Source organism: Pseudochrobactrum saccharolyticum (assembly GCF_008801715.1).
Taxonomy (GTDB): Bacteria; Pseudomonadota; Alphaproteobacteria; order Rhizobiales; family Rhizobiaceae; genus Pseudochrobactrum; species Pseudochrobactrum saccharolyticum.
Map to the genome: position 1 here is coordinate 805,119 of NZ_VZPG01000001.1, position 115,343 is coordinate 920,461.

Here is a 115,343-nt window from a genome sequence, read left to right on the forward strand (position 1 = left end):
CTTGATGGTTGTACAGCCGAGAAAACAGGTTTTTCGGGCATTACTGGTTTTACAGGGACTGGCGGCGCAGCCTGAACCGGCGGAGGTGGCGGGGCATCATCCGCCCCTGCCCCTTCCACCTCAATCTCAACCAGCATCGCACCAACAGCCATCACCGTTCCGGCTTCCGCACCGATCTGCAGGACTGTTCCCGCCACAGGTGACGGCACCTCCACCGTTGCCTTATCGGTCATCACCGCAGCCAGAAGCTGGTCTTCTGCGATGACATCACCGGCTTTGACATGCCATTCGACAATTTCAGCCTCGGCAACACCTTCGCCGATATCCGGCATTTTAATGATCTTTTTCACCATTTATGCCTCCATCACTTGCATGAGTGCCCGACCGACCCGTTCCGGCCCCGGAAAATAATCCCATTCATGGGCATGAGGGTAAGGCGTGTCCCAGCCGGTCACACGCAGGATCGGTGCTTCCAGTTGATAGAAACAACGCTCCTGTACTTCCGCCGCCAGTTGTGTGCCGAAGCCGGACAATCGCGTCGCTTCATGAACAATCACACAACGTCCGGTCTTGGCGACAGAAGCCGTAATCGTCTCGATATCCAGCGGCACCAGCGAGCGCAGATCAATCACCTCAGCATCAATGCCGGTCTCGGTGACAGCCGCTTCCGCCACATGCACCATAGTGCCATAGGCCAGCACTGTGACTGCGGAACCTTTGCGCCGGATGGCCGCCTTGCCGATCGGCACCGAATAATAACCCTCCGGCGTTTCACTCAAAGCATGTTTTGACCAAGGTACGACCGGTTGGTCGTAATGACCGTTGAACGGCCCGTTATAAAGCCGTTTCGGTTCCAGAAAGATCACCGGATCATCATTCTCAATGGCCGAGATCAGCAGACCCTTGGCATCATAAGGATTGGACGGGATAATGGTCTGCAACCCCGCCACATGGGTAAACAGTGCCTCAGGGCTCTGACTATGGGTCTGCGCACCAAAAATACCACCGCCGCACGGCATACGGATCACCATCGGCGCTGTATAATCACCGGCAGAACGAAAGCGCAGACGCGCGGCCTCCGAGACGATCTGGTCATAGGCCGGATAGACATAATCGGCGAACTGGATTTCCGCCACAGGACGCAGGCCATAGGCGCCCATACCGACTGCCACACCGACAATACCGGTTTCGGAAATCGGTGTATCGAAGCAGCGCGCCTCACCATATTTGCGTTGCAGCCCTTCCGTGCAGCGGAATACGCCGCCGAAAAAGCCGACATCCTGACCGAACACGACAACCTTGTCATCGCGCTCCATCATCACATCCATCGCTTCGCGGATGGCTTCAATCATTGTGCGTCTTGGCAATACAGGTTTTGACATCATCAATACCCCATCTGCTGGCGCTGCTCGCGCAAATGCTGCGGCATGTCCTTATAGACATCCTCGAACATGGTTGCAGGGCTGGCTTTCGGCCCTTCATGCAAAGTGCCGTATTTCAAAGCCTCGCGGGCGGCATCATTAATCTCCGCATCAATACCGGCCAGCAGCTGCACATTGCGCTCCTCGCTCCATTCACCTTTGCGGATCAGATGTTGTTTGAGCCGCTCTACCGGATCGCCCAGCGGCCAGTTCAGTTCCTCCTCTTTTGGCCGGTATTTGCTCGGGTCATCGGAGGTAGAATGGGGCGCCACGCGATAGGTCACCCATTCGATCAAAGTTGGCCCCAGATTGCGCCGTGCCCGTTCCGCAGCCCAGCTTGCCGCCGCATAGACTGCCAGATAGTCATTGCCATCCACCCGCAAAGACGGAATAGCAAAACCATGGGCGCGGGAGGCAAAACTGATATTCTCGCCACCTGCCACCGATTGCGGTGATGAAATTGCCCATTGATTATTAACGATATTGAGAACCACCGGCGGACGGTAGACCGAGGCAAAAACCAGTGCCGCGTGAAAGTCGCTTTCGGCAGTGGAACCGTCACCAATCCATCCAGCTGCAATTTTTGTATCGCCCCGCATAGCAGAGGCCATGGCCCAGCCAACGGCCTGCACAAATTGCGTGCCGAGATTACCGGAAATCGAGAAAAAACCGGCCTCCGGTGCCGAATACATAACCGGTAATTGCCGTCCTTTAAGATGGTCTTTCTCATTGGAAAGCACCTGACAAATCATATCTGTCAGCGGGAAACCTTGTGCTATCAGCAGTCCCTGCTGGCGATAGGTGGGGAAATTCATATCCCCTTTTTGCATCACCATCTGAAAAGCGCAGGCAATTGCCTCTTCGCCGGTACATTGCATATAGAAAGAGGTTTGTCCCTGACGCTGCATACGCATCATGCGCCGGTCATAGGCACGGGTTTTGAGCATGGAGCGCAGACCGTGGCGCAATTGCTCTGCCGTCAGATCCGGCACCCACTCGCCTTTAGCCTCGCCGTCATCATCCAGCACCCGTACCAGATTATAGGCCAGATCATGCATATCATAAGGATCGGAATCAACCGGCGGGCGGCGCATTTCGCCCGCTCCGGCAAAACGTAAATGCGGATTAGGCGGCGGGACACTTTCTCCCCGCATCGTGCGGGGCATATGTAATGAGAGTGGCGGATATGACATGACTGCACTTCTCCATTGGCTGGAACTGATACTGCATGCTGTTTCTGCCGTTCCCCCCGAACGGCAGAATGTATTCCGTTTGTCCCCTTAACCTCTGCTGTCTATATTTTCGGCCACGGCCTTTGCTGTGGGCGAAGTTGTTCATAGGCATGGGCAAGTTGCAACACGCCCAGATCATCAAAACGCTGACCAATAATCTGCAAACCGATCGGCAAACCTTTTTCCGTGTAACCACAATTGACAGACACAGCAGGTTGTTCCGACATATTCATGGCAACGGTGAAAGCAATATGCTCGAACGGGCGCTGCGGATCATTCAGCGGTGATGCCCATTCTGCCGGATAAGTCGGCATTGGCGCTGTCGGCGAAATGATAAAATCATAAGAACTGATTGCCGCCAGCGCCGCATTTCGCATGGCCTCGATCTGCGCAAAGCCCTGATAGACCTGCGCACCGTTCAAATCCTTACCGCCTTCTGCCCACTGATAAATATAAGGCAGGATTTTTGCCTGATTATCCGGCGTCATTTTGGAAATATCGCCCCATGAGCGCACGCGCCAGAAATGGTCCAGCCCGTCAATCATCTCACGGGTGAGATAGCTAGGCACTTCCTCAACAATCGCACCGGCATTGGCAAAGGCTTGTGCTGCAGCTTCTACCGCCGCTTTGACCTCAGGTTCAACGGCAGAGCCAAAACCGGCATCCAGCCACAAGCCGATACGCAGATCTTTGACATCGCGCTTCAAATTCATCCAGTCAATACGACTGTAAGGCAGGCTCATCGGATCGCGGCGATCCGGCTTGGACAGAACCGACATATAAAGTGCTGCATCAGCAACCGTACGCGTCATCGGCCCCGCAACACGACCGATAAAAGGCGGATCAATCGGGATACGTCCGAAGGAGGGTTTAAGCCCCACCACCCCACACCAACCGGCAGGCAAGCGAATGGAGCCGCCAATATCTGTACCGATATGCAAAGGGCCGTAACCGGCAGCAGCTGCCGTTCCCGCCCCTGCACTTGAGCCGCCGGGATTGGTGGCCAGATCCCACGGATTGCGTGCCAGCTCATGGAAACTCGACAGGCCGGAAGACAACATGCCGAGATCAGGCATGGTCGTTTTACCCAGAATAATACCGCCGCTCTCACGGGAACGGGCAGCAGGCGGCGCATCTTTTGCAGCGGGATTCAATGCTATTGCCGCGCAGCCGAGCGGTACCGGCAAACCTTTGGTGGCAATATTTTCTTTGATCGTCAGCGGCACGCCGTCAATCGGCCCGCGCTCTTCTTTCCGCCTCCAGCGACCTTCCGACAGGGTTGCTGCGGCCAGTGCCGCTTCCGGCTCAAAAGCCCACATCGCATGAAGCTGCGGCTCGCAACGCTCAATCCGGTCGATCACGGATTCTGCCACTTCCACCGGCGACAGAGTACCCGCCTTATAACCGGCAACCATTTCGACAGCGCTTAAATCAGCAAGCTCGGACATATATACTCCCATTTCCCTGTCTGACGCGAACCTCTTGGCGGGTTTTGATCGTCAGACAGACATTCAGTTTTTCATTACAAAGCTTTCACCCGCATTTTACGCCCGTATTTTTTTACGTCGGCCGGAAAACGGTTTTGGCACGGCATTAACCAGTGCTTGTGTGTATGGATGCTGCGGATTGTCAAAGACCTCATTGGTCGGCCCTTCTTCAACAATTCTGCCCAGATGGATCACCGCCACACGGTCTGTAATCACCCGCATCACACCAAGGTCGTGACTGATAAACAGATAGGACAGGCCGAATTGCTCCTGCAAATCCATCATCAGATTGAGCACCTGCGCCTGAATGGAAACATCCAGTGCCGAAACCGGCTCATCGGCAACAATCAGTTTCGGGCGCGTAATCAATGCGCGGGCAATCGCGATACGCTGGCGCTGACCGCCGGAAAACTCATGCGGATATTTATCCGCGGCTGATGCTGACAAGCCTACCGCCTCAAGCACCTGACGGATACGCTCTTCACGGTTTTCCACTGTTGTGGCACTTTCCAGTGACACAACCGGCTCCGCCAGAATACGGCGTACAGAATGGCGCGGATCAAGCGAACCATAAGGATCCTGAAAAATCGCCTGAAACTCCTTGCGCGCGGCTTTCAGCTCCGCTCGCCCCAGACTGTAAATATCCTTGCCATTGATGGTCACACTACCGGATTGCGGCTTTTCCAACCCCATCACTGAACGTGCCAATGTGGATTTTCCGGAGCCGGACTCGCCGACGATGCCGAGACTTTCGCCCTGCTTCAGGCTGAGGCTGACACCATGCAGCACCCGCAAATTTTGTGGCTTGGAAAGCAAAGACTGTTTTGGCAGCGTATAATCACGCACCAGATCGCGTACTTCCAGAAGAGCGGTCATGCCATCACCTCATCTGTCAGCGGATGAAAACAAGCGACCCGATGCGTCACATCCAGAAAATCCGTATTACCTAACGGCGGGACTGTTGCACGGCAATCCGCCTGCACAAAACGGCAGCGGTCAGCAAAGCCACATTGTGGCAAACGACTGAACGGATCGGGCACCACACCGGCAATCGTGGTCAGACGCTGGCGTTTATCCGTGTTTTCCGGTTTTGGCCGCATTGTCAGACTATGCGGCGAGGCAGCGAACAGCCCACGTGTATAGGGATGCGCCATATGGCGGAACACATCCTGCGTATCGCCGGTTTCAACCACGCGCCCTGCATACATCACTGCAATGCGATCTGTCATTTCCGAGACCACGCCGAGATCATGGGTAATCAGCAACAGTGCCGTGCCGCTCTCATCAATCAGCTCATCCAGCAGATCAAGAATTTGTGCCTGAACAGTGACGTCCAGTGCCGTGGTCGGCTCGTCTGCAATCAGCAGTTCCGGCTCGCAGGCCAGTGCCATCGCAATCATCACACGCTGGCGCTGACCACCGGATAATTGGTGCGGATAAAGTTCCAGATCAAAACGCGGAGCAGCAAGGCCGACACGATCCAGCAAACGCCGCGCCGTCTTATCGGCATCGGCGCGGTTTTCTCTCAGATGCAGGCGACGGCCTTCACTGATCTGTGCGCCAATGGTTTTGATCGGGTTCAGCGCCGTCATCGGCTCCTGAAATATCATCGCCATCTGTCGACCGCGCATCGTGCAATGGGCAGTCTCTGAGATCGTCGTCAGATCCTGCCCGTCAAAGCGCAGGGTTCCGCTCAATGCCATACGATGCGGCAACAGCCCCATGACAGCCAATGCGGTGATGGATTTGCCGGAGCCGGATTCCCCGACAATGCCCAGACGTTCGCCACGGTTCAGTGTCAGCGTGATGCCGGACAGAATTTCGGCCTGCTTGCCTCCGGCTTGCAAATGCACGCCCATATCACGGATTTCGAGAAGCGGTTTGGTCATCTCTCTCTCCTGACACGCGGGTCGAGTATATCACGCAAACCATCCCCCAGCATATTCAATCCGAGAACCGCAAAGGTAATGGCCAGCCCCGGAAAAATCGCCAGATGCGGCGCATCATAAATATAAGTCTGCGCATCATTGAGCATCTTGCCCCAGCTTGGCATAGGTGGCTGCGTACCAAGACCGACATAGGACAAACCGGCTTCCGCAACGATCGCCAAGGCAAACTGAATAGTCGCCTGCACGATCAGCACGTGGCCGATATTCGGCAGAATGTGATCCAGCGTAATCGCCACATCGCCGCGCCCCGCACAGCGGGCGGCCAGCACATAATCGCGCTTCCACAGCCCCATCGATGCACCACGGGTAATGCGGGCGAAAACCGGAATGTTGAAAATACCAATAGCGATCATCGCATTAACCGCACCGGGACCGAATACAGCAGTGATAATCACGGCTGTCAGCAGCGCCGGAAAAGCAAAAGCCAGATCGGTCATGCGCATGACAAAACCGTCGATCATGCCACCGCGTGCCGCCGCATAGGCGCCGAGCGGCACACCAAGCCCCATACCAACCGCAACGGCAATCAACGCCACTGACAAAGAGTTGCGCGCACCGACCATAACCATCGACAGCACATCGCGGCCAAGCGCATCGGTGCCCAGCCAATGCTGCATCGACGGCCCCTGCAATTTGCGCAGAATATTCATGCCCGTGGGACTGTAAGGTGTCCAGACCAGTGACAGCACGGCCAGTCCGATCAGAAATCCGGTAATGATTGTCCCGATCAGCAGGCTGCGGCTCAGTCCGAAAGACAGCAAGACCATACGGCTGCGGCGGGAGAAATTCTCTGCCATGCTCATGCCCGCACTCCTGTGGAAAGGCGCGGATCAAGAAAGCCATAGGCCATATCCACCAAGAAGTTCACCGCAATCACACTGGCTGCCAGCAAGGTCACCAGCGACTGCACCGTGACCAGATCGCGCTGCGCAATCGACTGGAAAATCAAACGACCAAGACCCGGCAGATTGAACACGTTTTCAATAATGATCGTGCCCGCCAGCAAGAATGAGAATTGCAGACCCAAGATCGTCACCACAGGGATCAGTGCATTGGGTGTCGCGTGTTTCCATAAAGCTGCATTGCGGCTCAATCCCTTGGCACGGGCTGTGCGCACAAAATCCTCACTCAGCGTTTCAAGCACCGCAGAGCGGGTAACGCGCGCCAGAATGGCAGCCAGCGGCAAGGCCAGCGCCACAGCTGGCAGGATCAGCGAGCGGGTGCCTGCCCACAGACCATTTTCCCAACCGGCAAAACCGGAGGCCGGAAACCAGCCAAGCGTGAGAGCAAAAAACAGGATCAGCAGCAGGCCGAGCCAGAAATTCGGAATTGCTACACCAATCTGTGCAACGCCCATCCCTACCACATCGGTCGCACTACCGCGCTTTGAAGCGGCAATCACACCAAGAGGAATAGCAATCACCACAGAGAGGATCATCGCCAGTACCGCCAGCGGCAAAGTCACCTGCAAGCGCGGCCCGATCAGCTCACTGATCGGCACGGAATAAGTATAGCTGGTGCCGAAATCACCAACCGGAAAGCCGGTAATCCAGTTGAAGTAACGGACAATCAGCGGGGCATCGAGACCGAGTTGTTTTTGCAAAGCCGCTAAAGTGTCAGGCTGCGCATTAATACCAAGCATAATCGCTGCCGGATCACCCGGAAGCACCTGCATCAGCAGGAAAACAATAACAGAGGCCGCCAGCGTCGTCAGGATCAGAGAGATCAGACGCCCTGTAAAATAACGCAGCAAATGCGGCCTCCTTTAATATTCATTTCAGCATCAACAGGATCAGTCTGCCCAGTGCACACTGGTCAGGTCATTGGCCGGAATGGTCTGATTTTTCCACATACCTTTGAGCTTCTTGTCCCAGACACCGATTTTCGGCAGGGCATAGAGAAACACATTCGGCTCATCTTCAGCGAGTTTGCGCTGCAACTGGCCAAGCAATTCAAGCTGCTGCTTGTCGTCTGTCGCTTCTGCGAACTGCTTGTAAATCGCCTTATATTCAGGACTATTGTAGTTGAAGTAATATTTGTCCCGCGCATAGATATCGAGATCGCGGGTTTCCACATGAGCGATAATCGTCGCGTCGAAATCGCTGCGGGCAAAGACCTGATCCAGCCATTGCGCGAACTCAACCGGCACCAGTTTCACCTCAATGCCAACTTCTGCCAGCATTGCCGCAATCACCTCACCGCCACGACGTGCATAGGCAGGCGGCGGCAGCATAATGGTAACGGAAGTCCCCGCAGGCACACCGGCTTCTGCCAGCAGTGCTTTAGCCTTGGCCACATCATAAGGATAGGTATCGCTCAGATCGACATAGCCCGGTTCAGCCGGTGTGTAATGGGCACCGATCGTCTTGGCGAGACCGGTGGTAATTGCTTCCTGCACCACATTGCGGTCAATGGCATGGGCAAGCGCACGACGTACCCGCACATCATCAAACGGCTTACGCGCATTATTCAATGACATAATCACTTTGCCCGCTGTCGAGCCGATTTCCACAGCAAGACGCTCATCGCTTTGCAAACGGCTGATCAGCTCCGGCGCCGGAAACTCAGGAAAAGCATCGACATCACCGGCCATAACCGCAGCGGCAGCCGCTGACGGATCGCTGATGAAACGGAAAGTGATCGCAGAGAGCTTAGCAGGCTCACCCCAATAATCAGGATTGCGCTCGAACTCGATCCGGTCGCCCTGCAGCCAGCGCTTAAATTTAAACGGCCCTGTGCCAACCGGATTGGTCTTGTTGGTGGCAATCGTATCCGGTGCCATCATCACCGCATCGCCCCAGCCCATCCCGAACAGGAAGGTGGAAGACGGACGTTTGAGTGTTACAACAGCACTTGCCGGATCAGGACATTCGGTCTTTTCAATCGGCGCAAACAATGCCTTTTGTGCATTGGTGGAATCCGGCGCTATGGCGCGGTCATAGGTGAATTTCACAACGGAACAATCGAAGGGCGTACCATTATGAAATTTCACGCCCTGACGCAGCTTGAATGTATAGGTCAGATTGTCCGGAGAAATCGTCCAGCTTTCCGCGAGGTTCGGCTTAACAGCGCCCTCTTCATCAATGCGCACCAGACCTTCATAGAGATTATTATAGGTCAGACGGCGGATAGAAGCCGCAGCATTTGCTGTCGGGTCCATACCCGGAGGCTCCAGTACCTCGCCGATTGCCAATGTGTCTTTTGCCAGCCCTGACCCGCTCATAGCCACAACAGCAATCCCCGTCATTGCTGCCAGCATGAGCTGTCCGGTCAAATATTTATATCGCATTGCCTGTCCCCTTATTTATCACATCCTGATGTTGCTCAGGAATTACCGGAATAGAGCTGGCCGACTTTAGAGCATTTCCTGCTTATCTTGAACCTCAGAAAATGCTCTATCTTTTTGTTTTTACGCGTATCTTACCGAAAACCGTTTCACACTTTTCGGGATACGCTCTAACGAACCATTGTCAGTTCAAATGCTTATCACATTTGATGCCGTAGTTTTAAATTGAACGGCCGCCGTCCACATCCAATGCAACGCCGGTAATCATACTCGCTGCCGGTGAGCACAAAAATGCAGCGCTTTCCGCCAAATCTTCCGGTTTCAGCAAGCGGCCAAGCGGAATGGAGGCACGGAATTTCTGACGGATTTCTTCCGTATCCTCACCCATAAATGTCGTGAGCAATGGGGTTTCACCGGCAACCGGATTGAGCGCATTGACGCGGATATTCTCTGATGCCAGCTCAATCGCCAGCGCTTTAGTGGCAGAGACGACCCAGCCCTTGGTGGCATTGTACCATGTGAGGTTCGGGCGCGGGCGCGCAGCACCAGTTGAGGCGATATTAAGAATAACGCCGCCGCCATTGTCTTTAAAATGCGGGATCAAAGCGCGGCTCATCAGATAAATGCCGCGAATATTCACCCCGACAATGCGGTCAAATTCATCCGGCTGCACATTTTCCGCCGATTGTGGTTTATGGCCGATACCGGCATTGTTGATGAGAATATCAATCCGCCCGAACTGCATCTGCGCCTGACGCATCGCTTCCGCCACACCATTTTCCGATGCAATATCCGCTTCAACCGCCAGTCCCTTGCCGCCAAGCTCTCCTGCCACGCGCTTTGCACCGGCGACATCGCGATCAACAACAACGACATTTGCACCTTCGCGGGCAAATTTACGCGCCATAGCCTCACCAAAACCCGAACCTGCGCCGGTGATGATTGCGGTTTTATTCTCAAGCGAACCAGTCATTATGCGGTATTCTCCCATGCGATTTTCTGCAGATCAGCCGTGATAGACCGAAATGGTTTTCAGCGAGGCAAAGCCATAAAGCGCCTCAAAACCTTTCTCACGACCGTGGCCGGAGCGTTTCACCCCGCCAAAGGGCAGCTCAATGCCGCCGCCTGCTCCGTAATTATTAATAAACACCTGTCCGGCATGCACCGCATGCGCCATACGCAATTGCCGCGCGCCGTCTTTTGTCCACACGCCGCAAACCAGCCCGTAAGGTGTGCTGTTAGCCAGAGCCACAGCTTCCTCCTCCGTATCAAACGGCATAATCACCTGCACGGGGCCGAAAATTTCTTCCTGTGCCAACCGATGCTGCGGCGGCACATCGCGCAGTAAAGTCGGGCGTACATAGGCACCATTTTTCGGTGCATCAGGTACAATTTCACCCTGCGCCGCAACAAGCAAACCATCCTGTTTTGCCAGTTTCAGATAATCTTCAATGATCGCTTTCTGACGTGTCGATACAACGGGCCCCAGCGACAGATCAGCCTCCGCTGCGCCGACTTTGAGCGCATGGTAGCGCTCACTCATAGCGGCAATCACCTGTTCATAGACTTCACGCTGCACGAGAATGCGTGAGGAAGCAGAACAGGTCTGTCCTGCATTCTGAATGCCTGCATTGACCAGAAACGGCAATGCACGCTCAATATCCGCATCAGCAAACACGATTTGCGGGGATTTACCACCGAGTTCCAAAGTCACCGGCACAGCATTTTTAGCCGCTGCGGCCTGCACTGCCTCACCCGTGCGCAAAGAGCCGGTGAAAGAAATATGATTGATCTGCGGATGGGAAGACAAAGCCGCTCCGGCCTCGGCACCCAGCCCTGTCACCACATTCAGCGCACCGGTCGGCAATCCGGCCTCGTGGGCAATCCGCGCAAATTCGAGAATAGTCAGGCAGGCTTCTTCCGCAGGTTTGACCACCGCAGCATTGCCCATAGCCAGAGCCGCACCAAGACTGCGGCCAAGGATCTGCATCGGATAATTCCACGGGATAATATGCCCCGTCACACCATGCGGCTCATAGACAGACAGAACGGTGAAACCATTCTGATAAGGCAGTGTATTACCATGAACCTTGTCAGCAGAGGCACCGTAAAATTCCAGATAACGCGCCAGCGCTACCACATCAGCGCGCGCCTGCGTTAAAGGCTTGCCGACATCACGCGCTTCCAGCACAGTCAGAAGATCAATCTCGCGCAATACCGCTTCCGAGATTTTATGCAGAATACGACCGCGTTCGGTTGCGGTCATTTTCCCCCAGAGACCGGATAAGGCTGCACGCGCGGCATCAACGGCGAGATCAATATCAGCCGCAGTGCCACGGGCGATCAGCGCCAGATCACTGCCGTCTGACGGATTTTTCAGTGTCAGCACCTCACCCTGCACGGCGTCCCGCCACACACCATTGATGAAATTGCCGTAGCGCCGCTGCCCGTTCTCTATCCCGTGTGCCATGTCATTCTCTCCCGCAGGATGCTTCCTGCTGATTATTTTGCATCATCTGAAGGCTGTTGATGGTCTTGCGGATATGCTGCCGCGCCAATTCCTCAGCCCCTGTACCGTCTTTGCGCGCAATCGCCTCAACGATCAGAGCATGTTCCTCAATGGCATTTTTCGCCCGCTCTGCCGTGAGCGCAAAAACCGGCGCAAAGACCTGCGAGGTCATGCGCAACAAAGGCACAAAATTCTCCAGAGAAGCATTGCCGCCTGCTGCCATTACCGCCAGATGAAAATCCACATTGGATTGCGTATAGGCTTTGGAATCCCAAGGCTCGATAATCGAGCGCTGATGCATGATGAGTTTTTCAAGACCGGCAATCGCACCTGCATCGGCGCGTTCCGCAGCAAAACGTGCGGCAACACCGTCAATCACTTCACGCACGGCATAGGCATCGAGCAGATGCGGCAGGTCAACACTTGCCACACGCACACCGCGACCAGGGAGATGAACGATCAGACCATCGCGCTCGAGCACCCGCAATGCTTCACGCAGCGGCGTGCGGCTGATACCGAATTCAGCAGCGATATGCTCCTGTCGCAAAATCGTGCCCGGCGCATATTGACCCGCATAGATGCTCTCACGAAGTGCTTGCGCAACTTCGTCCAGCAGCCTCGTTTGGCTGCTCCATTTATAGCTGGACAAGCCTGTGTTCCCTTATATTTTTCAGTATGATTATCCAGGATACAAAATTGTTCAAGACAAAAATGCCCCTCACCGGATATTTGTTTTCAAAGGCTTCTCACGCCTGAACTGAATGCGCATTCCGGTCTCAGCGATGCAGAAAAAACGGATCGCGTTTTTCGATAAAGGCGCTCATACCTTCTTTCTGGTCGTGGCTGGCAAAGCCGGAATGGAACAGGCGGCGCTCGAATTGCACACCCTGAGTCAGCGTTGTTTCATAGGCCGCATTCACAGCCTCTTTCGCCATCATTGCTACCGGCAGAGATTTTTCAGCAATGGTGGATGCCACACTCAAAGCTTCTTCTAGCAGCTGATCTGCCGGAATGATACGGGAAACCAAACCGCAGCGCTCGGCCTCATCGGCCTCCATCATTCGCCCTGTCAGGCACATTTCCATCGCTTTGGATTTACCGACAAAGCGTGTAAGACGCTGTGAGCCGCCCATGCCCGGAATGACGCCAAGACGGATTTCCGGCTGGCCAAATCGGGCATTATCTGCCGCCAGAATAAAATCGCACATCATCGCCAGTTCACAGCCACCGCCCAGCGCATAACCTGCCACAGCTGCGATAATGGGTTTGCGCACGGAGGTAAAACGCTCCCACTCGCCGAACCAGTCTGCCGCAAACATGGTGCTGAAATCCTGCACCTGCATTTCCTTGATATCCGCACCAGCGGCAAAGGCCTTGGTAGAGCCGGTCAGCACAATACAGCCCACATGCTCGTCTTTGTCCGCAGCTTCCACCGCCGCAATCAGTTCTGCTGCCAGTTGGCGGTTCAGCGCATTCAACGCCTGAGGACGGTTCAGCGTGATGAGCAGCACACGACCATGCATTTCTGCGAGAATGGTTTCATAAGTCATGATGTACCCTCCTTGCCGCGCAACAGGCGGATAATACCGGAGAAATCCTCCCCGCCCGAACCAAGTGCGTTGAACAGATTATAGAGCTGTGCTGCCTCCGCCCCCAGTGGCGTAGTTGCCCCCACAGAGGCCGCCGCCTCCTGCGCCAGTTTCAAATCTTTCAGCATCAGGCTTGCAGCAAAGCCCGGCTGATAATCCCTGTTGGCAGGCGAAGTTGGCACCGGCCCCGCCACCGGACAATTGGTGGTGAGCGCCCAGCACTGGCCGGACGAAGTGGAGGCCACATCAAACAATGCCTGCTGAGAAAGACCCAGCTTTTCACCCAAAGCGAAAGCCTCGCACACACCAATCATAGATATCCCAAGGATCATGTTGTTGCAGATTTTCGCCGCCTGTCCTGCACCGGCCTCACCGCAATGCACAATGCGTTTCCCCATAGCAGCCAGTACAGGTTCGGCTTTGTCAAAAGCGGATTTTTCGCCACCGGCCATAAAGGTAAGCGTCGCTGCCGTTGCGCCGACAACACCACCGGAGACCGGCGCATCAATGCTCAATAATTTATGTTCTGTCGCCATTGCATGCGCCTTGCGGGCACTGTCGACATCAATGGTCGAGCAATCAATCAGCAATGTATCCGGCACAACCAGCGCTGTCAGTTCACGCCAGACGCTCAACACATGGGAACCGGCGGGCAGCATGGTGATAATTACAGTCGCACCCTGCACGAGCTGCGCAACATTATCCGCAATCTGAACGCTGTTTGCTTTTGCTGCCTGTTCTGATGCCTCAACCAGATCAAAACCACGCACGTTAAATCCCGCTTTGACGAGATTGGCCGCCATTGGCCCGCCCATATGACCGAGGCCGATAAAACCAATAGTCTTATTAGTATTCATTTATCTCTCCCGCTCAAAATTTCTCTGGCGATAATCACCTGCATGATCTCATTGGTACCTTCCAGAATTTGATGCACGCGAAGGTCGCGCACCAATTTTTCCACGCCATATTCGCTCAGATAACCGTAGCCGCCATGCAGCTGCAGCGCCTGATCGGCCACGTTAAATCCGGCATCAGTGACAAAACGCTTGGCCATAGCGCAAAGCTTCACCGCATCGGCATCATGACGGTCGAGCGCGCGGGCTGCACGGTGCAGAAATGTGCGCGCCACTTCAAGTTCCGTGGCCATATCGGCAAGACGGAACTGCAATGCCTGAAACTGATGCAGCTTTGAGCCAAACGCCTTGCGCTCATCCATATAGGTCAGTGCCTTGTCAAAAGCGGCCTGCGCACCGCCGAGCGAACAAGCGGCGATATTCAACCGCCCGCCATCAAGCGCAGACATGGCAATTTTAAAACCGATGCCTTCCTGACCAATCAGGTTTTCCGCCGGTACGCGCACATTATCGAACATCACCGTGCGGGTCGGCTGGGCATTCCAGCCCATTTTCTTTTCATTGGCACCAAAGGACAAACCAACTGCATCCTTGGGCACGATAAAGGCCGAAATACCTTTGGCGCCTGCCGCGCCGGTTCGTGCCATCACGATATAAATATCACTGGCACCGGCACCGGAGATAAACTGCTTCTGCCCTGTAATCAGATAATCATCGCCATCGCGCACAGCTTTAGCGCTGAGATTGGCGGCATCGGAACCGCAGGACGGTTCGGTCAGACAATAGCTGGCAATCAGCTCCATAGGGGTGAGTAGTGGCAACCATTTCTGGCGCTGCGCTTCCGAGCCATAGGCATCAATCACCCATGCGCACATATTATGGATCGACAGGAACGAGGCGATGACCGGACAGCCCTGCGACAGCGCCTCAAAGATCAATGCCGCATCCATGCGGGTCAGGCCGGAACCGCCAACATCATCACGAATATAGATGCCACCCATGCCCAGTGCCGCCGCTTTGCGCAGCACATCCACGGGAAAGTGCTTCTGCTCATCCCATTCCAGAGCATAAGGTGCCAGTTCCTGCGCGGCAAAATCCGCAGCCATGGCGAAAATGCTGCTCTGCTCCTCATTGAGTTCACCGGACATGGTTCTCTCCTTCGCTCTGCACAGGTCTGTTGCGCCCGATGTTCAGTTCCGGAAATTCACCCTCATCAAACGCAATGCCACGAAACACATCATCTTCAATGCCCTCCCGCTCAAAACGGCGCAGTTGCACACGGCGGATTTTTCCGGAGATTGTTTTGGGCAGCTCCCGCACGAATTCCAGCGAGCGGATGCGCTTGAACGGTGCCAGACGCTCATTGGTATATTGCAGAACCGAAAGCGCGAGCGCACGTGAAGGCTCCTCTCCGGCGCGCAGCAGAATATAGGCTTTGGGAACCGACAGGCGGATCGGATCATCCACCGGAATGACGGCGGCCTCCGTCACCGCATCATGTTCCAGTAACACGCTTTCCAGCTCAAACGGGCTGATACGATAATCAGAGGATTTAAACACATCATCGGAGCGGCCGACAAAATGCAAGTAACCATCCGCATCCTGATAGGCGACGTCACCGGTGCGGTAGACACGACCATCGGTGCCGCTGAGCCTGCCGTCCGTTTCCTGATAGCCCTGCATCAGCCCTGCCGGATGTTTGTCATCCAGCAGCAGACAGACTTCGCCTTCCTGTGCCGCATGGCCGTCCGCATCAAGGATCACCACTTCGTAGCCCGGCAATGGCCTGCCCATAGCGCCGCTCTTCACATTCTGCGCGGGACTATTCGCCACCTGTGCCGTGGTTTCCGTCTGGCCGTAACCGTCGCGGATTGTCAGCCCCCATGCCTCACGCACCTGATCGATAATTTCAGGATTAAGCGGTTCACCGGCACCCACCACTTCGCGCAGGCTCATTTTGCAGGTTTTGAGATCTTCCTGTATCAGCATACGCCACACCGTCGGCGGGGCGCACATCGTGGTTACGGCACAGCGCTGCATTTCTGCCAATAACACTTTAGCGCTAAAGGCTGACTGGTTGACCACCAGCACCGTGGCACCGGCATTCCACGGTGCGAAAAGCGAACTCCACGCATGTTTCGCCCAGCCGGGGGATGAGACGTTGAGATGGATATCAGCCGGTTGCAGACCAACCCAATACATGGTCGAGAGTGAGCCGACCGGATAGCTGCGATGGCTGTGGCGCACCAGTTTCGGCTTAGCGGTGGTACCGGAGGTGAAATAAAGCAGCATCGGATCATGCGGCTGTGTTTCACCATCCGGCTGAAATTCAGTGGGCTGGCTGAAGGCTTCGTTATAATCATGCCAGTTACTGTTTTCTGCGGCATGACCATTCGGCACCTGAATGCGCAGCACATCTGCGCCTGCCAGTCCCTCGCATTTCAGCAGTTGTTCGCCGGTTGCGAGAATAGCGCAGGCATGGCCGCGCTCCAGCCGGTCAGACAATTCGTCTGGTGTCAGCAAAGTGGTCGCGGGAATGACGATAATGCCGAGCTTCATCGCGGCAAGCATGACTTCCCACAGAGCTGGCACATTGCCGAGTAGTACCAACAGATGATCGCCACGCTTCAATCCAAGTCCGCGCAGATAATTGGCAAGCCGGGAAGAGCGGATGCTCAGATCGGCAAAACTCAATTTTATGTCTGTTTGCGTGGCGCTATCGACAATCCACAACGCGGTCTGATTGCGGCTTTGCGGATTGGCAGCAAGCTCGGCATCAAACCAGTCCAGCGCCCAGTTAAAGGGCAGTGCCTCCGGCCAGACAAAACCAGCTTTTGCAGCCTGATAATCCTCGCGATACTGCAAAAGAAAATCACGTGCCTGTTTAAAACTCTCCGTACTCAGCTGCCTCATGCAATCCTCCCAAAATGCATAAATCACTGTGTCTGCGATTTCATAAAACCGCGCTGCTTGTCAGGTGAAACGCTCCACCCCTATGGCTGTTGCCTCACCGCCGCCGATGCAAATACTGGCAATACCACGTTGCAGATCATGAGTTTGCAACGCGGCCAGCAATGTCACCAGAATACGGGCGCCTGATGCGCCGATCGGATGGCCGAGCGCACAGGCACCGCCATGAATATTCACCTTCTCCGCAGGCAGGTTCAATTCCTGCATTGCGGCCATTGTCACCACAGCAAAGGCCTCATTGATCTCGAAAAGATCGATATCATCTATTGTCCAGCCGGTTTTCTCATAGAGTTTGCGCATGGCACCGATTGGTGCGGTAGCGAACAGGCACGGCTCATGGGCATAGGATGTCTGCGCAACAATACGGGCAAGTGGTGTCAGCCCGCGTTTTTCTGCCTGCGAAAGACGCATCAGCACCAGTGCCGCCGCACCGTCAGAAATCGAGCTGGAATTGGCGGCCGTAACCGTTCCGTCCTCACGAAAGGCAGGTCGCAGAAACGGAATTTTCTCCGGTCGTGCTTTGGCCGGTTGTTCATCCATATCAATCAGATGCGCGGAATTGCCATTTCCCGTCACAACCGGTGCAATTTCCTTTGAGAAATAACCGCGCTCCAGTGCCGTCTGCGCACGTTTTAAAGAGCGTAGTGCAAACTCATCCTGCGCGGTGCGGCTGAACTGAAAGGCCTCGGCACAATCCTCGGCAAAACTGCCCATCAGACGGCCTTTTTCATAGGCATCTTCCAGCCCGTCGAGAAACATATGATCACTGATTTTGCCATGCCCCATGCGATAGCCGCCACGGGCTTTATCCAGCAGATAGGGCGCATTGGTCATGCTCTCCATACCACCGGCCACGATAATATCCGCACTGCCACCGGCCAGCATATCATGTGCCAGCATCACCGCCTTCATGCCGGAACCGCACATTTTATTAATCGTCGTAGCTCCCGACGCCACGGGAATAGCGGCAGCAATCGCGGCTTGTCGTGCCGGTGCCTGCCCCTGCCCCGCAGACAACACACAACCCAGCAAAGTCTCATCAATCTCGTGTGCTGCAATCCCTGCCCGCTCAATCGCGGCCTTGATTGCTGTTGCACCAAGTTCTGCCGCCGGTACCGTGCTGAAGGCGCCCTGAAAAGCGCCCAGAGGTGTGCGTGCCATGCCGACAATAACCACAGGATCTGCCATCTGTGCGCCCTCCCGGAGTTGCATATTCAGATGAAGAAACATCGAGCCTAGCCCTAAGATCTATGGCAAAGAATGACAGTTTGGACTTTATTTTATGATCGGTTTTGCCATATCTTGTTATTCAGGAGCAGGAGGAAACCATGATCGGTCGTGGCTTTGTTGATGACGCACTGACAGTCTTGCAACACTATGCACCTGCAAAAATACCGGATGTGCTGGCAGGTGCTGGTATTGATGCCAAGGCCTTACAGCAACCGGATTTCAAACTGGATGCCGCACGCTACAGCCGCCTCTGGCTGGCGATTGCGGAGGAAATTCAGTGTGAGTTTTTCCGCTTTGGCCAGCGCCCGATGCCACCCGGAAGTTTCGCCATGTTGTGCCATGTCGCCCTTTCCAGCGACAATCTCGAACATGCCATCCGCCGATCATTACGCTTTTTCACATTGCTGATCGGTGAACCGAAGGGCGAATTGATCCTGCGCGATGGGCTGGCTGTTATTGTGCTGCGTGAGGTGAGCCCCGCACGTCCGGCCTTCGCCTACCGCACCTTTTTTCTCATTCTTTACGGCGTGCTGTGCTGGCTCGTGAAACGGCGCCTGCCTATCCACGATATTGGTTTTCGTGGTGCGCCTCCGCCGGACAGGCCGGATTATCTGGATTTTTTCAGTACCAAAGTCCGTTTTTTCCAACAAGAGACCAGCCTCAGCTTCGATCCTGCTTTGTTGTCGCTGAAAATCCACCGCAGCAAAGCAGCCCTAAGGCAGTTTCTGGCACAGGCACCGGCCAATATTCTGCTGCGTTATCGCTATGATCGCGGCAGTGCTTCTGCGATCCACAAATTGCTACGGGAAACCCCGCCTGCCAACTGGCCGGATTTTGCACAGGCAGCGCAAAGCCTGCATATATCCGAACAGACATTACGCCGCCATTTGCGGGCAGACGGCATGAGCTATAGCAGCCTCAAAGAAGAACTTCGCCGCCAATATGCGCTGAACTGGCTGCAGGAAACCGATAAGCCGGTCGGCATGATTGCGGCAGAACTCGGCTATACGGAGCCGAGTGCTTTTCACCGCGCTTTTAAAAAATGGACTGGTGCAAGCCCTGCCCGCTACAGATCATCGCAACCGGAGCCAGCCACACGAAACCGCGATTACGGATACACTGACCGATCTTGAAAATGAAGCTGTCAATGCGATCGCCATGGCGCTGAAAAACCGGCCAGAACCACGCCATAGTAATTGCAACAAACAGCCAAGACAGCGTGATATCCGAGAGAAAATGGGCTCCCATAACCAGCCTGTTCAGCGAGAAAACCAAAGCTGCAAAACCGGTAATAATCAGCAGCAGCACACGATTGGCACCGCCCAGAACCAGCGGAATAGCAAGCATTGCCATAGCACTCGCGGATTCACCCGACGGAAAAGAGCAACTGCTCTGACAACTCTTGGCAATCTGCCATGCCGGACTGAAAAACGAACTGCCGCCGAATTCCATAATTTCATTCGGACGGGCACGGCCGACAAGATATTTCAAACCATGAACAATAGCTGCCGCACCGATAGCATAGACAGACAGAATATAAAGCAGCTTATGCGGTGCAGGCAGCCAGCGCCGGTTAAACAGACCTTGCAAGATCAGACAAGCAAGCAATGCAGGCACGATGATCGCCGGCAAAGTGCGGTGCAGATCACGCAATGTCAGTAAGAAACGGTTTTCATGTAGCGGAAACTGGCCTGCACGATCTGCAAACCAGCCGGAAACCGTAATATCGATAACCGGTATAACCATGAAGATAAAGCTGACAATCACTGCCAGTCTTATCAGTATGTTAAGTCTGTAATTGCCATGACGAATGGCAGAAACATTGCCGTGCAATGAACCGGCAGAACTGCGTATCAGTGCAGGCAGATTATTATTTATACCCATAGAAATTCACGCACGAATAAATACAATAAAAACAAAACATAAATGTAAATCATGAGGTAGCTTTCTCATGGGACGACACTCCGTCCGGCAAGCATCATATGTTGGCCTGTCAGTAAAAATTCACTTTTGTAAAGATTCCGTCTGATAGCTTGCGCTCGTTTTGGATTGCGCGGAAGGAATGAAGAAGACACAAGCGCATGTAACCGCTGCTGCCACTTGGCAGGCAGGTTCTTCTTATCCTGAAATTCTGACTGAAGCCCCGTATAGTATAACACGCAACAATTCTCGCTCACATTTATTACACGGTTTGATGTGCAGCAGAATTGTCAAGATTTAACCGGAATAAGATGTGATCCGGTTTAAGACTTATCGTCAAACAATATATTCAATATTATTTTTTAAAATTTACCTATGAAAACTGTATTATATGACAGTTGCATAAATATTACTCCGTATTACGGAATTACAAATCCAGATATTCTGAATTTATGCCACTGTCCCGTCCGGCTTATTTTCCGCCAGTTTGCGCGGAAAAATCATGGTCACACAAGCTCCACCCTCAGCCAGACTGGCCTGCTCCACTCTGCCGCCATGGGCAGTCACGATTGCACGGACAATTGACAAGCCCAGACCTGACCCGCCGGTTGCTCTTGCACGGGACGGCTCGCCACGCCAGAACACATCAATCGTATGGCCGGAAAATTCCTGATCGAAGCCGGGTCCGCGATCAATAATGCGCAGAAAGGCTTCTTCTTTATTCAGATATCCGCTTTCACAGCGCAAATATCCGCCGGATGATGCATAACGGCAGGCATTTTCCAGAACCGCCAGCATGGCCTGCCGCAGACGCTGACTATCCGCCGGAATGATGGCTCGCTTCAGATTGGTTTCCAGCACCATTCCCGCTTCGGCGAGCAGTGAGCGTGAAGCCTGCAAGACCTGCTCGGCCGCCTGTGCAATATCTGTATTACAGCGCTCGGTCACCAGTTTCTGGCTGGCTGCAAGCGATAAGGTACGCAAGTCATTGACCAGACGGGTCAAACCTTCCACCTGCATCAACAGGTCTTGAATCCGGTCATCATCCCGCGGAAAAATCTTATCGGCCATTCCCTGCAATATGCCCTGAACAATGGTCAGAGGCGTACGCAACTCGTGAGCCACAGCCATGGTGTTAAAGCGCAGACGACGCTCCATATTCTCCAGCTCTTCTGCCAGCGCATTGAAGCGCTCGATAAGCATCGCAACTTCGCTTGTGCCTTTAACCGTGTCTGGAACACGGACGGAAAAATCGCCTTCACGCAGGTTATTCACTACGCGTGTAAGCTTTTCCAAAGGGCTGCTGAATTTACGGGCAAGCCAATAACCGATGAGGCTGCAAATCAACGCAGCCCCAAGTCCGAATTTCAGCACCAGAAGATAAAGCTCAGCCTCTGCATCTTCGTATAAAGGCGTCAGTTGCTGGACAAGAGCCAGAAAATCGGCCTCTTTCGGAAGCTCCCCCCTGTCCAGCATCTCATAAGCGAGACGGGCATTATCACTGATCTGGCTCAGATATTGCTGCTCATACAGGCCTTGTACCCACATGACACCAAAGAAAATAATTGAAAAACTGAGCATCAGCATCGCTGCTGTGACCAGAGCTGAAACCGTACTCAGCGACAGGCGGGATAATTTCATCGTGGTTCTGCCAGACGGTAGCCAATACCGCGTACCGCCGGAAACAGACCGGACGGCCCGCCTGACGCTTCAATTTTGCGGCGCAGATTGGCAATATGCGTATCTATGGTACGAACCAGCGCATCACTTTGCGGCAGGCAGGCATCCAGCAGATCATTGCGCGGAAATGCATGGGTCGGACGCCGGATCATATGGGCGAGAATACGAAACTCGCTCAGCGTTAACGGCAGCAGCTGCCGCTCCTCATCCGTATCGGTGAAAGCCGCATGGGCATCAAAATCAACTAGAATATTCTCAAAGCGGATCGCTGCATTGGCCGCATTATTACGGGTGCGACGCAACACGGCATTCACCCGCGCCACAACTTCCTGCGGGTTGAACGGCTTAATCACATAATCATCCGCACCGAGGCGCAGACCTGAGAGACGATCCAGATCTTCTGCCAGCGCGCTGATCATAATTACCGGAATATTGCTTTCCCGCCTGATGCGCGCCAGAACTTCAAAACCGTCATATTTGGGCATTTTGACATCCAGCAGGATCAGATCCGGCGACAGCATGGCATGATGGCGCAATGCTATTTCGCCGTCAGAAGCACAGACTGTGCGGAACCCGTCACGGATGAGGTAAGCTTCGAGAATACCGGCAATTGCCGGTTCATCTTCAACAATCAGTATCAAGCCTTTGTCAAGCATTCCGCACCTTTTATACCGGGTTCGCACAAGGCAATATAGTTTGACAAATCAATATCAACCATCACCTGCATAGGGAAACAATTGCCAGTATAAGCTGAATGTCAAGATTTTGTGTGCGTAACGCCAAGCATCAAAAGGCGCATTCCTAATAAAGTGCCTGCATATTGCCGGTAAACATTATTTCCCGACAAATTGTCCGATTTCCGCCAGTTAAAGAGAACCTGTTCAAAAGAACAAGTTCTCTGCACATTATTACATTCAGACTGCCAGTGCGTTCTCGATAGCCTGTTTTTCATCCGCTGTCAGATCAAGCCGGTTCAGATCTGCATCCAGCAGCACCGGCACGTCACATCCCTGTGGCAGCACAGCGAGCGCGGGTGTTTCATTCTTCTTATTTCCGGCTGCAACGCTCAGATAAAACGGCTCTTCTTTCTTCTTAAAACGGCTGGCACGCTTCTTCTTTTTACCCGCTTCATTCAGGTAGCTGTAAAACACATTACGCATACCGTAATTCGACTGAATACCGGTCACGGTGACAGCAACCGGCTTAAGAGGCAGTGGTTTGTGGATTTTCTTATTCAGACCACGCGTTCTGAACATGGCCACAATCACAGCAATCGCGCCACCGATCAGCAGCACAGTGAAAACACCGAGCGTGAAAATGCGATCCCATAGCTTTTCGATGCCCAGATCCAGTGTCACCAGTGACGGATCATCACCGGAGCGAACGATTTCCACATCATAGCCGGAGCGGTTCATGTCAAAAAACATGAAGCTGACGCTCTCCTGAACAGATTGACCGGCACTGTCCTTGAAAACAATATCGGCTTTACAATCGGTCATAATCAGCTGGCGGGTTTTGCACTCGCCTTTGCGCAAGCTGGCATTCTCATCCACGACCGGATTCTGGCTGATTTTATAGTCGCGCAGAATGCCCGGCCCTTGGTACCAGAGCAGAAACGCACCAAGCGCCATACAGACAATCATCGCAAAAGAGAGAATAATACCACCGGAAAAGCCGGAATTTTTGATCTGAATTGCGCGGCGCGGAAACGCCTGTTCAAGAGCCTGCATATGAATAATATCCTGATGCCTGATACGAAATGTTTTTTCCGCTATAACGAAAACCAGACACCGAGACCACCGGAAACCGTTTCACAAAACGCAAGTCCGCGTAAACAAAATTGTGCAGATCCGGTCAAACCCGCTCAGAAAAATGCTGCCAAAGCCTTATTTGCCGGCATAAACGGCACTGATTTTCAGATTTTTCTGGAACGCAGCCAGCACAGCCAGAGGTGAGCTATCGGATTGGGACACAGAAAAGGCCGGATCAAAAACCAGCTTTATAGCGGCCTTAGATTGTGGATGCGGCAGATCAACAATCAAACGGCTGAGTGCCTTTTTGCCGTCGGCATCAATCATATTGGCTGACAATCCCGCGACAAAAGCCAGCGCCATAGAGCGATATTTTTCAATTTCCGGTTCCGGATCATCATTATAACCAATCATCCCGACGATAGTTGTCATAACATAATTTGCAAAGAAACCCTGATCGTCGAGCTCGGTCGAAATCTCACGAATTTTCATGGTTTCCAGAGACGAGCTTTGCGCCCCCAGAATATCAAAACGCGGCAATTCAGACAGCTCAACCGTCGCGGATGACAGCACTTCACCAATATACCGGCCGGAGAAACGCGCTTCATTCACGCGGAATATTTTACTGTCCTTATCCCATTGATAAGCCAGCTTCAGATCAAAACCATTCTTCTGAATTTTGCTTAAATAACGCATCGCAGGGAGACTGGACGGCCAGTATCCGACAGACTTAACAGAGATTTCAGCCCATTCCGGCCAGTATTCAGCGTCCTTTTCCAGCGGAGCACTGCGGATTTCAACGGTTTCGGCTGACCAGCTCTGATAGGTTCCGGCATCGATGGTGACATTGCTGAGTGTGCAGCCATCTGCACGATAGGTAATTTCAGCGCCGTCCAGAAGTGAAGACAAATCCGCCTCAGCAAAAATAGCCGCGCAAGGGCCTTCCGCCTTAACCTGTTCCTGCTTCTGCGGTTCTGCCGGATTTTGCTGTGCAAGCACTGTACCTGTCCATAAAACAGACAAAAGGCAGGCAGACAAAATCGGACGCAAAACAGACATAACAGGCTCCTCAAAATGCAACATCCCGCCGGTGTAACACCGGCAGGACGCAACAACAATTCTTTTCGACTGCTAAAGGTTTACTGTCCGAGACCGACAGCTTCCAGATATTTCATCGACTTTTTAATGTCATTATGGTCGCGCATTTCCAAAATCAGGCGCGGATTGCTGTCATATTGCTTGAGTGCTGCAAAGACGGCCTTCCAGTTGACTGTGCCATCACCGGTTGCCCAATGGCGGTCCGCATAGCCATCCGCATCCTGCAAATGCACATGTTGCAAACGGTTGGCTGCGGCATGAACGAAATGATCAACCGGTGCGGCACCGGTATTGCCATGCGCATAATGCGCATGACCGGTATCAATAGAAACAGCCACGGCAGATGAATTGAAGCTGTCAGCCAGTTTCAGGCGCTCAAACGGATTGATATCTTCAATATTCTCGATAACAAAAGTCACGCCCATATTTTCTGCACGGCGAATAGCCGGTGCCAGAGTAAGATGGGTGTTTTCGGTGATTTCTTCACGACCATTAAAACCGTCATCCAGATGGTTATGCGACCATGTGGTGAACGGGCTGTGGATCACGACCTGATCCGCGCCGAGGAATTCACAAACATCCAGCGCCTGATCGAGACGTTTCTGTACAACCGTACGCACATCCGGATCCGGCGTATCAATGGTGAAGCCCCAGAACGGGCCGTGAATGCCCAGACGCCCCTGATGCCCATCCAGCTGTTTCTTGATTTCTTCAGCCATCGGCTTCCAGTCGCCGATCAAAACATCAGCATTGATAAAGCTCTGGATTTCCAGATCACGCGGCTTTTCCAGATACCAGTCACGATGAACCGGCATTTCCTCAACCAGCAGGGCAGCACCAATAATCGGCAGTTCAGACATTGTCTCGTCCTCGATAATAATCAGATAGCCACACTCGTTGAAGGATGGCGCCAAAACGCAATGCACAATTCCATAATATGCATCGTCAGAGCGGTGCGGCAACTCTGCCGCCAACCGCATGGGCGCGCTCTTGCCTGTATTATATGTCAGGCATTTTACAGCCTTGTGCAAAATTGCTCAGAATTCAAAATTTCATAAATAATTCATACCGTTGCAACACAGAAACCCACCGTCAACAGAACGTCATGAAAAGATAAAATCAGATTTATACCCTTGTCATACAGAGAGCCTATTCCGCTGCCAGCCCATGCCGGCACGGTTTTCACCCCTGCTTTTAACGGCCGGACGGCATGACATTTCTGTCAACAACGGGAGACCTTTGATGGTTTCGATTAACCGGCGTAATGCACTCGGCCTGATCGGCTTCGGCGCAGCCTCTCTGACCCTGCCACGCTTTGCTATTGCGCAGAGCAATGACCGTCCTTCCATCACCATTGCGGTGCAGAAAGTATCCAACTCCAATACGCTTGATGTATTGCGCGAACAGTCCAATGTGGGCGAACGCGTTTTCTTCTCGCAATTGTGGGAAGCGCTGATCGGTCTTGATTATATGAATAATCTCGTTCGTGCACCGGCACTAGCGACCGAGTGGAAACGTATTGATGATCAGACTGTTGAACTGAAACTGCGCCAAGGCGTGAAATTCCACAACGGCGATGAAATGACCGCTGAAGACGTGGCTTTCACTTTCAGCACAGATCGTATGTTCGGTGACACCAAGCCGAATACCGGCGAGACTTTGCGCGTTCTGGAAATGAACCCCACCAACCGCGAGAGCAAAGAACTGCCACCGGAAGTGCCTGCCACAGCGCGCCGCAATTTCCCGTCGCTGCTCGGTGTTGAGATCATCGACAAATACACAGTGCGCTTCAAAAACGGTACGCCGGATATCACGCTGGAAGGCCGCATTTCCCGTTACGGCAGCCAGATTATGAACCGCCGCGCTTTTGAAGAAGCCAGCAGCTATCTGGACTGGGCACGTAAGCCTGTAACCACCGGCCCTTATAAGATTGTTGAATTCAAGCCGGATAATTATCTGCAGCTTGAAGCCCATGATGACTATTGGGGCGGTCGCCCGCCGCTGAAAAGCATCCGCTTTGTGGAAGTGCCGGAAGTGGCCTCCCGCGTCAACGGCCTGCTCTCCGGTGAATATGATTTCGCCTGCGATATCCCGCCGGATCAGATCGAAACCATCGAGAAAAACCCGGAATTCGAAGTGCTCGGCGGCGCGGTGCTCAACCATCGCCTGACCGTGTTCGACAAGAACCATCCGCAGCTTGTCAATCCGCTGATCCGCCGCGCATTCACCCATGCGATTGACCGTCAGGCTATTGTGGACAGCCTCTGGGCAGGCCGCACAGAAATTCCGGCCGGTCTGCAATGGTCGTATTATGATGACATGTTCATCAAGGACTGGACTGTGCCGGAATATAATCCGGACCTCGCCCGTCAGCTGCTCAAAGAAGCCGGTTATAAAGGCGATCCGATCCCTTATCGTCTGCTCAACAATTACTACACCAACCAGACCGCAACCGGTCAGATTTTGGTGGAGATGTGGCAGCAGGCCGGTCTCAATGTTGAGATCGAGATGAAAGAAAACTGGCAGCAGGTGCTGGAACAGACCCCGACACGCGCAGTGCGTGACTGGTCAAACTCTGCTCCGTTCAATGATCCTGTTTCCTCCATTGTCAGCCAGCACGGCCCGAACGGCCAGCAGCAACAGGTCGGCGAATGGACCAATAAGGAAATGAACGAATTGTCCGGTTTCCTTGAAACCAGCATGGATCAGGGCAAGCGTCGTGAAGCCTTCAAGCGGATGCTGGAAATCTGCGAACGTGAAGATCCGGCCTATACGCTGCTGCATCAGAACGCGACTTTCACCGCCAAACGCAAATCCGTGAAGTGGAAAGCCGCACCGGCCTTCGCCATGGAATTCCGTAGCAATAACTGGGGTTGAGCCCTGTGAGCCATGCGGGTGTCACCATCCGCATGGCTTTTTTGTTTCATTCTCTGCTTGGCATCTGATGCCGATATTTATGACAGGAGCGCATCGATGGCTTTGGTCGAGATCGCCGATCTGAAAGTGGCTTTTGACGGCGTGCAGGTTTTGCACGGTATCAATCTGAAAATCGAAAAAGGCGAAGCCGTCGGGCTGGTCGGGGAATCCGGTTGCGGTAAATCCGTAACATGGCTGGCAGCACTCGGGCTATTGCCAAAGAAAGCCACTGTCTCCGGTTCTGTCATCATTGACGGTGCTAATCTGGTCGGTGCACCACGGCGCAAGCTGGAATCCGTGCGCGGTGCCCGCATTGCCATGATCTTTCAGGATCCGTCCTCTTCGCTCAATCCGGTGATCCGTGTCGGCAAGCAGATCGAAGAAGCGGTGAGATTGCATCGCGGCATTTCCGGCGCGGCTGCGCGCAAAGAAGCGCTGCGCCTGCTGGAACTGGTCGGCATTCCCGATGCTGCCCGCCGCCTTGATAATTTTCCGCATGAGTTTTCCGGCGGCCAAAACCAGCGCCTGATGATCGCCATGGCGCTTGCCGGTGAACCGGATTTGCTGATTGCCGATGAGCCAACCACGGCACTGGACGCCACTATTCAGGCACAAGTGCTCGACCTGCTCGCCCGTATCCGTCAGGAAACCGGCATGGCGATTGTGTTTATCAGCCATGATCTGGGTGCTGTTTCGCAAATCTGCGAGCGCGTCTGCGTGATGTATGCCGGTCGTATGATCGAGAAAAGCTCGACCGAGGCGCTATTTGCCCAGCCGCGCCATCCCTATACACGCGGGCTTTTTGATGCGATCCCGCGTATTGATGGTGGCCGAGAGCGTCTCATCCCGATTGAGGGCACAGTGCCGGAACCGGGCAAATTGCCGAAAGGCTGTGCTTTTTCCCCGCGCTGCAACCGTGCGGAAAATCGTTGCAAAAGCGATCTGCCGCCTTTGACCGGCAATCAGGATGATCGTTATGTCGCCTGTTTCCGTCCTGTCGAAATACGCGACACGGTTATTCCTGCCGCACCGGCCGTACCGGCTGCATTCATTGCCCCTGCGTCCGCAACACAGCAACAGGTGCTGTCATGAACAAACCGCTGCTCGAAGCCAAAAACCTAAGCAAAATCTACACCTCAAAGCGCGGATTGTTTGCCAAGCCGACAGAGGTCAAAGCCGTTGATGCGGTGAGCCTGTCTATACAAAAAGGCAAAACGCTGGGTATTGTCGGCGAAAGCGGTTCCGGCAAATCCACCACCGGCCGACTGCTGCTCGGTTTGGAGCGTCCGAGTACCGGTGAAGTTCGTTTTGACGGTGAGGTTCTGCCGCCTGCCCGCACCAATGAATGGCGGGCTTTGCGCAAACGTATGCAGCTTGTCTATCAGGACCCGCTTGCCGCTCTCGACCGCCGCCTGACTATTGCCACACAGATTGAAGAACCGCTGCTGATCCACGGTATTGGCAACAAAGAAAGCCGTGCAGCACGGGTGAAAGAGCTGATGCAGTCCGTTGGCCTGATGCCGCACCATGCAGCGCGCTTTCCCCACGAGCTTTCCGGTGGGCAGCGCCAGCGTGTGGTGATTGCCCGTGCCATTGCCTGCAATCCTGAACTGCTGGTCTGTGACGAAGCCGTCTCTGCACTGGATGTCTCCATTCAGGCGCAGGTGGTCAATCTGCTGCGCGATCTGCAGGAGAAAAACGGTATTGCCATGGTGTTTATCAGCCATGATCTGAAAGTGGTGCGCAATATCAGTGACCGCGTGGCCGTGATGTATCTGGGACGGATCGTTGAAGAAGCACCATCTGACGTAATTTTTCAGGCACCCCAGCATCCTTATACACAGGCACTGGTTTCCAGTATTCCGGTGCCCGGCACGCTCCTGAGCAATCGTATTATCCTGCAGGGTGAGCCGCCAAATCCGGCAGCAAGACCAAGCGGTTGTGCTTTTCATCCGCGTTGTCGTTTCGCATCTGAGCGTTGCCGCACCGATGTGCCGGAAACCTTGCATACCGGCAAAGAGCATAGTGTTGCCTGTCATTTGTATGACAGTGCATCACAGCCAATAACATTAGCCGGATAACAGGACAGACTGATGATTTCCTTTTTCCTCACCCGTCTGTTGCGGGCTTTTATTACAGTCATGCTGGTTGTGACCTTTGCCTTTATCGTGCTGCGCATGTCCGGTGATCCGGCACAGATCATTCTCGGCCCCGATGCACCGCCGCAGGCGATTGAAGCCTTCCGCAAAGCATGGGGGCTGGATCAGCCGATCCTCGTGCAATATTTCAGCTATTTCGGGGCGATTTTTCAGGGCGATTTCGGTGTCTCCATGCGCGACGGCCAGAAAGCGATTGATCTGGTTGCCGAGCGTATTCCGGCCACGCTGATGCTGACCATTCCGACCTTGCTGCTCAATCTGGCCATCGGTATTCCTGCCGGTGTTTATGCGGCACTCCATCGCGACAGCATTATCGACCGGCTGGTGATGATGACCGCCATTATCGGCTTTACCCTGCCGAATTTCGTGCTCGGTCTGGTGCTGGTGCTGATCTTCTCCGTGACACTGAAATGGCTGCCATCGGGCGGTAGTGATACATGGATACATGCCATTCTGCCGGTGCTCACCATGAGCATTGCCGGTGCCGCCATTCTCGCCCGTTTTGCCCGCAGTGCGATGATAGAAATTCTCGGCCAACCTTATATCCGCAACGCGAGTGCCAAAGGTGTGCGCTGGGGCGATGTCATCCGCAATCACGCATTGCCCAATGCAGCGATACCGATTGTGACACTGGTCGGCTTCATGGTCGGCTCACTCGTTGCTGGCGCAGTGGTGATTGAATCCCTGTTCTCATGGCCGGGTGTCGGGCGCCTGTTGGTGGTTGCCGTTTCCAATCGTGATCTCGCGGTAGTGCAGTGCATCCTGCTGCTGATTGCCTCCACCATGGTGCTGTCAAACTTCGTTGTTGACCTGCTCTATGGTTTTCTCGATCCGCGCCTGCGCGATAATCAGGCCAAAGCGTAAAGGAACCGGCTGATGTCTGAACTCTCAATCAGTGACAGTACCGCCGTTCCCGTGGTCAATGTCCATCAACGCAAAAAGAAACGCATCCCGCTGCTGGTGATACTGTCGCTGATCTGGTTTGCCGCGATGATTATCATCGCTATCACCGCTGACTGGATCCGCCCTTACAGCATTACCGCGATGGATCTTAAAAGCCGCCTTGTGATGCCAGGCCACCCGCAACACTGGCTCGGTACGGATGAGGTCGGGCGCGATGTATTATCCCGCCTGATTGAATCCATCCGTGTCTCCTTGCTGATCGCTTTTGGTGCCACGATTATTTCCACCCTGCTCGGCACCACCGTCGGTTTCTTCGCCGCAAATTTCCGCAAGACCGTGGAACAAGTGGTGCTGACACTGGCAGATTTTCAGGCGGCATTACCGTTCCTGATCCTCGCTCTGTCCGTGCTGGCGTTTTTCGGTAATTCCATGGTGCTGCTTGTTTGCCTGATGGGGCTTTACGGCTGGGAGCGCTATGCGCGTATCGCCCGCGGTCTGGCGATTTCCGCGAGCTCACAAGGCTATGCCGCCGCAGTGACACAGCTTGGCGCTAAACAATCATGGGTCTATCTGCGCCATATTCTGCCGAATATTGCCTCGACCCTGATCGTCTCCATGACCCTGACTTTCCCCGAAATCATTCTGCTGGAAAGCAGCCTGTCTTTCTTAGGTCTCGGCGTGCAGCCACCAAAATCCAGCCTCGGCAATATGGTCGGCTACGGCCGTGAATATCTGACCACCGCGCCATGGATCATGCTGGCACCGGCCTTTGTGATCATGTTCACCACACTATCAATTTCCATTCTTGGTGACTGGCTGCGCGACAAGCTCGATCCGACTATTCGATAACAGAAAGACCAACCATGACACGTATTATCGGCCATCGCGGCGCGCGCAATCTCTGGCCCGAAAACTCCCTTTCCGGTTTTCGCAAAACCGCTGATCTCAATATTGCCGGTGTGGAATTTGATCTGCATCTGACCAATGCCGGTGAAGTGGTTGTGCTGCACGACCCGACTTTGGAGCGCACCACCCATGGCGTCGGCGATGTGGCAGAACTCTCCAAACAGGCACGTAAGAACACGATTTTGCGTGAAAGTATGGATGAGCATGTTCCATTGTTTGAAGAGGTTCTGGAAATCTTCAAACCAACCGGCATGGAATTACATGTGGAACTGAAGAACTGCGTCAATGGTGATCTCTATGACGGTCTGACTGATGCGGCTGTGCAGATTATCCGCGCACAGGGCATGGAAGACCAATGCATTCTCACCGGCTTTACCCGTCAGGTATTAGAGCAAGTAAAAGATATTGCGCCGGAAATGCGCCGCCTCGCCTCGCTCAATGCTTTCAGCGCCACTATTCTCGGCGGATTACAGGAAGCGCTCGACTATTTCGACAGTCATGCCGATATTCTGGCTGTTGAGAAAGCCCTGCTTGCCCATAGCTGGGACGCAATCACAGACCGCATTGCACCGGAGCGTTTGGGCGTGTGGGTACCGAATACTGAGCCGGAGCTGGAATTCTGGAAGAACACACCGATCCGTCAGATCACCACAGACCGGCCTGATCTTGCATAATTGATGTTCTGTATCCCGTTTATCTTTTCGATAAACGGGATTATTATATACAATATTGTCGACAATTTATCTTTTTTGATGGTAATCCCGTTATCCCTCTTGCAGAAACACCGAAAACCGGCCTGACTGCGCACTGAGGGTAAAAATAACGGGAGAGATTATGACTGAGCGCACTTATTACGCCCCCAAGGGCGGCGCACCGATGCAGACGCAATTGCTAAGCGACCGTGCCGTATTCACCGAAGCCTATGCGGTTATCCCAAAAGGCGTGATGATGGATATTGTTACATCCTGCCTGCCATTCTGGGATAAAACCCGCGTCTGGATACTCTCCCGTCCGCTCTCCGGTTTTGCCGAGAGCTTTGCGCAATATATTGTGGAACTGGAACCGCAGGGCGGCAGTGACAAGCCTGAACCTGATCCGGATGCCGAAGCCGGTATTTTCGTGGTTGAGGGCAATATTGTCATTACGCTTGACGGCAAAGACCATGCCATGCGCGCAGGCAGCTATGCGTTTCTGCCGCCGAAAAGCCTCTGGACTGTGCGCAACAAAAGCGATGCACCTGCCCGCTTCCACTGGATCAGAAAGAGCTTTGAATATGTGAACGGTCTGGATGTGCCGGAAGCCTTTTTCAAGCATGAATCCGAAGTAGAGCCGGTTGCCATGCCGGACACGGACGGCAAATGGGCGACCACCCGTTTTGTTGACCCGTCTGATTTGCGACATGACATGCATGTCAATATCGTCACGTTTGAACCGGGCGCCATTATTCCGTTTGCCGAGACCCATGTGATGGAACACGGCCTCTATGTGCTGGAAGGCAAGGCGGTCTACCGTCTCAATCAGGACTGGGTGGAGGTGGAAGCCGGTGACTATATGTGGCTGCGCGCTTTCTGCCCGCAGGCTTGTTATGCCGGCGGCCCCGGAAAGTTCCGCTATCTGCTCTATAAGGACGTGAATCGTCACGTAAAGCTGAAGCTTTGACGCCGGATCAGCAATAATATTTTTTATAACAGCCGCCGGTTTTACACAGACCGAGCGGCTGTATCTTTTTGAAAAACCAAAATTAAATCCGGAAAATTGCGCATTTCCACACTGATTTAAAAAATCATGCATTCGCTGTGAATATAAGCTAAAACCAATTTATCAGATCATAATTATCATAAAAACGACATATTCACCTCACCCGAAGGTGCAGCGGAGCGCGTCATACCGATGAATACAATTATTAGCTTTATAAACATGATCCTCTGGGATTATGTGCTGATTTACGGATTGCTCGCTGTCGGGATTTATTTCTCGGTCCGGTTGGGCTTCCTTCAGATCTTCCATTTTCCTGAGTTTTTCCGCTCGGTCATGCGTGCGCCAAAGCGCGATGACAGCGGGATTACCCCGTTTCAGGCACTGTGTACCAGCCTCGCCTCACGCGTCGGCACCGGCAATATTGCCGGTGTGGCAGTCGCGCTTTATCTCGGCGGCGCCGGTGCAATTTTCTGGATGTGGATCGTCGCTTTTGTCGGCATGGCCACAGCCTATTCCGAAAGCACGCTGGCACAGCTTTATAAAACCCGCGATAATGACGGCCAGTTTCGCGGCGGTCCTGCCTTCTATATTTCCAAAGGTCTGAAAGCCCCGTGGGCAGCGGCGATTTTTTCTGTCTGTCTGATTATCGCATTCGGCCTTGTTTTTAACGCTGTGCAGGCCAATGCCATTGCCGATGCGATGAACGGTTCTTTCGGTTTCTCTAAAGTTCTGGTCGGCCTCGTCATTGCGGCTTTGGCCGGTATTGTCATTTTCGGCGGTATCCGTCAGATCGCCCGCGTGGCCGAACTGGTTGTGCCATTTATGGCGGCAATTTATCTGGGCGTTGCCGTTTATGTGCTGCTTGCCAATATTACTGAAGTTCCTGCGCTGTTTGCCCTGATTGTTAAAAGCGCTTTCGGCATTGAAGCAGCGGCAGGCGGCATCACCGGCGCTCTGATGAATGGTGTGAAACGTGGGCTGTTCTCCAATGAAGCCGGTATGGGTTCTGCGCCGAATATTGCCGCTTCCGCCACACCAAATCCGCACCATCCTTCCTCGCAGGGTTTTGTGCAGGCACTGGGCGTTTTCATTGATACAATTCTGATCTGCTCGGCAACCGCGATTATGATCCTGTTGTCGCATAAGCTGGTTCCGGGTTCCGGCCTGACCGGCACGCTGCTGACACAGGAAGCCATGACCGCACATATCGGCTGGTTTGGCAGCTATTTCATCAGTATTGCGATCTTCTTCTTCGCCTTCACCTCGATCATCGGTAATTACGCTTATGCGGAAAATGCCATGATTTATCTGGGTGCGGGCAGACATCTCTGGCTCACATTGTTGCGTTGTTCCACATTGCTGATGGTGGTCTGGGGTGCCTATGAAAGCATTCTTACAGTGTTCAATGCTGCCGATGCTGCCATGGGTCTGATGGCAACCATCAACCTGATCGCCATTGCGCTGCTCTCCGGTACTGTTGTCAAAGTGACCAAGGATTATTTCGATCAGCAGAAGCTTGGCACACCGCATTTCACGCTCAAGGATTATCCGGAGCTGAAGGGCAAAGTGGACGGCGAAATCTGGAAATAACCACCAAACTAAAACAGGCCGCTTCAGAAATGAAGCGGCCTGTTTTGTATCAATATAACTATATTAAGCAGCCTGTTCTTTTTCAGCACGTTTCTTGGCAAACAATCCGAGACGTTGCTGCAATTTCTCCGCACCGGAAGCGAAATGCGCCGCATGTTTGAAGACAGGCACCTGTGCTTCAAAATGGCAGGCGACCTGCTGGCCGGTTCCTAAATCCTTCAATTCAGGCACCTGCTGTTTGCACAAATCCTGCGCCAGCGGACAACGGGTATGGAAACGGCAACCGGACGGCGGATTGAGCGGGCTCGGCACATCGCCGCCCAGCACATTCCACGAACCGCGCGAGGCCGGATCAGGCTGTGGCGCAGCAGACAACAAAGCCTGCGTATAGGGATGGCGCGGATTGTTATAAAGCTGATGCTTGTCAGCAATCTCCACCACCTGCCCCAGATACATCACCGCCACACGGTCAGCCATATGTTTGACCACCGGTAGCCCGTGCGAAATGAACAGGTAGGACAGTCCCATCTCTTTCTGCAAATCTTTGAGCAGATTGACGACCTGCGCCTGAATGGACACGTCGAGCGCTGACACAGGCTCGTCACAGACAATCAGTTTCGGCGACAGGGAAAGCGCACGGGCAATACCGATACGCTGGCGCTGCCCGCCGGAAAACTCATGCGGATAGCGCGCGGCATGGTAAGGTGCCAGATCAACACGGCGCAGCAGTTCAATCACCCGCTCACGGCGTGAAGCATCCGTGCCGACACCATGCACCAGCATCGGCTCGGCAATCAGTTCACCCACAGTCATACGCGGATTGAGACTGGCATAGGGGTCCTGAAACACCACCTGCATTTTGCGGCGCAGATCACGCAGCTTGGTGCCGCTGGCATTGGTGACATCTTCACCCTCAAACAGTACCCGACCGGCAGTCGGCTCCAGCAGACGCAGCGCCAGACGCGCAGTGGTGGATTTTCCGCACCCGCTTTCGCCCACAATGGCCAGTGTCTCCCCGGGCATCAGCTTGAAAGAGACTTCGTCCACGGCGCGAACTGTGCCGACCACTTTTTGCCGGATCAGGCCTTTTTTGACAGGGAAATGTTTGGAAATGCCCTGCAGCTCCAGAAGTGGTTGTGTCATACGAAATCCTCCACCGGAGCTTTATGGCAGGCAACAAGATGATTGGCTTGGAGTTCATGCAGAGCAGGCAGAGTTGCTGTGCATTCCTCATCAGAAAACGGGCAGCGCGGATTAAACCGGCAGCCGGATGGCAGGCGAAACGGCGGCGGCACGACACCGCTGATTGCCACCAGCCGGTCAACATCCTCATCCATTCGCGGCATAGAGCCCATCAGACCAATAGTATAGGGGTGCTGCGGGTCTTTAAAAATCGCATTGACGGAAGCGCGTTCTGCCACCTTACCGGCATACATCACCGCCACATCATCGGCGACCTGCGCAACCACACCCAGATCATGGGTGATGAGGATGATGGCCATATTGGTTTCCTGCTGCAACTCGCGCAGCAAATTGAGAATCTGCGCCTGAATGGTCACATCCAATGCCGTTGTCGGCTCATCGGCAATCAGCAGCACCGGCTTGCAGACCAGCGCCATAGCAATCATCACACGCTGGCGCATACCACCGGAGAGCTGGTGCGGATATTCATCAAAACGGCGTTCCGGTGCAGGAATGCGCACTTTACGCAGCGCTTCAATCGCTTCCTCACGCATTTCCTTGTAAGGTTTTTTATGATGCGCCTGTAAGGCCTCAACCAGCTGATAGCCGATTGTATGCACCGGATTGAGCGAAGTCATCGGCTCCTGAAAGATCATCGCTATGCGGTTGCCGCGCAGCCTGCGCATCTCATCAGCCGACAGTTTCAGAAGATCCTGTCCTTCAAAAATCACTTCACCGCCGGCATTCTTGCCCGGTGGCGGCACCAGCCCCATAACAGACAGCGACAGCATGGATTTACCGCAGCCGCTCTCCCCCACAATACCCAGTGTCTTGCCGCGCTCGACTTTCAGCGAAATACCGTCCACCGCACGGATAACACCGTTCGGGGTTTTAAACTCCGTGACGAGATTGCGGATTTCGAGTACCGGTTCTGTCATATAGAAATCTCCAAGCCGGTCATATTTCCATATGACCGGAATATTGCTTTGGCCAGTTTAACTCAGGCCGGAAAATGAATGCGGGGCGTAAGCAGTAACAGGGCGTTTCGCCCAGTCTTCCTGCGGTGCCCGTTGAACTGTGCGTTGCTGTGCGGCGTGGAGATCTTCGGCAGCCTGCTCAAAATCAATCGTCAGGCATTGGCCTTTCTCGACCACCCTCTCTCCGCCGACATAGACCGTATCCACGGCACGCTCGGCTGCGGCATAGATCATGCTGCGGATCGGATCATAGCCCGGCCGCATCATCGGATGCGCGAGATTGACCAGCACCAGATCGGCATTGCAGCCTGCCTCTAAACGCCCGATATCATCACGCCCGAGCAGATCGGCACCGCCCACAGTTGCTGCGGTGAAAATCTCACCGGACGTAACAGTACGCGGGTTTTCAGCCATCATCCGCGCCACGTAACCGACATGACGCATCTCTTCGAGCATATTATGCGGATAGGTGTCGGTGCCGATACCAAGACGCACACCGGCACGCAGATAACGACCAAAATCACGCATGGCTATGCCACGGCGCATGAAAACGGTCGGGCAATGGGCTACTGCTGTGCGCGTTTCCACCAGCAAATCAAGATCGCGGCGCGTATGCCAGCTATTGCGCGGATAATCATCGAGGAATATCCCGTGACTGACAATGCTGGTCTCGCCCAGCACATTAAGCTGCTCCAGCCATTGCACAGGCGAAACGCCGTGACGGCGGGTAATCTCATGAAATTCTACGGTCGATTGTGCGGCATGGATCTGCCACGGAATTTTGCGCCGCTGCGCTTCCGCATAGCTCTCTTTAATCAGGCCTTCGCTGCAGGTGTCGATCTGTGCCGGACACAGCATCGAGAACAGACGACCGGACGGATGCGCCTCTGCGGCATCCACCATTTCCAATGCCTGTGCCATAGCTTTTTCGCCAACGGCCTCGTCCCATTCATATTCCACCACATGCCCGTTTTTAGTGTACCAGCGCGCGGTGCGGAACATTGGTGTAATGCAAACACGCAGACCGCTCTGTCCTGCCAGATCAATCCATGACGGATGGGCAACGGAGAGATCAGCCAGTGTTGTGACGCCGGATTTCAGCAGTTCCGCATAGGCGACTTTCCATGCAGCCTCTGCACCCTCCGCATCCGGACGGATAATCGGCATAAATTCATAAAGCGCGGAATTATACAGACCCGGAGAACCGAGTTCATCGAGAATGCTCTTGTTCAGCGGCTCGCTTGCAGGATGCGAATGAATATTGACCAGACCCGGCATGACCATAAAGCCACGGCCGTCCTGTTCTGCATCAGCAGCACCGGTATAGCCTTTACCAACAAAAGTCAGCTTACCGTTTTCAAAAGCAACATCGGCATTTTTTACATAGATATGGCTTTGGCTGTCCTTATCCCATGCAACGACAATATCCGCGTTTCTGATGACTGTTACACTCACCGCATCACTCCCCTGCGCCTGAATTACAGATTGTGCAGACGCGGCTCATGAGCCGCGCCTGTCATATTTCTACGCATGTCTTTATCCCAAAACCGGCATCCACTTTTGGGAGACATGCTTTAGCGTTTCAGAGAAATATCCAGACCTTTATAGATACCGGCACCATAGATACCGTGTGCCTTGGCACCTTCCACGCGGTCGCCGGAGATCAGCCACATCGGCTCAGACGACAGCGTGACCCAGACATTGGCCTCGGTCAGGTTACGCTGCAGGGTTGCCAGCGCTTCATGACGTTCTTCCTTGCTGGTGGTGGTTGCCGCTTTACGGATCAGCTCATCCGTTGCCGGATCTTTCCAGTTCATGCGGTTTGGTGTCGGTGCCTGACGGCTCGGGAAGTAGAGACCAATCGCTTCAAGGGCAGTCAGTGCCGGATAGTTCATATAGAACGCATCAAATTCCTGCGTTGCCATCTTGCCCCAGCCGACAGTTGCATCCCAAAGCTGGATTTTCATGTCGATACCGATCTTGCGCAGATCAGCCTGCATGGCTTCACTCACGGTCGGATTGGTGGCATTGCGCAGACCATAGACAAGGAAAGTGGCTTTCTGGCCGTCTTTTTCACGGATGCCGTCGCCGCCCATTTTCCAGCCGGCCTCGTCGAGCATTTTATTGGCTGCATCCTGATCGAAAGCAGGCATCAGTTTTGCGGATTCAGGATCGAAATCAATAATCGCCGGATTAACGAGCGACTTCATTTCCTTACCATGACCGAAATAAACGGCCTGAGTGATTGCCGCTTTATTGGTCGCCATATTCACGGCTTTACGGATCACCGGATCGGACACCACAGGCTTGTCGATCTTGAAGCCCATGAACATGTCGTAGATGTAGTTTTCCTGTTTGGAAACATTAATGCCCGGCATGCTTTCCATCGTGGTCAGCGCAATCGGCGGCATATAATAGGTCATGTCTGCCTGACGCGCCTGAATTGCGGCCATCAGCGTATTGGCTTCAGGGATCACGCGCCAGACGATTTCATCAACCTGCGGGCTCGGATTTTTATAGAATGACGGCCCCCATGTGTAATTCGGGTTTTTCTTGAGCTTCAGTTCCTGACGCGGCTGCCAGCTGACCCAGCAATAAGGGCCGGTACCGTTGAAGCCCTGCACACCGAAATTCTCACCGAGCTTCTCTACGGTTGCTTTGTCCACAATGGTCGAGAACGGCATGGTCAGCTGCGGCAGAAGATCGGAATACGGCTCTTCCAGCTCATAGATCACGGTGTAATCGTCTTTAGCGGTTACACTCTTGACCTTACCGCCACGGAAGGCAGTCGGTGAGCGTTTTTCCGGGTTTTGCCAGCGCTCAATCGTATAGACCACATCGGCAGCGGTCATCGGGCGGCCGTCGCAGAATTTCACATCCTTACGCAGGTTGAAGGTGTAAGTCTTACCATCTTCAGATACAGACCATGCTTCCGCCAGACCCGGCTTGACGGTTTTCATGTCAAAATCGAGCGAGACCAGCGTGTCGCCCAGCATGGCCATCACTTCAACCATAGCGGTTGCGGTGGAGCGGATCGGATCATAATTATCCGCATCGATCACGCGCAGGATCGACAATGGCGCCTTGGTCTGGGCATAGGCTGCACCGGACAAAACGGCACTGGCAGCAACACCGGCGACGAGAGTGGCAGTCAGATATTTTCTCATTTTAGTCCTCCTGATGAGGCGCCCACTGTTCTGTGCAGTGATCCGCCGCCAAAAATGATTATTTACGTAATTTCGGATCGAGCGCGTCACGCAGGGAATCCCCCAGCACGTTAAACGCCAGAACGATAATGAAGATCACCAGACTTGGCAGAACCGAGACATGCGGTGCGAAGAACAGGAAGTTACGCCCTTCCGATGCCATAGCACCGAGTTCCGCTGTCGGCGGCTGTGCGCCAAGGCCGATAAAGGATAGCGCCGCACCGAGCAGGATCACCTGTCCGAAACGAAGCGTTACAAACACGAAGATTGATGACAGGCAGTTCGGCAGCACATATTTGAAGATGATGCGGCTGTCGGACATGCCGAGCGAATGGGCGCTTTCAATATAATCCTGCTGCAACACCACAATCGCACCGCCGCGCACCACACGCGCCATCAAAGGCACGGTCGCAATCGACAATGCAATAATAACGGCGGTCAAACCCGGACCAAAGATTGCGGCAATTGCCAAGCCGAACAAAATGGCCGGGAAAGACAGCAACACATCCATGAAGCGCATCAGCACGCCGCTCCAGCGGGTGTAGTAAGCCGCCACGAAACCGATAATCCCGCCGACGACACAACCGAAGAACACCGAGACAAAGCCCATGAACAGAGTAGTGCGGATGCCATAGAGCAGACGTGTTACCATGCCGCGCCCCTGTCCGTCAGTGCCGAGCAGATAGCCTGCTTCACCGATTGGCTTCAGCATCATGCCGAGATTGCCGCCATAAGGGTCTTCCGGTGCCAGCCACGGGGCGAACAGACCGCAAAACAGGGTCAGTGCCACAAGGGTCAGAGCAATCACCGAGCCGGTATCGGAGAGCAGCATACGCAATACGCTGACACGCTTGAAAGCAATTTCCTGCTCTGCCGGTTGCGCTGCATCCGCAACATTTGTTTTTGCAAGACTGGTCATCATGCACCTCTCACACGCGGATCGAGCACAGCATAGAGAATATCAACGCCCAGATTGACGAGAATAAAGCCGAGAGACATGACGATAATCGTGCCCTGCGCCATTGGCAGATCGCTGGACAAAATCGCACCGACTGCCAGACGGCCAATGCCCGGCCATGAGAACACAGTCTCAACCACCACAGCACCGCCGAGCAGGAAGCCGATCTGCAAACCGATCAGTGTCACCACCGGCACCAGCGCATTGCGCAGCGCATGACGGGTAACAACCTTACGCTCTTTCAGACCTTTAGCGCGTGCTGTGCGGATATGATCCGCGCCCAGCACATCCAGCACAGATGTACGGGTCATACGGGCAACAGGGCCGACAAACACACCGCCGAGCGTAATCGCAGGCAGAATGATGCTGGTGAAGCCTTCCCATGTCCATAACGGCCCGAGACGACCGGTAAATGGCAGGATCGGATATTTAAAGCCGAACAGCCAGACCAGCACCAGACCGAGAAAGAACACAGGGATAGACACACCGGCAACAGACACCGCCATGATCGAGCGATCCAGCAATGAGCCGCGATAATAGGCACCGACTGTGCCGAGCAGAATGCCCAGAGGAATTGCCCAGATCAGGGATGCAACCATCAGCTCCAGTGTCGGGCCGATTGTGGCACCGAGTTCCTGCGAGACCGGCACATTATTGATGATGGAAACGCCGAGATCGCCCTGCATCAGGCGGCCGATATAATAGAAGAACTGTTTCCACAAAGGCTGATCGAGACCGAGATCACGGCGGATGGCTTCAACCAGTTCTTGTGTCGCGGTAGGCCCTGCACGCACCTGTGCCGGATCGGTCGGCACCACCTGCATCAGCAAAAAGCCGAGCAGCAGCACACCGAACATGACCGGTAAAGCGAGAAGCAGACGTTGTAACGTGTGCCGAAGCATGAATTTGCCTTTCTCTGGCTGTCGGTTCAAGGCGCGCTAACGCGCCCCGAACCTGAACAGTTACACCTGCCGCTCGAAAACGACTTTGCCGTCAAGCACGGTCATATCGCAGACCACATCACTGCGGATTTCTTCCACGTCACAGGTGAAAATATCCTTCGACAACACAGCAATATCCGCCGCCATACCTGCCACCAGACGTCCGGTTTCATTCTCAGCAAATTGCGTATAGGCGCCGAAATGCGTGTAAGCGTGGATCGCCTCTTCCCGTGTCAGGCACTGGTCACCGCCGATCACCGAACCGACCTTGGTCTTACGGGTGACGAGCGTATAGATATTCTGGAACGGATTGGTTGAAGTAACCGGCGCATCGGAAGACGCTGCCGGATGCAGACCGGCATCCACCCATTTGCGCATCGGATAGGATGCATGGGCGCGCTTTTCACCCAGATTGGCGACATAAAGATCGCCAAATTCATAGATGAACATCGGCTGTGGCACCGGATCAATACCGGCCTTTGCCATACGCTCAATCTGCCCGTCGCTCAGGAAGCCGCAATGTTCAATACGGTGACGACGGGATTTAATCGGATGCTCTGCGCTATCGGCATTCTCAATACCGGACAGTACCTGCTCAATCGCTGCATCACCAATCGCATGAATGGCCAGCTGATAGCCAAGTTCATGATAATGCTTGAGGGACTTATGCATTTCCGCATCGGAATAGCAGAAAATACCAAAATTATTCGGATCGCCTGCCACATATGGCTCGCTCATAGCAGCCGTCAGACCACCGGCGCTGCCATCCGAGAACACTTTCATCGCGCCATAACGCAAATTGCCTGTCTGGCGTTTGGCACGGAAACCCTGTGCATGCGCCTGATCGCCGATACCGTCATGATTGCCATAGATGCAGACCCATGTGCGGATTGGCAACTCACCGGCGGAAGCCAGTTCTTCATAGGCATGGAGTTCTTCCATACCATAGCCCATGCCGACAGCGGCATCCATCACAGAGGTGAAACCTTGGCTCAGCATGAAACCGGCTGCGCGGGTAATCGCGGCTTTCAACTCATCACGGCTCAGTGGCGGGATTTTATCCGTGACCACGCGCATACCGGATTCCGCGAGCAGGCCGGACAATTTGCCGTTGCGCTTTTCAATCAGGCCACCGGACGGGCTTGGTGTATCGTGGGTAATATTTGCCAGACGCATGGCCGCGCTGTTGGCGATACCAACGTGACCGCAGGTACGGGTGATATAAACCGGATGATCGGGCGCAATCGCATCCAGTTCCTCAATGGTCGGATGACGCTGTTCACTCAACTCGAAATGATCATAGCCGCCGCCACGGATCCATTCACCCGCCGGTTTCACAACTACTTCCTGCGCAATACGTTTGAAAATCTCTTCGAGACTGCGCACGCCTGATTCAGGGCGCAGATTGATCTCGTTCATACCTATGCCAAGCATAAGAAGATGCATATGGGCATCATTGAGCCCCGGCACCGCAACACGTCCGCCCAGATCGACACGTCGTGTCTTTTCACCGGTCAGTGCTTCAATCTCAGCTGTAGTGCCGGTTGCCAAAACCTTACCGTCAGCAATTGCAAGCGCCTCAACAAAACCTTCATTAAGGCCGCAAAAAATCCGCCCGCCCGCAAGGACGAGATCTGCATATTCCATACTCTGTCTATCTCCCAGCACCCTGCCTTCAAGGAAGACAAGACATAATTCAGCGAGCCCTACCGATATGAAGATCGGGAAGGTTAATGATTGAGCTGAGGAAAAGCCTCACTCATACGAGATCCGGTGGCTTTTTTATTCCCCTGTACTGTTCGGTTACTCCCGGGCTTTTGACCGGTCAGTCCGTCAGCAGTTATTTTTGTTTGTTAAGAACATGCTTGCAAAAAACTGGTACCAAAGCAAGAGCCCGCGCCGCAAATGTTGACAATTTACCAGACGAAAATTGCATAAATTGATAGCAATTTTGCATAATGAAAAACATCGGCAACGTAACCATCAATGCCAAATTGGTACTGTTTTCTGTGATTTTACCTGCACAAACAGCTCTGTAGAGATGAGAATCATTCCAGACTGGAGCGATCCGAGCCCCTGCTGTACTTTGCAGTACCGTTAAAACCGGCGCCTGAACGGCCACCGGTACCGCCTCAGCGACAATCAGCCCCACCCTGCGCAGCAAGACGCAACGCACCTGTTCCGGCTGAATTTTCAAAGCTTAAACGACAATTCCCCGATCCGGTTCAGAACTGAAAAATCTAAATAATTTCCTACATTTATTTCAGAAATTTCTGTAAATACAGCAACAAAGATATAAGAATTTATCAAGCAACTATATGATATTTATAGAAAATTCTACATATCACATTGTCATAATTAAATTATTTCGCAAACAACAAAACCCGAAGCCATTATCTCCGTCAATATGCTGCGAATTAGCGGAAAATCACGCAAAAAACGCTTCATTTATACATGCCCTGTCACCGGCCGTACTTGATTTAAATCAATGACTAAATTTTTCCGTCGCATATAATACCCGCTATATTGCTCGAATTGCAGGCATTTCTGTAATTTGCGGGCAGGATAAGTTGCGCGCGCGAGGGGATTTTTCATGAATTACGCTGCGGGAATTGTAATCTCCGGGCTCGGTGCTTTTTTAGCACTGCTGGCCGCGGGGTTTACGCATGATCCATTATTCAGAAGCCATATGTGGGTTCTGTTTTTCACTCTTGTGATTTTTACAGTCTTACTGCTGCGTAATGCAGATTACAGTCTGAAGCCTGTGAAGGAAGATCAGTCCGTTTATATGGACGGTCCGATCCGTTACGGTATCATTGCCACAGTATTCTGGGGTGTTATCGGCTTCCTCGTTGGTGTTTTCATTGCTGCGCAGCTCGCATTCCCTGATTTGAATCTGGGACCATGGCTAAATTTTGGCCGTGTCCGCCCTCTTCACACATCAGCTGTTATTTTTGCCTTCTGCGGTAACGCCCTGATCGCCACTTCTTTCTATGTGGTGCAGCGTACCTGCCGTGCGCGCCTTTTCGGCGGCGATCTGGCATGGTTCGTTTTCTGGGGCTACAACCTGTTCATCGTCATGGCAGGCACCGGCTATCTGCTCGGCATCACCCAGTCGCGTGAATATGCTGAACCGGAATGGTATGTCGATCTCTGGCTGACCATTGTCTGGGTTGTCTATCTCGTGATCTTCATGGGCACGCTGATGAAGCGTAAAGAACCGCACATTTATGTGGCCAACTGGTTCTACCTCTCCTTCATCATCACCATTGCCATGCTGCATGTGATCAACAATCTGGCAATTCCTGTCTCTTTCCTTGGCGTGAAGAGCTATTCGGCTTTCTCCGGCGTGCAGGATGCGGTGACCCAGTGGTGGTACGGCCATAATGCCGTGGCCTTCTTCCTGACCGTGCCGTTCCTTGCGATGATGTATTATTTCGTGCCGAAACAGGTCAATCGTCCGGTCTATTCCTACCGTCTGTCGATTGTGCACTTCTGGTCGATCATCTTCCTGTATATCTGGGCCGGTCCTCACCACCTGCATTATACAGCGCTGCCGGACTGGGCACAGACACTCGGCATGGTCTTCTCCATCGTCCTGTGGATGCCGTCCTGGGGTGGTATGATCAACGGTCTGATGACGCTTTCCGGCGCATGGGATAAAATCCGTACTGATCCGGTTGTCCGTCTGATGGTTGCTGCGATCGCCTTCTACGGTATGGCGACCTTTGAAGGCCCGCTGATGTCGGTTAAGGCCGTTAACTCGCTGTCGCACTATACAGACTGGACCATTGGTCACGTTCATGCGGGTGCGCTCGGCTGGAATGGTATGATCACTTTTGCGGCTGTGTACTTCCTTGTACCGCGTCTGTGGAACCGTGAACGTCTCTATTCTGTACGTATGGTCAACTGGCACTTCTGGCTGGCTACACTTGGTATCGTGCTCTATGCCGCTTCCATGTGGGTTGCCGGTATCCAGCAGGGTCTGATGTGGCGCGAATATGACGATCAGGGCTTCCTGGTTTACTCCTTCGCCGAAACAGTACTCGCAATGTTCCCTTACTATGTCATCCGTACACTTGGCGGCACGATGTATCTGGCGGGCGGACTTGTGATGGCCTGGAACGTCTACAAGACCATCAAGGGCGATCTGAGAGAGGAGGCCGCAATTCCGGGCTCGACACCAATCTCAGATACCAATACCGGCCCGTATTTGAAACCGGCAGAATAAGGAGCAGGTGAGTTATGTCTATTCTCAAAAAACACTCGCTGATTGAAAAAAACGCTACTTTACTGCTGATCGGTTCGCTGGTTGTGGTCACTGTCGGCGGTATTGTGGAAATTGCCCCACTGTTTTACCTGCAAAACACCATTGAGAAAGTAGAGGGCATGCGCCCCTACTCTCCTCTGGAACTGGCTGGCCGTGACATCTATATCCGCGAAGGCTGCTATACCTGCCATTCTCAGATGATCCGTCCGTTCCGCGATGAAGTGGAGCGTTACGGTCATTACAGCCTTGCAGCTGAAAGCATGTATGACCATTCGTTCCAGTGGGGCTCGAAGCGTACAGGGCCTGATCTTGCCCGTGTCGGCGGCCGCTACTCGAATGAATGGCATGTTCAGCATCTGATTGAGCCGCGCGATGTGGTGCCTGAATCGGTTATGCCGAGCTACGCATTCCTGATGAACACGCCGCTGAATATGTCCGGCATTACCGGCAATCTGAAAGCCAATATTGCTGTCGGCGTACCTTATAATCAGGAAATGGTCGACAATGCATTGGCGGATATGAAAGCGCAGGCTGATCCGGAAGCCGATACAGAGGCTCTGCTTGCCCGCTACCCTAAAGCCAAGACCGGCGATTTCGATGGTAATCCGAAGGTTGTCAGCGAGATGGATGCGCTTGTTGCCTATCTGCAGATGCTGGGAACTCTGGTTGATTTCTCAACTTACGACCAGTCACCGAAGTCGCGTTAAGGAGGTTCATCATGGATTATACGACCATGCGCCACTTTGCCGACAGCTGGGGGCTGTTAGGCATGTTCCTCTTCTTCCTCTTTGTTGTCTTCTTCGCCTTCCGTCCAGGCAGCAAACAGGCTGCCGATGCTGCGAAAGCCATTCCGTTCAAGGACGAAAACAATGACTGATAAGCAAATTGACGATGTAACAGGCGTTGAAACAACCGGCCACGAATGGGACGGCATCAAGGAACTTGATAATCCGATGCCACGCTGGTGGCTCTATGCCTATTATGCAACCATTGTCTGGGCGATTGCCTATACTGTTGCCTATCCGGCATGGCCGCTCATCAACGGCGCTACTTCCGGTCTTCTGGAATGGTCGAGCCGTGGTGATTTCTGGAAAGAAAACACCAAAATTCAGGGTGAACGTCAGGATATTCTGGCAGCTATTAAAGAAAAATCCGTTCAGGAAATTATAGCTGATCCGCAGCTCAACCAGTTTGCAATTGCAGGTGGTGCAGCGGCATTCCGTGTGAACTGTGTTCAGTGTCACGGTTCCGGTGCGCAAGGCGCACCAGGCTATCCGAACCTGAATGATGATGACTGGCTGTGGGGCGGTTCTATTGATGAAATCCTGCAGACTGTACGCCACGGCGTGCGTTCCAAGGATGACGAAGAAACACGCATCTCCGAAATGCCTGCCTATGGCGACATTCTTGAGCCACAGCAAATCCGTGATGTGGCGGCCTATGTCACCAGCCTGACATCGACACCGCATGATGCAAGTCTGATACCCGCAGGCAAACAGGTTTTTGCTGAAAACTGCGCTGCCTGTCATGGCGAAAATGCCAAGGGCAATAAGGAATTCGGTGCGCCAAATCTGACCGATGCGATCTGGTTCTACGGTTCCGGTGAAGCTGAAATTGCCAAACAGGTAAGAAATCCCAAGCATGGTGTAATGCCTGCATGGGAAGGCCGTCTGGGTGACACAACTGTGAAGCAGCTGGCAATCTATGTCCACTCTCTGGGTGGCGGTGAGTAAAAACGCCCTGTTTCAAGTCATGGCCGGCCGGTGTAAAATATTGGTGTAAAATATTCCGGCCGGTGCTCAAAAAATCAGTAAGCCCCGCAGATATAATCTGAAAAACGGGGCTCTGATGAAACCTTAGAAACTCAGCGCGGATTTCTGTACCGATAACCGGAACCCGCTCTGAGTGATTTGAGTGCAGTTTTATAAGACCATTTCAGTTTTCAGACTGCCCTTAAGCATTCCGTGCTCAAATGCCCTCAATGAGCGCAGTGCTAATGCGATGAAATAAAGAATCTAGAGCAAGCGCCATACTCCAATCTGAACGCAAACAGCTCTAGCCCCCGGAGTGTACCATGTCAGATGTTGGTGAATTTGAACGTATCGATGCGCAGGCGGTGAATTCGTCTGAGAAACGCGGCTCTCTATATGCCGCGCGTGTCAAGGTTTTCCCGAAACGAGCGAGTGGTGATTTCCGCCGTTTCAAGTGGATTATCATGTTCATCACACTCGGCATTTACTATCTCACGCCTTGGCTGCGCTGGGATCGCGGTCCCTATGCACCGGATCAGGCTGTCCTGATTGATATCGCGCATCGTCGTTTCTACTTCTTCTTTATCGAAATCTGGCCACAGGAATTCTACTACGTTGCCGGTATGCTGATTATGGCCGGTATCGGCCTGTTCCTTGTTACCAGTGTCGCCGGACGCGCATGGTGCGGTTATACCTGCCCGCAGACCGTATGGGTTGATTTGTTTCTCGTTGTCGAGCGCGCCGTTGAAGGCGACCGCAATGCCCGTATCAAACTCGACAATGCCCCGATGAATGCCAACAAATTGGCAAAACGTGTCACCAAACATACAATCTGGCTGGCTATTGCCGTTATGACCGGCGGTGCGTGGATTTTCTATTTCGCAGACGCACCGACACTGGCAATGGAGTTTATCACCGGTCAGGCCGCGATGGTCGCCTATATCACTGTCGCCATTCTGACAGCCACGACCTATGTTTTCGGCGGCCTGATGCGCGAACAGGTCTGTACCTATATGTGCCCGTGGCCGCGTATTCAGGCCGCAATGCTTGATGAGAACTCGCTCACAGTAACCTATAATGACTGGCGCGGCGAACCACGGACACGTAACTCTAAAAAGGCCATTGCTGCCGGTGAGAGTGTCGGCGATTGCGTAGATTGTAATGCCTGTGTGGCCGTTTGCCCGATGGGGATTGATATCCGCGACGGTCAGCAGCTGGAATGTATCACCTGTGCGCTGTGTATTGATGCCTGTAACTCGGTTATGGACAAAATCGGCAAACCGCGCGGCCTGATCTCCTATTCCACGCTGTCCGACTATGATGCCAATATGGCGCTGGCTACCAATAATGGTACAGCGCCGATTGAGCCGACACGGATTTATGAAGCGAAAAACACCTTTAATGACAAGGTGCAGCAGCTGAAAATGTCCAAGATTTTCCGCCCGCGCAGCCTGTTCTATTTCTCGATCTGGGCACTGATCGGTGTGGCGCTGATTACAACTTTGCTGATGCGCGAACGGATCGGCATCAATGTGCTGCAGGATCGTAACCCGCAATATGTGTTGCTGTCCGATGGCTCTATCCGCAACGGCTATACGGTCAAGCTGCTGAATATGGTCAATGAACCACGCCAGTTTGAGCTGATTATTGACGGCCTGTCACAAGCAGAAGTGCATGTGGCCGATCAGGCAACAGACGGTTCAGGCCGCCATATTTTCAACGCCGAACCGGATCGTCTGAAAACCCTGAAAGTGTTCGTTGTCCTGCCTAAGACCGCAGTTCCTCCGGGTAGCACACCATTCACCATGACAGTCCGTGATGTTAACGGAACCGAGTCAGCAACTTATAAAGCCACTTTCATTGCCCCTGAAAAGCGCTGATAACGGAGAAACGTGATGATCAAGCAAAATACGTCTTCCCCTGCCCCTCAGGGACGCGAATTTACCGGCTGGCACATGCTTGCGATTATGATCGCTTTCTTCGGGGTGATTATTATCGTGAATGTTATCATGGCCACATCAGCAATCCGCAGCTGGTCCGGCCTTGTTGTTCAGAACTCCTATGTTGCCAGTCAGGAGTTTAATGAGAAGTCCCAGCTCGGCAAAGAACATGCCGCGCTCAACTGGAAACAAAATCTGGATTATAAAGACGGTATTGTCAGCTATAGCCTGACCGATGCCAATGGCGCGCCGGTTAAAGCGCTTGGTGCAACGGCTGTTTTCCGCAGGCCGGTGAATGAAAAAGAAGACCAGATCCTGAATCTGATGCCGGCAGGCAATAATGTTCTCACCGCAGAAGCCGATCTGAAAGACGGAAACTGGGTGGTTGAAATCAACACCTATGCCGGACTTGATCTGCCTTACCGTCAGGTCAACCGTGTGAATATTGCCGGTGGTAAATTCACCATCACCGCAGACAACCAGCCGGCACAAGGATCAGCGCAATGAGTTGCTGTGGTTCCGGCATTCAGTTTTCAGCTGCGGATTATCGTCCGGAAGAATTACTGCTGGCGAGCCGCACACTCGGCGATGGTCAGCGCCAGCTTGACCTGTCTGTCCCTTCTGTTCATTGCGGATTGTGCATTCAGACTGTTGAAACTGCGCTGAATGCTTTGCCTGAAGTCAGTTATGCGCGTGTCAATCTTTCGTCCAAACGGGTATCTGTCCGCTGGAAAGATGGGATTGAACCGCCGCATGTGATTGATGCTTTGCAAAAAGCCGGATATCCCGCTCATATTTTTGAGCTCGGTGATGATAAAGATCCGCAGCTTTCCCGCCTGCTGATTGCGCTGGCTGTGGCCGGTTTTGCCTCGATGAATATCATGTTGTTTTCCGTGTCGGTCTGGTCCGGTGCGGATGCCGCAACGCGTGATATGTTCCACTGGCTGTCCGGTCTGATTGCTTTGCCGACTTTGGTTTATTCCGGCCGTATTTTTTATATGTCTGCATGGAACGCGCTGAAACACGGCCGCAGCAATATGGATGTGCCGATTTCGCTGGCGATCACCCTTGCTTTTGTGATGAGTGTTTATGAAACGCTCAATTCCGGCCAGCATGCTTATTTCGACGCCTCGGCCACATTGCTGTTTTTCCTGCTGATCGGCCGCACGCTGGATCATGTGATGCGCGAACGCGCCCGCTCTGCAGTGAAAGGTTTAAGCCAGCTGGCCGCACGCGGCGCCGTGGTGATCGGTGATGACAACCAGCACAGTTTCATGCCGATTGCCGATATCCGCCCGTCTATGCGCATCATTCTGGCCGTTGGTGAGCGCGTGCCGGTCGATGCTGTTGTTGAAAGCGGCCGTTCTGATCTCGATTGTTCGATTGCGACCGGTGAAAGTGTGCCGGTTCCGGTGACACAAGGATCGAAAATCCGTGCAGGTACCATGAACCTGACAGCACCGCTGACGATTAAAGCCACTGCCTCTGCTGATAGTTCTTTCCTCGCCGAAATGGTGCGCCTGATGGATGCCGCAGAAGGTGGCCGTGCCCGTTACCGCCAGCTCGCAGACCGTGCTTCCGCACTTTATGTACCGCTTGTCCACACCACCGCATTTCTGGCTTTTGTGGTCTGGCTTTATCTGAGCGGCGACTGGTACAAATCCACCTATGTGGCGATCACCACGCTGATTATTACCTGTCCTTGTGCACTGGCTCTGGCTGTACCGATTGTGCAGGTTGTGGCCGCACGTCGCCTGTTTGAAAACGGCATCATGGTCAAAGACGGTTCCGCGATGGAACGTATGGCTGAAATTGACAGTGTGATGTTTGACAAGACCGGCACACTGACACTCGGCCAGCCACAGCTCATGGAGCGCGGCAATCTCGATCAGAATGCGCTGGAACTGGCCGCCGAACTGGCACTCTATTCGCGTCATCCGCTGTCGCGTGCATTGACCGCCTTCACCAATCCGGCAAAAAACATCCGTTTTGATCTGATTGAAGAAGTAAGCGGTGCCGGTATCGAAGCCCGTATGGGGCAGGATATTTATCGTCTTGGTCGTCGTGACTGGGCAGTTGCAGACAATGCACAAGACTCCGCGAGCACCGGCACAGAAACTGTTCTGAGCCGCAATGGTACTTTGCTCGAAGCCTTCCGCTTTGAAGACAGTCCGCGCGATGATGCTGCACGCTCTGTTCAGGCGCTGAAAGACGAAAAACTCAGCGTGGAAATTCTCTCCGGTGACAAAGAAAAGACGGTCAGCGCCCTTGCCCGTCAGCTTGGTATTGAGAAATACCGCGCGGAAATTCTGCCTGCCCATAAATCAGAACTGGTGACCGAGCGTACCAATGAAGGCCATAAAGTGCTGATGGTTGGTGACGGGCTGAATGATGCGCCTGCGCTGATGTCTGCCTATGTGTCGATGGCACCGGCAACGGCGGCGGATATTGGCCGTAATGCTGCGGATTTCGTCTTCCTGCATGACAGTCTGACAGCCGTACCGCTGGCAGTGGCGATCTCCCGCGAAGCCGGAAAGCTGATCCGTCAGAACTTTGCATTGTCGCTGATCTATAATATTATTGCCGTACCCATTGCGCTGTTCGGCTATGTCACGCCTTTGATTGCAGCGCTCTCCATGTCGCTGTCTTCGATCCTCGTGGTCAGCAACGCCCTTCGCCTGAAAGCAGGTAAAAAACAAGGCCAGAAAACAGCCTCTCCTTTAAGCCTGCTGAAGCGACAAAAGGCCTGAGATTATGAATATATTGATTTTCCTCATACCCATTGCCCTGTTTTTGGGCGGCATGTGGCTCGCAGCATTTTTATGGTCACTGAAAAGCGGACAATATGAGGATATGGACGGAGCTGCCAACCGGATTTTTCTGCCGGATGACGATGATAAACCAGCACCGGAAAAACCATAAAAATCAGGGCAGTTTCGTTTTCCCGAAACTGCCCTGAATTGTTTTCAAGATGTGATTAGTACAGGTTCAGCTGCGGCAGGTATTCAGCTGGCTGGTAAAAGCCTCACCCGCCGAGGCTACATCACCGGAATTATCAATCACCCAAACCGGTACATCCCCGGCTTCAACCGGTTCCTGACGCTGCAAGCGCAGCGCTATGGATTCCGGTGTTTCGCGCCCGCGCGATGCAAGACGTTGCGCCAGCACTTCCGGAGTTGCAGTAATATGGGCAATCACCACGCGCGGAAAACGCGCGGCCAATTGCGGTAGAACACGGCGGGAGAGATTGGCAATCACCACGCCGCCATTTTCAATCACCTGCTCCACCGAGGCAGGCAGCCCGTAATAGAGGCCATGTGCCTGCCAGTGCATGCAGAATTCTGACCGCTCAACCGCTTCCAGAAATGCCGTTTCCGACAATGTATCATGATCTTCCGTATTGCCATGGGCATCACGGGTCACGACGCGGCGCACAAAATGATAGCTGCCATCCTGCGGCAGGCGTGTGCGTGCATAGTCGATGATTGTGTCTTTGCCCGCGCCGCTCGGCCCCACAACGGCAACAAAAATACCGGTCATTCCATTCATTCCGTCACTCAATATTGCAACCGCACTCAGAGTACGCGCTGCCCTTCCCGCCATACTGAACGTACCACCGGTATCGCATTCTGCATATGAACGCGAACCATATCAGCCCGTTTGCCCGATGCAAGTGTTCCGCGATCTGTAAAACCGACAGCTTTAGCCGGATTGCGGGTAACCAGATTGATCGCCTGCGGCAGCGTATAGCCATCAACCAGCTGCGGCAGCGTATAAACCGCCTGCACAAGGCTGAAAGGAATATAGTCGGAAGACAGAATATCGAGATGACCGGCGGAAGCCAGATCACGCGCCGAGACATTGCCGGAGTGGGATGAGCCGCGCACGATATTCGGCGCGCCCATCAGCACAGCCATACCGGCTTCTTTCGAGGCTTTGGCTGCTTCCAGCGTTGTCGGGAATTCGGCCACATGAATACCCTGCTCAATCGCTTCATCCACATGGGCAAGTGTCGCATCATCATGGCTGGCAAGCGAAATACCCTTGGCCTGACAACGGGCAGCAATTTCTTTGCGAAAACGGTCTGCATGAGCCACAGATTCCGCCACGCGGCGATCACAAAACGCATCAAACTCGGCCTGCGTCATCTTCTGCTTGCCCATATAGTAGGTCTTATAGGCTTCAAGGCTGGCAAACTGGCGCTGTCCCGGAGCGTGATCCATGAGGGAGGCAATCTTAACCTGAGGATTGTGCTCAAACAATTCAAACGCATCGAGGCAATTCGGCGAAGACACTTCGCAGCGCAAATGCAGATAGTGGTCTGCACGCAGACGGCCATTGTTCTGACCATCAGCAATCGCATCGGCAAGCAGCACCATATCGTCGGAGTTAATATCCGTGTCACCGTCAAGGCCCACGCGCAGCGCGTCGAATACTGTGGTGATGCCGGAAGCAGCAATCTGCGCATCATGCGCCATCAGTGCCGCATCTGCATTCCAGCGTACTTTCGGGCGCGGTGCATAATGGTGTTCAAGATGATCGGTATGCAGCTCAACAACACCCGGCATCAGATAATCGCCGCCGAAATCTTCACCGCTAATGCCGTTTCCAGAGCTGATATCAGCGATTTTTCCGTCACGAATCTGGATTGTACCGGTGATAACTTCATCCTCAAGGATGATGCGGGCATTTTTAAAAACGATATCGGAAGGGCGCGTGTCACGTGTCATCGGAATTTTCCTGCTAACCAAAACTGTCCTGCATGATCGCTGTGATCATGCAGGACAGCTGTGGCCTACAGGAGTTTTGTGACAATCAGACAACGCTGATTTGAAGTTTTTGTCTCATTTCTGTGAGACGCGGCGATCACCGGTCAAACGTGAGCGCAGCGCATTGGAAATGGCATCAAATACAAACACCACGATCAGAATGAGGATCACCATATAGGCAACATTTGCCCAATTGGAATTGGTGCGCATGGCTTCCCAAAGTTTCAGACCGATACCGCCGGCACCAACAGCACCGATAATCGTTGCCGAGCGGGTATTGGACTCCCAGAAATACAGCATCTGACTGAGGAAGACCGGCATCACCTGCGGAATAACACCGTAGCGCTGCACATTGGCTGGCGATGCACCAACCGATTTCACACCTTCACGCTGTTTATCGTCGATATTTTCCAGCGTTTCCGAATAGAGTTTACCCAGCGTACCGGTATCGGTGAAGAAGATCGCCGAGATACCAGCCAGTGGTCCCGGTCCGAAAGCACGGGTGAAGAACAGCGCCCAGATAAACATATCCACCGAGCGCAGGAAGTCGAACAGGCGCTTGGTAATCTGATTGGCGAAGAAGTTCGGCGTGATATTACGCGCGGCGATGAAAGCCAGCGGTAGCGCAAGCATACCGGCAAACAGCGTACCGACAAAAGCCATGACAATCGTCTGCAACATCTTGATCCAGACATCACCGTGCTGCCATTCAGCATTGTTCCAGATATTGTCAAAAGCCAGCGACAGATTGGACATTTCCGGTTTGATACGCTCACCGGAAACGATCAGTGATGTTACCTCACCAGCTGACTTACCCCAGAATGGCGAATTGGTATCGAATACAAAGTTCGGCCAGCCGAAGAAACGGCGATTAACGGTGATACGCTCCGGCATGATACGGGCTTCACCGGAGAAACCGAAATCCACCTGCACTTCATCATTTTTCAGCACTGCCCATGACGGCAGCGGTTTATCATCAACAGGTCGGGCAGCATCAGCATCAATGCGCACATTCAGCACTTCGCCGCCATGCTCCACGACGACTGTATTACCGCTTAGATGCAGCGCTTCAGAGCCACCGAAAATCACACTGGTACGGCCATTGGCCTGCTGCACCCACTCCGGATCAGGGTTCTTACCCAGTACCGAAAAGCGCGGATAGGTTACTTTTGCCTCATCACCATTCATACGTATGGTCGGGCGTACCTCATAGGAATACCACTGACGTGCGGTAATACCGGCACGATCCCACTGGCCTTCCGACAGCACTGTGCCAATGGCAAAGAACCACCAGCTATAAGCCATATAGAGCACAATGCCCAAACCGATCAGCGGCAATGTATAGCGCTTGGAGAACGGGCGGCGAAAGACCTGCGGATAGCGGTTTTCGTAATCAGCAATCTGAGCGGCGTTTAAAGTCAAAGCTGTCATTTTTTACGCTCCGAACTGAAAGGCCTGAGCGCCGACAAGACGGCCGCGCAGCCATGCAGAGGTCTGATCCACCGCAATGATTGTAACGAGCAGCAGAAACACAATCGCCAGTGTTTTTGCCTGATGGCCATGACCGATTGACAGGCGCAATGCCTCACCGATACCGCCGCCGCCAACCGCACCGATAATGGTGGATGCACGGACATTGATCTCGAAACGCAGGAAAGCATAGGACATGAAGTTCGGCATGACTTGCGGCACAATGCCGAAGCCGACACGCTCAAACCAGTTGGCACCGACTGCACGCAGACCTTCCTCGGCCTTCATATCGGCATTCTCAACCACTTCGAAAAACAGCTTACCCAGCGCGCCGATCGTATGAATACCAACAGCAAAAATCGCAGGAATTGGCCCCAGCGAGAGAATGGCGGCAAAGAAACCGGCAATCACAATTTCAGGAAAAGCACGCAGAATTTCCATGTAGCGGCGCACGAAGAAACGCAGTGCACGACTGGTTGTCAGGTTTTTAGCCGCAAGGAAGCACAGTATGAAACCAAAGAAAAAACCGATCAAAGTTGCCATCATGGCAATATTGAGCGTCTCCAGCATCTTGTAGAAATATTCAGGAATATAAAAACTGCTGCCGAACAGATAGACGCGGCCTGCCTCATAATCATATTTCTGGCTACCGTCGAAATAAGGTGACGGCAGATCAAACAAAGCCCGCCAGACTTCCCAGCCGTCACGCGGCACCATATCGCCTACGAAGTCGAAGAAATGCGGCAGACGCTCCCAGAATTTACCGGCATTGCTTTCATTGGCAAACCACAAGGATGCGGAAAGCGCCAAAAACAAACCACCGATAATCAGCAGCGTATAGGTACGACGTCGTGAGGACAGCTCCCGCCAGTGCTGCTCAACCAAAGCGGCTTCACCGGACAGGGATGGCTTAGAAACAGAATGGGTCATCAGGCCCGCCTAAAAAAGAATAAAAAAATGCGGCCAGCATCATTCTTTGACACTGGCCGCAACTTAATCTTACTGACCGATCTGCGACTTACGTGCGTCGATAACCGGCTGGTAGAAATCTTTGTTCACTTCGATATAGGACTTGAAATCGCCGCCCATTGTGGAAGCAAAGCACTCCGGATCAGTCTTTGGCAGATCCATCATATAGGTTTTGAATTTGGATTTCAGATCAGCATCAATGGCTGTGCGGATAACGATCGGGCCGTTCGGGATCAGCGGGGATTTCCAGACTTCTGTGAAGTCTTTCATGTCGATCAGGCCTTTGTCGACCATCTTGCGCAGGTTACCGGATGTGTAACCTTCATCGAAGTTGCCAACGCCGGAACCGAAAGTTGTACCGGCATCAAACTTGCCGTCTTTTACAGCCAGAACCAGATTTTCATGGCCGCCGCCGAAACCGGTTTCGCTGAAATAATCTTTAACTGTCGCGCCATCGAGGTCTTTTGGCAGCGAAGTTACCGGAATGAGATAGCCGGAGGTTGAATCCGGATCAGCAAAACCAAGCTTCTTGCCTTTCATATCAGCAACAGTCTTGATGCCGCTGTCTTTACGGGCAACCATGATCGAATAATAACCGGTCGAACCATCGGTCTGTTCAGTGGTCAGGATCGGCTCAACCGCATCTTCTTTGGTCAGATAGATTTTGGCATAGCCGGAAGCGCCAAGTTCTGCATAATCCAGTGTGCCGCCGAGCAGACCCTGAATAACACCGTCATAGTCGGCAGCAGGAAACAGTTTAACTTCCTTAACGCCGATTGCCTTTGGCAGCTGGTCAATAATGCACTGGTAATTGCGCAGACGGTCAGCTTCGTTTTCGCCGCCGATAATACCAACGCGGAACACTTCAGGCTTATCTGCCTGCGCTGCGGTTGCGGTTGCCACTGCGGACAGCGCAACGGCGCCGAGCAAAAGCTTCTTGAAGGTCATGAACCATTCTCCTGTTAAACGATTATCGTTTGGTTTTGGATGAGTGTTACTGTGCGTCTGCAACGAGCTTTGCGACCTGTCGTGCCACTTGCGGGCTGACCGGAGCTTCCGGTGCAGGCTGTTCCAGAGCTGTTGAAGTCACGGCTTCCGAGAAGCTTTCATCGTCAGCTTCAGCACCATAAATGCGGCGGGCTGCGGCCTGTGTCAGATCAGCAGGTGTTCCGTCGAACACAACGCGCCCGCCCTGCATACCGATGATCCGGTCGCAATAGGTGCGTGCTGTATCCAGCGTATGAAGATTAGTGATAACTGTCAGGCCCTCGCGCTGATTAATATCGCGCAATGCGCTCATCACGACCTGCGCATTGCGCGGATCAAGCGAGGCAATCGGCTCATCGGCGAGGATAACTTTCGGGCTCTGCATCAGCGCACGGGCAATAGCCACGCGCTGCTGCTGGCCACCGGACAATGTTCCGGCTGGCTGCAAGGCGGTTTTAACAATATCCAGACGCTCAATATTGGCGATAGCCTGCGCACGTTCCTCGCGGGAGAAAATGCCCATCAGGCTTTTGACTGTGGAACGCTGATTAAGACGCCCAAGCAGCACATTGGTCAGCACATCAAGACGTGGCACCAGATTGAACTGCTGGAAAATCATTGCGCAATCACTGCGCCAGCGGCGCAGCTCAGAACCGCGCAGACGCGACACGTCCTGATCTTTAAAAACAATAGAACCATCCGATGTATCAATCAGACGATTAATCATTCGCAACAAAGTGGATTTACCGGCACCGGATGCGCCAATGATCCCCACCATCTGGCCCTGCGGAATTTCCAGATTAACATCTGCAACCGCAGTATTGCCGCCAAAACGACGGGTTACATTTTCAAGCTTCAGCATCAGCGCCCTCTATCAATTTCCCTGCGAAATTAGGCGCGTGATATGAAATGAAAATGTAAGTTAGATTACACTTCCATGAAAGTTCTGAATCAGATTTTTGACAAAAAAGCCGCCGGAAATTCCGGCGGCTCTGTTCTGCTATTGAATTCAGCAGTTTGGCTATCAGCCGCCGTGCTTTTCAAGAAAAGCTTCAATTTCAAGCTTGCGGAAATCATCCAGTGCATCACGCAGGCGCTGATGATCCCAGTCCCACCATGCCAGAGCTTCCAGACGCTCAACAATCGCATCGGAAAAACGCTGACGAATGAGTTTGGCAGGCACGCCGCCGACAATCGTATAAGGCGCCACATCTTTGGACACCACAGCACCAGAGCCGATGACCGCACCATTACCGATTTTAACACCAGGCAGAACGGTTACACCATGCCCCAGCCATGTATCATGACCAATGGTCACTTCATGGGCGCGGCGCCATTCAAAGAAATCCGCCTCCTGCTCGGCATCCGGCCAGTAATCATTGGCGCGATAGGTGAAGTGATGCAGTGTTGCGCGCCACATCGGGTGATTGGTGGCATTGATACGCACCGAAGCGGCAATATTCGCAAATTTACCTATTTTTGCGCACCAGACCATGCCGTCTCGCTCAATATAGGAATAGTCGCCCATTTCCGTTTCAGAAATACGACAACGGGTACCAATCTCCGTATAGCGACCGAATGTGCTGTCGGAAATTTCCGTATCTGGATGGATAAACGGCTGTTCTGACAATCTGGTCATGCATCTGCTCCCTGACGCACATAACCCGGAGCAAATTCCGTCACGTCGATGATGCGGTCGGCCACAGCCTCACGCACATCTTCATCATGGAAAATGCCGAGCATCGCCACGCCTTCTGTTTTTTTGCGACGGATCAGTTCCATAACAACTTCACGGTTTTTGGCATCGAGCGAAGCGGTCGGCTCATCAAGCAACAACACCGGATGATCGGTGATGAATCCACGGGCAATATTCACACGCTGCTGCTCACCACCGGAGAACGTGGCTGGCGGCAGATCCCACAGGCGCTGCGGCAGATTGAGCATGGCCAGCAATTCACGCGCTTTGTCCTGTGCCTGCTCACGGTCAACACCACGGGCAAACAACGGATCAGCCACCACATTCAGTGCGCTGACACGCGGCACAGTGCGCAAAAACTGGCTGACATAACCAATCGTATCGCGGCGCACAGCCATAACCGTGCGCGGGTCCGCCGAGGCAATATCAATCTGCTTACCGTGATGGCGCAGAATGATCTGGCCTTCGTCCACGGCATAATTGCCATAGACCATTTTCAGGATCGAGCTTTTACCGGCACCGGACGGGCCGCCAAGCACGGCACATTCACCGGCTTTCAGAGCAAAGAAAACATTATTCACCACCGGCAATTTAATGCCGCCCTGCAAATGCATGGTGAAGCTCTTTGCCACTTCCGAAACAATAAGGGGCATAGTCATGATTAAACCTGCAAAATCGAGGAAACGAGCAGCTGCGTATAAGGCGCCTGTGGATCATCCAGCACGCGATCAGTCAGACCGGCTTCGATGATATGACCATCTTTCATCACCATCATGCGGTGCGACAACAAACGCGCCACAGCCAGATCGTGGGTCACAACAATCGCAGCCAGACCGAGATCGGCCACCAGACCGCGCAACAGATCGAGCAAACGTGCCTGCACGGATACGTCCAGACCACCGGTCGGCTCATCCATGAAAATCAGACGCGGTGCAGTCACCAGATTGCGGGCGATCTGCAAACGCTGACGCATACCGCCGGAGAATGCACGCGGCTGATCATCAATGCGGTCTGCAGAGATTTCCACACGACCAAGCCAGTCGGTCGCGGTTTCACGGATTTTACCGTAATGACGGTCACCGACAGCCATCAGACGCTCGCCGACATTGGCACCGGCGGAGACGGTCATACGCAAACCGTCAGAAGGGTTCTGGTGCACAAAGCCCCAATCGGTGCGCATCAAAAAGCGGCGTTCGGCCTCACTCATCCGGTACAGATCACGGAACTGGCCGTCACGCATCCGGTATTCCACAGCGCCGACTGAAGGCTGCAAGCGTGTGGCAAGACAGTTGAGCAGTGTCGTCTTACCGGAGCCGCTCTCGCCGACGATGGCCAACACTTCACCCGGATAAAGCTCAAAGGAAACATTGCTGCAACCAAGACGATTGCCATAGAACTTCGACAATCCGTTTACACGCAGCAAAGGCGTATCATGATTTATATCGCTCATTGGGCTGCCTCCAGAGCTGAGGACACTTGTCCGATATCTTTGTTATTTGCAGACAAGTGTCCGACATGGCCATCGGCCTGTCGTGTTTCGCAATAATCGGTGTCGGAGCAGACAAACATGCTGCCGCCCTTGTCATCCAACACCACTTCGTCGAGATAGACGCCCTTGGCACCGCACATGGCGCAAGGCTGGGCAAATTTCTGCACCTCAAACGGATGATCTTCGAAATCGAGGCTCACCACTTTGGTATAAGGTGGCAGAGCGTAAATACGCTTCTCACGTCCTGCACCAAACAGCTGCAAAGCCGGTGACATATGCATTTTCGGATTGTCGAATTTCGGTGTCGGTGAAGGGTCCATCACATACCGGTCTTCGACTTTCACCGGATAGGCATAGGTCGTGGCGATATGGCCGTGGCGGGCAATATCCTCATAGAGTTTGACATGCATCAGGCCGTATTCTTCCAGCGCATGCATTTTGCGGGTTTCGGTCTCGCGTGGTTCCAGAAAGCGCAGCGGCTCAGGGATCGGCACCTGATAAACGAGGATCTGGCCTTCTTTGAGCGGTGCTTCCGGAATACGGTGACGGGTCTGGATGATGGTTGCATCTTCCGTGCGGGTCGTCACTTTAACCTGTGCCGTCTTTTCAAAGAATGCACGGATCGACACGGCATTGGTGGTATCATCCGCGCCCTGATCGATCACTTTCAGCGTATCGTCAGCGCCCAAAACCGCAGCGGTCACCTGCACACCACCGGTACCCCAGCCATAAGGCATCGGCATTTCGCGGCTTGCAAAAGGCACCTGATAACCTGGCACCGCAATGGCTTTAAGCAATGCACGGCGGATCATCCGCTTGGTCTGCTCATCAAGATAAGCAAAATTATACTGCATCAGAACGCTCATTCTGCGGCTTCCTTCTGTGCTTCTTTCTGGGCATCATTGGCAGCATTGTGGCTGGCATATTCGGCACGCATACGGCGGATAAGGTCAAGCTCAGCCTGAAAATCCACATAATGCGGCAGTTTGAGATGCTCGACAAAACCGGTCGACTGCACATTGTCGGAATGGGAAATCACAAATTCCTCATCCTGTGCCGGCGCGGTAATGTCTTCTTCAAATTCTGCGGTGCGCAGTGCACGGTCACAGAGTGACATCGACATCGCCTTGCGCTCGCTCTGACCGAAAACCAGACCATAACCACGGGTGAATTGCGGCGGGCGGGTTGCAGAACCGGCAAACTGGTTGACCATCTGACATTCGGTGACCTGTATGCTGCCCAGCGATACCAGACCGCCGAGTTCCGGCACATCCAGTTCAACTTCAACTTCACCGATGCGGATTTCACCAACAAACGGATGGGTACGGCCATAACCGCGCTGTGTGGAATAGCCCAGCGCCAGCAGGAAGCCTTCATCGCCACGTGCCAAAGCCTGCAAACGCAGATCGCGTTCCATCGGGAATGTCCACGGTTCGCGAGTCAGATCGCCCGGCACATGACCTTCCGGCATTTCGCCATCCGGCTCGATCATACCATTGGCACCGAGAATATCAGTCACGCGCGGCATAGCTTCATTAACAACTTCATCATCGCGCTGCACACCTTGTGCCACCGGATGATCGCCAGCCATTTCAGGATCAAGCAGGCGGTGGGTGTAATCGAAGGTCGGCCCCAGAAGCTGGCCGCCCGGCAGATCTTTAAAGGTTGCAGAAATGCGGCGCTCTGCCAGCATCTGCGCTGTGTCCAGCGGCTCGGAATAACCAAAGCGCGGCAAGGTTGTGCGATAGGCACGCACCAGAAAAATCGCCTCGATCAGATCACCGCGCGATTGGCGGATTGCCAGCGCTGCCAGTTCACGGTCATAAAGCGCACCCTCGGCCATAGCACGATCAACGGCCAGACCCAGCTGCTCCACGATCTGCTCCAGCTGCAAAGCCGGAACTGAGCGGTCACCACGGCGGCGGTCACCCAGCAACTGATGTGCATTCTGAATAGCGGCTTCACCGCCTTTAACTGCAACATACATGGTTCAATTTCCGTTTTTTATGAGTTTGGTACTGCGCGGCAGTGCGGCAACAGTTTTTGGCGCTGCAAAAACCAGATCCACACCACGCGGGAACAAGGCCGTATTGGCCGCCCATTGTTCATTGAAACGTACCGGCAAAGCACTTGGTGCAAATTCACGGACATGCTCAATGCCAGGCCCCTGAAGCTGCAAAGTCTGCGCACCTGCAAAGCCCTCGATCGCCATAACGATAGTGGCTGAGCGATCCGGATATTCTGATGTGCCTTTGGCGAAAACATCCAGTGGCGGCATCTGAGTAACATCGCTGACCAGCGCAAAATTCGCCTCACCAATTTCAGACACCAGCTCAAAGCCAGTCTGAAATGCGAGCCATTCACGCACAGCGCTGCTTGCAGCCAGATGACTGTCGAGCCAGACCTTGGTGTCATGGTCAAACAATGCCTGCGCAATGGCACCGAGCTCCGGCGTCAGCGGCAATGGCGGTTGCGTCTCCGCCGTCAGCGGCTGGATGGTGCCCGGATTGGCCAGCGCATCCATCAATGCACGAAAGCAGGTCTGCGCATCATAAACGGCGTCAGTGAAACCACCTTCAAAAGCCTGATTATTAAAAGCCATTAGTCGTCTCCCCGAACCATGGTGAAGAAGTCCACTTTCGTTGCCGCGGCTTCACGGCGACGCTGGGTGCTACGAACATCAAGACGCTGTGCAATTTTCTGCAACAGATCACGCTCAACAGCCTCACGGCTCTGCGGTGCCTGCCACAAAGCATCGGCAATCGCTGCCAGACGCGCTTTTTCATGATCGCGTCCCAGCGCATAGGAGTGACCGACCAAACCTTCCGAGGAAGTACCGGACGACACACGCACAGTCGCACGGGTCACTGTCGTTTCGCCCAGATTGAACGGTGCTCCGCCACCGCCGATACGGCCGCGCACCATCACCAGTCCGGTTTCAGGGCCGCGCAGCACATCAACCTGTGGCTGCTCTGCCTGATTACTCCAGAAGGAAGCCAGCTCCTTCAATTCCGCCTTTGCCAGCAAAGCGGCAACTTTGCGCCGTTCGCCTTGCAGCTTTTCGGGTAAATTCTCGGTTTTATTCTTCATTTGACACACCGCTCTAAATTGTCTATTTATCTATACAACTAGACATTAATTATTGTCTTAAACGCTCTTAGTGACAAGCGCATGACAATCAGCGGGGCTGCGGCAAATTAAATGGCAGAGACAACAAAAATCGCCCGAAACAGCGGTGTGGCCGTCTGGCGGCAGATTGCCGATGAAATTCGCAGGGAAATTAAACACGGACATTTCAAGCGCGGTGAAAAGCTGCCGCCGGAAATGACACTGGCTGCCCGCTTCGGCGTCAACCGCCATACGGTGCGCAGTGCCATTGCGGCTTTGACACAGGAAGGCGTGTTACGGGCTGAGCAAGGGCGCGGTACATTTATCGCCAATGCCAAACGCCTGACCTATCCCATCAGCAAGCGCACCCGCATGTCCACCAGTCTGGCCGAACAGATCACGCAGCAGGAACGCGTCATCCTCTCGCACAGGATTGAAAAGCCCTCAGCCGAGGTCGCCCATGCTTTGCAGCTTAGTGATGAAAATGCGCAGGTGCATTATTTTGAAACCCTGTCCATTGCTGATGGTCAGCCGGTTTCCATGTCCGATAGCTGGTTTGACCAACAGCGTTTTCCGCAATTTGATGAATTTTACAAGGCCAGCGGCTCAGTCACAAAAGCACTGAAGCAATCGGGCGTTGAGGATTATTTCCGCAAATCCACACTGATTTCCGCACAGCACGCCAACGGACAGGATCTGCTGCACCTGAAACTCACACCGGGGGCGATTGTGCTCACGGCGCAGTCGGTCAATGTCGATACCAATGGCGTGCCGGTGGAATATTCAGCAACACGCTTTGCGGCTGACCGCATGGAATTTTCTATCGAGAGCATGTCGCTCAATGAAGAATAAAAACTATTGCCTGCATTAAGTTTCTGTCGTTAGCTGCGGCCTGTTCATAATTCCAGCCACAGGATCAGCAGCATGGCATTTTATCTCGGTCTTGACCTCGGCACGTCCGGCCTCAAAGCACTGCTGATTGATGAAGAGCAGAAAATTATCGCTTCTGCCCATGCAGAGCTCCATGTCTCCCGCCCGCATCAAAGCTGGTCAGAACAACAGCCGCAAGACTGGATAAAAGCCGCAGAAGCAGCAATCACCCGGCTAAAAGCGGAACATGGCACTGCGCTTTCGAATGTGCGTGGTATCGGCCTTTCCGGTCAGATGCATGGCGCGGTTCTGCTGGATGAGCAGGATCAAGTGTTGCGCCCCGCCATTCTCTGGAATGATACACGCAGCCATACCCAAGCTGCGCAACTGGATTCTGATCCGCAATTCCGCGCGCTCACCGGCAATATTGTCTTTCCGGGCTTTACCGCACCGAAATTGCTTTGGGTGAAGGACAATGAACCGGAGATTTTCGCCCGCATAAAAAAGATCCTGCTACCGAAAGATTATCTGCGTCTGTGGCTGACCGGCGAGCATGTCAGTGAAATGTCCGATGCTTCCGGCACATCATGGCTCGATGTGGCACAACGCAAATGGTCGGCTGACCTGCTGGCAGCAACAGAGCTTGATGAAAGCCAGATGCCGCGCCTTGTAGAAGGCACAGATGTCTCCGGCACATTGCGCGCAGAGCTGTGCCAGCAATGGGGCATGGCATCGAATGTAGCAGTTGCCGGTGGTGCCGGAGATAATGCGGCATCGGCCTGTGGTATCGGCACAGTGAAAGCCGGACAGGCCTTTGCCTCGCTCGGCACATCCGGTGTGTTATTTGCCGCCAATGACAGTTTTCTGCCGCGTCCTGATAGTGCCGTTCATGCCTTCTGCCATGCTCTGCCGCAGACATGGCACCAGATGGGCGTTATCCTCTCCGCGACCGATGCCCTGAACTGGTACAGCACCATCACCGGCCATGAAGCTGCGGCGCTGACGCAGGAGCTCGGCGATGATCTGCTGGCACCGTCAGGAGTAACTTTCCTGCCTTATCTTTCCGGCGAGCGCACCCCGCATAATGACAGCCTGATCCGCGGTAGTTTCACAGGGCTAAGCCATAGCGACAATCGTGTGGCACTCACTCAAGCCGTGCTTGAAGGCGTGGCTTTCGCCTTCCGCGACAATCTGGAAGCTCTGGCAAAAGCCGGTACACAGCTTGAAAGTGTCATGGCTATCGGCGGCGGCTCACGCTCGGCCTATTGGCTAAAAGCACTGGCAACCGCACTGAATATGCCGGTTCACTTGCCTGCCGATGGTGATTTCGGCGCGGCTTTCGGGGCAGCACGGCTTGGACTGATTGCGGCGGAAAAGGCCGATGCGCTGGCTATTTGCACCGCTCCGCAGATTATCAAAACCATTGAGCCGGATCAAAAACTTCATGCGGCTTATGAGGCAGCCTATCAACGCTATACCGCGCTTTATCAGGCATTAAAGCCGTAAAGCCTCAAAAGCGAGTTTCGGCACGGCATCAACCAGTTGCCGTGTCGGCTCGGTCAGCGGGTTTTGCAGCACTGTATCCGGCACACCCTGTTCAACAATCTCGCCCTCATGCAACACCAGCATCCGGTCACAGAAAGCCCGTACCAGTGCCAGATCATGCGATATAAACAGATAGGCAATGCCATTTTCGCGCTGTAAATCGGCCAGAAGATTAAGAATTTTCGCACGCACAGATACGTCCAAAGCCGATACCGGCTCATCCAGCACGATCAGATCAGGTTTGCACAAAATGGCACGGGCAATGGCCACACGCTGGCGCTGGCCGCCAGAGAGTTCGCGCGGGTAGCGGTCAGCCATATCCGCTGTCAGACCAACCCGTTGCAAGACTTCAGCAATTTGCTGGTTCGTATGCTGCTGACTACCATGCAAAACCAGCGGCACCTGCAAAATCCGGCTGATCGTATGGCGCGGGTTGAAAGCCGCTAAAGGGTCCTGAAACACCATCTGGAATTGAGCCCGTTTTTCCCGCAGCGCACTGCCCTGAAGGGCTGTAATATCAGTGCCGTTGAGGATGATCTTACCACTGTCCGGCTCGTTCAACCGCATAATCAATCGCGCCAAAGTGCTTTTACCAGAGCCGGAACGCCCGACCAGCGCCAGTGTCTCACCGGCATGAAGCGTGAGATTGATATTTTTCAAACCTTTTGAAGGGTCTTTGCCAAAGGCCTTGTTAAGACCGGCAATCTGCAAAACCTCGCTCATAGCGCACCGTCAATCTCAGGCAGACGCGGCTGCTTTTCCCAGTCCAGTCCGATATGGGTTGCCAGCAAAGCTTTGGTATAATCATGCTGCGGTGCGGTGATCACCTGTTCAGCCGTGCCGATTTCCACCAGCTCCCCGCGATAAAGCATCGCAATTCTATCGGCCAGTTGTGAGGCCAACGCGATATCATGGGTCACAAACAGCATTGTCAGTCCTTGCGCGCGCACCAGACCATCCAGCAATTGCGCCACATGATTTTGCACCACCGTGTCCAGCGCACTGGTCGGCTCGTCTGCGATCAGCAATTGCGGCTGTGCAGCCAAAGCTGCAGCAATGGCAATACGCTGTTTCTGCCCGCCTGAGAACTCATGCGGGTAGCTGCGTATGCGCTGCTGACTGTCCGCAATCTGCACCTGCTGCATCAGTTCTGCCGCTCTTAGACGTGCTTCAGTCCACGAGATTTTAAGATGCGTGACGATCACTTCCGCAATCTGGTCTCCCACCCGCATCATCGGATCGAGCGAGCCGTCAGGATCCTGAAACACCACGCCGATATCGCGACCGGCACGCGGCTCATGCGCTAAAGCCGGAAAGCGGATTGTACCGCCAAGTGTTGCTATGGCAGGCAAGAGACCGGCAATCGCCATAGCCAATGTGGTTTTGCCGGAACCGCTCTCACCAATCAGCGCCAGTCTTTCACCTTGCTTTAGCTCAAAACTAACAGGGTGCAGCACAGTTTGCACACCATAGCGAACCGTCAAATCCTGTACAGCAAGAAAGACATCAGACATTGCTACGCTCCCTCTCTGATGATGGGCGACGCGTCAGCGCCTGTCCGGTGAGATGCACGGCAAGAACGGTGACCACCAAGGCCAGCCCCGGAATGATGGAAAGATAAGGAGCAGAGCGCAGCACGCTGCGTCCTTCGGCAATCATAGTGCCCCATGTCACGCTGTTCGGATCGCCAAAGCCTAAGAAGGCCAGTGAGGCTTCAATCAGAATAGCCGCCGCGACCGAAACGGCTGCCAGCGATGTCGCGGGTCCAAAAGCATTGGGCAGGATTTCCCGAAAGGCAATAGAGAACGGCCCCTGCCCCAGCGTGCGGGCAGCGGCGACGAAATCGCGCTCACGTAAGGACAGCACTTCAGCCCGTGTCACCCGCGCAGCCTGCGTCCAGCTGCCAATGCTGATTGCAATAATCAATGTCGGAATGCTCGGCCCCAGCACATTGATCATCGCCAGCGCCAGCAAAAAGCCCGGCACAGTCTGAAACGCCTCAGTGATCCGCATCAAAACATTATCGGCAAAACCGCCGAGAAAACCAGCCAATGCGCCGATCAGACTACCGGCAATCAGCGCAGCGGCTGCGGAACTCAGCGCCACCAGCAGAGTCGTCCGTGCACCATGAAACAGTCCCGCCAGCACATCGCGCCCCAGCCGGTCTGTACCGAGCCAATGAGCGGTATTAGTGAATGGCCGGATCAGCGGTTCTCCGGCAATCGCCAGCGGATCACCGGCAAACAGTAACGGTGCAGACAGCGCCATCAGCCCTAAAAGCATAAGAAGACCAATACCGGCTTTACCTTGTCTGTCCAAAGTCTGAAAAAACGTCATTGGCGCTGGCTCCGCACCCGCGGATCAAGCCGCGCATAGGCCAGATCAACCAGCAGATTGGCAATGATCACTGCAAAAGCACCAAACAAAATAACACCAAGCAGCAAGGCCGTATCACGTTTGGCAACGGCCTCTGCCGCGAGACGTCCGAAACCCGGAATAGCAAAGACACTCTCAATCACCACACTGCCGCCAAGCATCACACCGGCTTGCAGGCCTAACATTGTCACCACCGGTAAAACCGCATTACGGGCAATGTGCCGCCAGATGATGCGGCGCGAAGAAATACCGCGGGCTTTAAGCGCCTGCACAAACATTTCCTGATGCAGATCGGCCATGCGATCCCGCATCAGCCGCAGATAGAGCGTGAGATAGACACTGGAAAGTGCCGCAACCGGCAAGATCAAATGGCGACTGATATCTGCCGTTCTGGCCAGTCCTGTTTTGCCGGACGCAATGGTTTCCAGCCCGCCGATTGGCAGCCAGCGCAATGTTACGCCGAAGATCACGATCAGCACCAAGCCCAGCCAGAAACCCGGCACGGCATAAAGCGCCAGTGAGGTCAGCGATAACAACCGGTCACGTTTGGAATGCGGTTTGGCACCGGCCACGATGCCAAGCAGAGAACCTGCAAAGAATGCCAGAAATGTCGATACGCCCATCAGCAATAATGTTGCCGGAAGCCGCTCCAGAATAACATCAAGCACCGGACGCTGAAAGGCCGAAGACCAGCCAAAATCGCCGGAGAACAGCGCCATGACATAGGCAAAGCACCGCTGCAACGGCCCCTGATCTAATCCCCATGACTGGCGCAAAGCTTCAAGCTGCTGCGCATCCGCCCCGCCCATCTGCGCCACATAAGCATCCACAGCATCGCCGGGAGCAGCCTCCAGAATAAGGAAGCTACCCACCAGAACAATACCCAGAACCGGAAGGATACTGGCAAGACGACGGAGGAGAAACGGCACTGATATTTACTCTTGCAAACCGGTATTCGCCCAGCCGGAAACCGCCCAGCGCGGATTATCCGAGACATTCTGCACGCGTTCGCTGGCAACCGTAATGAACGAGAAATCCGCGACATTGATCAGCGGCAGGTCTTCTGCCACCAGACGTTGCAAATCCTGATAGATACCTGCACGCGCCTTATCATCAAGCGTCACCGCACCTTTAGCGATCAGTGCATCGACCGCATCATTCTTATAGCCATATTGATTGGTAAATGGCGCACCGGCAGGCAAGCCGCTCTGGAACAGCACTGTCGTCGAGATTGCCGGATCGGAGCGATAAACCGGCGTAGCCACGGCAATATCAAAATCATGATCGGTATAGACCGCTTTGAGATGCGCCGGTGAATCATTGGCGACAATCACTGCATCAATGCCGATTTTCACTAAAGCCTGACGCAGATAATCGCCGAATTGCTTGGTTTCATTGAAGAATGGTGCAGGCAGCAGCTTCAGCTTAAAGCGGAAACCGTCAGCGCCTTTTTTATAACCAGCTTCATCCAGCAGGCTTTCAGCCTTGGCAATATCAAAAGCATATTGCTGCGTATCCGGCGCATAGAAGACCTTGTCAAAAGCCGGTACTGGCCCTGTCGCTGGCTTGGCATAACCAAGGAAAATCGTCTTGACCACAAAATCCTTATCAATCGCATGGGCGATAGCTTGGCGCACTTTCAGGTCAGCCAGTTCTTTGCGGCGATGATTAAGTTCCACACTGAGCTGATAGGTCAGTGCCTCATAACCATTGGCATAGACTTTCAGACCCGGCACTTTGGAAATTCGTTCCAGATCAGCCAGCGGCACCGCTGAGAAAGCAGCCAGCTGGATCTGATCTGCTTCCAAAGCATTACCCGCAGATGCACGATCCGGCAGCACCTGATAGACAATCTCATCCAGCGCAGGTGCTTGTTTGTCCCAATAATTTTCATTGCGCTTCAGCAGGTAATATTCACCCGGCTTATGGTCGCCATAGACGAATGGCCCCGTGCCCACCAGTTTTTCATTAGCAGGGTTTTTCGCAATCTCTGTGCCTTCATAAAGATGTTTCGGCAGCACTGAAGTCACCACCGGCAAGGCATTGCGGATCAGCTGAAACGGTGTCGGTTCGGAGAAGCGGAAGACAGCTGTATGCTCATCCGGTGTCTCAACGCTTTCCAGATTTTTGAAAACCGAGCGGCCGAGATTTTGCAGTTTCTTCCAGACTTCCAGCGCCGAAAAAGCCACATCGGCAGAGGTAAACGGCTTGCCGTCATGCCATGTCACGCCTTCGCGCAATTTGAACGTGGCCGACAACCCGTCTGCCGAGCCTTCCCAGCTGGTGGCCAGCAGCGGCTTCAAACCATCCGGATGCTGAGCATCAACATAAGACTGCTCGGCCAAAGTCTCGATAACCTTGCTCGCCACATAGAAAACGCCGTTTGAGGCGACAATTGCCGGATTAAGATTGGCCGGTTCGCTATCCGCGGCCACAACCAGACGACCACCGCGCACCGGCTCAACGGAGGCCTGTTTTTCAGCCGTTTGTGCGAAAGCAAAACGCGGCAGAACAGAAAGTGCTGCAAGACCGGCAGTTCCTGCCAACAGAGCACGTCGATTAAGCGTCAATCTTGTCATAATAACCTGTCCCTCTGTCACGGATTAATCCGCAATAACCCCAAGCTTCTTCAATGCACCGGCCAAAGCCTCAACAGCCTTTGCCGCAAATTCCGGTTGCGCCGATGCCCCCATATGCCCGATGCGCAAAACCTTGCCAGCTGTATCCTTGCGACCCAGCGACACCAGCACATCATGGTCGCGCAGCATCAAATCACGCAAAGCCACATCGCTGATACCATCCGGCACTTTGAACACTGTCGCAGTCGGTGCCGCATTGGCTTCCTGACGCGGCCATAATTCCAGCCCCAGTGCTTTTACACCTTCACGGGCGATTTGTGCCGTTTGTGCATGACGCGCCCAGACATTTGAAGCGCCTTCCGCCAGATAAAGATCGAGCGCTGTGTTAAGAGCATAAATTTCTGTAACAGACGGCGTTACCGGAAAAGCATTGCCTGCACGCCATGCTTCTTTCCAGTCCAAAAGACTCAGGAATGATGCCCGTGGCGCATCCGGATTCCCTGCCATTTTCTGCCATGCACGATCACTCACTGCTGCGAGCGTCAGACCCGGTGTACTGCCCAGACATTTGGACGGAGAGGTAATGAAAATATCCGCATGTACAGCTTCAGGATGCACATCCATGCCGCCAAAAGATGAGACCGCATCGACAATCAGATAAGCACCATGACGCGCGGCAATGGCACCGATCTCCGCCAGAGGGTTCAGCGTGCCCGAAGGCGTATCGTGATGGCAAACGGCAATAATACTGATGTCAGGGCGCTGTTTAAGTGCAGCCTCTACAGCCTGCGGATCAATCACATCATCATAATCCACTGCCAGTTCAATGACTTCACGGCCGTTGCGCGCAGCCCAGGGACCAAAGCCTTTGCCATAAACACCGGAGACAAGATTAAGCACCACATCTTGTCGGGCGATCAGACCCGCAGCTGCTGCCTCAATGCCAAGAATAGCTTCACCCTGCATAATAACCGGTTGATTGCCGGTACGCATGACCTGCGCCAGCTTCTCAATCACGCTTTGATAAAATACCTGAAATGCATCCGTATAATCATACAAAACCGGCTGCCCTAATGCCCGAAGAACTTCCGGATAGGCCGGTACCGGACCGGTTGTGAGCATATAGGCAGGCACTTGCAGCATGGGATCATTGACCAGTTTAAAAACAGCATCATAGGAGCGGTTCCCTCCATCTCCAAGAGGGATAATTTTCCACGATCAGCAATTATTGGAATTTGATTTCTTTTTACGAGCAGAGATGAAATATCCCACTGTATTCTTTTCTGCAGGCAAAGAAGATCGTGCAATCACAGAAGCTCGCTTCTGCCTGTGACAAACAGACTTGCGACAAGTTTCCGGCAGAGATTCCGGTTTCGCTCTCAAAGCAGATCGCGTACAAGACGCAAGATCAGTTTCTTTCCGGCCAGCAGGTAAAGTCTGATCAGTCATGATCGCAACGCACCTGTCACCACGGATGAAACTGACCAATGTCATATCATCGAAGGTATTCAGAATTGCGCGCTCTTCTCCTCTCTGCCTCCGCTCTTACCGCCGTTACATTTTCTGCCGCACTGACCGCTCCGGCGCTGGCGCAGGATACTGCTAAAATCGCACCGAAAGTCATGGTTATCACCATGTTCGGTCAGGAAGCCAAACCTTGGGCTGAGGGCGAGAAATTCACGCAGCAGATCAAGCTGGCCGGTCTTAATCCGGAATATCCGAATGTTGACTGCACTGACGAAGGTCTGTGCCACATGACAACCGCCATGGGTTTTGCCAATGCGGCAAGCTCGGTCTCGGCCATGGCACTCAGCGAGAAATTCGATCTCTCCAAAACCTATTTTCTGATTGCCGGTATTGCCGGTGTTGATCCGAAACACGGCACTCTCGGCTCTGCTCACTGGGCAAAATTCGCCGTTGATGCCGACCTCAACCACCGCATCGATCAGAGCGAAGTGCCGGATACATGGGAAACCGGCTCTTTCGCCCTTGGTGCCAGCAATCCGACCGAAAAAGCCAAATGGTCAGCCGGTACAGAAGTTTATGCCCTGAATGCCAAACTCACAGATTATGCTTTCAGCGTGACCAAGGATGTGGAACTGCTGGATGGTGATGGCGCGAAAGCCTATCGCAAACATTACAAGGGCGATATTGCAACCGGCGCACCGATTGTCAGCATGTGCGATACGCTCTCCAGCGACACCTATTGGCACGGCATTAAAATGGCTCTGTTCATGGAAAAATGGGTTGAACTGCTGACTGACGGCAAAGCCACCTATTGCACCTCGCAGATGGAAGATAATGCTACTCTGACGGCACTGAAACGTGCATCCGAAGCTGGCAAACTGGATTTCAACCGTATTGCTCTGCTGCGTACTGCATCGAATTTTGACCGTCAGGGCGAAGATCAGACCGCTCTGGAATCGCTGAAATCAGAATCCGGCGGTTTTAAACTGGCAACCACCAATGCCTATCGCGTCGGCAAAACCTATGCACAAACCATTCTGACCGGCTGGGACAAATGGCAGGAAACGCCTCAGACTGACAGCGCAAAATAACTGGATATAGAAAAGCCCCGCGCAGAACTTTCTGTGCGGGGCTTTTTCATGTCTTATAGATTACGATGCGCGGTTGATCGCATCACCAAGGATCGAGACGATCTTGCCGATCTCTTCTTTGCTGACGATCAGCGGTGGTGAAAGGGCAATCACATCACCGGTCACGCGGATCAGCAGACCTTTCCTGAAGCAATCGGTGAACACATCATAAGCGCGTGCACCGACTGCACCGTCACGTGAAGACAGTTCAATACCGGCCACCAGTCCGAGCGTACGGATGTCGATGACATTCTTCGCGGATTTCAGCGAGTGGATTGCTTCCTGCCAGTCATCCGCCAGTTCGGCAGCGCGGGTCAACAGCCCTTCTTCCGCATAAATATCCAGCGTTGCAATCCCTGCTGCACAAGCTGCCGGATGACCGGAATAAGTATAGCCGTGGAACAGTTCAATCGCACCTTCAGGCCCGTGCATCAGACCATCATAAATATGACGGCTGGCAAAAACGGCTCCCATCGGAATAGCACCATTGGTCAGACCTTTTGCAGTGGTGATCAGATCCGGTGTAACACCAAAATAATCTGATGCAAACGGCGAGCCAAGACGGCCGAAGCCGGTGATCACTTCATCAAAAATCAGCAGAATGCCATGTTTTTTGGCAATAGCAGCAAGGCGTTCCAGATAGCCTTTTGGCGGCACCAGCACACCGGTTGAACCGGCCAGAGGTTCAACAATCACTGCGGCAATGGTTTCCGCACCATGCAGCGCGACCATGCGCTCCAGATCATCCGCCAGTTCGGCACCATGTTCCGGCTGGCCTTTGCTGAAAGCATTTTTCTCAAGATCATGGGTATGGCGCAGATGGTCAGCCCCCGGCAGCAGCGGAAACACGCGGCGGTTATTGACCAGACCACCGACGGAAATACCGCCGAAGCCTACACCATGATAGCCGCGCTCACGCCCGATCACGCGGGTGCGTGTGCCCTGACCAATAGCGCGCTGATAGGCAATCGCGATTTTCAGAGCGGTATCAACGGATTCTGAACCGGAACCGGTGAAGAACACGCGGTCGAGAATTTTGCCGTCGCCGCGCGGTGCAATTTCACCAAGGCGGGTGGCAAAATCGAAAGCAATATTGTGCCCCATCTGGAATGTCGGTGCGAAATCCATCGTCGAAAGCTGTTTTTCGACGGCGCTGGCAATCTGCTTGCGACCATGACCGGCATTGACGCACCACAGACCCGCAGTACCGTCCAGCACGGAATTGCCGTCCACATCCGTGTAATACATGCCTTCAGCTGTAGCCAGCATACGCGGCGCAGATTTGAACTGGCGGTTTGCCGTAAACGGCATCCAGAAACTGTCAAGCTTGGGACTATTGGTTAAATCAGTCATTGTTTCGCTCCTCGCCGGCGCAATTTTCCAAATGGAAAACCGTCCTCTCCCTTATATGTGGCTAAGAGTTGGCCATGCTTCGGAGAGCGAAACAAGTCTATTTCTTGTACTAATTATCACCTTGATCTGTTTGGTAAAAAATATAAAATGTTTAAAATATTTAACAACCTCAACAGCGGAAACAGATACCCATGACCGGTGAGATCGATATTGGCGGCCGTTTGCGCTTCATCCGTGAAAAATCGGGGCTTTCACAACGCGAGCTGGCAAAGCGCAGCGGTGTAACCAATGCCACGATTTCGCTGATTGAGGCCAATCAGACCAATCCTTCAGTCGGCGCGTTGAAACGCATTCTCGACGGTCTGCCGATCGGCATGTCGGAGTTTTTCGCCCTGCAACCAGATATGCCGCAAAAGGCGTTTTATCAGTCCGAGGAATTTGTCGAGATCGGCAAAGGCAAAATCTCCTACCGGCAGCTGGGCGACAATCTGTTCGGGCGGGCGCTGCAAATTCTCAAAGAACGGTATGAGCCGGGTGCCGATACCGGCAAAGTACCACTGGTGCATGAAGGTGAGGAAGGCGGCATTGTTATTGCCGGTCGTCTGGAAGTGACTGTCGACAGTGAGAGGCGTATATTGGGACCGGGTGACGGTTATTATTTTGAAAGCCGGCGCCCGCACCGGTTTCGTTGTGTCGGGCCGGTGGCCTGCGACGTTATCAGCGCCTGTACACCGCCGACTTTTTAAGCAATTAATTTTTGAAAACAGAACGGAGAACCAATCATGGCACCACAGGATATCGCTTTGCTGAAGCCGGTATTGCGGATTGATTTTCCTGAAAATGCGCGGCTGGGGCGCGGCAAGATCCAGTTGCTTGAGCATATTCGCGACACCGGCTCGATTTCAGCGGCAGGTCGCGCCATGGATATGTCCTATCGCCGTGCATGGCAGCTGGTTGATGCCCTGAACTCCATGTTCAGCGAACCTTCCGTCACCTCTCAGCGTGGCGGCAAACAAGGCGGCGGCGCAGTCCTCACTCCCTTCGGAGAAGAACTGATCCGCCGTTTTCGTCATATGGAAGCCACTCTCGCGCAAGCTTTGGGCGATGATATTGAATGGCTGAATAAAAACCGTTCCTCGTAAAAATTATTTACTGCGCAGGCGCGGCACAATTGCATGAAGAACTGCCACAATAATCAGCCCGCCGATAACCGACATATGTTCAACAGCCACATGCATTTTAGCAATGGCTTCTGCCCCTTCTGCCCGCCAGAAAGCGTGAGAGACCGGAATTGTCATGGCGGTGAACACACCCAGCGCACCGGCACCCAGCCAGACCAGTGAGCCACCCCGTATGATCAGAGCGGAACCGATCAGTTGCACGGCAATGGTCAGTGCCGCAAACAAGGCTGGCACCGGCAGATTATTTGCTGCCATTTCAGCCACCGCAGCCGGAAAATCAAAGAGTTTGGCAATGCCGCTCAGCCAGAATGTCATGGTCAGCAAAATACGCGCCAACAGCTGAATAACGGGCATGGATAATAGCTGATAAATCCAGTTCGGACTCATAATGTTCCTCCTGTCCGGTCGTTACGCACAGTCCAGCCATGCAGTAGTGTCTGCAAAGCATCGTCTATAGTCTGGCGCTGCATTTCCACACTCACATATTGCCCCAGCAAAGCCAGACTAAGCAGATTTTCAACAATCATATCGTGGAAATGGGTAGCCATAATACGAGGATCACCCTGTCGCAGACTGCCGTTCTCTACATGCGGGGCAATGGCCTTGGCGAAATAATGCCGCGCCATTTGCGGGCCTTTTTCAAACCATGTCCGTGCAATTGCCGGAAACCGTCCCGATTCCGCGATAACCAGCCGCTGAAACGCCACGTGATGTTCTTCCATCAGAACAGTCAGCAATTGACGACCCAACCGTTCCAGTCCGTCTTTCAACGGCAACATGGAGACATCCAGATCTTTGATCCCGTAAGTGAAAGTCTCACTCATTTGCGAGATAACAGCCATGAACAGGCCTTCTTTATCCCCGAAATGATTATAGAGATTGGTCTTTGAACCACCGGCCTGACGCATGATTTCATCAACCGACACGCCCTCATAGCCATGTTCCAGAAACAAGGCACCGGCGATGGTTCTGATCTGCTCCCGCCGCTCTATACCGCGGCGGGTAATCCGGACTGGTTTTTCTGTGCTCATTCAGCCGCCTCCGGTTGTTTTGCTGCCTGTTTCTCAGCATCGGTAATCTTATGATGGTGCCGTGCCGGTCTGAATGATCTGCGATCAACCAGCTGACCATAGAGCAAGCTTCCCAGCACCAGAACAATACCGCCAAGTTGCAGCCAGCTTGGCACCATATCATTAAAAACAGCATCCATAATAAAAGCTGTCACCGGAGCGAGCAGGAAGAACGGAGCAACTGCGGATGGTCCTGCACCCTCAATACCGCGAAACCACAAAGCGAAAGCCAGCGCCGTCAGGAAGAGTGCAAGAATGACAAAACCGGCAATGTTCACGAGCGTAACAGAAGACGGAATGTCCTGAAAGATCACAGCAAGGATTGCCAGTTCAACGCCACCGACAACCAGCTGCCAGCCAGTGAATGCAAGCAAAGAACACGGGCGACCCCATTTATGGACATAGATACCACCCAGTGCCACGGATAAGGCCGCGCCTAAGCCTGCCAGCACACCGATCATATCCATTTGCACACCACCGCGCAGCACAACAAGGCTGACACCAACGGCACCCAGCAAGACGCTGAAAATCTTATGACCGGTCGGAATAACCTGCATCAGCGGCCATGCGAGCAGAATAGTGAAGAGCGGCCCCAAAGCCTGAATGGTTGCCGCCACACCGCCCGGAAGGCGCAAAGCAGCAACAAAAATCAGGCCGAAAAACAAACCGGCATTGAGCGTGCCGAGCACAAGAATTTTCCACCACCATTCACGCGGCAGCATTGTGCGGGCAAACAGCAACAGAGGAATACCGCCACCTAAAGCGCGGATTGCACCGATAAAAACCGGATTATGCGGCAGCATGTTGGATGAAACAATATAGGTGAAGCCCCATAGAATGGTGGCCAGTGCGGCTGCAAGTTTAGGATTCATAATCTGTCCTGTCCTTCAATTTGCAGTATCAATATCATACCATACGGTATCGTATCAATTAGTCGAATTGATGGACACTGCGTTCACAATTAACAGACAGAGCTGGCCTGCATGCCCGACTAGAGCATTTCACAGTCAAGTTGGATCAACTTGACGCCCGTGATAATGCGGCAAATTAAAGAATCTAGAGCGTGCACTGTGATCCAGTCAGGACTTAAACCGCTCTAGGGCACAATTACACAAGCATTATCTGCAGGGTGCAGAAAGCGGAGATCCTAAACCTCGGCCGCACGGTTCTGCGCTTCAAGCAATTGGCGGTAGAGACCTGATTTTGCTTCCAGCAATTGCTGATGACTGCCCTCTTCCGCCACACTGCCGTCCTGCACAACAACAATGCGATCAGCATTGGTGATCGTTGCCAGACGATGTGCGATCACCAAAGTAGTGCGCCCGACCGACAATTCCGACAGGGATTGCTGAATGGCACGCTCTGTCTCTGTATCAAGAGCGGAAGTTGCCTCATCCAGAATAAGGATCGGCGGGTTTTTCAGGAAGATACGGGCAATCGCCAGACGCTGTTTCTGCCCGCCGGAAAGCTTGACACCGCGCTCACCGATAATCGTATCCAGCCCCGCTGGCAGACCGGCCACGACATCGCCCAGACGCGCGCGTTGCACAGCATCCATAATCTCGGTATCACTCGCATCAAGGCGGCCATAGGCGATATTCTCACGGATCGTGCCTGCAAACAGGAACACATCCTGACTGACAATGCCGATATTGCTGCGCAGAGATTTCAGCGTCATATCGCGGATATCAATTCCGTCAATGCTGATAGCACCGCCGGTCACTTCATAAAAACGCGGCAACAAAGAACAGATCGTAGTTTTTCCCGCACCGGAGGGCCCGACAAATGCAATGGTCTCGCCAGCCTGAATATCGAGGTTCAGATTATGCACGATCGGACGATTATCCTGATAACCGAAGGAAACCTGATCGTAACGGATATTGCCCTCTAATTTGCCTGCATCGCGGGCATTGGCGCGGTCAGCAATATCCGGACGCGTATTCAGGAACTCCAGATAGCGTTGGAAACCGGCAATACCTTTCGGATAGCTTTCAATCACCGAATTGATCTTATCAATCGGCCGGAAAAATACCCCGACCAGCAGCAGGAAACCGACAAAACCACCGGCACTCAGGTCGCCGCGAATGACAAAATATGCCCCACACAACATCACCACCACCTGAATGAAACGCATCGACAAATAGCTCAGCGATGTGGAGGCCGCCATGACTTTATAAGCTTCAAGCTTGGTGCTGCGATAATTCTGATTATCCTCGGCAAACAACGCGCGTTCATGGTCTTCATTAGTGAAAGCCTGCACCACACGAATACCGCCGACATTTTCCTCAATACGCGCATTGAATGCCGCCACACGGCCATAAAGTGCGCGCCACGTCGTGGTCATACGGCCGCCATAGCGCAATGTCACCCATGCAGTGACCGGCACAATCAGCGCTGTAATAACAGCCAGTGTCGAATGTTCCCAGAACATCAGGATGAAAGCGCCGATCAGCGTCATGATCGCGATGAACAGATCTTCGGGACCGTGATGGGCGACCTCGCCGATCTCTTCGAGATCTTTAGTCATACGCGCCACAAGATGGCCGGTCTTCTGATTATCGAAATAGCCGAAGGAGAGTTTCTGCAAATGATCAAAGGCTTTGCGGCGCATCTCGGTTTCAATATTGATCCCGAGCATATGCCCCCAATAGGTCACCACCACTTGCAAACCGGCATTGAAAACATAAACGCAGAGCAAACCGGCGGCCGCGAGAGCAATCAGCCCCCATTCATTGGTCGGCAGCAACCGGTCGATGAATAATGTAACAGCCACCGGAAAAGCCAGCTCCAGTAAACCGGACAATACCGCACTGCAAAAATCGACAGCGAACAGAAGCTTATGCGGACGATAATAGGCAAAAAACCGTTTTACGATATCCGGCATTACAATCTCTCCCGTCGTCCCGCCTGCAAAATCTGACATTATCATTCAAGTTACTGGCGGTTGTAGCCAAAAACCTTCAGTTTGCAACAAGATAAGTGCCTGATTGCCAGTAAATCGGCCGGAATGATCTATCAAAAACCGGCAATAACGATAACCGGCCAGAATATTTTACGAAGTAGCAGAAAACCGGATGGCCGCGAGAAGACCTTTGCTCTGCGTTGCTTTTTGCAGGATCAGATGCCCCCCATGCAAAGCCGCAATTTCCTCGACAATCGACAGACCAAGACCACTGCCTTGCGGTGAATGCCCTGTGTTTTTTGCAATAGAGCCGCGGTCAAAGCGGTTGCGGATCAGGGAAAGCTGCTCTTCAGGCACGCCCTTGCCATTATCCTCAACCTCAAGGAAAACTAATGCACCCTGCCTGCGCACACGCACAGTCACGACGGCCTCTGTACCGGCATAAAGCAGCGCATTGCTGATCAGGTTTTTCAAAGCCTCTTCCAGCAGCAGCCGGTCGCCCTGCACGGTCAGACTGGCCTCCCCTTCATAGCCCAGATCAATATCTCCCCGCGCTGCCTCACGCACGTAATCACCGGTGATCTGCCGCGCCATTTCAGCAAGATCAACAGATCCGAGCACTTGCACAGTCTGGTCACCGGATGCATCAATTTTAGCCAGCAACAGCAACTGCGCCAGAATTCGCTCGGCATGCGCCACGGCCTGATCGGCCTGCGTGACCGCTTCCAACATGGATTGGCGATCCTGACTACGCTGGGCAAGAGCAAGCTGTGTCCGCACCACTGCCAAAGGTGTGCGCAACTGATGGCTGGCATTGCCGGTGAAATGGCGCAGTGCATCCAGCGCCGATTGCAACCGCACCATGAAAGAATTGACCGTTTCCACCAGCCCCTGCACTTCATTGGGCACATGCTCGCTGATCGGGTGCAAATCCTGCGGATTACGCTCGGCAATCGCATCACTGAGGCGGTAAAGCGGACGCAATGCATAGGTCACGGCAATCCAGACCACCAATGCGGTGCCGACAATCATAAACAGCAACCGCAGTGCAGAACGCAGCAAAAGCGTATGCGTGAGCTGCCGACGCGCCATAGTTGTCTCGGCAACAGTCACTGTAAAGGGCACGGAATTCACACCGGTCGAAGCGGAACGGCGCAGCAAAGCCAGCCGGATCGGCTCACCGCGATAGGTTCCGTCGCCAAATTCAACATCCTTATTTTCCGGATTTTTCAGCAGCGGCAGTGTTTCATAACCGGTAATAAACTGGCCGGGCGGGCCGTCCACCCGATAAAACACCCGATCCTGCGCGGCAGAAGTGAGCATTTCCAAGGCGACATAGGGAATATCCACTTCCAGATCACCATGCTCGGACACCACAACACGCTCGGCAATCGCCAGCGCCGAACCACTCAGCACACGATCCGCCACCTTATTGGCCGTGCTGACAGCTTCCTGATACGTATCCGCCAGCGCAATCAACCCGATCAGCATAGTTGAAACCAGCAACCAGCCAAGCAAACGTCTGCGCAGGGAATAGCTGTTTTTCCTCATTGTGTATCCGCGGGCAAATCCACAGTTTCATCCGCAGCAATAACCGGCTGGGTGCCGGACAGACGATCCAGATAATATCCAAGCCCCCGCGCTGTCCTGACCGTCAACCCGTAAGGCGCAAGCCTTTTGCGCAAACGGCTGACATATTGCTCAATGGCATTAGAACTCAGATCATGGTCAAAGCCGCTGAGAGACTGCACAATCGCTTCTTTGGCAACGACCTTACCGCCGCGCACAAAAAGCAGTTCCAGCAAGCCAAGCTCCCGCGCCGGAATATCAATCGATTGTCCGGCAGAGCTGAAAGTGCGTGTATTCAGATCCAGTGTGACCGCACCGAAATGCACCAGCGCATGACGCAATCCTGCCTGACGCCGCAACAGCACACGCACCCGCGCCTCAAACTCGCTGATATCGAACGGCTTAATCATATAATCATCCGCGCCGAGATCCAGTCCGCGCACGCGCTCTTCCGGTGTACCGCGCGCGGTCAGAATGAGCACAGCTGCCTGATTATGCCGCGCACGCATGGCACGCAGCACATCCAGCCCGTCCATCTCAGGCAGGTTGAGATCAAGAATCACCAGATCAAAATTCTCAGCCGCAGCGGCGGCATGGGCAGACGCACCGTCTTCAACAATATCAACCGCATAGCCGCTACCGCGCAACAAAGCGCCCAGCCCTTCCGACAGCGCCTTATTATCTTCAACCAGCAAAATCCGCACGCTGACAACATCTCCCTGCTGCCCTGTTGCAGCCCGTATTGTTTCTCCCCGACACAGCATATAATGATTACAAGGGCAATGTCAGCGGATACAAAGAAATAATCCTGCATTGTCAGTAATGTTTGGGCCAGCGAGTTTGGGAGGACTGGACGTGCGCCGTTTCTGGCTGAGTGCGGTTTTAAGTTTATTGCCGGTGTGGAATAGCGCTGTGGCAGCAACGCCCATGATGTTTCCGGCACTCAGCGGCGACAAGAATGCGCCGGTGCTGGTTGTCTATTCTTCTCTCGACGAGCCGCTTGCACGGCCGATGATTGAAGGGTTTCAGAAAAACAACCCTGACATCACCGTGCGCTATGAGGATATGCTGACCACGGAAATTTATGAGCGCATTGTGCGGGAAACTGATGACGGCTTGAAAACTGCCGATTTCGCTTTTTCCTCAGCCATGGATTTGCAGGTCAAACTTACCAATGACGGCTATGCGCAAGCCAGCATTTTGCCGATGAGCGAGCGCTGGCCAAGCTGGGCGAACTGGCGCAACACCGCCTATGCGCTGACATTTGAGCCAGCAGTTTTTGTCTATCACAAGCCGGAATTTAAAGACCGCAAACCGCCGTCCACCCGCGCGGAGCTGGTTGCCTATCTCAAAGAACAGGGTGAAAGCGTTTTCGGCCGTATCGGGACTTATGATATTGAACGCTCCGGCGTCGGCTTTCTGTTCATGGCACGTGATCAGGAGCAGTTTGACGATATCTGGACAGTCATTCAGGCCATGGGATCAGCGGGGGTCAAACTCTATTCCACCAGTCAGGCGATTGTAGAACGCGTTGCCGACGGGCGCTTTGTGCTCGGTTATAATATTCTCGGCTCCTATGCCGCAGACTGGGCATCGCGCAATCCCGATGTGGGGATTATTCTGCCTAAAGATTATACTGTGGTGATGTCCCGTATCGGGCTGGTACCGGAAGCCGCTGCATCGCCGGAACTGGGGCGGCGCTATCTTGAGTTCTTCATGTCGAAAGAAGGCCAAACCATCCTCGCCCGCCAGTTGCAAATACCGGCTGTCAGCCCTGAAGTGGCCGGAGACAATACCGCTCTGACCATGCAGGAAATCTACGGCAACAAGCTGAAACCGGTGCCTGTCAGCCCCGGCCTGATGGTCTATCTCGATCAGGTTAAACGCAGCCGCCTGATTGCCAAATGGAATGATGTACTGCGCCAGCAGAAAAAATATTATTGATTTTCACAGGAACAGGCTCACAATCTTCAAAAGACATATGAACAAGAGCCGTTCCTGAAAACAGCACAAGTCTCAATAATTGTGCGTAAAGCACCCTTTTAACATTTGTGTGCAAAGCACACGGCCATAAAATTTATACGCAAAGCGCAGGGTGCGTCAGGTTCGCGTCAGCTTCATATGATCGATTAGCGAGACTGTTGTCCGTGGAGGCGGTTAAACAGTACCGGGGAGGAACACTGTATATGGTCGGGGGCACCACATGCCTGATCCTTCCCGTGCGTTTTCTAAAAACCACAGCCTGCGTTGAAACGCAGCATCAGGAGGATCAGACTTGAAAAAACTTCTACTCGCTTCCCTCTTTGCAGGCGCATTGGCGCTGCCTGCCTATGCAGCAGATTACACCATCATTGCACCGGCCAATCCGGGCGGCGGCTGGGATCAGACAGCCCGTTCCCTGCAGACTGTTCTGCAGCAGGAAGGTATCTCCGGTAAAGTACAGGTACAAAACGTACCGGGCGCCGGCGGCACGATCGGCCTTGCACAATTCGCCAGCCAGCAAAAAGGTAAAGGCGATGCTCTGATCGTCGGCGGTTATGTTATGGTCGGCGCTATTCTGACCAACAAATCACCGGTAACCCTGAAAGATGTTACGCCAATCGCACGTCTGACCGGCGAATATGAAGCAATTGTTGTACCTGCTTCTTCTCCTTTCCAGACAATGGGCGACCTGATTGAAGCGCTGAAAAAAGATCCGGGCGCAGTATCATGGGGCGGTGGCTCCGCAGGTGGTACTGACCATATCGCTGTAGGTCTGATTGCCAAGGCTGCAGGCGTTGATCCTAAGAAAATCAACTATATTGCCTATTCCGGTGGTGGTGAAGCACTGGCCGCAATTCTCGGCAGTCAGGTTTCTGCCGGTATTTCCGGTTACGGCGAATTTGAATCACAGGTCAAATCCGGCACATTGCGTCTGCTGGCTGTCTCCAGCGCCGAGCGTATTGAAGGCATTGATGCACCGACCCTGAAAGAATCCGGCCTTGATGTTGTTGTAGAAAACTGGCGCATGCTGGCTGCAGCCCCTGGCATTTCCGCCGAGCAGAAAGCCGCTATCAATGCGGATATTGAAAAGCTGGCAAAATCCAAATCCTGGCAGGAAACTCTGAAGACCAAAGGTTGGGCTGACACCTATCTGGCAGGCGACGCTTTTGACGCACAGCTCGATAAGGATATTCAGGCAACTGAAGGTGTTCTGAAAGACATCGGTCTTGTTCAATGAGTGAACTGAAACCTGTAACAGCGCGTCGCCCCGATCGGGCGGCGCTTTGTATCGCGGCCATCCTGCTTGTCATTTCCGGCGTGATGTTCTGGGATATGGCACGTCTTTCCGAGGCTGCCGGTTATTCACAGGTCGGCCCTGCGACTGTGCCTAAAGCCATTGCCTTCGGCCTTGCAGGATTGGCGATCTGGACAATTATTGCTGCTTTCCGCCATGATTTTCCCGAGCGTGAGCCGCAGGAAGTCAAACCGGTATTGTGGATTGTCGGCGGTCTGACCGCGCAGATGCTGCTGCTCAACACAGCAGGCTTCTCCATTGCCACGGGCATCATGTTCGCCCTGACAGCCTATGGTTTCGGCAAGCGCAAATTATGGTTCTCGATCCCTGTCGGAATTGCCGCCTGTTATGTGATCTGGCTGGTTTTTGCCAAATTGCTGCAATTGTCACTGCCTGCGGGGCCGCTAGAGCGGTTGTTCTTTTAAAAAGCCACCGGCTGTCTCCTCGTTGCCGCAGCGCCTTACCCTCTGCGTAAAGCGGCTCAACACGGGAACAATGATTAATGTCTACATTTGAATTTCTCATGCAGGGGATTGTGGTTGCGATGCAGCCGATGAACCTGCTCTATGCGCTGATCGGCGTGACACTCGGCACCGCTGTCGGCGTGCTTCCGGGCATCGGCCCCGCACTGACTGTCGCCCTGTTGCTGCCTGTTACCTATCAGCTCGATGCTGCGGGTTCCCTGATTATGTTTGCCGGTATTTATTACGGCGGCATGTATGGCGGTTCCACTACGTCTATTCTGCTGAATACACCGGGTGAAAGCGCCTCGATTGTTACCGCTCTGGAAGGTAACAAAATGGCGCGTAAAGGGCGCGGCGGCCCTGCATTGGCAACCGCTGCTATCGGCTCTTTTGTTGCCGGCCTGATTGCAACCATCGGCCTCGCTTTCATCGCGCCTTATATTGTTAAGCTTGCACTGGTTTTCGGCCCCCGCGAATATTTTGCACTGATGGTGCTGGCTTTTGTCACCGTGTCATCAGCTTTCGGTGACAGCGCATTGCGCGGGCTGACATCCTTGTTTATCGGCCTTGCGCTTGCCACTATCGGTATTGACCAGCTGACCGGTCAGGCGCGCCTGTCTTTCGGTGTGCCGGATTTGCTGGACGGTATTGAAGTCACCACACTGGCCGTTGCTATGTTCGCGATTGGTGAAACGCTCTTTATCGCCGCTCAGGGTGCGCGTGCACCGGATAAAGTGGAAGCCGTTAAAGGCTCGCTGTGGATGTCTGCCTCAGACTGGGCACGGTCATGGAAACCATGGCTGCGCGGTACATTTATCGGCTTTCCGATTGGTGCCATGCCTGCGGGCGGTGCGGAAATCGGTACATTCCTCTCCTATGCAACCGAGCGCAAACTCACCAAACATCCGGAAGAATTCGGCAATGGTGCGATTGAAGGCGTTGCAGGTCCTGAAGCTGCCAATAATGCGTCTGCTGCCGGTACGCTCGTGCCATTGCTGACTCTCGGTCTGCCGACAACAGCAACCGCTGCAATCATGCTGGCCGGTTTCCAGCAATATGGTCTGCAACCGGGCCCGCTGCTGTTTGCAACCAATCCACAGCTGGTCTGGGGTCTGATTGCCAGCTTGCTCATCGCCAATTTCATGCTGCTGGTGTTGAACCTGCCGCTGATCGGTCTGTGGGTCAAATTGCTGACCATCCCTAAACCATGGCTCTATGCCGGTATTCTGATGTTCGCCACGCTTGGTACAATCGGTGCCAATCCGTCGGTCTTTGAACTTGGTATGCTGCTGGCTTTCGGCCTGATGGGTTATGGTATGCGTGTCTTCGGTTATCCGATTGCACCGGCCGTCGTTGGTTTGATCCTCGGCCCGCTGGCTGAACAGCAATTGCGCCGCGCTTTGTCGATCAGTCAGGGTGATGTGACTGTCCTGTTCACCTCCCCTATTGCAGCTGTGCTGCTGACAATTGCAGCACTGGCACTGATCGTACCGCTGATTATGCGTGCCCGTGGCCGCGGTCAGGTTCTGTCGCAGCTTGCGGCGAATGAGGACTAAACCCTTATACCCCCGAAAATGATGAGCCCGCCGGTTATGCCGGCGGGCTTTTTCTTTGCTTATCATCATTATTTAACCGGCCATGCGATTCATGCATGGCAGCTCTGTCATTCTGTCAGTTGTGAAAACGGCTTGATGATCCCATCTTTGGAGTATCAGATTACGGCTTTGCAAAAAGACAAAGCCCCAAACACGGAGAAGCAAGATGACAGAACGTACAAAGCATTCCCGTAATTTCATCAGCCGCGCACTGGCTGTTTTCGGTGCCGCAGCTTCCGCTGCTGCTGCTGTTGAAGGCCGTCGTCGTCCGCATGAAAAAGACCTGCGCACTCTCGGCATTAATCCGGCCGACTTCAGCTAATCTGCTCTATCTATAAGATTTTAAGTCCTTCAGGCCCCGCGCTTCGGTTGAAGCTGCGGGGCTTTTTTGTCAAGGTAGCCTCGGAATTACGGAATCAATCATGATTACCGGAGGGGAAATATGAGAGTCTATATTTGTGCGGATATTGAAGGTGTGGCCGGTGTTGTAACATCCCAGCAAGGTCAGCCAGGCAATCCGGAATATGAACGTGCGCGCCGCCTGATGACAGAGGAAGTCAACGCCGCCATTGAAGGCGCATTGGCAGGCGGAGCAGATTATATTCTGGTCAATGACTCCCACGGTCCGATGGTCAATATTATTCCGGAAATGCTACATCCGGCAGCAGAGTTGATCCTTGGCCGTCCTAAAAAGTTCAATATGGCTGCCGGTCTGGATGAAAGTTTTGACCTGTTGTTCTTCACCGGCCATCATGCCAGTGCCGCGCAATATGGCGTACTTGCTCATACCACCAACGGCTTTGCCTTCCGCACCATTAAACTCAATGGTCAGATTGTCGGCGAACCCGGTTTTTACGGTGCCTATGCCGGTGAACTCGGTGTGCCGGTGGCACTGATCAGCGGTGATGATCAGACCAAACAGGAAAACCGCCCGTTCTTCCCTGAGGCTGAATTTGCCACCGTCAAAACAGCCCTGGGCAACCGTGCAGCGCGTCAGATCTCCGTACAGAATGCCCGCGCCATGATCCGTGATCTGGCGAAAAAAGCCGTTGAGCGTAAAAACGAACTGAAAGTCTGGAAACCGTTTACCGGCCGTATCCATGCAGAGTTCATCATGAACTCCCCGCTGCTGGCCGATCAGATGGCGATCATCCCTTGTGCCAAGCGCACGGACGCCACCACCATCAACTTTGATTGTGCAAATGTTGCGGAAGCTGTCGGCTGGATGGGTGTTCTTTCCGGTCTTGCCGCCAATGTGAAATAACAACAAAAAAGCCGGCATTGCCGGCTTTTCTATTTTTCTAAATCAACTTCACGATCTGCCGCTTACTGAAGATGAAATAATAATAGCCCGATTGCAGGCACAGCATCGTGGCGAAGGTCAGCGAATAAGCCCACCAAATTCCGTCAATGCCGATCCATTGATTGAACAAATAAGCTGCCGGAATTTCCACCAGCAAAATAGCGCTCATGGTCAGAACTGTCGGTGCATAAATCGCCCCGCTTGCCCGCATTGAGCTCATAAACACACTGCTCATGCCAAATAATACAATCGTCCAAAGCACAATATGCAGCAAATGCGCGGCCAGATCAGCCACAGCCTGCTCGGTCAGAAATGCACTGGTAATATAGCCGGACAGCAAATAGGCCAGCGCCACACAGGAGCCGGTAACCAGCCAGTTCAGCTGCAGTCCGGCAATCACAATCTTATGCACTTGCTCATTACGCCCTGCCCCGACCGCCTGTGCGGCCAGAATTGAGGCGGTAATACCGATAGAGATGGCCGGAAACTGCACCCAGCCCAATGTCTGCACAATCGCACCATAGGCGGCTGTCGCCTGTGTGCCATGACCATTGACCAGTCCCAGCAGCACGATCTCGGCAAAAGCAATGGTCAGCATCTGCAAGGCTGTCGGCAGGCCAACGCGCAAAATGGTTTTACAATAGGTGCTGTTAAAGCGGATCAGAGCCAGAAAACTGCGTGTAAATGCCATAGGATGATTGCGCCGGTTCCAGTGCCAGATCAGCCAGACCAGTGCCACAGCGGAAGCAATCACCGTGGAAACGGCTGCACTCATCACCCCAAGCTGCGGAAAACCCAGCCAGCCTTCAATGAAGAGCGGTGTCAGCACCATGGCTACAGATGTTGCAACCACAAGCGCCCAGAGCGGACTGACCGCATCACCCACGCCACGGCTCATATTGCTCATCAGCCAGAGCAGGAAAATCACAGGCATGCCCATCATCATGATACGGGCATAATGAGCAGATTCGTTCAGAACGGCCTGTGGCGTGCCAAGAAATGACATCAGCTGCGTGGCAAATAATCCGCCCATTATTGCAACGGTAACAGACACAGTCATCACCATTGCCACCGCACTGCCCGCAATGCCATGTAGCTTGACCATATCCCGCGCGCCCCATGCCTGACCGATCAGCACGGTGGCACCGGCACCAAGACCGATAATCAGCCCGAGAAACAAAAAGAACACCGGAGCAAAGGCGGACATTGCCGCCAGCGCATCAACACCCATCATGCGACCGACAAAAATACCGTTCAGCGTACCGGAAGCCGCCTGCAAAATATTGGACAGCAGCATAGGCAGAAAAATCAGCATATAGGAGCGCCACAGACCATGCTGTACCGGCGGCTTAACAGCATCAATGCTCACAGAAACAGCTTGTTTATCACTCATATTCTGTCCGCCTGTTTCCATTGCCGTCTTCCGCTCTTGCTGTCCGTGCATGCTGCTTCTCATCAATGAGCAATAATCGCAGCTTTGCAATCATGCAAAATAATAAAGCCGCCGGAGTGATCCGGCGGCTCATAATTGCGTGAAGGTAATGAAGCAGCTTATTCGGCTGCTACAGCTTCAGCTTTTGCTTCTGCATGTTCTTCGCGGCGGTTATGACGAACCGATGCCCAGAACGCGATACCGATCAGCACCGCACCGCCAAGACCGGTAATCACTTCCGGAATATGCACGAGTGTCTGGAAATACATCACCACCGACAGGATCAGGATCGCATAGAATGCACCATGTTCCAGATAGCGGTATTCGCTCAATGTGCCTTTTTCGACCAGCATAATGGTCATGGAACGCACATACATCGCACCGATACCCAGACCGATCGCAATCACGAACAGGTTCTGCGACAGTGCGAAAGCACCGATCACACCGTCGAAGGAGAAACTGGCATCCAGCACTTCGAGGTAAAGGAAGGCACCAAAACCGCCCTGTGCCGCAGCGTTCAGCGTTTTCTGCGAAGCATCAAGAATACCGCCAACCACTTCCACAGCAAGGAAGGTCAGGAGACCATAAATGCCGGAATAGAGGAAAGTTGTACCTTCAACTTCACCAAGAATTGACGAGAAGGTCAGAAGCAGGATCAGAACGATTGCAACTTCAACCCCTTTGATTTCAGCCAGACGCGCCATCGGACGCTCAAGCGGGCCGAACCAATGCACATCCTTGTCAGAATTGAAGAAATAGGTCAGTCCCACCATCAACAGGAAGGTACCGCCGAAAGCGGCAATCGGCAGATGCGCATCAGTCATGATACGCGCATATTCTTCAGGTTTCGCAGCAGCCAGAACGATCGCTTCAATCGGACCGATACCGGCAGCAATCACCACAACCAGCAGCGGGAAAACAATACGCATACCGAAAACGGCAATGATGATACCCCAGGTCAGAAAGCGATGCTGCCATTCCGGCGTCATGTCTTTCAGCTTATTGGCATTCACCACCGCATTATCAAAGGACAGCGAGATTTCCAGCACGGCCAGAACCGTACAGATAAAAAAGATCGAGGCCATACCACCGATTGTGCCGGTGGACTGCCAGCCGAGCCATGCACCCAGCGCCAGACCGACGACGGTGACAATAAATGCCCAGGTAAAATAGCTGAGAACAGTTTTCTGAGATGCAGGCGTGCTCATTTCACGATCTCCTTAGTGGCCGGAGACCGGTCTGTACGATACGCATTATCAATATAAGAACAAAAGTTAAAAGCGGAATCGGTCTGATGACCTTCCGCAGAAAACATGAAAGAATTTTTCATGATCACATGTCCGCCGGCTATATTTGCGGCAGTACCGACATCACGAGAGCGCCGTAAACTCTCGCCAGAGGGGCCCGGTACCGTGTTAGCTCCGTAATGATTGACCCAGCTGTATAAAACAGTTGCAAGGCGGATGCCGGTGCCTCTCACCAGCCGAATTTCCCGCAGCCTTCATACTACAGATGCATTCTAATTAATCATTGTTACGATTGCTTCAAGGGGGGAATCCGATTTTCAGCCGAAAAAAGGCATATTTTGAACATGATTGCTTTTTCAAAAGTGGATTTCAGCACTCGTTATTCATAAAGGGAGATCGGCGTACCATTCGGCACCAGCGACCAGATCTCCTGCATTTCGCTGTTTGTCACCGCCACACAGCCATCTGTCCAGTCCCAGAGATGATGGATCGCTCCGAGAGCACTCCAGCCATTCGGCAGACCATGGATCATAATATTGCCGCCCGGAGATACATTCGCCTCTTTGGCTTTGGCTGCATCCTGCTCATTGGGATAGGAAATATGCAGACTGAGATGTGCCATGGAACGCGGATTGCGCCAGTCGATCACATAATCGCCGACCGGCGTTTTCTGATCGCCTTCCTGTAATTTATGCCCTACCGGTGCGCCTCCCAATGCAATGCGATAGATGCGTAAGATTTCATCACCGCGCAGCAATTGCAGTTCACGATCACCTTTGCGCACGATGATTTTATCCGCCTGCTGCTCAACGGCAGCCATGGCCGGTGCAGTGCCGGAGCCGACACGCCCCAGCACTTTCGTATAGCCATAGGCTGATGCCGGTAAAGCTATGGCCACCAGCAATAGTGCAATCAGATATTTTCTACGTTTTGAGCTCATAACACCCGTTTGCAAGCTTTAAGATCAGGAAGCGATTAACTGCTTCAGAACCTGCAAAGGATGCTGAATTTGCGTCTTTTCCATGATCTCAACCTGTGAACGACAGGAAAAACCTGTGGCCATAACAATTTGTTCGCGCCCATGGGTCTGCATTTTCTGTCGCCAGCTCAAATCATAGATGTTTTCTGACAGTGCGCGATTGCGCAATTCATGGCCGAAAGTACCGGCCATACCGCAACAACCGCTTTCGCCAATCACCATATTGATGCCGAAATGTTTGAAGATCGCTGCCCATGCCGCAATTGTCGGCGTGGCATTGGTCTTCTCAGTACAATGCGGCAGCAGCATATAGTTCTGTGCGGCACGCTCGAGCGACGGCTTAGTATCGGATGCAATCTGCCCCAGATGCTGCGCCAGCCATTCCTGCGGCAGCTTCACATCCGGCACGGTTTCATTCGGCAGCGCCGAGCGATATTCACTGCGATAGGTCAGCGTCATCGACGGATCAAGCCCGACCAGCGGCACACCGCTTTTGGCAAGGCTGTTGAGATACAGACTGGTATTGCGTGCCGTGCGGGTGAAAGACTTCAGATAGCCATGCACATGCTGCGCTTTACCATTTGGCTTCAGCTCAGCCAGATAAGGTGTGAAGCCAAGCGCCTTCAGCAAATCCAGCACATCCAGCAGCAATTTTGTATCGAAGAAGCTCGTGAAACTGTCCTGCACCAGAATAACCGCTTTGGCTTTCTGCTCTGCGCTCAGATTGTTCAGCACATTTGCATCCGCCATCTGAATATTGCGGGCACGCAGTTCTTTAGTCAGGCTCACATCACTCAATGACGGCAAGGCTGTGAGGCCGACCTGTTTCATGCCCCAGCGGCCAAGACCACTACCCATCACACCATTATAAAGCCTGCCGGTTTTGGCAACCAGCGGCATCATATGTTCGATTGAGGCAATCAGCGGATCTTTCAGCGGACGCAGATAGCGGCTGTAATAAAGCTCAAGGAATTTGGAGCGGAAGGCCGGAACATTGACCTTGACCGGACATTGCCCTGCACAGGCCTTACAGGCAAGGCAGGTATCCATCGCATCGCGCACCTGATGGGAAAAGTCATCACGGTTTTTCGAGCCAAGACTATTGCCGATGCGGCCAAGCAAACCGCTCCACAGCGGTTTATTCCGCAGCGCCTGTGCCGAGCGGCGCGGATCAATGCCCTTTTCGCTCAGCAGGCGCAGCCACTCACGGATCAGCGAAGCACGACCTTTCGGAGAATAGCGCCGGTCGCCGCTGCCTTTGAAAGACGGGCACATCGCGGAATCTGTATTGAAATCAAAACAAGCGCCGTTACCGTTGCAATAAGGCGCATTGTCATAAGCATTGCGCACATCCGCAGGGATGATACGATCTTTCTGGCCGCGGAAGGCCAGCTCGTCAATCTTGGTCAGCGGCTGATCATCGGGCGTGGCAATCTTACCGGCATTGAGCTGATTATATGGATCGAAAGCCGCTTTGATACGTTGCAATTGCGGATAAAGCGGGCCGAAAAACTCCGGCACATATTCTGAGCGCACGCCTTTGCCGTGCTCACCCCACAACACACCGCCATATTTGAGCGTCAGCGCCACCACCGCATCGGAGATACGGCGGATCATAACTTCTTGTGTAGGATCGGACAGATCAAGCGCGGGACGCACATGCAGCACACCGGCATCGACATGGCCGAACATGCCGTAATCCAGCCCTTCACCATCGAGAAGCGCACGAAATTCAAGGATATAATCGGCCAGATTTTCCGGCGGCACCGCCGTATCTTCCACAAATGCCACCGGACGGCGTGCGCCTTCAACATTGCCGAGCAGACCAACGGCGCGTTTGCGCATTGTCCAAATGGCTTCAATATCATCCGGCTTTTCTGTGGTGGTAAAACCGTGACGGCCGCTTTGCGGAGAATCCGCCAGAGACTGGCTGACAAAACGGATTTTCTCTGCCAGTTCCTCGGCGCTGTCGGCCAGCACTTCGGCAATGTTGATACCGTCAGTGCGCTTGCCATCCTCTGACGGAAAATAATCCGCAATCCGGTTCCAGATAATATCGCCGCGCGCCAGCGACAGTACTTTAGCGTCCACTGTCTCAACCGATGCTACCTGCAATCCGGTGAGGAAACGGGCATCGCGCAGTGCGGTGTTGAAATCGTCATAACGGATATTGATCAGCGCTGCGAAACGCGGGATCGGCAGCAGATTGAGATCAGCCTCGGCGATCAGTGCCAATGTTCCTTCCGCGCCACACAGCAGAGAATTGAGATTAAGCCCGCCGTCATCCTCGCGTAAATGCGCCAGATCATAACCGGTCAGAAAGCGGTTGAGCTTTGGGAAGGTCTGATCGATCAGATCGCGATTGTCGCGCTCGATCTCATCAATCAGCCGATAGATTGCACCGCTGCGATTATCCGGTTTCTGTAAGTCTTGTAACTCGGCTTTTGAAACCGGTCTGGTGTTCAGCTCACTGCCATCCATCAAAACGGCACGTAAGCCCAAAACATGATTGGAGGTTTTGCCATAAAGGCACGAGCCCTGCCCGCAGGCATCGGTATTGATCATACCGCCGATGGTGGCGCGGTTAGATGTAGAAAGCTCCGGCGCGAAGAACAGACCATAGGGTTTCAGCGCTTTGTTGAGCTGATCTTTGACCACTCCACTCTGCACACGGGCAATGCGTTTTTCCGGATCGATCGAGAGAATACGGTTCATATAACGTGAGGTATCGACCACAACCCCGTCGGTCAGCGATTGGCCATTGGTGCCGGTGCCGCCGCCGCGCATAGCCATTTTTAGATGCCGGAATTCTTGCCTTTGGAGAAGTCGCGCAATTTGCTGCAAATCTTCAAACCCGCGCGGATAGATCACGCCTATTGGGCGCACCTGATACACAGAATTGTCGGTTGCATAAACGGTGGTCGTGGCCGCGCTGAATTCAATATCACCGCCAAAGCTGCTCAGCCGCAACGCATCATAGAAATCCAACGGCTCCGGTTTTGCCAGAACGTCTGCCTGTAGGAATGGTATCACGCAATTCTCTCCGCATTTGCCGGTTGCATCGCGCCGCAAGCAACCCGTCTTTCGCAAATGTCATAGCGTTTTCAGCCGCTCTTTCCAATCATGCGCAGCCGTCTACTTTGTCACGCATTGGCATGAAGTCATGCGAATTATCTTATATAGCTTTATTCTGCGGCATTGAGCTGGCCGTTAAACGGGACAAACAGGGCAGAATCTGCAAGAAAGCCTGTTCCAAACTCTCATAACCGGTGCTCCTATGGCAAAAAACATCCATTCCATGATCCGCGTGCTTGATGAAGCCCGCTCCCTTGCATTCTACAAAACCGCCTTTGGCTTGGAGATTGCAGACCGTCTTGATTTTCAGGCTTTCACGCTTGTTTACCTGAGCAATGCGGAAAGCGAGTTTGAACTTGAACTGACGATCAACAAAGACCGCACTGAACCTTACAATCTGGGTGACGGCTACGGCCATCTGGCGGTATCCGTCTCTGACCTTGATGCGGAACATGCCCGTCTTGAACAAGCCGGTCTCAATCCGGGCAAGCTGATTGAATTCAAACCGGATGGTGTGCTGGTCGGCCGTTTCTTCTTCATTACCGATCCGGACGGTTACAAGATCGAGGTTTTGCAGCGCGGCGGCCGTTTCAAATAAATATGAAACGCTTGGCATGAGCCTACCTGTATAGCTTTGTCGCAGCGACGCTAACACCAGCCTTGCTGCGGCAAAATTCAGCTAAAATCCAGCGCAGATACAATGATTTAATCAAGGTGTAATTATGCGCATGTCTGCCAAAATGATTATTGGTCTCTCTCTTCTCTCAGGCCTCGCTGTAACCTATCCGGCATTTGCGGAAGGTGACGCTGATAAAGGCAAAAAAGTTTTTGCAAAATGCATGGCCTGTCACACAATTGAAGAAGAGAAAAACCGCGTCGGCCCGCATCTGGTGAATATTCTTGACCGTAAAACCGCAACGGTTGAAGGGTTTAAATATTCTCCGGCCATGATCAAAGCCGGTGAAGAAGGCATGGTCTGGGATGAAGCCACGTTGACTTCTTATCTGACCGCGCCGAAACAATTTATTCCCGGCAACAAAATGATCTTTGTCGGTCTGAAAAAGCCGGAAGATATCAGCAATCTGATTGCCTATATCCGCTCCAAATCAGCGCAATAAAACAAAAGGCCGGTGAATTTCACCGGCCTTCTATTTAACTTATTTTTTTGTCACTTCTGCGAAAGCCTCGTCCAGAACATTCAGCAGATGATCGGCATTGGCCTTGCTGAAGATCATTGGCGGACGCATTTTCAGCACATTATCAAACGGACCTTCTGTCCCCATCAGAATCCCGCGACGGCGGGCGACATTGCACACGGCGCGCGCAATATTGGTTGCCGGTTCTTTGGTATAACGGTCATTGACCAGTTCAATACCAAGGAACAAGCCAAGGCCGCGCACATCGCCGATCACTTCATAACGGTTCTGCATTTCACGGAATGAATCCATCAGATAATTGCCGATTGTCAGCGCATTACCGCGCAGGTTCTGGCTCTCGATCACATCCAAAACGGCAAGGCCAACGGCACAGGACACCGGATTACCACCGAATGTGTTGAAATATTCCATGCCATTATTGAAGCTGTCTGCGATTTCACGGGTGGTGACCATCGCTGCCATCGGATGACCGTCACCGATCGGCTTGCCCATGGTCACGATATCCGGTGTCACATCCTGCGTTTCAAATGCCCACCAATGGCTGCCGACACGGCCGAAACCGACCTGCACTTCATCAGCGATACAGATACCACCGGCATCGCGGATCATCTTGTAGACTTCTTTAAGGTAGCCATCAGGCATGAAGACCTGACCGGCCACACTCGGAATGGATTCCGCAATGAAGAAGCCCGGGCCTTCGCCTTTTGCCTGCATAAGCGCAATCTGCTCGGCCACGCTTTCCGCATAGAGCTTGGCGTGATCTTCAGGCGCCCAGTCTTTTGGTGCGCGATAGCTGTCCGGCACTTTTGCCACATAAACATGAGGCTTGGCACCTTTGCCGCCCTTGCGGTTGAACTTATACGGGCTGATATCAATCAGCTCCTGCGTCGTGCCATGATAAGACCAATCGAGTACAACCGCATTTTCACGTCCCGTATGCACACCCATCATGCGCAGTGCCAGACTGTTGGCTTCCGAACCGCTATTGGTGAAACCGGCAACTGTGAGATTATCCGGCAAAGTGGCGGTCAGGCGCTCTGCATAGGCAACAATATTATCATGCAGATAGCGGGTATTGGTGTTGAGCGTTGAGGCCTGTTTGGCCATCGCTTCCACCACTGCCGGATGGGCATGACCGATATGGCAGACATTGTTGAAGCAATCGAGATAGGCGCGGCCTTTATGGTCAATCAGCCAGACGCCGTCGCCGCGCACAAATTTGATCGGGTCCTCATAGGAGATCGACAGGTTCGGCAGCAGCATCTCGCGGCGCATGGCCACGATTTCTTCCTTGCTGCGGCCGGACTGCTGATAGAATTCCTCGGCCATACCGGCAAAATTGCGGGCATCAGGGAACAGCTCTGCCCAGATATCGAGATAAGCTTCTTCGCCCACGCCGATAATATCCATCGCTGTCAGACGGATATCGGTACAAATCTGCAAATGCAGATGCGGTGCCCAATGGCCGTTTTCGGTTTCATCGCCCATGTAAGCGACAAGATCACCCGCTTTCAGAACATCACCTGCTTTGAGACGATTGCCTGCCTCATGCGCCAGATGCCCCCAGAGCGAGATGAATGGGGCGCAGCCTTCAGGACGGTGCTCCAGAGTAATCAGGCAGCCATAGCCGAGCGGATCCGGCTCAATATCCACGCTGCGGACAATCGCATCAAGCGGTGTATAAAGCGGTGTGCCGGAAGCCATGAACAGATCAAGCCCCAGATGATAGGTGCGGCGCTTGCCCTTAACCAGCTTGGATTCAAACATCGTACCGGCATAGACCGTGCGCTCTTCACCCCACGGGCCGATACCGACTTCCGTGCCGGTAACAGCGCAATGTTCTTCCCACATTGCCTGCGCAATGACCGGCTGTTCTTCTGCCGATTTGATCGTCATCGGATGGGTAGGATCACCGTAAGGTACCAGTTCTGCCGGATAGGCAGCCACCGGCTTATCCAGCAATGGCAGCAGTTTTGAACGGTTGTTTTTCAGCCAGCTGACCGTTGCAGATGCACCGGAAACCGCATCAAAGCCGCAGGCCTTGCGCAGAATTGCCGTTGCAAACAGCGGTTCCATCCGGTCGAGCTTGCGCAGGAAATCCCATGCCGGTTTTTCACTGATAGCCAGATACGGATTGTCTTCGGCCTCAGCGTGACGCGAGGCGGAAATCGTGACCGAGGTAACCAGACGCATAGCGATTAAATCATAGAGCAGGTTCAGCTCTTCTTCACGCAGCGGGTAATATTTGTGGAAGCCTTTAGCGATAGCGGCAGCGGCACTGATCGGTGCATCATGATCCAGACCGGCATAAGCAGCAGCAATCGCGACTTCTGCAATCACCGGCGTATAAAGTGCATCACCGAAATCAATCAGACCGGCAATCACATCATGATTGTCATTGCCGACAAGCACATTCCAGTCATTAGCATCATTATGAATTACGCCGGAGCGTAAGGTGCCGAGCTTTGGTGCGACAAGTGTTTCAAAACGGGCAATGAAACGTTCCAGCAAGGCGCGGTCATCGGCATTTTTCACAAAATGCAACCGGTCTTTCGAGCGGCCTGCATTTGTCATGTCCCAGTCGAGATCACGCAAAGCACCGGCATGCATGAAGCCCTGTAAGGCCGCATCGAACTGGCCGAGCAATTCACCTAAGCCCTCCAGCGCCTGCAATGAGCGGGCGGATTCTGCCAGTGGCAGACCATCAACCCAACCGACTAAGCGGATATTATGCACATCGCCATTGGCGGAAAGCGTGTCCGCAAGACTGTCGCCTTTGAGCGTCGGCACGATATGCGGCACCGGCAGGTGACCGGCATGGTCACGGATGTGGTTGAGCAATGCCGTCTGAAAACGGCTTTCCACCACCGGCTCGGACGCATTTATAATCTTCAGAATGAAGATTTTACCGTCTGCTGTCACGACCTTATAATTCTGGTCGCGCTCGCTGTTGAGCGGCGACAGATCACCACTCAGACCATAATGGGTCTTGAGCAGAGAAGCGGCATCGGTGAGTGAATATTGCGGCGCGGTATCAAGCATGACTGTTCCGTTTTATGAGCCTGTCCCTGAGACAGGCATTGCATCTTATGCGGACAGATTTGCACAACATAGAAAGATGCGCATCAGACAAAGTGCCGGTTGCACCGGCACTTTGTTTCAAGTAACCGTCACTTTGCCGGTGAGGTTTTTCATCGTAAAAACCATGCAGTTTCAGAGGGGAAATGATGCAGGATATTGACGCAACGGATCAGAAAATTCTGACCATTCTGTCTCAGGAAGCCCGCATTCCGATGAAAACGCTTGCAGGGCGCGTCGGACTATCCCGAAGTGCCACCAGCGAGCGCGTGGTTCGTCTTGAAAAGAATGGCGTAATCCGCGGTTACCGCGCCGATATCGGCCTGCTCGATGATGCGGCCTTACAGGCTTTTCTGATGATTACGCTGAAACGCACGCCGAGCATTTCCATTCTCGATATTCTCGCCGGATTACCGGCCGTGCGCAAAGTCTCGTCGGTCAGCGGCCAGCTTGATCTGGTGGTGGAAGTGGAAGTAGCATCCATCAATGCCCTGAACGAAATCCGTAATAAAATTGCTGAAATCGAGAATGTGGAAGACCTGACCACCAGTATCGTGCTGCGCCGCGAAATCCTGCGCGATAAATAACGTTTCTGCCCAAAATGATCCTGACAGGAGGATACTCTCCATGGAAAAACGCAACACCAATCCGCTGCATATTGCGCAAAACTGGTTTGAACAGGGGCGCAAGCTGGCTCTGGTTACCGTGCTTTCTGTCTGGGGTTCTGCACCGCGCCCTGCGGGCAGTCATCTGATCTGCGATGATCAGGGTAATTTTGAAGGCTCGGTCTCCGGCGGCTGCATTGAGGCGGAAGTGATTGCACAAGCCTTAGACGTACTGGTAACCGGACAAGCCCGTGATCTGTCTTTTGGTATCAGCGATGAAACGGCATGGTCTGCGGGATTATCCTGCGGCGGCACGATCCGTCTGCTGATTGCGCCCTATGATGCAGCCATGCATGACGTGGTAACACAGATTGTACAGGCGCAGACGAAGCGTCAGTGTATTACCAGCCGCACTGAGCTTGCAACCGGACAGATCACACTGATCCCGGCACCGGATAATGCCAAGATCACACAACTCGATGAAACCGGCTTTATTCAGACATACCGCCCGCAACCGCATATTGTGGTGACCGGTGCGGTACATATAGCGCAAGCGCTGGCACAAATGGCGCAAATTACCGGCTATGGACTGAGCATCATTGATCCGCGCAGTGGTTTTGCCACAGCGGAACGCTTCCCGTCTGTACAGCTACATGAAACATGGCCGGAAGAATTTTTCAAAACCAATCAACCGGATAGCTTTACGGCGCTTGTTGCGCTCAGCCACATTCCGCATCTCGATGATCCGGCACTCACTGCCGCCCTGAAAAGCGATTGCTTCTATATAGGCGCTCTCGGCAGTCGAAAAACCCATGCCAAACGGCTGGAGCGTTTAACAGCAGCAGGGTTTGAAGCGACAAATTTAGAGCGTATCCATGCGCCGATCGGATTAGCGATCAGCGCACAGGAACCGGCAGAGATTGCCGTGGCCATTCTGGCAGAGATTATTCAGGCCTATCGCAAGGCCTGAATTGTAAACACTTAGCCGACACTCAGGCGCAAACGTCCGTCGCCGTCCTGCATGATGCCTAAATTGATAAAGTCGCGGAACTCAACATTGCCGCCTGTCACCACGTGACTATGGGTTTCGCTGATCACCACAACATCAGAATCCGCAGCTTTACCCGCAGCAATACCGGCCGGTGCATCTTCAAAAACCAGACAATCGGCAGCATCAAAGCCAAGACGCTGCGCACCAAGACGATAACCGGACGGATCAGGCTTGCCAGCACTCACATCTTCCGCCACGACGATGGTTTCCGGCATCGGCAAACCAGCCGCAGCCAGACGGGCTTCCGCCAGTTCACGCGGCGCGGAGGTGACAATCGTCCAGCGGTCAGCAGGCAGACTGGCGATAAAATCTTTTGCACCGGCAATAGCGCGAATACCGGCAAAGTCCTGCATTTCTTCAGCCAGAAAAGCGGCTGCAATCGCTGCCGGATCAAGATGAGGCATATTCAGCATTTTGATAACGTCAACAACGCGGATGCCATGTACTTTTTTGAGCAGTTCCGGCCCGTCTACCCCGTGTTCCGCAGCCCATTCCAGCCAGATCCGCTCTACAACAGGAATGGAATTGACCAATGTTCCGTCCATATCAAACAGGAAACCGGAATAGGAATTCAGAAATACAGAATTATCGCGCTGCTTCACTTTCAGGTCCTTTTTAGCCAAGGGATAAACGGGGCAAACAAACAGACAAAGCACATAGAACTCCAGCCCTCTACAAATATCATGCTTTGCAGGAGCAGGTAGCGCACTATTACACCATATTGTTACAAAACAAACATTTATAATGTTTTGATCGCAACAAAATAACGAATAGTGATTTCGCGCCGAGGATATAGCCCGAACGTTGAATACGGAAATGAATTTAATCGATTTGGGAAAAGAAAAAGGCCGCGCGGGGGAGGAGATGCGCGGCCTGATTATGGATGCGGTTGGGAGGAGGAGTACCGCATTCCGTCATCGGGTCCAATTGGGAGGAGGAGAACGAACCCGATAGGCAGACTTATAACGGCAGGAGAAAAAACCGACAATAAACAATAATGCATAACAGTCATGCAGCATTGCAAGGCAGAGTGAAACCGTTATGCGCAGCACGCACGAAAGAACTGCAGCAGCGACAACATTCTGTGGCGGCGCGATGAAAACCAGTGTCGGTTAACCCGACTCAGTTTGCAGTGATTTTGTCCGGCTTCACGGGATTATTGAGGCTACAAATCGTACTGAAATCTCATATTTATCGAAACATTCAGCAATTATTGAAATTACAGATACTTCAAAAAATACAGTATAAAAGTAAAATTTATAAAAATCATAGAGTTAAAATCAATATTTATAAAATTACATGTCGAGAAATATCAGATTTTTAAAACCAGCAGTAACAGAAAACAGCTAATACCATCATTTTCGTGCAATTCAAATCTTTTTATATTCAGTATTGCAGTATTTCTCATTCAGATCATAATAAATCCATTAAGAAGATATCGGAGGAGACCCGCAATGTATGATGGTGTACCCGCTCAATGGCAAAAGCCTGCCGATCAGATGAGAAACCGCACCGATGATGCGGCCTATGTATTTCTGGGAATTTTTCTAGCCGGTCTGGCTGTCCCGGCTGCATTTCTTATCTGGGCAATTGCGACAAGCCTGACATCAGTCTTCGGCTGAAACAGCAGAAAAGGAGCCCTCCGGCACCCGAAATCCGATCCTGCATTTTCCGGCAGTCATATCTGTATAAGAACAGCTAAAAAAGATGCGCTTTGTGCCCCTTGCCTCAACCGATGCAATTGTGCGGCATTGAAAGCCGAAGCTGACCGGAAAAGACTGAAACGGCCATATGCACCTTGCAGCATATGGCCGTTTTTTTATGCATCACGCGTATTTTTACCGGCATAGCGTAAATGATTAATCAGATCGATACGGGTGATAAGCCCGATAAAATCCGCACCATTCACAATCAGCGCCACTTCATCACGGTCAAAGAAACTCTGCAATGCACTCAATGGTGAGTCCACCTGTAAGACACGCGGTTGCGGGGTCATTGCCGATGAAACCTGAGCCGCAAAGCGCGACCAGCGCCCTTCCGACGGGCCCTCTACGGCCTTCAGGATGTCGCTTTCGTCAATAATTCCGACAAGCCTGCCACCATCCAGCACAGGTAATTGCGAGACAGCATTGCGCCGCATCCGCCCATAGGCCTCAAGCAGACTTTCATCCGGTGCGGTTACTTCCACCGCACCATCCTGATGGCGCCGCGAGATCAGATCCTCCAGATTGCCCTGCACTGCGCGCTCACTCAGATGCCGCTCGCGCAGCCAGTTATCATCAAACATTTTTGACAAGTATTTGGAGCCGCTGTCACAAATCAGCGTCACCACATTTTTAGGCTCCGTCTGCTCGCGGCAATATTGCAGAGCTGCAGCCAACAAAGTACCGGACGATGCTCCGGCCAGAATACCCTCGCGTAAAAGCAGATCACGGGCGGCCTGAACAGATTGCCGGTCGGATATTGTATAAGCACGGCTGACAAGAGAGAGATCGGCATTATCGGGAATGTAGTCCTGCCCTATCCCCTCCACCGACCATTGACCGGCTTGTGCCAACTGCCTTGTCGCGATGAATGGTGCCAGAACCGAACCTTCAGGATCAGCAAGTATGATTTGCGTCTGCGGAGAAACCGAGCGGAAATAACGCCCAAGCCCCGTCAGCGTACCGCCGGAGCCTACCCCGACGATTACCGCATCAATCTTATGACCGGTTTGCTCCCAGATTTCCGGCCCTGTTGCAGTTTCATGCGCCCGCGGATTAGCAGGATTGGAAAACTGATCGGCAAAAAATGCATCCGGAGTTTCCTCTGCGATACGCCGCGCCAGATTTTGATAATGTTCCGGATGGTTCTTATCCACATCTGAACGTGTCAGCCGGACATCTGCCCCTAAAGCACGCAAATGGCGGATTTTTTCCTTGGACATTTTATCCGGAATAGCCAGAATCAACCGGTAGCCGCGCAGTGCCGCAACCTGCGCCAGACCAAGCCCTGTATTACCGGCTGTTGCTTCAACAATTGTACCGCCTGCACGCAACTGACCTGATTGTTCTGCCGCGGAAATAATGCTCAGAGCAACCCTGTCCTTGATAGAACCGGAAGGGTTCTGGCTCTCCAGTTTCGCAAATAAGCGGCATGGCTCGGTGTCAAATCCGCTGAGTTCGACAAGCGGTGTCCGGCCGATCAATTGTAAAACTGACGGGAATACACTTGCAAATCGCATTGCGATGGGCTCCTTTACAGCTCATAATGCTGTGTAAGACCCGATATATCTGCGGATTTATCAAGTCGGCCTATGTCATTGAAACTTTAAAGAGCATAGTGCTTCACCAGCACATCAGAAGACATATTATTTTATCTTACCGTCATTAAGCTAAGATTTTTTACTTATATAAGAGGCTTACAGGTTTGTTGTTTCGCACAATGTCAAAGACAGAAAAATTATTGCATAAAGAAGACGATGCCCGCAGTGCCGGTTATCCCATGACTGGTCTTGTATTTCATACAGCCAAATCAATCAGACATATTGCCTGATAAAGAATTTACGTTTACGTCAATGGAAAGATCATGTCTGATATTGATATCGGCATAATCTTGGTTAAGTTGTTGGCAGACGGGTTTTAGCGAGGAAGACCCGATACACCGGAAACTTTCCGGAAGCATATGCCGGCACAACAGGAATTCTGGGAGGCAGAATGACACGTTCGAGTGATGGGAATGCCAAGGCCGGTGCAACAAAAAGCGCCGCAAAGAAAACCGGAACCACGGCGGCCAAAACAGCCGCAACAAAGCCGGTCAAAGAATCCGCTCCGAAAAGCACAGCAGCGAAAGCTAAGACCGCAACAGCCACCAAGGCCGAACCGGCAAAGACTGCAGTAAAAACATCTGCGGCACCGAAAAAATCTCCGGCAAAAAAAGCTGCCACACCGGGGACAACAAACATTGCGGCTCCGACTGTTGCAGAGGCCAAAAAGCCTGCCAAAACGACTGCAGCAAAGCCTGCAACCAATACCACGGCGACAAAGCCTGCAACTAACACCACGGCAGGAAAGCCTGCCGGCAAAACAAAAACTGCTGCGGTAAAACCGGCAGCAAAAGCAGCGGAAACCAAAACCGCCCCGAAAGCTGGCACCACGAAGCCTGCTGCTAAAGCCGCTACCAAAGTTGCAAAAGCCGAACCAGAAGTAAAAATTGCTGACAAAGCACCGGAACCAGTGGTGACACCAGTTGCCAAACCGGTAAAAACAGCCAGCCCCTATGATGCCAAGCCATGGCTCAGCAATTATCCGCAAGGGGTAGCGCACGCGCTTGACCCGTCCGCTTATCAGTCGATCACCGATCTGATCCTCACATCCTGCAAGAAATATGGCGACCGCCCTGCTTTCACCTGCATGGACAAATCTCTGTCCTATAAAGAGCTGGATGAAAAATCGGCCGCTCTGGCAGCATGGCTGCAATCACGCGGACTGGTCAAAGGCGACCGCGTGGCCGTGATGATGCCGAATGTGCTGCAATATCCGGTTGCGATTACCGCTATTTTGCGCGCAGGGCTGGTGGTTGTGAATGTCAATCCGCTCTACACGCCGCGCGAGCTGGAACATCAGCTCAATGATGCCGGTGCCAAAGCAATTATTATTCTCGAAAACTTTGCCCATACTCTGGAAAAAGTCCTGCCAAATTCATCGGTCAAGCATGTGGTTGTCGCCTCTATGGGCGACATGCACGGGCTTAAAGGTGCGATTATCAATTTCGTCGTGCGCCGTGTTAAGAAAATGGTGCCTGCATGGAATATTCCGGCGCATAACAGCTTTAAGTCTGTCCTCGCCAGCGGTGCAAAACTGACATTCAAACCGGTGGTGATTGCACCGGATGATCTGGCTTTTCTGCAATATACAGGCGGCACAACCGGCATTTCCAAAGGTGCCATGCTCATGCACAGCAATATTCTTGCCAATGTGGAGCAGATGCGCCTGTGGCTGGACGTGGCTTTCCAGCATAAAGGCCGGCCGGAGCATATCAATTATATCTGCGCATTGCCGCTCTATCATATTTTTGCCCTGACCGTGAATGCGATGATGGGTATTCAGCAGGGTGCCCGTAATCTGCTTATCCCAAATCCGCGGGATATTCCGGCTTTTGTGAAAGAGTTGCAAAAAGCACCGTTTCATATTTTCCCGGGGCTCAACACTTTGTTCAATGCCCTGATGGAAAATGCAGATTTCCGCAGACTGGATTTCAAGCCGCTTATCCTGACCCTTGGCGGCGGTATGGCAGTTCAGCGTCCTGTTGCCGAGCGCTGGGAGAAGATGACGGGCTGCCTGATTACTGAAGGTTACGGCCTTTCGGAAACCTCGCCTGTTGCCACGGCCAATGTGCTCAATGCAACGGAGTTTTCCGGCACTATCGGCCTGCCGGTACCGGGTTCTGATGTGGCGATCCGTGACGATGACGGCAATGATGTGCCGCTTGGTGAAGTAGGCGAAGTCTGTGTGCGTGGTCCGCAGGTCATGAAAGGCTATTGGAACCGGCCTGAGGAAACAGCCAAGGCTATTTTCCCTGACGGTTTCTTCCGCACCGGTGATATGGGCTTCATGAATGAAGGCGGTTTCACCAAAATTGTGGATCGCAAGAAGGATATGATCCTTGTCTCCGGCTTCAATGTCTATCCGAATGAGATTGAAGAAGTTGCAGCGGAACATCCGGGCGTTGTCGAGGCTGCTGCAATCGGTATTGCCAATGAACATTCCGGCGAAGTGGTAAAGCTGTTTGTGGTACGCCGTGATCCGGAGCTGACCGAAGAGGTGCTGAAAGCTTTCTGTGCCGAGCGGCTGACCAATTATAAGCGTCCGCGTATAATTGAATTCCGCGACAGTCTGCCGAAAAGCAATGTCGGTAAAATTCTGCGCCGCGAATTGCGCTAGAGCATTTCACAGTCAAGTTAGATCAACTTGATGCCCGTGATAATGAGACTAAACAGAAAAAAGGCCGGTGAAATCACCGGCCTTTAATGTTAAATATCAGCAGACATTACTTTCCGGCCAGATAGTCCGGCAAATCCGCAATAGACGGCAGCACAATATCAGCCAGCGGTTCAAGCACTTCACGCGGACTGTTGCCCGTCAGCACACCAACCGCCAGACCGGCTTTGGCAGCTCTGGCACATTCCATATCATGCGGATTGTCGCCAACCATCGCCACCTGCTCCGGTGCCACGCCGACTTCTGCCGCAAAATGCAGCAGCGGATCAGCATAAGGCTTGGCACGCGCTGCTGTGTCATAGCCGATAAAGCCGGAAAACAGATCACTGATACCGAGTGCAGCAGCTGTTGCCCGTGCACCGGCCTCAGAATCATTGGTCGCAATGCCTAAGATAAAACCGGCCGCTTTCAAGGTTTGCAGGGTCTGGCTCAATGCTTCAACAGCCACAGCCTGTTTGGCACCTTCCTCAACCCCGTAAACATCATATTCAGCGACGCGTGCACGGCGTTGCTCGTCTGTATCCTGCGGATGCCAGAGCGCAACAATATCCTCAACCGTTCCGGCGGCAATTGCAGAATTGGCGCGGAATTTCTCCGCCTGCCAGTCATAGCCACCGGCATCCAGCAGTGATTTCGCCAAAGCATCATCACCGGCAGCAGAGCGTCTGGCCAGTTCACAGGAGATGGAAAACCACGTCCTGTTAAAATCAACCAGCGTGCCGTCCTTGTCGAAAAGTATGGCACGGATGGTTTTTTCAGAGCCGGACGGCACTGCTACAGTTGCTGACATTATGCCTCCAGTGAACCGGCAGGTTTGCTTTGTGCCGATGGTTCATCGCCAATCAGCTTCATCACATCATCGCCGCGGCGCAGATAGCGCAGGCTGCGATAGGTTAAAACGCGACCGGCCTGCGGTGCGCAGAGCTTGATATCATGCTCCGGTTCACCCGGCACGGTGACAATCGTTGCCAGCAGATCGCCTTTTTTGACGATATCACCCAGCGCCACATGATATAGCACCATGCCGCCCTGCGGTGCGCGGATCATTTCCACACGGGAGAAAGGCGCGATCGGGCCGTTAAATGCCTCGCCGAGCTGGCTGGATGCATCTTCCACCACGCCGCGATGCACGAGGAAGCGATAGAGCCCTTCCGCATCGGCCAGACCGGTTGCCGGATCAACATCATTCAGACCACGAAACTCAACGGTTGTTACCGCACGGCGACGCATATCGCGCTCTTCTGCTTTCATATGCAGCAGCGGATTAACACAGGCCTCTTCAAAAGCCGCGCTAACGGTTGAATCACCGGCAAGAATTGCGGTCGAGCGCAGTGCTGTTGCCAGATCACGCAGATCTTCCGCATAATTTTCATGCACATAGAGATAGTTTTCGCTCTCATCATCGCAATGCAGATCGAGCACTATCTCATGCTTCAGCGCCATGCGAACCAGCATCGCCTTGATGCGCTTATCGATGGAAACCGGCGCATCAGGTTGCGGCAGTGCAGAAGTGTCGAAATCTTCCAGCAACGGGAAATTACGGTTGAAATTCACACCGGAGAAGAAATCAAAACGACCGAGATGCTGATGGCTCTGCCACTGATTGGAGGCCACAGGATTAGCCTGCGGGACAATCGTGATATCGCCTTTGATCCGGCCTTCCTCTTCCGCTTTACGCAGCATCGGAATCAGGAAATGCAGCGCAGCCTGCCCCGGCAATTCAGCACCATGCAATGATGACTGCAAATAAGCCGTCGGCGCGCTTGTATCTGTGCCTTCAAAACGCAGCACACGCATTTCCACCTGAATGCCCGGCACATCACCGGCAAACTGTATATGATCCGTTTTCATAAATGTCTTCCACCCATTGACCGCCGGACAGGTTTTCCAATCACCTCATTCCGGCGCTTACTCCATAAACCATTATCAACAAACACGAAAAACAGATGCTTGTCACGTATCGGCAAGCAGTTTTCAGTGTATGAGGATCAGGTTTTTACACCTGCGATGCCTGGTGCAGATGTGCAATCAGACCCTGTGTGGAGGCATCGCGGCCACCGGCATTTTGTTTTCCTGTAACGACATCCAGCAATTCTGTTGCCAGTTCTTTGCCAAGCTCCACACCCCATTGGTCAAATGCATTGATACCAAAGAGCTGCGCTTCCACAAAAACACGGTGTTCATAAAACGCGATCAGACGCCCAAGCGCAAAAGGTGTCAGCTTGTCATAGAGAATAGTGATCGACGGGCGATTGCCGGAGAAAACACGATGCGGGGCAATGCGCTCCACTTCCGCTTCCGGCAATTTACGCGCGCGCAACTGTGCCTGCGCCTCTTCCAGCGTACGGCCCTTCATCAGTGCCTCGCTCTGGGCAAAACAATTGGCGAGCAACATCTGATGCTGTTCCAGCAGTTCCGGCTCATGCGTATGCACTGCGATCATAAATTCCAGCGGAATTGTATCGGTTCCCTGATGCAAAAGCTGGAAGAAAGCATGCTGCCCGTTGGTGCCGGGTTCACCCCAGACCACAGGGCCGGTGACGCCGGAAACCGGTGTGCCGTCACGCTTCACGCTCTTGCCGTTGGATTCCATATCCAGCTGCTGCAAATAGGCCGGTAAACGCGCCAGATGCTGATCGTAAGGGATAATCGCGCGACTACCAAAACTGCAGATTTCACGATGCCAATAGCCGATCACACCCAGCATCATCGGCAGATTCTGCTCGAATGGCGCGGTACGGAAATGCTCATCCATTACATGGGCACCGGCGAGAAACTCTTTAAACCTATGCGCGCCGATCGCCAGCATGACCGGCAATCCGATGGACGACCACACGGAATAGCGCCCGCCAACCCAATCCCAGAAACCAAACACCCGCTCCGGCTGGATGCCGAAAGCGGCAACCTTATCCAGCGCCGTCGAAACAGCCACGAAATGCGCACCGACAGCCTCTTCCCCCAGAGCATCGGCCACCCATTTGCGGGCGGTTTTCGCATTGGTCATAGTTTCAATCGTGGTGAAGGTTTTGGACGCGATGATAATCAGCGTGGTTTCGGGGTCAAGATCGCGCAGCGTATCGGCAATATGCGCCGGATCAATATTGGAAACGAAATGGGTATTCGGCCCGTCATGATACGGTGTCAGCGCGAGTGTTGCCATCACCGGTCCAAGGTCTGAACCACCGATACCGATATTCACCACATCGGTGATGGTGCGCCCTGTGGCACCCGCCAGATCACCGGCACGGATTGCCTCACTGAAAAGGCTCATACGGTGCAGCACATCCTGCACCTGCGGCACGACATTTTCACCGTCTGTGACAATCACATCATCCGGTTTTGCCCGCAGGGCTACATGGAGAACGGCACGGTTCTCGGTGCTGTTGATCGGCTCGCCGGCAAACATGGCATCGCGCTGGCCTTCGACATTACAGGCCACGGCCAGATCTTTGAGCAATGCCATTGTCTCGTCATTGACACGGCATTTTGACCAGTCAAGCAGCAAATCATCCAGTTTGAGGGAGTAGCGCTCAAAACGCTGCGGATCTGCGGTAAAGGCCTCACGCATATTCTGCTTTTGCGCAACTGTCTGCCAATGTGCTTTCAAGGCTGTCACACCTGCCGCAATTGCCGCTTCATTCCATGCCATGCCAACCACTCCCGGGTAAAGAATAACTGCTTCTCAATACAACCTATAACACTTTAGAGCATTTCCGCTTTAAGCTTCATTATCAGAAATGCTCTATCCTCAGCTGTACGCATTAACCTACGCAAAACCGGTTCCCGCTTTTGCTGGTAATGCTTTAGATATGAACCGATTGAAGTGTTTTAAGGGCATGATAAATAAAAACAAAATTCAGACGTTGTTTTCTTGTGATTGAAACCGATATCATTAACAAGATAGCGGGTTAAAAATATTCTGCACTACATAAATTTAAAAGGATAGATATGGATCTGACCGGCGAAGAACGCATTCAGGCACCAAGACAGGCTGTTTGGGATGCGATGAATGATGTGGACGTTCTCAAGCCCTGTATTCCGGGTTGCGAGACCTTGGAGCGGCTCTCGGAAACTGACATTCAGGCGGCTATTCTTGTTAATCTCAGCCTCATCAAAATCCGCTTTCACGGCTTGCTGATCCTCTCCAATCTCAACCCGCCATTTTCCTATACGATCAGCGGCGAAGGTCAGGGTTCGATTGCCGGTTTCGCGGCAGGAAGTGCTGATGTGGAACTGATCGAAGAAAGCCCTGATGTGACCATTCTGCGCTATACGATCAATGGTGATGCAGGCGGTAAAATTGCCCAGCTCGGCACCAAACTGCTCGGCAATACGGCACGCAAAATAGCTGACCGGTTTTTCGCCAATATCGGCGAAGCCGCAGCACAGAATATACGCCAAGGCAGTGCATAACTCAGGTGTATTTTATGAGTATATTTGTCATATTTTGACCATCTGATAAAAAATTTGACCTTCCGCAAAAATCTGTCATGCTGAGTCTACAGAAGCCAAAAGCACACAAAGCAAAAAAGTGCTCTGCTCTGACAGATTGCGGAACCGGCGTATAATAAGGGAACCACGCCGCTTCCCCACCATGCAGCAATGAACCAATGCGGGACGCGCATCAACATGCGTTCTGAGACAGTATTTGCATAACCGGATTTTGCTTGGCGCAACTGCGCGAACAGCCGTCCGGCACCTCTGACATTGATTTTAAGCACCAGATCGCTTGTCTTAACTGCGACTGTGCCGGGAGGAGTGACAGGAGCATGAGTGACCAGCATTCGCATGACAGGCACAATAATACAGCAGCGGATATCCGGCCGAACCGCCTTGATAATTATCAGGATGTGTTTGCTGATCTGCATCCGCCGCTCGACAAACATGAAGCACTGGTAGAAGCAGACCGCTGCTATTTCTGCTATGATGCGCCATGTATGACGGCCTGCCCGACCCATATTGATATTCCGCAATTCATTCGCCAGATCGCAGGCGGCAATCCGCAGGGCGCCGCGCGCACGATTTTGAGTGAAAATATTCTCGGCGGCATGTGCGCCCGTGTCTGCCCGACGGAAACCCTGTGCGAAGAAGCCTGCGTGCGTGAAGCCGCAGAAGGCAAGCCCGTACGTATCGGTCTATTGCAGCGTCATGCCACCGACCATCTGATGGAAAGCGGGGTTCACCCCTTCACCCGTGCGCCGGTTACCGGTAAAAGCGTGGCGGTTGTCGGCGCGGGTCCTGCCGGTCTTGCCTGCGCCCATGCACTGGCACGCGAAGGCCATACGGTGACGATTTTTGAAGCCCGCCCGAAAGGCGGCGGCCTCAACGAATATGGTATCGCCTCTTATAAGAGCGTCGATAATTTTGCTGCCCGTGAGTTGGAATTCATTCTGAAAATCGGTGGCATCACTATTGAAACCGGCAAAGCGCTCGGCAAAGATATTCAGCTGGATGCCTTACGCTCCGGCTATGATGCGGTGTTTCTGGGGCTTGGCCTTGGCGGCACAAACCGACTGCATATTGCCGGTGAAGATGCCGAGAATGTGCTGGATGCCGTGCGCACCATTGCAGAGTTACGTCAAAGCTCTGACCTTTCCCGCCTGAATATCGGCAAAAATATAGTCGTCATCGGTGGTGGTATGACAGCCATTGATATTGCTATTCAGATCAAACGACTGGGCGCAGAGAATGTGACGCTGGCCTATCGCCGTGACCGCGAACATATGAATGCCAGCCTCTATGAACAGCAACTGGCGCAGACCGAAGGTGTGGTGATCCGTGATTGCCTGCAACCGGAGGAAATTCTGCTCAACGATCAGGGGCAGGCAATTGCGATCCGCTTTGCCCAGACCGAGCAGCGCGAAGGCAAACTGGTTGCCACCGGTGCTACACTCACCTTAGCCGCCGATCAGATTTACAAAGCCATCGGCCAAAAACTCGACGGCCAGGGCCTTGGTGCCAGTGGCATGGAAATGAGTGGCGGGCGGATTAAAGTCGACACTGAAAACCGTACCAGTGTGAAAGGCATCTGGGCTGGCGGCGATTGTGTGGCAGGCGGTCAGGATCTGACTGTTGCCTCGGTGCAAGACGGCAAGATCGCCGCGCAATCCATCCATCAGCATCTGATGCAATTGCCGGAAGCCGTGAGCGGCTTTGCCGAGGCCGTGCTGGCAGCCAATCGCAAAGATCTGCCGAGCCTCCATCCGCACGCACCATCGGTGCACAACCACACGACCTCATCTTCGGCAAAGGATCACTGACATGGCTGATCTGACCACGAATTTTCTCGGTATCCGTTCACCCAATCCGTTCTGGCTGGCTTCTGCCCCGCCAACCGACAAAGCCTATAATGTGGAACGTGCTTTCAAAGCCGGTTGGGGTGGCGTTGTCTGGAAGACGCTGGGTGCGGAAGGCCCGCCGGTCGTCAATGTCAACGGCCCCCGCTATGGTGCCATCTGGGGTGCCGACCGCCGATTGCTCGGTTTCAACAATATTGAGCTGATTACCGACCGCTCTCTGGAAATCAATTTGCGCGAGATGAAAGAGGTGAAAAGCCGCTGGCCTGACCGCGCTCTGATCGCCTCCATCATGGTGCCCTGCGAAGAGGAAGCATGGAAGGCCATTCTGCCACGGGTGGAAGAAACCGGTGCCGACGGCATTGAGCTGAATTTCGGTTGTCCGCACGGTATGAGCGAACGCGGCATGGGTGCTGCTGTCGGTCAGGTGCCGGAATATGTGGCCATGGTGGTGAAATGGTGCAAACAATATAGCCGCATGCCGGTGATTACCAAACTTACCCCGAATATCAGCGATATCCGTATGCCTGCACGTGCTGCTAAAAATGCCGGAACCGATGCGGTATCGCTCATCAATACCATCAATTCCATTGTTTCCATTGATCTCGACAATTTTGCCCCGCAACCAAGCATTGACGGACGCGGCTCCCATGGCGGCTATTGCGGCCCTGCGGTCAAACCGATTGCGCTCAATATGGTGGCGGAAATTGCCCGCGATCCGGAAACTCGCGGAATGCCGATTTCCGGCATTGGCGGCATCACCACATGGCGCGATGCGGCGGAATATATCTCGCTCGGTTGCGGTACGGTTCAGGTCTGCACGGCGGCCATGACCTATGGTTTCAAAGTTGTGCAGGAAATGATCGACGGTCTGTCCGACTGGATGGACAGCAAAGGCTATCA

The 115,343-nt window shown here is 53.3% G+C and carries 104 protein-coding genes (2 of these 104 cut by a window edge); 37 read left to right on the forward strand and 67 right to left on the reverse strand.

What is annotated here, in order from left to right:
* The 17 genes from F7P81_RS03645 to F7P81_RS03725 form a co-directional block, all read right to left on the reverse strand.
* Positions 1-353, reverse strand: the start of a protein-coding gene (locus F7P81_RS03645; RefSeq protein WP_151158598.1) for a dihydrolipoamide acetyltransferase family protein. 880 nt of this gene lie to the left of the window's left edge; 353 of the gene's 1,233 nt are visible here — the first part of the coding sequence; the start codon lies at positions 351-353; the stop codon falls past the left edge of the window.
* The gene (locus tag F7P81_RS03650; protein WP_151158965.1) at positions 354-1,367 is read right to left on the reverse strand and encodes an alpha-ketoacid dehydrogenase subunit beta; all 1,014 of its coding nucleotides are present in this window, start codon (positions 1,365-1,367) and stop codon (positions 354-356) included.
* 17 nt (positions 1,368-1,384) lie between these two features.
* Positions 1,385-2,614: a thiamine pyrophosphate-dependent dehydrogenase E1 component subunit alpha gene (locus F7P81_RS03655; RefSeq protein ID WP_151158599.1), complete on the reverse strand. Its 1,230-nt coding sequence runs from the start codon at positions 2,612-2,614 to the stop codon at positions 1,385-1,387.
* A gap of 101 nt (positions 2,615-2,715) precedes the next feature.
* Entirely contained in the window at positions 2,716-4,101 is a 1,386-nt protein-coding gene (locus tag F7P81_RS03660) for an amidase (RefSeq protein WP_151158600.1), read from the reverse strand.
* A gap of 96 nt (positions 4,102-4,197) precedes the next feature.
* Positions 4,198-5,016, reverse strand: coding sequence for an ATP-binding cassette domain-containing protein (locus F7P81_RS03665; protein WP_151158601.1), 819 nt, complete (start codon positions 5,014-5,016; stop codon positions 4,198-4,200).
* On the reverse strand, positions 5,013-6,029 hold the full coding sequence (locus tag F7P81_RS03670) for an ABC transporter ATP-binding protein (protein ID WP_151158602.1): 1,017 nt from the start codon (positions 6,027-6,029) through the stop codon (positions 5,013-5,015). The genes F7P81_RS03665 and F7P81_RS03670 overlap by 4 nt, the downstream gene beginning before the upstream one ends.
* Positions 6,026-6,886, reverse strand: coding sequence for an ABC transporter permease (locus F7P81_RS03675; RefSeq protein ID WP_374788343.1), 861 nt, complete (start codon positions 6,884-6,886; stop codon positions 6,026-6,028). Before F7P81_RS03675 ends, F7P81_RS03670 begins: the two co-directional genes overlap by 4 nt.
* Before the next feature lie 2 nt (positions 6,887-6,888).
* On the reverse strand, positions 6,889-7,842 hold the full coding sequence (locus F7P81_RS03680; protein ID WP_075654199.1) for an ABC transporter permease: 954 nt from the start codon (positions 7,840-7,842) through the stop codon (positions 6,889-6,891).
* A gap of 39 nt (positions 7,843-7,881) precedes the next feature.
* Positions 7,882-9,348, reverse strand: coding sequence for an ABC transporter substrate-binding protein (locus F7P81_RS03685; protein ID WP_151158966.1), 1,467 nt, complete (start codon positions 9,346-9,348; stop codon positions 7,882-7,884).
* Positions 9,349-9,595: 247 nt separating this feature from the next.
* Positions 9,596-10,348: a glucose 1-dehydrogenase gene (locus F7P81_RS03690; protein WP_151158603.1), complete on the reverse strand. Its 753-nt coding sequence runs from the start codon at positions 10,346-10,348 to the stop codon at positions 9,596-9,598.
* A gap of 33 nt (positions 10,349-10,381) precedes the next feature.
* A complete protein-coding gene (locus F7P81_RS03695) occupies positions 10,382-11,845 on the reverse strand; it encodes an aldehyde dehydrogenase family protein (RefSeq protein ID WP_151158604.1) in 1,464 nt (487 codons plus the stop codon).
* Position 11,846: 1 nt separating this feature from the next.
* Positions 11,847-12,533, reverse strand: coding sequence for a GntR family transcriptional regulator (locus F7P81_RS03700; RefSeq protein ID WP_151158605.1), 687 nt, complete (start codon positions 12,531-12,533; stop codon positions 11,847-11,849).
* 127 nt (positions 12,534-12,660) lie between these two features.
* Positions 12,661-13,434: an enoyl-CoA hydratase gene (locus F7P81_RS03705; protein WP_151158606.1), complete on the reverse strand. Its 774-nt coding sequence runs from the start codon at positions 13,432-13,434 to the stop codon at positions 12,661-12,663.
* The gene (gene mmsB, locus F7P81_RS03710; protein WP_151158607.1) at positions 13,431-14,330 is read right to left on the reverse strand and encodes a 3-hydroxyisobutyrate dehydrogenase; all 900 of its coding nucleotides are present in this window, start codon (positions 14,328-14,330) and stop codon (positions 13,431-13,433) included. The genes F7P81_RS03705 and mmsB overlap by 4 nt, the downstream gene beginning before the upstream one ends.
* Positions 14,327-15,475 (reverse strand): isobutyryl-CoA dehydrogenase, encoded by a 1,149-nt coding sequence (locus tag F7P81_RS03715; protein WP_151158608.1) that lies wholly within the window; start codon positions 15,473-15,475, stop codon positions 14,327-14,329. The genes mmsB and F7P81_RS03715 overlap by 4 nt, the downstream gene beginning before the upstream one ends.
* Positions 15,465-17,240, reverse strand: coding sequence for an AMP-binding protein (locus F7P81_RS03720; RefSeq protein WP_151158609.1), 1,776 nt, complete (start codon positions 17,238-17,240; stop codon positions 15,465-15,467). Before F7P81_RS03720 ends, F7P81_RS03715 begins: the two co-directional genes overlap by 11 nt.
* 60 nt (positions 17,241-17,300) lie before the next feature.
* Positions 17,301-18,485 carry an acetyl-CoA C-acyltransferase gene (locus F7P81_RS03725; protein ID WP_151158610.1) on the reverse strand — a complete coding sequence of 395 codons (1,185 nt, stop codon included), beginning with the start codon at positions 18,483-18,485 and terminating at the stop codon, positions 17,301-17,303.
* Between the two features lie 104 nt (positions 18,486-18,589).
* Between F7P81_RS03725 and F7P81_RS03730 the strand changes: the two genes are divergently transcribed.
* Positions 18,590-19,660 carry an AraC family transcriptional regulator gene (locus F7P81_RS03730; protein ID WP_151158611.1) on the forward strand — a complete coding sequence of 357 codons (1,071 nt, stop codon included), beginning with the start codon at positions 18,590-18,592 and terminating at the stop codon, positions 19,658-19,660.
* Here F7P81_RS03730 and F7P81_RS03735 read toward each other — a convergent pair.
* The 6 genes from F7P81_RS03735 to F7P81_RS03760 all read right to left on the reverse strand — a co-directional run bounded on the left by F7P81_RS03735 (position 19,563) and on the right by F7P81_RS03760 (position 25,836).
* On the reverse strand, positions 19,563-20,411 hold the full coding sequence (locus F7P81_RS03735; RefSeq protein ID WP_151158612.1) for a phosphatase PAP2 family protein: 849 nt from the start codon (positions 20,409-20,411) through the stop codon (positions 19,563-19,565). The genes F7P81_RS03730 and F7P81_RS03735 overlap by 98 nt on opposite strands.
* 486 nt (positions 20,412-20,897) lie before the next feature.
* Positions 20,898-22,088 (reverse strand): ATP-binding protein, encoded by a 1,191-nt coding sequence (locus F7P81_RS03740; protein ID WP_151158613.1) that lies wholly within the window; start codon positions 22,086-22,088, stop codon positions 20,898-20,900.
* Entirely contained in the window at positions 22,085-22,783 is a 699-nt protein-coding gene (locus tag F7P81_RS03745) for a response regulator transcription factor (protein WP_022710844.1), read from the reverse strand. Before F7P81_RS03745 ends, F7P81_RS03740 begins: the two co-directional genes overlap by 4 nt.
* Positions 22,784-23,041: 258 nt before the next feature.
* Positions 23,042-23,857: a hypothetical protein gene (locus tag F7P81_RS03750; protein WP_151158614.1), complete on the reverse strand. Its 816-nt coding sequence runs from the start codon at positions 23,855-23,857 to the stop codon at positions 23,042-23,044.
* A 156-nt stretch (positions 23,858-24,013) separates the two neighbouring features.
* Positions 24,014-24,937: a hypothetical protein gene (locus tag F7P81_RS03755; RefSeq protein ID WP_151158615.1), complete on the reverse strand. Its 924-nt coding sequence runs from the start codon at positions 24,935-24,937 to the stop codon at positions 24,014-24,016.
* An 80-nt stretch (positions 24,938-25,017) separates the two neighbouring features.
* Positions 25,018-25,836 carry a sugar phosphate isomerase/epimerase family protein gene (locus tag F7P81_RS03760; protein ID WP_151158967.1) on the reverse strand — a complete coding sequence of 273 codons (819 nt, stop codon included), beginning with the start codon at positions 25,834-25,836 and terminating at the stop codon, positions 25,018-25,020.
* A 382-nt stretch (positions 25,837-26,218) separates the two neighbouring features.
* On the opposite strand from F7P81_RS03760, the gene F7P81_RS03765 reads away from it, so the two are divergent.
* From F7P81_RS03765 to F7P81_RS03800, 8 genes are all read left to right on the forward strand, one after another.
* Positions 26,219-27,853 (forward strand): ABC transporter substrate-binding protein, encoded by a 1,635-nt coding sequence (locus tag F7P81_RS03765; RefSeq protein ID WP_151158616.1) that lies wholly within the window; start codon positions 26,219-26,221, stop codon positions 27,851-27,853.
* A 96-nt stretch (positions 27,854-27,949) separates the two neighbouring features.
* Positions 27,950-28,984, forward strand: a complete 1,035-nt coding sequence (locus F7P81_RS03770) for an ABC transporter ATP-binding protein (protein ID WP_151158617.1) — start codon at positions 27,950-27,952, stop codon at positions 28,982-28,984.
* Positions 28,981-29,973: an ABC transporter ATP-binding protein gene (locus F7P81_RS03775; protein WP_151158618.1), complete on the forward strand. Its 993-nt coding sequence runs from the start codon at positions 28,981-28,983 to the stop codon at positions 29,971-29,973. Before F7P81_RS03770 ends, F7P81_RS03775 begins: the two co-directional genes overlap by 4 nt.
* A 12-nt stretch (positions 29,974-29,985) precedes the next feature.
* Positions 29,986-30,915 carry an ABC transporter permease gene (locus F7P81_RS03780; RefSeq protein WP_151158619.1) on the forward strand — a complete coding sequence of 310 codons (930 nt, stop codon included), beginning with the start codon at positions 29,986-29,988 and terminating at the stop codon, positions 30,913-30,915.
* 12 nt (positions 30,916-30,927) lie between these two features.
* Entirely contained in the window at positions 30,928-31,803 is an 876-nt protein-coding gene (locus tag F7P81_RS03785; protein WP_151158620.1) for an ABC transporter permease, read from the forward strand.
* Between the two features lie 14 nt (positions 31,804-31,817).
* Complete coding sequence (locus F7P81_RS03790) at positions 31,818-32,534, forward strand: glycerophosphodiester phosphodiesterase family protein (RefSeq protein ID WP_151158621.1); 717 nt, start codon at positions 31,818-31,820, stop codon at positions 32,532-32,534.
* Between the two features lie 160 nt (positions 32,535-32,694).
* Positions 32,695-33,519: a bifunctional allantoicase/(S)-ureidoglycine aminohydrolase gene (locus tag F7P81_RS03795; protein ID WP_116086488.1), complete on the forward strand. Its 825-nt coding sequence runs from the start codon at positions 32,695-32,697 to the stop codon at positions 33,517-33,519.
* Between the two features lie 231 nt (positions 33,520-33,750).
* Positions 33,751-35,148: an alanine/glycine:cation symporter family protein gene (locus tag F7P81_RS03800; protein ID WP_075654178.1), complete on the forward strand. Its 1,398-nt coding sequence runs from the start codon at positions 33,751-33,753 to the stop codon at positions 35,146-35,148.
* Positions 35,149-35,211: 63 nt separating this feature from the next.
* Here F7P81_RS03800 and F7P81_RS03805 read toward each other — a convergent pair whose 3' ends face one another.
* From F7P81_RS03805 to F7P81_RS03840, 8 genes are all read right to left on the reverse strand, one after another.
* Positions 35,212-36,291 carry an ABC transporter ATP-binding protein gene (locus F7P81_RS03805; protein ID WP_075654177.1) on the reverse strand — a complete coding sequence of 360 codons (1,080 nt, stop codon included), beginning with the start codon at positions 36,289-36,291 and terminating at the stop codon, positions 35,212-35,214.
* Entirely contained in the window at positions 36,288-37,268 is a 981-nt protein-coding gene (locus tag F7P81_RS03810; protein WP_022710263.1) for an ABC transporter ATP-binding protein, read from the reverse strand. Before F7P81_RS03810 ends, F7P81_RS03805 begins: the two co-directional genes overlap by 4 nt.
* Positions 37,269-37,325: 57 nt before the next feature.
* Positions 37,326-38,762 carry an amidohydrolase family protein gene (locus tag F7P81_RS03815; protein WP_151158622.1) on the reverse strand — a complete coding sequence of 479 codons (1,437 nt, stop codon included), beginning with the start codon at positions 38,760-38,762 and terminating at the stop codon, positions 37,326-37,328.
* Positions 38,763-38,881: 119 nt separating this feature from the next.
* Positions 38,882-40,474, reverse strand: a complete 1,593-nt coding sequence (locus F7P81_RS03820) for an ABC transporter substrate-binding protein (protein WP_116086482.1) — start codon at positions 40,472-40,474, stop codon at positions 38,882-38,884.
* A 58-nt stretch (positions 40,475-40,532) separates the two neighbouring features.
* Entirely contained in the window at positions 40,533-41,435 is a 903-nt protein-coding gene (locus F7P81_RS03825) for an ABC transporter permease (RefSeq protein ID WP_028233467.1), read from the reverse strand.
* A complete protein-coding gene (locus tag F7P81_RS03830; protein WP_075654174.1) occupies positions 41,432-42,373 on the reverse strand; it encodes an ABC transporter permease in 942 nt (313 codons plus the stop codon). Before F7P81_RS03830 ends, F7P81_RS03825 begins: the two co-directional genes overlap by 4 nt.
* A gap of 60 nt (positions 42,374-42,433) precedes the next feature.
* Positions 42,434-44,059, reverse strand: a complete 1,626-nt coding sequence (locus F7P81_RS03835) for an amidohydrolase (RefSeq protein ID WP_151158623.1) — start codon at positions 44,057-44,059, stop codon at positions 42,434-42,436.
* 193 nt (positions 44,060-44,252) lie between these two features.
* Entirely contained in the window at positions 44,253-44,609 is a 357-nt protein-coding gene (locus F7P81_RS03840; RefSeq protein ID WP_151158624.1) for a hypothetical protein, read from the reverse strand.
* Between the two features lie 396 nt (positions 44,610-45,005).
* On the opposite strand from F7P81_RS03840, the gene ccoN reads away from it, so the two are divergent.
* The 8 genes from ccoN to ccoS all read left to right on the forward strand — a co-directional run bounded on the left by ccoN (position 45,006) and on the right by ccoS (position 53,295).
* Complete coding sequence (gene ccoN / locus F7P81_RS03845; RefSeq protein WP_151158625.1) at positions 45,006-46,643, forward strand: cytochrome-c oxidase, cbb3-type subunit I; 1,638 nt, start codon at positions 45,006-45,008, stop codon at positions 46,641-46,643.
* A 14-nt stretch (positions 46,644-46,657) separates the two neighbouring features.
* Positions 46,658-47,389 (forward strand): cytochrome-c oxidase, cbb3-type subunit II, encoded by a 732-nt coding sequence (gene ccoO / locus F7P81_RS03850; RefSeq protein WP_022710271.1) that lies wholly within the window; start codon positions 46,658-46,660, stop codon positions 47,387-47,389.
* Positions 47,390-47,400: 11 nt separating this feature from the next.
* The gene (locus F7P81_RS03855; RefSeq protein WP_022710272.1) at positions 47,401-47,559 is read left to right on the forward strand and encodes a CcoQ/FixQ family Cbb3-type cytochrome c oxidase assembly chaperone; all 159 of its coding nucleotides are present in this window, start codon (positions 47,401-47,403) and stop codon (positions 47,557-47,559) included.
* On the forward strand, positions 47,552-48,415 hold the full coding sequence (ccoP, locus tag F7P81_RS03860) for a cytochrome-c oxidase, cbb3-type subunit III (protein WP_022710273.1): 864 nt from the start codon (positions 47,552-47,554) through the stop codon (positions 48,413-48,415). Before F7P81_RS03855 ends, ccoP begins: the two co-directional genes overlap by 8 nt.
* A gap of 341 nt (positions 48,416-48,756) precedes the next feature.
* The gene (ccoG, locus tag F7P81_RS03865; protein WP_151158626.1) at positions 48,757-50,313 is read left to right on the forward strand and encodes a cytochrome c oxidase accessory protein CcoG; all 1,557 of its coding nucleotides are present in this window, start codon (positions 48,757-48,759) and stop codon (positions 50,311-50,313) included.
* Positions 50,314-50,328: 15 nt separating this feature from the next.
* Entirely contained in the window at positions 50,329-50,880 is a 552-nt protein-coding gene (locus tag F7P81_RS03870; protein WP_151158627.1) for a FixH family protein, read from the forward strand.
* Entirely contained in the window at positions 50,877-53,123 is a 2,247-nt protein-coding gene (locus tag F7P81_RS03875; protein ID WP_151158628.1) for a cation-translocating P-type ATPase, read from the forward strand. The genes F7P81_RS03870 and F7P81_RS03875 overlap by 4 nt, the downstream gene beginning before the upstream one ends.
* A gap of 4 nt (positions 53,124-53,127) precedes the next feature.
* Complete coding sequence (ccoS, locus tag F7P81_RS03880) at positions 53,128-53,295, forward strand: cbb3-type cytochrome oxidase assembly protein CcoS (protein ID WP_075654168.1); 168 nt, start codon at positions 53,128-53,130, stop codon at positions 53,293-53,295.
* 66 nt (positions 53,296-53,361) lie between these two features.
* Here the strand turns inward: ccoS and phnN are convergent, their stop codons facing one another.
* The 13 genes from phnN to phnG form a co-directional block, all read right to left on the reverse strand.
* Positions 53,362-53,913, reverse strand: a complete 552-nt coding sequence (phnN, locus tag F7P81_RS03885) for a phosphonate metabolism protein/1,5-bisphosphokinase (PRPP-forming) PhnN (protein ID WP_246176024.1) — start codon at positions 53,911-53,913, stop codon at positions 53,362-53,364.
* Between the two features lie 35 nt (positions 53,914-53,948).
* Positions 53,949-55,103, reverse strand: a complete 1,155-nt coding sequence (locus tag F7P81_RS03890) for an alpha-D-ribose 1-methylphosphonate 5-triphosphate diphosphatase (RefSeq protein WP_075654166.1) — start codon at positions 55,101-55,103, stop codon at positions 53,949-53,951.
* A 114-nt stretch (positions 55,104-55,217) separates the two neighbouring features.
* Entirely contained in the window at positions 55,218-56,573 is a 1,356-nt protein-coding gene (phnE, locus tag F7P81_RS03895) for a phosphonate ABC transporter, permease protein PhnE (protein WP_151158630.1), read from the reverse strand.
* Positions 56,574-56,576: 3 nt separating this feature from the next.
* On the reverse strand, positions 56,577-57,542 hold the full coding sequence (gene phnE, locus F7P81_RS03900; RefSeq protein ID WP_151158631.1) for a phosphonate ABC transporter, permease protein PhnE: 966 nt from the start codon (positions 57,540-57,542) through the stop codon (positions 56,577-56,579).
* A gap of 69 nt (positions 57,543-57,611) precedes the next feature.
* Entirely contained in the window at positions 57,612-58,529 is a 918-nt protein-coding gene (gene phnD, locus F7P81_RS03905; RefSeq protein ID WP_151158632.1) for a phosphonate ABC transporter substrate-binding protein, read from the reverse strand.
* 46 nt (positions 58,530-58,575) lie between these two features.
* On the reverse strand, positions 58,576-59,430 hold the full coding sequence (gene phnC / locus F7P81_RS03910; protein WP_022710282.1) for a phosphonate ABC transporter ATP-binding protein: 855 nt from the start codon (positions 59,428-59,430) through the stop codon (positions 58,576-58,578).
* A 162-nt stretch (positions 59,431-59,592) separates the two neighbouring features.
* Positions 59,593-60,207 (reverse strand): LbetaH domain-containing protein, encoded by a 615-nt coding sequence (locus tag F7P81_RS03915; RefSeq protein WP_022710283.1) that lies wholly within the window; start codon positions 60,205-60,207, stop codon positions 59,593-59,595.
* The gene (gene phnL, locus F7P81_RS03920) at positions 60,204-60,923 is read right to left on the reverse strand and encodes a phosphonate C-P lyase system protein PhnL (RefSeq protein WP_075654161.1); all 720 of its coding nucleotides are present in this window, start codon (positions 60,921-60,923) and stop codon (positions 60,204-60,206) included. Before phnL ends, F7P81_RS03915 begins: the two co-directional genes overlap by 4 nt.
* A 2-nt stretch (positions 60,924-60,925) precedes the next feature.
* Complete coding sequence (phnK, locus tag F7P81_RS03925; RefSeq protein ID WP_022710285.1) at positions 60,926-61,714, reverse strand: phosphonate C-P lyase system protein PhnK; 789 nt, start codon at positions 61,712-61,714, stop codon at positions 60,926-60,928.
* On the reverse strand, positions 61,711-62,619 hold the full coding sequence (locus tag F7P81_RS03930) for an alpha-D-ribose 1-methylphosphonate 5-phosphate C-P-lyase PhnJ (protein WP_151158633.1): 909 nt from the start codon (positions 62,617-62,619) through the stop codon (positions 61,711-61,713). The genes phnK and F7P81_RS03930 overlap by 4 nt, the downstream gene beginning before the upstream one ends.
* Positions 62,616-63,740 carry a carbon-phosphorus lyase complex subunit gene (locus tag F7P81_RS03935; RefSeq protein ID WP_022710287.1) on the reverse strand — a complete coding sequence of 375 codons (1,125 nt, stop codon included), beginning with the start codon at positions 63,738-63,740 and terminating at the stop codon, positions 62,616-62,618. The genes F7P81_RS03930 and F7P81_RS03935 overlap by 4 nt, the downstream gene beginning before the upstream one ends.
* Before the next feature lie 3 nt (positions 63,741-63,743).
* On the reverse strand, positions 63,744-64,355 hold the full coding sequence (gene phnH, locus F7P81_RS03940) for a phosphonate C-P lyase system protein PhnH (RefSeq protein WP_151158634.1): 612 nt from the start codon (positions 64,353-64,355) through the stop codon (positions 63,744-63,746).
* The gene (gene phnG, locus F7P81_RS03945) at positions 64,355-64,843 is read right to left on the reverse strand and encodes a phosphonate C-P lyase system protein PhnG (protein WP_151158635.1); all 489 of its coding nucleotides are present in this window, start codon (positions 64,841-64,843) and stop codon (positions 64,355-64,357) included. The genes phnH and phnG overlap by 1 nt, the downstream gene beginning before the upstream one ends.
* Positions 64,844-64,954: 111 nt before the next feature.
* Here phnG and phnF point away from each other — a divergent pair, with 111 nt between their 5' ends.
* Positions 64,955-65,713, forward strand: coding sequence for a phosphonate metabolism transcriptional regulator PhnF (phnF, locus tag F7P81_RS03950; protein WP_075654157.1), 759 nt, complete (start codon positions 64,955-64,957; stop codon positions 65,711-65,713).
* 72 nt (positions 65,714-65,785) lie between these two features.
* Positions 65,786-67,237, forward strand: a complete 1,452-nt coding sequence (xylB, locus tag F7P81_RS03955) for a xylulokinase (RefSeq protein ID WP_151158636.1) — start codon at positions 65,786-65,788, stop codon at positions 67,235-67,237.
* On the opposite strand, the gene F7P81_RS03960 is transcribed toward xylB, so the two are convergent.
* Genes F7P81_RS03960 through ppaT form a run of 6 tightly spaced genes read right to left on the reverse strand, consistent with a single transcriptional unit; the run spans position 67,226 to position 73,374 of the window.
* Entirely contained in the window at positions 67,226-67,999 is a 774-nt protein-coding gene (locus F7P81_RS03960; protein WP_151158637.1) for an ABC transporter ATP-binding protein, read from the reverse strand. The genes xylB and F7P81_RS03960 overlap by 12 nt on opposite strands.
* Complete coding sequence (locus F7P81_RS03965) at positions 67,996-68,790, reverse strand: ABC transporter ATP-binding protein (protein WP_151158638.1); 795 nt, start codon at positions 68,788-68,790, stop codon at positions 67,996-67,998. The genes F7P81_RS03960 and F7P81_RS03965 overlap by 4 nt, the downstream gene beginning before the upstream one ends.
* Positions 68,783-69,613, reverse strand: coding sequence for an ABC transporter permease (locus F7P81_RS03970; RefSeq protein WP_151158639.1), 831 nt, complete (start codon positions 69,611-69,613; stop codon positions 68,783-68,785). The genes F7P81_RS03965 and F7P81_RS03970 overlap by 8 nt, the downstream gene beginning before the upstream one ends.
* Complete coding sequence (locus F7P81_RS03975; RefSeq protein WP_151158640.1) at positions 69,610-70,587, reverse strand: ABC transporter permease; 978 nt, start codon at positions 70,585-70,587, stop codon at positions 69,610-69,612. Before F7P81_RS03975 ends, F7P81_RS03970 begins: the two co-directional genes overlap by 4 nt.
* The gene (locus F7P81_RS03980; protein WP_151158641.1) at positions 70,588-72,231 is read right to left on the reverse strand and encodes an ABC transporter substrate-binding protein; all 1,644 of its coding nucleotides are present in this window, start codon (positions 72,229-72,231) and stop codon (positions 70,588-70,590) included. It abuts the gene before it with no gap.
* Between the two features lie 24 nt (positions 72,232-72,255).
* Positions 72,256-73,374 (reverse strand): pyridoxamine--pyruvate transaminase, encoded by a 1,119-nt coding sequence (gene ppaT, locus F7P81_RS03985; RefSeq protein WP_246176025.1) that lies wholly within the window; start codon positions 73,372-73,374, stop codon positions 72,256-72,258.
* 344 nt (positions 73,375-73,718) lie between these two features.
* Between ppaT and F7P81_RS03990 the strand changes: the two genes are divergently transcribed.
* Entirely contained in the window at positions 73,719-74,789 is a 1,071-nt protein-coding gene (locus F7P81_RS03990) for a purine-nucleoside phosphorylase (RefSeq protein ID WP_151158642.1), read from the forward strand.
* Positions 74,790-74,849: 60 nt separating this feature from the next.
* Here F7P81_RS03990 and aptA read toward each other — a convergent pair whose 3' ends face one another.
* Positions 74,850-76,181, reverse strand: a complete 1,332-nt coding sequence (gene aptA / locus F7P81_RS03995; RefSeq protein ID WP_151158643.1) for an omega-aminotransferase AptA — start codon at positions 76,179-76,181, stop codon at positions 74,850-74,852.
* Between the two features lie 191 nt (positions 76,182-76,372).
* On the opposite strand from aptA, the gene F7P81_RS04000 reads away from it, so the two are divergent.
* Complete coding sequence (locus F7P81_RS04000) at positions 76,373-76,927, forward strand: cupin domain-containing protein (protein WP_022710301.1); 555 nt, start codon at positions 76,373-76,375, stop codon at positions 76,925-76,927.
* Between the two features lie 36 nt (positions 76,928-76,963).
* Positions 76,964-77,323, forward strand: coding sequence for a winged helix-turn-helix domain-containing protein (locus tag F7P81_RS04005; protein ID WP_151158644.1), 360 nt, complete (start codon positions 76,964-76,966; stop codon positions 77,321-77,323).
* 3 nt (positions 77,324-77,326) lie between these two features.
* On the opposite strand, the gene F7P81_RS04010 is transcribed toward F7P81_RS04005, so the two are convergent.
* The 6 genes from F7P81_RS04010 to F7P81_RS04035 form a co-directional block, all read right to left on the reverse strand.
* A complete protein-coding gene (locus tag F7P81_RS04010; RefSeq protein ID WP_151158645.1) occupies positions 77,327-77,749 on the reverse strand; it encodes a DoxX family protein in 423 nt (140 codons plus the stop codon).
* Entirely contained in the window at positions 77,746-78,393 is a 648-nt protein-coding gene (locus F7P81_RS04015) for a TetR/AcrR family transcriptional regulator (RefSeq protein ID WP_151158646.1), read from the reverse strand. Before F7P81_RS04015 ends, F7P81_RS04010 begins: the two co-directional genes overlap by 4 nt.
* Positions 78,390-79,304, reverse strand: coding sequence for a DMT family transporter (locus tag F7P81_RS04020; RefSeq protein ID WP_151158647.1), 915 nt, complete (start codon positions 79,302-79,304; stop codon positions 78,390-78,392). The genes F7P81_RS04015 and F7P81_RS04020 overlap by 4 nt, the downstream gene beginning before the upstream one ends.
* Before the next feature lie 275 nt (positions 79,305-79,579).
* Positions 79,580-81,316 carry an ABC transporter ATP-binding protein gene (locus tag F7P81_RS04025; RefSeq protein ID WP_151158648.1) on the reverse strand — a complete coding sequence of 579 codons (1,737 nt, stop codon included), beginning with the start codon at positions 81,314-81,316 and terminating at the stop codon, positions 79,580-79,582.
* Positions 81,317-81,484: 168 nt separating this feature from the next.
* The gene (locus F7P81_RS04030; protein ID WP_151158649.1) at positions 81,485-82,885 is read right to left on the reverse strand and encodes a sensor histidine kinase; all 1,401 of its coding nucleotides are present in this window, start codon (positions 82,883-82,885) and stop codon (positions 81,485-81,487) included.
* Positions 82,882-83,607, reverse strand: a complete 726-nt coding sequence (locus tag F7P81_RS04035) for a response regulator transcription factor (protein WP_151158650.1) — start codon at positions 83,605-83,607, stop codon at positions 82,882-82,884. Before F7P81_RS04035 ends, F7P81_RS04030 begins: the two co-directional genes overlap by 4 nt.
* A 208-nt stretch (positions 83,608-83,815) precedes the next feature.
* Here F7P81_RS04035 and F7P81_RS04040 point away from each other — a divergent pair, with 208 nt between their 5' ends.
* The 6 genes from F7P81_RS04040 (at position 83,816) to F7P81_RS04060 (ending at position 89,503) form a co-directional block, all read left to right on the forward strand.
* A complete protein-coding gene (locus F7P81_RS04040) occupies positions 83,816-84,847 on the forward strand; it encodes an ABC transporter substrate-binding protein (protein WP_225686118.1) in 1,032 nt (343 codons plus the stop codon).
* Between the two features lie 331 nt (positions 84,848-85,178).
* The gene (locus tag F7P81_RS04045; RefSeq protein WP_075654144.1) at positions 85,179-86,123 is read left to right on the forward strand and encodes a Bug family tripartite tricarboxylate transporter substrate binding protein; all 945 of its coding nucleotides are present in this window, start codon (positions 85,179-85,181) and stop codon (positions 86,121-86,123) included.
* Positions 86,120-86,605: a tripartite tricarboxylate transporter TctB family protein gene (locus F7P81_RS04050; protein WP_022710311.1), complete on the forward strand. Its 486-nt coding sequence runs from the start codon at positions 86,120-86,122 to the stop codon at positions 86,603-86,605. Before F7P81_RS04045 ends, F7P81_RS04050 begins: the two co-directional genes overlap by 4 nt.
* A 77-nt stretch (positions 86,606-86,682) precedes the next feature.
* A complete protein-coding gene (locus F7P81_RS04055) occupies positions 86,683-88,200 on the forward strand; it encodes a tripartite tricarboxylate transporter permease (RefSeq protein ID WP_022710312.1) in 1,518 nt (505 codons plus the stop codon).
* Between the two features lie 205 nt (positions 88,201-88,405).
* Entirely contained in the window at positions 88,406-88,561 is a 156-nt protein-coding gene (locus F7P81_RS17015) for a hypothetical protein (RefSeq protein ID WP_022710313.1), read from the forward strand.
* Between the two features lie 120 nt (positions 88,562-88,681).
* Complete coding sequence (locus tag F7P81_RS04060; protein WP_151158651.1) at positions 88,682-89,503, forward strand: M55 family metallopeptidase; 822 nt, start codon at positions 88,682-88,684, stop codon at positions 89,501-89,503.
* Positions 89,504-89,540: 37 nt separating this feature from the next.
* Here F7P81_RS04060 and F7P81_RS04065 read toward each other — a convergent pair whose 3' ends face one another.
* The 4 genes from F7P81_RS04065 to ydiJ form a co-directional block, all read right to left on the reverse strand.
* Complete coding sequence (locus F7P81_RS04065) at positions 89,541-90,935, reverse strand: MATE family efflux transporter (RefSeq protein WP_210246201.1); 1,395 nt, start codon at positions 90,933-90,935, stop codon at positions 89,541-89,543.
* A 158-nt stretch (positions 90,936-91,093) separates the two neighbouring features.
* The gene (locus F7P81_RS04070; protein WP_022710316.1) at positions 91,094-92,182 is read right to left on the reverse strand and encodes a DUF475 domain-containing protein; all 1,089 of its coding nucleotides are present in this window, start codon (positions 92,180-92,182) and stop codon (positions 91,094-91,096) included.
* A 418-nt stretch (positions 92,183-92,600) separates the two neighbouring features.
* On the reverse strand, positions 92,601-93,161 hold the full coding sequence (locus F7P81_RS04080) for a L,D-transpeptidase family protein (RefSeq protein WP_151158652.1): 561 nt from the start codon (positions 93,159-93,161) through the stop codon (positions 92,601-92,603).
* 24 nt (positions 93,162-93,185) lie between these two features.
* Complete coding sequence (ydiJ, locus tag F7P81_RS04085; RefSeq protein WP_151158653.1) at positions 93,186-96,233, reverse strand: D-2-hydroxyglutarate dehydrogenase YdiJ; 3,048 nt, start codon at positions 96,231-96,233, stop codon at positions 93,186-93,188.
* Positions 96,234-96,477: 244 nt separating this feature from the next.
* Between ydiJ and F7P81_RS04090 the strand changes: the two genes are divergently transcribed.
* A complete protein-coding gene (locus F7P81_RS04090) occupies positions 96,478-96,873 on the forward strand; it encodes a VOC family protein (RefSeq protein ID WP_022710320.1) in 396 nt (131 codons plus the stop codon).
* A 124-nt stretch (positions 96,874-96,997) separates the two neighbouring features.
* The gene (locus tag F7P81_RS04095; RefSeq protein ID WP_075654138.1) at positions 96,998-97,393 is read left to right on the forward strand and encodes a c-type cytochrome; all 396 of its coding nucleotides are present in this window, start codon (positions 96,998-97,000) and stop codon (positions 97,391-97,393) included.
* 39 nt (positions 97,394-97,432) lie between these two features.
* Here F7P81_RS04095 and F7P81_RS04100 read toward each other — a convergent pair whose 3' ends face one another.
* Positions 97,433-100,474, reverse strand: coding sequence for an aminotransferase class III-fold pyridoxal phosphate-dependent enzyme (locus F7P81_RS04100; protein ID WP_151158654.1), 3,042 nt, complete (start codon positions 100,472-100,474; stop codon positions 97,433-97,435).
* Between the two features lie 185 nt (positions 100,475-100,659).
* On the opposite strand from F7P81_RS04100, the gene F7P81_RS04105 reads away from it, so the two are divergent.
* Both F7P81_RS04105 and F7P81_RS04110 read left to right on the forward strand, forming a co-directional pair.
* Positions 100,660-101,097, forward strand: coding sequence for an Lrp/AsnC family transcriptional regulator (locus F7P81_RS04105; RefSeq protein ID WP_151158971.1), 438 nt, complete (start codon positions 100,660-100,662; stop codon positions 101,095-101,097).
* Positions 101,098-101,137: 40 nt separating this feature from the next.
* Positions 101,138-102,085 carry an XdhC family protein gene (locus F7P81_RS04110; RefSeq protein ID WP_151158655.1) on the forward strand — a complete coding sequence of 316 codons (948 nt, stop codon included), beginning with the start codon at positions 101,138-101,140 and terminating at the stop codon, positions 102,083-102,085.
* An 11-nt stretch (positions 102,086-102,096) separates the two neighbouring features.
* Here the strand turns inward: F7P81_RS04110 and F7P81_RS04115 are convergent, their stop codons facing one another.
* Positions 102,097-102,768: an HAD-IA family hydrolase gene (locus F7P81_RS04115; RefSeq protein WP_225686108.1), complete on the reverse strand. Its 672-nt coding sequence runs from the start codon at positions 102,766-102,768 to the stop codon at positions 102,097-102,099.
* 852 nt (positions 102,769-103,620) lie between these two features.
* Here F7P81_RS04115 and F7P81_RS17020 point away from each other — a divergent pair.
* Complete coding sequence (locus F7P81_RS17020; protein ID WP_022712226.1) at positions 103,621-103,788, forward strand: hypothetical protein; 168 nt, start codon at positions 103,621-103,623, stop codon at positions 103,786-103,788.
* 197 nt (positions 103,789-103,985) lie between these two features.
* On the opposite strand, the gene F7P81_RS04120 is transcribed toward F7P81_RS17020, so the two are convergent.
* Positions 103,986-105,389: a pyridoxal-phosphate dependent enzyme gene (locus F7P81_RS04120; protein ID WP_151158656.1), complete on the reverse strand. Its 1,404-nt coding sequence runs from the start codon at positions 105,387-105,389 to the stop codon at positions 103,986-103,988.
* Positions 105,390-105,861: 472 nt separating this feature from the next.
* Here F7P81_RS04120 and F7P81_RS04125 point away from each other — a divergent pair, with 472 nt between their 5' ends.
* Entirely contained in the window at positions 105,862-108,087 is a 2,226-nt protein-coding gene (locus F7P81_RS04125; RefSeq protein ID WP_151158657.1) for a long-chain-fatty-acid--CoA ligase, read from the forward strand.
* Positions 108,088-108,193: 106 nt separating this feature from the next.
* On the opposite strand, the gene F7P81_RS04130 is transcribed toward F7P81_RS04125, so the two are convergent.
* From F7P81_RS04130 to pgi, 3 genes are all read right to left on the reverse strand, one after another.
* Positions 108,194-108,934, reverse strand: a complete 741-nt coding sequence (locus F7P81_RS04130) for an HAD family hydrolase (protein WP_116086393.1) — start codon at positions 108,932-108,934, stop codon at positions 108,194-108,196.
* Positions 108,934-109,995, reverse strand: coding sequence for a succinylglutamate desuccinylase/aspartoacylase family protein (locus F7P81_RS04135; RefSeq protein ID WP_075654131.1), 1,062 nt, complete (start codon positions 109,993-109,995; stop codon positions 108,934-108,936). Before F7P81_RS04135 ends, F7P81_RS04130 begins: the two co-directional genes overlap by 1 nt.
* Before the next feature lie 145 nt (positions 109,996-110,140).
* Complete coding sequence (pgi, locus tag F7P81_RS04140) at positions 110,141-111,793, reverse strand: glucose-6-phosphate isomerase (RefSeq protein ID WP_075654130.1); 1,653 nt, start codon at positions 111,791-111,793, stop codon at positions 110,141-110,143.
* A 299-nt stretch (positions 111,794-112,092) separates the two neighbouring features.
* On the opposite strand from pgi, the gene F7P81_RS04145 reads away from it, so the two are divergent.
* From F7P81_RS04145 to preA, 3 genes are all read left to right on the forward strand, one after another.
* Positions 112,093-112,557 (forward strand): SRPBCC family protein, encoded by a 465-nt coding sequence (locus tag F7P81_RS04145; RefSeq protein ID WP_022710560.1) that lies wholly within the window; start codon positions 112,093-112,095, stop codon positions 112,555-112,557.
* 356 nt (positions 112,558-112,913) lie between these two features.
* Entirely contained in the window at positions 112,914-114,404 is a 1,491-nt protein-coding gene (locus tag F7P81_RS04150; protein WP_151158658.1) for an NAD(P)-dependent oxidoreductase, read from the forward strand.
* Position 114,405: 1 nt separating this feature from the next.
* Positions 114,406-115,343, forward strand: partial view of an NAD-dependent dihydropyrimidine dehydrogenase subunit PreA gene (gene preA, locus F7P81_RS04155; RefSeq protein WP_151158659.1) — the 5' portion only. The gene runs 376 nt beyond the window's last position; only the first 938 of its 1,314 coding nucleotides appear in the window; it begins with the start codon at positions 114,406-114,408; the stop codon falls past the right edge of the window.

Excerpts from the sequence above, each read along its gene's own strand:
- F7P81_RS03655 (WP_151158599.1), bottom strand. The coding sequence starts at position 2,614 with ATGTCATATCCGCCACTCTCATTACATATGCCCCGCACGATGCGGGGA.
- F7P81_RS03660 (WP_151158600.1), bottom strand. The coding sequence starts at position 4,101 with ATGTCCGAGCTTGCTGATTTAAGCGCTGTCGAAATGGTTGCCGGTTAT.
- F7P81_RS03665 (WP_151158601.1), bottom strand. The coding sequence starts at position 5,016 with ATGACCGCTCTTCTGGAAGTACGCGATCTGGTGCGTGATTATACGCTG.
- F7P81_RS03670 (WP_151158602.1), bottom strand. The coding sequence starts at position 6,029 with ATGACCAAACCGCTTCTCGAAATCCGTGATATGGGCGTGCATTTGCAA.
- F7P81_RS03675 (WP_374788343.1), bottom strand. The coding sequence starts at position 6,886 with ATGGCAGAGAATTTCTCCCGCCGCAGCCGTATGGTCTTGCTGTCTTTC.
- F7P81_RS03685 (WP_151158966.1), bottom strand. The coding sequence starts at position 9,348 with ATGCTGGCAGCAATGACGGGGATTGCTGTTGTGGCTATGAGCGGGTCA.
- F7P81_RS03690 (WP_151158603.1), bottom strand. The coding sequence starts at position 10,348 with ATGACTGGTTCGCTTGAGAATAAAACCGCAATCATCACCGGCGCAGGT.
- F7P81_RS03695 (WP_151158604.1), bottom strand. The coding sequence starts at position 11,845 with ATGGCACACGGGATAGAGAACGGGCAGCGGCGCTACGGCAATTTCATC.
- F7P81_RS03705 (WP_151158606.1), bottom strand. The coding sequence starts at position 13,434 with ATGACTTATGAAACCATTCTCGCAGAAATGCATGGTCGTGTGCTGCTC.
- mmsB (WP_151158607.1), bottom strand. The coding sequence starts at position 14,330 with ATGAATACTAATAAGACTATTGGTTTTATCGGCCTCGGTCATATGGGC.
- F7P81_RS03715 (WP_151158608.1), bottom strand. The coding sequence starts at position 15,475 with ATGTCCGGTGAACTCAATGAGGAGCAGAGCAGCATTTTCGCCATGGCT.
- F7P81_RS03720 (WP_151158609.1), bottom strand. The coding sequence starts at position 17,240 with ATGAGGCAGCTGAGTACGGAGAGTTTTAAACAGGCACGTGATTTTCTT.
- F7P81_RS03725 (WP_151158610.1), bottom strand. The coding sequence starts at position 18,485 with ATGGCAGATCCTGTGGTTATTGTCGGCATGGCACGCACACCTCTGGGC.
- F7P81_RS03735 (WP_151158612.1), bottom strand. The coding sequence starts at position 20,411 with ATGGGTATAAATAATAATCTGCCTGCACTGATACGCAGTTCTGCCGGT.
- F7P81_RS03740 (WP_151158613.1), bottom strand. The coding sequence starts at position 22,088 with ATGAAATTATCCCGCCTGTCGCTGAGTACGGTTTCAGCTCTGGTCACA.
- F7P81_RS03745 (WP_022710844.1), bottom strand. The coding sequence starts at position 22,783 with ATGCTTGACAAAGGCTTGATACTGATTGTTGAAGATGAACCGGCAATT.
- F7P81_RS03750 (WP_151158614.1), bottom strand. The coding sequence starts at position 23,857 with ATGCAGGCTCTTGAACAGGCGTTTCCGCGCCGCGCAATTCAGATCAAA.
- F7P81_RS03755 (WP_151158615.1), bottom strand. The coding sequence starts at position 24,937 with ATGTCTGTTTTGCGTCCGATTTTGTCTGCCTGCCTTTTGTCTGTTTTA.
- F7P81_RS03760 (WP_151158967.1), bottom strand. The coding sequence starts at position 25,836 with ATGTCTGAACTGCCGATTATTGGTGCTGCCCTGCTGGTTGAGGAAATG.
- F7P81_RS03765 (WP_151158616.1), top strand. The coding sequence starts at position 26,219 with ATGGTTTCGATTAACCGGCGTAATGCACTCGGCCTGATCGGCTTCGGC.
- F7P81_RS03770 (WP_151158617.1), top strand. The coding sequence starts at position 27,950 with ATGGCTTTGGTCGAGATCGCCGATCTGAAAGTGGCTTTTGACGGCGTG.
- F7P81_RS03775 (WP_151158618.1), top strand. The coding sequence starts at position 28,981 with ATGAACAAACCGCTGCTCGAAGCCAAAAACCTAAGCAAAATCTACACC.
- F7P81_RS03780 (WP_151158619.1), top strand. The coding sequence starts at position 29,986 with ATGATTTCCTTTTTCCTCACCCGTCTGTTGCGGGCTTTTATTACAGTC.
- F7P81_RS03785 (WP_151158620.1), top strand. The coding sequence starts at position 30,928 with ATGTCTGAACTCTCAATCAGTGACAGTACCGCCGTTCCCGTGGTCAAT.
- F7P81_RS03790 (WP_151158621.1), top strand. The coding sequence starts at position 31,818 with ATGACACGTATTATCGGCCATCGCGGCGCGCGCAATCTCTGGCCCGAA.
- F7P81_RS03795 (WP_116086488.1), top strand. The coding sequence starts at position 32,695 with ATGACTGAGCGCACTTATTACGCCCCCAAGGGCGGCGCACCGATGCAG.
- F7P81_RS03800 (WP_075654178.1), top strand. The coding sequence starts at position 33,751 with ATGAATACAATTATTAGCTTTATAAACATGATCCTCTGGGATTATGTG.
- F7P81_RS03805 (WP_075654177.1), bottom strand. The coding sequence starts at position 36,291 with ATGACACAACCACTTCTGGAGCTGCAGGGCATTTCCAAACATTTCCCT.
- F7P81_RS03810 (WP_022710263.1), bottom strand. The coding sequence starts at position 37,268 with ATGACAGAACCGGTACTCGAAATCCGCAATCTCGTCACGGAGTTTAAA.
- F7P81_RS03820 (WP_116086482.1), bottom strand. The coding sequence starts at position 40,474 with ATGAGAAAATATCTGACTGCCACTCTCGTCGCCGGTGTTGCTGCCAGT.
- F7P81_RS03825 (WP_028233467.1), bottom strand. The coding sequence starts at position 41,435 with ATGATGACCAGTCTTGCAAAAACAAATGTTGCGGATGCAGCGCAACCG.
- F7P81_RS03830 (WP_075654174.1), bottom strand. The coding sequence starts at position 42,373 with ATGCTTCGGCACACGTTACAACGTCTGCTTCTCGCTTTACCGGTCATG.
- F7P81_RS03835 (WP_151158623.1), bottom strand. The coding sequence starts at position 44,059 with ATGGAATATGCAGATCTCGTCCTTGCGGGCGGGCGGATTTTTTGCGGC.
- ccoN (WP_151158625.1), top strand. The coding sequence starts at position 45,006 with ATGAATTACGCTGCGGGAATTGTAATCTCCGGGCTCGGTGCTTTTTTA.
- ccoO (WP_022710271.1), top strand. The coding sequence starts at position 46,658 with ATGTCTATTCTCAAAAAACACTCGCTGATTGAAAAAAACGCTACTTTA.
- F7P81_RS03855 (WP_022710272.1), top strand. The coding sequence starts at position 47,401 with ATGGATTATACGACCATGCGCCACTTTGCCGACAGCTGGGGGCTGTTA.
- ccoP (WP_022710273.1), top strand. The coding sequence starts at position 47,552 with ATGACTGATAAGCAAATTGACGATGTAACAGGCGTTGAAACAACCGGC.
- ccoG (WP_151158626.1), top strand. The coding sequence starts at position 48,757 with ATGTCAGATGTTGGTGAATTTGAACGTATCGATGCGCAGGCGGTGAAT.
- F7P81_RS03870 (WP_151158627.1), top strand. The coding sequence starts at position 50,329 with ATGATCAAGCAAAATACGTCTTCCCCTGCCCCTCAGGGACGCGAATTT.
- F7P81_RS03875 (WP_151158628.1), top strand. The coding sequence starts at position 50,877 with ATGAGTTGCTGTGGTTCCGGCATTCAGTTTTCAGCTGCGGATTATCGT.
- ccoS (WP_075654168.1), top strand. The coding sequence starts at position 53,128 with ATGAATATATTGATTTTCCTCATACCCATTGCCCTGTTTTTGGGCGGC.
- phnN (WP_246176024.1), bottom strand. The coding sequence starts at position 53,913 with ATGACCGGTATTTTTGTTGCCGTTGTGGGGCCGAGCGGCGCGGGCAAA.
- F7P81_RS03890 (WP_075654166.1), bottom strand. The coding sequence starts at position 55,103 with ATGACACGTGACACGCGCCCTTCCGATATCGTTTTTAAAAATGCCCGC.
- phnE (WP_151158630.1), bottom strand. The coding sequence starts at position 56,573 with ATGACAGCTTTGACTTTAAACGCCGCTCAGATTGCTGATTACGAAAAC.
- phnE (WP_151158631.1), bottom strand. The coding sequence starts at position 57,542 with ATGACCCATTCTGTTTCTAAGCCATCCCTGTCCGGTGAAGCCGCTTTG.
- phnD (WP_151158632.1), bottom strand. The coding sequence starts at position 58,529 with ATGACCTTCAAGAAGCTTTTGCTCGGCGCCGTTGCGCTGTCCGCAGTG.
- phnC (WP_022710282.1), bottom strand. The coding sequence starts at position 59,430 with ATGCTGAAGCTTGAAAATGTAACCCGTCGTTTTGGCGGCAATACTGCG.
- F7P81_RS03915 (WP_022710283.1), bottom strand. The coding sequence starts at position 60,207 with ATGACCAGATTGTCAGAACAGCCGTTTATCCATCCAGATACGGAAATT.
- phnL (WP_075654161.1), bottom strand. The coding sequence starts at position 60,923 with ATGACTATGCCCCTTATTGTTTCGGAAGTGGCAAAGAGCTTCACCATG.
- phnK (WP_022710285.1), bottom strand. The coding sequence starts at position 61,714 with ATGAGCGATATAAATCATGATACGCCTTTGCTGCGTGTAAACGGATTG.
- F7P81_RS03930 (WP_151158633.1), bottom strand. The coding sequence starts at position 62,619 with ATGAGCGTTCTGATGCAGTATAATTTTGCTTATCTTGATGAGCAGACC.
- F7P81_RS03935 (WP_022710287.1), bottom strand. The coding sequence starts at position 63,740 with ATGTATGTTGCAGTTAAAGGCGGTGAAGCCGCTATTCAGAATGCACAT.
- phnH (WP_151158634.1), bottom strand. The coding sequence starts at position 64,355 with ATGGCTTTTAATAATCAGGCTTTTGAAGGTGGTTTCACTGACGCCGTT.
- phnG (WP_151158635.1), bottom strand. The coding sequence starts at position 64,843 with ATGAAGAATAAAACCGAGAATTTACCCGAAAAGCTGCAAGGCGAACGG.
- phnF (WP_075654157.1), top strand. The coding sequence starts at position 64,955 with ATGGCAGAGACAACAAAAATCGCCCGAAACAGCGGTGTGGCCGTCTGG.
- xylB (WP_151158636.1), top strand. The coding sequence starts at position 65,786 with ATGGCATTTTATCTCGGTCTTGACCTCGGCACGTCCGGCCTCAAAGCA.
- F7P81_RS03960 (WP_151158637.1), bottom strand. The coding sequence starts at position 67,999 with ATGAGCGAGGTTTTGCAGATTGCCGGTCTTAACAAGGCCTTTGGCAAA.
- F7P81_RS03965 (WP_151158638.1), bottom strand. The coding sequence starts at position 68,790 with ATGTCTGATGTCTTTCTTGCTGTACAGGATTTGACGGTTCGCTATGGT.
- F7P81_RS03970 (WP_151158639.1), bottom strand. The coding sequence starts at position 69,613 with ATGACGTTTTTTCAGACTTTGGACAGACAAGGTAAAGCCGGTATTGGT.
- F7P81_RS03980 (WP_151158641.1), bottom strand. The coding sequence starts at position 72,231 with ATGACAAGATTGACGCTTAATCGACGTGCTCTGTTGGCAGGAACTGCC.
- ppaT (WP_246176025.1), bottom strand. The coding sequence starts at position 73,374 with ATGCTGCAAGTGCCTGCCTATATGCTCACAACCGGTCCGGTACCGGCC.
- F7P81_RS03990 (WP_151158642.1), top strand. The coding sequence starts at position 73,719 with ATGTCATATCATCGAAGGTATTCAGAATTGCGCGCTCTTCTCCTCTCT.
- aptA (WP_151158643.1), bottom strand. The coding sequence starts at position 76,181 with ATGACTGATTTAACCAATAGTCCCAAGCTTGACAGTTTCTGGATGCCG.
- F7P81_RS04000 (WP_022710301.1), top strand. The coding sequence starts at position 76,373 with ATGACCGGTGAGATCGATATTGGCGGCCGTTTGCGCTTCATCCGTGAA.
- F7P81_RS04005 (WP_151158644.1), top strand. The coding sequence starts at position 76,964 with ATGGCACCACAGGATATCGCTTTGCTGAAGCCGGTATTGCGGATTGAT.
- F7P81_RS04010 (WP_151158645.1), bottom strand. The coding sequence starts at position 77,749 with ATGAGTCCGAACTGGATTTATCAGCTATTATCCATGCCCGTTATTCAG.
- F7P81_RS04015 (WP_151158646.1), bottom strand. The coding sequence starts at position 78,393 with ATGAGCACAGAAAAACCAGTCCGGATTACCCGCCGCGGTATAGAGCGG.
- F7P81_RS04020 (WP_151158647.1), bottom strand. The coding sequence starts at position 79,304 with ATGAATCCTAAACTTGCAGCCGCACTGGCCACCATTCTATGGGGCTTC.
- F7P81_RS04025 (WP_151158648.1), bottom strand. The coding sequence starts at position 81,316 with ATGCCGGATATCGTAAAACGGTTTTTTGCCTATTATCGTCCGCATAAG.
- F7P81_RS04030 (WP_151158649.1), bottom strand. The coding sequence starts at position 82,885 with ATGAGGAAAAACAGCTATTCCCTGCGCAGACGTTTGCTTGGCTGGTTG.
- F7P81_RS04050 (WP_022710311.1), top strand. The coding sequence starts at position 86,120 with ATGAGTGAACTGAAACCTGTAACAGCGCGTCGCCCCGATCGGGCGGCG.
- F7P81_RS04055 (WP_022710312.1), top strand. The coding sequence starts at position 86,683 with ATGTCTACATTTGAATTTCTCATGCAGGGGATTGTGGTTGCGATGCAG.
- F7P81_RS17015 (WP_022710313.1), top strand. The coding sequence starts at position 88,406 with ATGACAGAACGTACAAAGCATTCCCGTAATTTCATCAGCCGCGCACTG.
- F7P81_RS04060 (WP_151158651.1), top strand. The coding sequence starts at position 88,682 with ATGAGAGTCTATATTTGTGCGGATATTGAAGGTGTGGCCGGTGTTGTA.
- F7P81_RS04065 (WP_210246201.1), bottom strand. The coding sequence starts at position 90,935 with ATGAGTGATAAACAAGCTGTTTCTGTGAGCATTGATGCTGTTAAGCCG.
- F7P81_RS04070 (WP_022710316.1), bottom strand. The coding sequence starts at position 92,182 with ATGAGCACGCCTGCATCTCAGAAAACTGTTCTCAGCTATTTTACCTGG.
- F7P81_RS04080 (WP_151158652.1), bottom strand. The coding sequence starts at position 93,161 with ATGAGCTCAAAACGTAGAAAATATCTGATTGCACTATTGCTGGTGGCC.
- F7P81_RS04090 (WP_022710320.1), top strand. The coding sequence starts at position 96,478 with ATGGCAAAAAACATCCATTCCATGATCCGCGTGCTTGATGAAGCCCGC.
- F7P81_RS04095 (WP_075654138.1), top strand. The coding sequence starts at position 96,998 with ATGCGCATGTCTGCCAAAATGATTATTGGTCTCTCTCTTCTCTCAGGC.
- F7P81_RS04100 (WP_151158654.1), bottom strand. The coding sequence starts at position 100,474 with ATGCTTGATACCGCGCCGCAATATTCACTCACCGATGCCGCTTCTCTG.
- F7P81_RS04105 (WP_151158971.1), top strand. The coding sequence starts at position 100,660 with ATGCAGGATATTGACGCAACGGATCAGAAAATTCTGACCATTCTGTCT.
- F7P81_RS04110 (WP_151158655.1), top strand. The coding sequence starts at position 101,138 with ATGGAAAAACGCAACACCAATCCGCTGCATATTGCGCAAAACTGGTTT.
- F7P81_RS17020 (WP_022712226.1), top strand. The coding sequence starts at position 103,621 with ATGTATGATGGTGTACCCGCTCAATGGCAAAAGCCTGCCGATCAGATG.
- F7P81_RS04120 (WP_151158656.1), bottom strand. The coding sequence starts at position 105,389 with ATGCGATTTGCAAGTGTATTCCCGTCAGTTTTACAATTGATCGGCCGG.
- F7P81_RS04125 (WP_151158657.1), top strand. The coding sequence starts at position 105,862 with ATGACACGTTCGAGTGATGGGAATGCCAAGGCCGGTGCAACAAAAAGC.
- F7P81_RS04130 (WP_116086393.1), bottom strand. The coding sequence starts at position 108,934 with ATGTCAGCAACTGTAGCAGTGCCGTCCGGCTCTGAAAAAACCATCCGT.
- F7P81_RS04135 (WP_075654131.1), bottom strand. The coding sequence starts at position 109,995 with ATGAAAACGGATCATATACAGTTTGCCGGTGATGTGCCGGGCATTCAG.
- pgi (WP_075654130.1), bottom strand. The coding sequence starts at position 111,793 with ATGGCATGGAATGAAGCGGCAATTGCGGCAGGTGTGACAGCCTTGAAA.
- F7P81_RS04145 (WP_022710560.1), top strand. The coding sequence starts at position 112,093 with ATGGATCTGACCGGCGAAGAACGCATTCAGGCACCAAGACAGGCTGTT.
- F7P81_RS04150 (WP_151158658.1), top strand. The coding sequence starts at position 112,914 with ATGAGTGACCAGCATTCGCATGACAGGCACAATAATACAGCAGCGGAT.